Origin of the sequence: Solibacillus sp. FSL W7-1436, from assembly GCF_038007305.1 — a bacterium.
Taxonomy (GTDB): Bacteria; Bacillota; Bacilli; order Bacillales_A; family Planococcaceae; genus Solibacillus.
In genome coordinates this window covers 1948528-2063870 of record NZ_JBBOWV010000001.1, presented here as the reverse complement: position 1 = coordinate 2063870, position 115343 = coordinate 1948528, and the positions used below count along the sequence as shown (strand labels likewise).

Sequence of the window (115343 nt, the reverse complement as noted above, 5' to 3'; positions counted from 1 at the left end):
TGGCAGGTCCTATAATATGAAGAGGGGTTTGCTTTAACCGCACTTCTGCAATTTGCAGAATAATTGGGGCATTAGTACGTTCTGCTGCCTGAATGGCACCATTAATCATTTCTGTAGAAGCTACACTAAATGCGCCAATTGCATAGCCATTTTGATAAGCCTTGTCTGTCAGCTCTTTTACTGTTACAAGTGTCATCTATTCTTCACCTACCATCCTGCGTGTTCATGGATAAACTGTCTTGCATTTTTAGCATAGATCAGCGGATTCGCCTTAGCCGGGTCTTGCTCCGCCTCCACAATAATCCATCCGGAATAATCGCTTTGCTTAATCATGTCGAAAATCGGGGTAAAATCTATCTTTCCATCTCCGGGGATTGTGAAGACCCCTGCTTTTACTGCCTCCAAGAAGCTTAGTTCCTGCTCCTCCACCTGTACCAGTATTTCTTCACGTACGTCTTTTAAATGGATGTGCACAATCCGGTCCATATATTTGCCCAATACTTCATAAATGTCCTCGCGCGCAAAATATAAATGACCGCAATCATAAAGCAGCGATACCTTTTGAGAATCTGAATGATCCATTAAGCGTGCTATATCCCTATTTGTCTGGATACCTGTACCCATGTGGGGATGGTAGGCAATTTTCATGCCTTTTTCAGCAGCTAAATCTCCAAGCTTCTCCAATCCATCGATCAAAAAATTCCACTCATTATCTGTAAATACAGGCTGGTTTGCAGTGACTGCAATTGTTGGATTTCCCTGAATGCTATGGCCCTGCTCAGATACAACAATTACTTTTGCACCCATCGCATGCAAAAAATCGCGGTGTTCTATAAATGCCTGTGCCGTTTCTTCATACGGCTTTGTTGTTAAATAGCTGCTAAACCAAGCTGCCGCCACTTGCAAATTGCGTGGTATTAAATAATGCCGCAACTCTTCCGGATCACGCGGAAATTTGTTGCCGACTTCACACCCTTTAAATCCCGCTAACGACATTTCGCTGATACACTGTTCAAATGTAATATGGCCGCCCAGCTCAGGTAAATCATCATTTGTCCAACCAATTGGCGCAATACCCAATTCAATCATCTACTACCCTCCTAGTAACTTCTTGCCTTTAATTTTTGTTGCACATTATTTTCGTAGGCTTGCTTAATACTTTCCGACTTTGTTACTTCCGCTATTCCAACATGCCACCATGAGTCATAACCATCGGACATTGTTTTAGGCAGCACTTTTATATCAATCAGCGTGCTGACATTGCTTTTCCTGCTTTCTGCTATTGCCTTTTCCAGCTGTTCCAACGTGTGTACCGTAAATGTTTTAGCCCCATAGCCTTCTGCAATTTTTGCATAATCAATCGCCATAACAGCCCCTTGATGATCATTTCCTTCACGGTAGCGAAACTCTGTTTTATAGCTCGGCATACCATTACCCATTTGCAGATTGTTAATACAGCCAAACCCGGCATTATCAAATAGTAAAATATTGATTTTTTTCTGTTCCTGCAGGGAGGTTACAAATTCTGAATGTAACATTTGAAAACTGCCATCTCCAACCATTGCATATACTTCCTGTTCAGGGCTGGAAATTTTCGCACCAAGTGCTGCAGCGACTTCATATCCCATACAAGAATAGCCGTATTCCATATGATACGTATTTGGGGCATTGCTTTTCCATAAACGTTGCATATCTCCGGGTAAACTACCGGCTGCGCCTACGACAATCGCATCTTTCTCTACTTTTTCATTGATCAGCATAAAAGCACTCGTCTGAGTCATAGTTGTCTGCAGTGTGTCGATATAATCCGGTACTTGTTCATCCAACTGACCTGCAATCTCTAGCTGTCCGCCAATCTGATATGTCTTATTCTTTAAACGCTTCAGCTCTTGCTCCCATTGCTCTTTATAAATATCAAGCTGCTCATGCTGGGCGGTATATCCTTCTAATAGTTGCCCGAGCTCCTTGATCGCCAGTTTCGCATCTGCAATGAGCGGAATCGCATCCAGTTTTTGTGCATGGAATGGTGAAGCATTAATCGCGATAAGTGGTGTTTGACCTACAAGGGATTTAGAGCCAGTTGTAAAATCGGTAAAACGTGTACCGATTCCTATAATTAGATCCGCTTCTTTTGCAAGGGTATTGGCTACACTGTTTCCTGTAACGCCAATTCCACCTACATTCAAACGTTCCGATGAGACAATGGCGCTTTTTCCAGCCTGTGTTTCAGCTACCGGAATTTGATGTGCCTTTGCAAAAGCCAATAGTTCGTTACCAGCCTCTGCATACCGGACACCGCCCCCAGCAATGATTAGCGGTTTTTTGCTTTGACGGATCATTTCAGCGATTTGCTCCAATTGATGTTGCGCTGGTATGCGCTGGTCTATTACATGAACGCGTTTTTCAAAGAAGCTTGCCGGAAAATCCCATGCTTCTGCTTGTACATCCTGGGGTAAACAAATCGTTACTGCCCCTGTATCTTCAACCGATGTCAATACTCGAAACGCATTGATCATTGCCGACATCAGCTGCTCGGGACGTGTTACGCGATCCCAGTATTTACTTACAGCCCTAAATGCATCATTTGTTGAAATCGATAAATCATAGGTCTGTTCAATTTGCTGCAGGACTGGATCTGGCTGTCTTGTTGCAAAGACATCACCCGGTAAAAGCAATAACGGAATTTGATTTGCTGTCGCTGTTGCTGCAGCTGTGACCATGTTAGCCGCTCCCGGACCAACAGATGAAGTACATGCCATTATCTGTTTACGTAATGCCTGCTTTGCAAATCCTGTCGCAACATGCGCCATGCCTTGCTCATTACGACCTTGGTAAACTACCAATTCTCCCGGATCTTCAGCAAGTGCCTGGCCTAAGCCAAGCACATTGCCGTGTCCAAATATCGTGAAAATACCATGGACGAACCGTTGCTCCTTTTGTTCAAATGAAATATACTGTGCGTTCAGAAATTTGACGACCGCTTGTGCAGTGGTTAAACGAATTGTTTCCATTTATCTTCACCTCATTAATCTATAAATCTTGCTGTCACCATCTTTTTACGTGTATAAAATTCTACGCCGTCTTTACCATTCGCATGTAAGTCTCCATAGAATGAATTTTTATATCCAGAGAACGGGAAGAATGCCATTGGTGCTGGTACTCCTACATTGATTCCTAACATACCTGCATCGATTTTTTCACGGAACTCGCGAATAGCTAATGCACTATTTGTATATAAGCATGCTCCATTGGCTAATGTACTCGCATTCGCTACTTCAATTGCATGAGCCAGGTCCTTCACTCGAACAATCGATAATACAGGGGCAAAAATTTCTTCTTTCCAAATGTCCATCTCTTGCCCAACATGATCAAAAATTGTTGGTCCCAAGAAGTAACCTTCTCCTGCCGCTTCTTTGTCTTCGCGTCCATCTCTTACAACTGTTGCACCTTGAGCGATACCTGATTCAATAAATCCAAGTGTACGCTCTTTAGCCTGCTCACGAATAATTGGTCCTAAAAACACACCGTCTTCAATTCCGTTCCCAATTTTGATCGTATCTGCTTTTTCTTTTAATTTCGCTACAAATTCATCCGCAATACTTTCTTCTACCGCAACAACCGCGGCTGCCATACAACGTTCACCTGCAGAACCGAATGCAGCATTTGTAATTTCATTTGCTGCGAAATCAAGATTTGCATCCTTTAATACTACGGAGTGATTCTTAGCACCTGCCAATGCTTGCACGCGTTTTAAATTTGCTGCCCCAGTTTTGTATACATATTCTGCAACCGGCTGAGATCCTACGAATGAAATTGCTTTTACTGATTTATGTTCCAGTAAACCGTTCACTACATCATGCGCACCGTTTAAAATTGTGAAAACACCGTCTGGTAATCCAGCTTCTTTTAACAGTTCCGCTAAGCGGCTTGCTAATAATGGTGTACGCTCCGAAGGTTTTAAAACGAATGAATTACCGCAAGCAATTGCTAATGGAAACATCCAGCAAGGAACCATCATCGGGAAATTGAATGGTGTAATTCCACCGACAACTCCGATTGGGTAGCGGTACATGCCTGATTCAATATTAGAAGCGATATCCGGTAATTGTGATCCCATCATTAATGTTGGGGCTCCAGCCGCAAACTCAACACATTCAATTCCGCGCTGTACTTCACCATATGCTTCAGAATACGATTTACCGTTTTCCAATGTTACTAGTTTCGCTAACTCTTCCCAGTTTTCCACTAATAATTGCTGATATTTAAATAATACACGTGCACGTTTTGGTACTGGCGTTCTTGACCATTTTTCAAATGCGATTTCTGCTGTTGAAACAGCCAGTTCCACATCCTCTTTTGATGAAAGTGCTACACGCGCAATTACTTCTCCTGTCGCAGGATTGAATACATCTTCGTACCGATCACTTTTTGGCGCAACCCACTCACCGTTAATATAGTTACCAATTTGTTGAATATTCTGTGAAATTTGCATGTAAATGCCCCCTAGTTTTATTTGATATATGTTCCTTGCATTATTTTACTTTCCAATTCCTCTAATGTCGGCATCGCATCAGAGCAGCTATGTTTTGAGATTACAATCGATGCTGAAGCACTTCCATATTTCATGCTGTCCTCCAACGAACCACCTTGTAAATACTGGTACAGAAACGCCGAAGCATAAGAATCCCCTGCCCCAAATGTCTTTAAAACAGCTGTCTCATAAATCCCGCTTTGCACTTTCTCTCCGTCTTTGCTATAAGCAATGGAGCCTTTACCGCCATGCTTAATAATGACAACATCCGCACTATAATCAAACCACTTCTGTGCTGTCACTTCATCCTCATGACTTTCCTGTAATAAAGCTTCCATCATATCGAATTCTTCACGTGTTCCTATGATTAAATGACACTTTTCAGCTACTAAATTATAATAGACAGCCGTTTCTCTATCAGATTCCCAAGTATATGGGCGGTAATCTAAATCAAAGACGACTTTCGTATCATATTTTTTTGCATAATCCAGTGCTACAAAGACCGCCTCACGCGAAGGGCTTTTTGCTAACGCTGTACCCGATACAAGTAACCATTTACTTTGCGCAATCAGCTCTTCATTTACTTCTGATGAATTTAATAGTAAATCTGCCACATTATCACGGTACATTAAAATGCTGCATTCGCTTGGACTGATAATTTCCGTAAAAGCAAGTCCGGTTACAGCACCTGTGTGATCGGTTACAATACCTTTTGTATCAATGCCTTCTTCAACAAAGTACTGATGGATGAAGCGTCCCATTTGATCATTTGCCAATTTACCTATAAAACCAACTTTCATTCCTAATCTTGCTAATCCAATAGCAATATTAGCCGGTGAACCGCCTACATATTTTGTAAATGTCATCGTCTGCTCCATCGGTCTATGAATCTCATTGGCATTCAGATCTATGCATGCCCGGCCGATTGCCACAAGATCAGTTGTTTTATTTATTGGTAACATGCTCTTCACTTCCTCTCAGAGAAACCGCTTTCCCAAACTGTAAAGATTCTTTGCAAGCTTCGGCAATAAGCTCGGCTGCATATCCATCCTGTCCACTGCAAACAACAGGAAGCCCCATCATAATTGTTCTGTAAAATTCCAGCATTTCATCGATATATGCTTGTGAATAACGTTCCAAAAAGAAATGGTATGGTTTTTCCGCTTCAATACCGTTTACCGTTAGCTTTGTTACATTATTCGGACGGTTATTTTCCACATTCAGTGCTCCATCCGCCCCAAAAACTTCTAAACGCTGATCGTATCCATAGGCAGATTTACGACTGTTTTCAATGATGCCAATTGCACCATTTTCAAACGTCAACAGCACCATTGCAGTATCAATATCACCGCATTCCGCAATTTGCTCATCAATCAATGTAGTACCTTTAACAAATACTTCGACAATTTCAGACTGAACAATATAACGGGCCATATCAAAATCATGAATCATCATATCCATAAACAGCCCACCTGAAGTCTTAATATAATCAATCGGCGGCGGATGTGGATCACGGGAAGTAATCCTTAATGTATGCACTCGACCGATTTCGCCACGTTCAACTTTGTCTCTTACTGTTCTAAAGTTCTGATCAAAACGTCGATTAAATCCTACTTGTAATATAACCCCTTGCTCTTCTACTACCTGTAAAGCTTCCTTTGTTTCCTGCGCGGAAAAGCTGATCGGCTTTTCACAAAAAATATGCTTTTTGGCCATTGCCGCCTGTTTAATCAGGTCGGCATGTGTAGTAGTTGGACTGCAGATTAGTACTGCATCAATCTCTGAATCATTGATAATATCTAATGGATTATCCGTGACCACATCAATCCCATTAGTTTTTGCCCATTGACTAATCAAGTCTTTCTGAACATCGGCAATCGCCTTTATCCGGATACCGGGAATACGCTTTAAATTGTTGACATGTAACTGCCCTATTCTACCCGCTCCAATAACTCCCACTGTTATCATACTGTTTTAACCTCCAGTTTTTTCACCGTAGCACGTTCAATTAATTTAGGTTCAAAATAAGTTAACTGAAAAGGTGATGTAATCTTTTCTTCAATTGTATTTATCAAGGATTCAACCGCTAAACATCCCATTTCGTTTACTGGCTGCGCAATGGTAGTCAGCTGCGGGTGATAAAGCTGTGCAAAAATTGTATTATCAAATCCGATAACCGAGAGATCTTCAGGAACACGGATGCCCATTTGCTGCGCAATGTTCATCAAGATAACTGCCACAATATCCGTCGTTACAAATATTGCCGAAGGAAGATTATCCTGCTTTAATAATTGCTTTACCATTTCAATTGCATCTTCATACTCTGTATCCGAATGAAAGACTACAGAATCATCCAATTCATGTCCCATTTGATCAAAATAAGCTCTAAAACCGGCAATCCTTTGTTGCTCACTATGCCTGCTCTTTTCACCTATAATCCAAATATCACGGTGTCCATTTTCATATAAATATGCAGCTGCCTTTTGACCGCCTTTATAGTTGTCAGTTGAAATACTGAGCATCTTTTCAGAATCATTAAAAGCTGAAAACTTTACAATCGGCACATTTCTTATGTTTAATTCCATCAATACTTCATTTGAAATCTGCTCGGTAGCAATAATCATGCCGTCTACTTGTTGTCGCAGCAAAAGTTGAATATTCTGAATCTCACGTTCGATTTCATTGTAGGTACTGCAAACCATCATCGTATAGCCTGACTCATGTGCATATTTTTCAATAATTCTGGTAACTTCTCCAAAGAACGGATTTGCTATATTTGGCACAATGATGCCTAATGTATAGGTTCTCTTGCTAGTTAAGGCAGAAGCTATTGTACTAGGCTGGTAATTCAGCCTCCTCATTACTTCATTCACATGCTTAATTGTTTTCTCACTAATCCGGCCTGTACCATTTACTACTTTAGAAACAGTGGCGATCGAAACACCCGCCTCTTTTGCTACGTCATAAATTGTACTTCCCATCGCTAACACACCCTTTACTTACTTTGAAATTGATTTTAGGAAGTCCATAAACTCCTGGGCTGAATCTGCTGTTACAATTTCAATCCCTGAATCAATACGCTCTTCAATCTTTTCGCCGTTGATTGCTTTTATTGCATTTGATACTCCTTCATAACCCATATTGTATGGACTTTGAGCGACTGTACCTGTTAAGCCGCCATCTAATATTGATTGTACAGCTTCTTCCGTTCCATCGGTACCAAATATCTTCACATCAAGTTTTTTTGCTTGTACAGCACGTAAAACGCCTAATGCCATGTCATCATTTGCTGCAAATACAGCTTTGATATCCCCATGTTTCTCAAGAATATTTTCCATTACGGACATCGCTTCTGATTTATCAGAATTAGCAGGTTGCTCAGCTACAATCTCCATACCGGCTTCCTGTAATGCCTCTTTAGCACCTTTAATGCGGTCATCTGTGGAAGGATTCCCTAACGCTCCTGAAATCAATGCCACTTTGTCTCCCTTTGTCAGCATTGCTGCCAATGCCGTTCCGCCTTCAAAACCTGCCGTATAATTATCTGTGCCGATAAATGTAACCTTACCATCAAAATCAGCATCTGTATCAATTAATAATACAGGAATATCATTTCTTGACGCATCTTTTACTACATTAATAATTGTATCCGGCTGTGTTGGAGATAATAAAATGGCACTTGGGTTTTGACTGATTTGGTCTTCCAGCATATTTACTTGTTCCAATACTTCTGCTTCAGAAGATGGACCAACTACAGTTACATCCACACCCAATTCCTGACCCGCTTTCTTTGCACCAGCCTCAACATATTTCCAATAAGGACTTGATAATGTTTTCAAAACTACTGCTACACTGGCATCCGAGCTTGAACCTGAAGCCCCTTGAACTTCACCTGATGTTTCATCTGACCCACAAGCTGTAAGAACACCGACAACCAATACGATAAGTAATAGCCAACTGAATTTTTTCATAGTAACTCTCCCTTTTTTTAAGATGATTTTGATTTACGTTGACGAAGTACATCAACAAATACTGCAGCGATGATTACAATACCGATAACAGCCATCTGGAAATCTGCGGATACATTCAGTAAATTTAAACCGTTCCTTAATACTGCAATGATAAATACCCCTACTAAAGTTCCCCATACTGTTCCGACACCGCCGAAGAAACTTGCTCCTCCAATAATTACAGCTGCAATCGCATCCAACTCATAGCCAGACCCAGCTAATGGGAAGGCGGAATTGACACGTCCTACCATCATTAATCCGGCTAATCCGGCCATTAAACCACTTAATGTATAAACAATAATTAACACCCGGTCGACATTAATTCCTGAAAGTCTCGCCGCTTCCTTATTGCCGCCGATCGCATAAATGTATCGTCCGGTTTGTGATCTTGTTAAGAAGACATGGAACAGACAATAGAAAATGATTACTACTACAAAACTTACTGGGATTGGACCCACGTATTCACTGCCGAAGTACTGAATTAAAAACGGGAAACCTGCAATTGGGGCTGCACCAGTAATAATTAATGCCAGTCCTCTTGCAATATTCATCGTTCCCAGCGTTGAGATGAACGGGTGTGGCAGACGCAGCTTCGTTAACAGCACACCATTTAAAAGCCCAAATCCGGCACCAACAAGTAAACAAACCAGAATCCCTAAAATAGGATGCATTCCCATCGTGACCGAAACTAACCCCATTGACATAATCGAAATAGCTAAGATAGAACCTACAGACAAGTCGATCCCTGCCGTTAAAATTGGCAGCAGCATTCCTAGTGCAAGTAATGCATTTACTGTTGACTGTCTTGCAATATTCATTAAGTTATTTACTGTTAAAAATTTATCCGACAATGTTGTCAGGACAATCATTAAAAGAATGAGCGCCAGTAAAGATCCGAATTTACCTAATACACCTTTGTAGTTAAACTTGCTTTTCTCAGCTTCAACACTAATTTCCCCGCCTATTTCCGTTAGTTTTTCCATTACAGTTTCCCCCTTTATAAGCCGATTGTAGCCGCTTTCATTATTTGTTCTTGCGTAGCTTCTGCAATTGGTAAATCCGCTGTAATCTTTCCTGTATTCATTACTAATACACGATCACACATTCCCAGGATTTCCGGCAGATCCGACGAAATCATAATTACAACTTTGCCTTCATCGACCAATGTATTCATCAGACGATATACTTCAACTTTTGCACCAACGTCAATTCCTCTTGTCGGTTCATCAAAGATAAATATATCGGCATTTGTACAAAGCCACTTGGCGATAACAACTTTCTGCTGATTCCCGCCGCTGAAATGCCGGGCATTCAATTCAATGTTATTCGGTCTTACCTGCAAATCCTGAATATAGTTGTTTGCCTGTTCTTTCATTGCCTTTAAATCCAATAACCTTGACCTGCCTGTAAACTTCTTCATATTTGCCAGACAGACATTCAAGTCCAGCGGCAAGTCGAGCAATAGTCCTTCCGATTTTCTATCTTCCGTAATAAAGGCGATTCCCGCATCAATTGCCTGTCGGGGATTTTTAATTTTCTTTTCTTTTCCGTTAATAAATATTTTTCCGGCAACCCGTTTATCAGCACTAAATATAGCCCTTGCCAATTCAGTCCGGCCTGCTCCGACTAACCCCGAAATCCCGACAATTTCACCGTAGTGAACATCCAGATTTATCGGTTCTTGACCTGCCTCTACAACAAAGTCCCTTAAACTGAAGCCAACTTTCCCGCGTTCAAAATCTTTCTTAGGGAACTTTTCATCCAATGAACGTCCTACCATCAGCTCGATCCATTCGTCAGGTGTCGTAGTGGCCACTTCTACCGTATCGATAGAATTACCATCCCTTAAAATCGTAATCCGGTCTCCCAAACGCTGAATTTCTTCCAAGCGGTGGGAAATAAAGATAATTGCAATCCCTTCATTTCTCAACTGATCGACAATTTTATAGAGCTGTTCGACTTCCCGACCACTTAAACTGGATGTCGGTTCGTCCATAATAATGAGTTTAGCTTCCAGAATTAGCGCCTTCGCAATTTCCACCAGTTGCTGCTGACCCATTCCTAAATTGCCTAATGTTTCAGTTGCTAAAAGAGGGTTTTGACCGAGTCGAACTAATAATTCCTTTGCTTTTTCAATCATCTGTTTGCGGTTAAGCAAACTGAATTTGCTGTTTTTCAATTCTCGCCCTAAGAAAATATTTTCATAGACTGTTAATTCCTCGATAACATTTAACTCCTGATAAATCGTTGCAATCCCAATATCCATTGCTTCAATAGGCGTGTTAATCTTTACCGGTTTTCCTTCCCAGTAAATTTCACCTTTATCTAACGAATAGGCCCCTGTCAGAATCTTGATCAGTGTTGATTTTCCCGCGCCGTTTTCACCAAGTAATACATGTACTTCTGCGGGACTCACATTAAAATCGACCCCTTTTAGAACATGATTACTCGAGAAACTTTTGAATAGTTGTTTTACTTCTAATAATGGTTGTATCATCCTGTCACTCCCTTAAGCATTTGTTGGAATGAGCACCCCATTCTGTTTAAAAGACTGGGTCGCAGCAAGAGCTACTTTCAATGCCCGAATACTATCACTCACAGTTGCCAATGAAGGTAATCCTTGTTCAATCGCATTTGCGAAAGCGCTTAACTCATTGACATAAGCAGATGTAAAGCGTTCCTGAAACACTGGAATTATTTCATGTCGGTTTCCGCTGCCTGTTAATATCTGAACATTGGACTTCCGGTTACTGCCGATTAACAACGTCCCTTCTGTTCCGATGACTTCTGTTCTTACATCATAGCCGTAAAATGCATTTCGGCTTCCTTCTAAATCTCCAATGTAACCGTTTTCAAACTTCAGAAAAGCCATTGCCTGATCCACATCTCCCGCCTGACTGAAGTCCGGGTATTTTATAATACTGCCGAAAGCAGCAATCTCTGAAACGGTTGTCCCCATCAAGTAATGTGCCAGGTCCATGTCATGTATCATTAAATCAATAAAGATTCCTCCACTGCGTTGTATAAAGGATAGAGGTGGAGCATAGGGATCCCGGCTTATGCTTTTAAAATATATGGGCTGACCGATCGCTCCTTCATCTATCGCTCGCTTTGCCTCCATATAGTCAAAATCAAAGCGTCTCATAAAGCCGATCTGGCAAAAACCATTAGTCTCATCCAGTACTTGTTCTATCTTTAAAGATTCCTCTAAATCTAGGGTAAGCGGTTTCTCAACGAAGACAGCTTTACCTGCTCTTAAAGCACCTGTTACTAATTCAAAGTGAGTTGTAGTAGATGAAACGATAACTACGGCTTGTATACTTTCATCTTCAAAAATATCTTCAGGGCGCTCTGTAAAATGAGGTATCCCGTACTTCCTTGCAACTTCTTCAGCAATTTCCAACTTATTATCACAAACGACTTTTAAGTTAAAATTTCTAATTTTCAGTAAATTTACCGCGTGGCTAATCCCTAACCTCCCTAGCCCTATTAATGCTACAGAAATCATCTCTTTCATTCCTCCAGTGTAGTAAGTATTCGATTATTTAACGATTCATGTGCTTTTTGTATATATTTCATATTTTGAATGGATGCTTCCAAATATTGTTTAGCAATGTCCGGATTATTTATACAGCGTTCAAATTCTTCTATTTGACGTAAATACTGATCATCTTCAATTTTATGTTTTTCTATTATTTTACGATTCTCATCAAAAATCGTAATATGGCCTTTTTGGTCGTAGGATAAATCAGGTCTAAAACTGTGTTCCACCCGTACGCTGCCTTTTGTACCTATGATTTCATACATATCATAAAATGGCATATTCATAGAACAGGTGAAAGTAGCTGTCACCCCGTGCTGGTCAACCATCGTACACACACCCGTCAAGTCCACATCCTGTCCTTCAGTCTTAATATATTGGATCTGACTAGGATGAAACTTTAAAATTTGTGTAATTACATGCATACAATAACAACCAACATCATTCAAAGCTCCACCGCCTAAATTTGCATTTAAGCGAATATCATTTTCATCTTCAATCTGCCATGAAAAATGTGCCTTTATATGCTTTATCTCCCCGAGCTCTCCTTTGTCTATAAATGCCTTAACAAAACTATGCTGCGCATGATGTTGGTACATAAAAGCTTCTAAAACGACTTTTTCTGTTTCATGTTGGGCAGCGATTACTTCCTCTACTTGTTCAAGATTTACAGCTAAAGGTTTCTCGACCAATACATGTTTTCCAGCCTCCAAAGCCTTTATCACATATTTGGCATGTAACTCATTTGGTAATGGGATATAGATTGAATCCAGTGTTTCATCTGCCAATAGCTCGTCATACGAATCATAAGCTGTTTGAATTTGAAAACGTTCTAATTTAGGTTTTGATTTAGAGGCAATGGCTGCTACTTTGGATGTCGGACTTTTTCTGATAGCAGGTACAACTTGTTCAAATGCAATATTGGCTGCACTTAAAATTCCCCATCTTAATTCCAACTATAGAAACCTCCTATGTAAATTTAGTTAAGCGCTTTCCTTATTGCCTATTGTAATTGTCTGAATAATAAAATTCAAGAGAATTTTTGTTCTAAAGAGAATTTTTATGCTTTTAAGGCTTTAAAATTACAGTTTAAATTCCCTCAATATAGGTGAATTGTACAACCATTTTATTATATTAATATAGGTGATTTTTAGATTTATTAACTTCAAGAAATTAGTGACATAGTTATGTAACTGGGTTGAATGTTGTGGATTTTGTAAAACTACGTAATAAATTGTTTACTAAAATAATTTTAAAAACTGAATGTTTTTAAATCTATTTATTTTGTTTTCTAATTAAAATTTATCTACTAAAGAGTTTTAAGTTAGAAATTTAGCTAATGTTCTTTAGTAAAGGCAACAGAACCGGAAAAAATGCAAAAAAGCTATTTTTCTCTGAGAAAAATAGCTTTTTTGGCTGGGCGTTTAAATATTCTTTGCTCATGAAGGGCTTCTTCTTATTCAAGAATACTTCTTCTTATATTCCAAACTCTTGATAAGATCACTTCTTATTATTTTTGTTTACTTCGATAATTAAATCATACAGCTCTTCCAATGTTGTCGCTTTTTCTACCGCACTTCTATATTGCTCAACATTTGAGCGATCCACAACCTCATCTTTAATTTTCAATTCTGCATAAAATACTAGACTGATTGGACCCGCTAACATTTCTGAAGGAGCCGGATCTTTAATGCTGCGACTATAAATTTCCTTGATTACTTTTAATGCCGTCGCTTTCCCGCTATCATATGCTCCTCTATAGCCATGCCCGTTTATTTTTGTAACATTCCAATCTAGACGGAAATGACCTTTATCTTTGTCGTCTTCAGCCAATGTGATTTTATCGGTTCCCGGAACAATAAATGAAATGAGATTCCCCTCTTTTGTCCAAGTATACGCATCAATTGTAGATGTCCCTAAAAAGACGATCGGTTGTTCTAGATTAAAGTTGAATATTCCTTCATAGACATCTGAAACTTTAGAACCTTCTACGACATCGAACGTAGATTCAATTTTTGTTCCTGTTTCTGTACTCGTAAATCGGATTGAATCACCATATCTGAAATCTGTTTTATAATCTTTAATAATATTTGAATCATCTACAGTATAGACATATAGCCATTTGTTGCCTGGTATGAAAATTTGTTCCCCGACATTGTATGTCAATGCGTCTTTCGGTGCCTGATCAACGTTGCGTTTAATTTCAGGTGAGTTCCAAAAATCTTCAAAGTTAACTAAACTATATTTTACTGTATAATTTCCGACACCTGCCAACTTAATAGTATGGTAACCCAATTCTTTATAGTTAGCGATCAATTCAGCAGTAAAGAAATTAATATCCGGTAAAATAACTTGTCCGATTTTTCCTTTTAGATCATCAAAGTTTTGGAAAACTTCTTCAACTGGCAAAATAGTTGTTACTTTATCAACAGATTTAACTTCTTCACCTAGTTTAATTTTAGGATCATCTTTTTTAATATCAAGATTTCCAATCGTCCCGACTGTATTAATAGCTACTTCTTTACTTGTGTTCACTACAACATTTTCAAAGTTGCCTTCTCCGCCTACCACAACATTTTCATCTGATTCGATGATAACATTTGCGATAGATGCATTTAACTTTACATTTGTTACGCCTTGCCCGATTACAATTTTAGGAAGAATTTTTTCATTTGTTAAATCCGAAGTTATTTCTGCATTAGCAAATAACCGGATATTCGCTACTTCAGTAGTCCCACCTGTATGAAGTTCCACATCTGCTTTTCGTACTTCAATAATCGCTACAGTAGAATCTGTAAATGTAATTTTAAGACGTGTAGTTGCTGCTGCAAATGGTGTTAGACTCGCAAATTTTGTCCGCATTGCTAAAGCTGGCTTTGATTCAAATTCTACTTTGCCAAATACTTTAGTTTGAGCTATTTCCAAATTTTCAGTTCTGTCTGCTGCCAAAATAACATTACCCGTGACTATTATATTTGAGAGTTTTTCGATTTCGTTATTTACAACCTTTAAATCTCCATAAATCGTTATGCCTCCGCCTTGAATAAACGGAGTAGATGAAGACGTGTTGTTTAAAACAAGATTTTTCAAGGCAATAATTCTGCCTTCTTTTATGACCATCTCAACATTTGCATCAGATAATGTGTACCGGTTACCAAGGAAAAAGCCTACCAATTCTGGTGCTAGTTTATATGTTTGTGTATCGCCATATAAATTCACTTTTACCGTATCCGCAGATGTTACGGTCGATGAATCTCCCGTCGTAACGCTTATATTGGAAATTTTACCTTCTATCAAATTTCCTGCAGGTAAAACAGGTTTATATTCTGCTAACTGCTCGTCTCCTGGATCTAAAGGAATTTCTGGTAAAACAGGTTTTTCAATATCAGAATCTTCATTATCAGAAGGTTCTTCAGGCCCATCTGAATTCTCTGGATCTTTTGGTGTAACAATTGTATCTCCACCAGGTGTTGTAACTATATTTGAACCTGGGGATGACGTTGTATTGTTCACAGCTTCAATATTTCCGCGCACCTCATTATAGTTCGTAATGACCGAGGCAATATCTATAGCTGTCGGCAGAACGAGATTACTGACTTTAATCTTTGGATTTAATGTGACTTTAGCCAATGGATTTGTAATTTCCAAAGATGTAACCGTTCCGATAATATCAATAACTGAATTAGCAGCTTTAGTTACTAATTTCGAAATAGTGGCATTTCCTGTAAGTTTGATTTCATCAGAAGCGAGTAATGACACTTCATTATACTCGCCATTCAGTGTTAATTCCTGAACATTATTTGCAACCGATAAATTTGATACTGTACTTGTACCTGTTAACGTCACATCTGCCAGATTACGTGCAATATTTACCTTATTTAATTTACTGTTCTCAATTACATAATTCGGCGAAAACTTTGTATTTGCGACCGGTGAAATGCTTGCCAATTTTTCCGGCTCGTTTTCAATATTAAATGTACCTTCTACTTCCACATTACTTAATTTAATTGAGGATTGATTTATACCTGCAGCAGTAATGTCTTTCGCAATTTTAATATTTTTTACTTCTACAAAATCACCTGTTACAGTAAGTGAAGCATCAAATATTACAGATTGACCATCCAATATAACTGACTTTTCAGCTGTTCCACTGGAAGCAATTTGCAGTGATTCAACTGCTATAACACGGTTTTCTTCCACTGTAGCCTTAACTATAGCATTTGTTAATGCCGTATTATTTGTATCTGAAAATACACTTTGTAAAGAAGAATTAATTTCAAATATTCCTTCTGCTGTCTTTAAAGTCGTACCTTCAATAGACTGAATATGAAGTGTTACGGAATCATCAGCTGACATTTTTGCCTTTGCATTTTCCGCACGTACAACAAATGTCGCCATTTGTCCACGTGTTACCGCTTCTGCAGGTGCATACGTAGTATCTGTCTTACCTTGCGTAATGGAATGATCGATTAACGTTTGAATATCAAACTTGTACCCATTCTCATTCGATACGTCTTTAAATTTATGTGATAATGACGTCGACTTTTCCAAGCCGAACGCATTGACTAAAACTTTTGCCATCTGACCGCGTGTTAACGGAGCATTTGGTTTAAATGTATTATCCTCATATCCATTAATGATCCCGGCATTAACTAGCGCATTAATTGCCCCTATATATCCTGATTTAGATGTTACATCTTTAAATTTCAGTTCTTTTGACGAAGTATCCAAATTTAACGCATTTGCCAAAATTTTTGCTGCTTGTCCACGAGTTAATGATGCATTTGGACGAAAAGTACCATCTGAATACTGCGGAGCGTTTAAGCCAGCAGTGCGGAACTTTATACCAGTGAATGCGGAGTTTTGAGCCACCGAGTGCGGACGATTAAGCCACTCGTTAAAAATAAGAGGGAAACAACCACTACTAGTAGTGATTTGTTTCCCTCTTTCATGCTATGGAGGACTAGCGCTTGATGGGCTTTAGTCCATGACGTTCGCGCATCGATACTTCGCCATCAATTAAAATGTGGTAGGAATCATGGACGATGCGGTCTAAAATGGCATCTGCGATTTGGGCATGGCCAAGTTTGTCGTACCAGCCTTCCGGCGCAAATTGAGAACAGAAGATCGTAGAAGCTCGTTTTAGACGGGCTTCTACGATTTCAAAGACATTTAAAACTTGTTCTTCTGTGAGTTCTGTTAAGAGCCATTCATCAATGATTAATAAATCGATTTTTTTATAGTGTTGAATGAGCTTTCGATAGCTGCCATCTGCTTCATATTTAGCTACAGCTAATTCATCAAGTAGCTCAGGTAGGCGAATATATTTTACTTTATGGAATTGACGGCAGGCATGAATGCCGAATGCATTCGCTATATAGCTTTTTCCGTTGCCTGAAGCGCCCATTAAAATGATATTGTGGTGATTTTGAATATAGTTTCCTGTGGCTAGTTCTAAGATGAGTTTTTTATCTAAATGGCGATCTGAGTGGTATTCAATATCTTCAATGGCAGCCGATGGCTCATTGAATGTTGCTTGTTTAATTAAACGAGCAAGTTTGTTGGATTTGCGGCGATCGTATTCGGTATCCGTTAAGAGACTGAAAAGTTCATCAAAGTCCATCTCACGATAAGACTGATTTCGACTCATTTCTTGATAAAGTTCGGCCATTGCGCTTAAGCCCATTTCTGAAAGCTTACGTAACGTTTCTTGTTTACTCATTTTTTCTCCCTCCCAAAGTAAGCAGCTCCACGTGTAAAACCATGATTTTCGGTTGAAGCTGTAGTTGATTTTTTGGGTTTATTTTTGGCTTTAGACGTTTGTTTGGTTCTTTCTAATAGTCCCTTTAAAACCGTATTGGATGGGTTAGATGAGATTTCAAGCAACGTAGTAATCGCTTGTTCAAGTTCTTCAACTGCGTATTTTTTCGTGAGATTTTGTAGCGTATTTAAAATTTGAAGTGCCTTTTTCTCTACATGATTTTCTAAAATATACGCGACATACTTTTCTGTACATGGACCGATGGTTGCTGCCCATTTTGAGCTGTTTTCTGGATTATGCTCCACATATGAACGATGATGGTCAGGCATATGGTCGATGTTTGTGGAATATTGTCCAACGTTGCCTTTTAATCGTTTATGGGATGCAATTCTAGTTTCTTTAAAGTACACTTCAATTAGATCTGTTGTTAAGCGAATATCTACCGATTCACGGGCGTATTCGTAAGGGACGGAATAATACATGCGTTCAACTTGGATGTGGTAGTTCAGTTGAACCTTGGCGGTTTTCCATTCCGTCATCTTAAAGCGTGTTGGAGGAAGTTGTTGGAGAGTGCTTTTCTCTTCTTCCTCAAATACGCTTTTTCGTGTTCCAGGACGTTTTTGAAAATCGGTGGTGTTGATTTCTTCAAGTTTTTCAACGATATGTTGATTCAGTTCATTGATGTGAAAACACTGTATGTTGCGTAAAGCAGCGATAATTTGCCGTGAGGCATGTCCCACACTACCTTCGGCACTTGGTTTATCTTTTGGCTTTTGTACGCGACTTGGCACAATGACCGTGCGATAATGATCAGCCAGCTCACGATAAGCTTCATTTAGAACTGATTCTTCGCGCTTTGCTTTAATCACACCTGTTTTTAAATTATCTGGCACAAGTGTCTCTGTAACCCCTCCAAAGTAATCAAAGGCGTGGATATGTGCTGTCAACCAGTTGGCGGATGTCATATCTAGAAACGCTTCTACATACATCATTTGGCTGTAAGGTAAGGCAGCCACAAAAACATAGGCAGTTAAGTCCTCTCCTGTTGCACGATCTTGAATTGAAAGCGTTGCGCCTGCCCAATCTACTTCCAAAATTTCACCTGGTTTGCGTTTTAAAGGCATGGTTAATTTAAATTTTCGCGCATAATGACCGTACTTTTCAGCGAATGTACGATAAGCATAAGGGATTTTTTTAGCCTCCTTTGCGGCTATTGCGTACTCATGATGTAACAATTTAAGCGTGACGTGCTTTTTCTGCAGCTCCTTGTGTACATACTCCCAATCCACTGGACAGTAACCTTTTTCAATTGGCTGTTTCTCTGGGTAGAGATACTCTTCAAGCCACACATTTGTCATCGTATCGTTCAATGAGGTGACGTTTAGCTTTGCGGCACGTTGGATGACATCGGATACGGTATTGCGAGCGTGTCCGGTACTAGCGCTAATTGTACGTTGGCTAATTTGGTCGAAGGAAAGAGCTAATATCTTTCGGTAATCAATCATAAAAAATCCTCCTGTTCTGAAGTGTCATACCTGTTGGTATGCTCCTTCATTATACAGGAGGTTTAAGGGAATATATGTAAGTGGCTCAAAGTTTCCGCATTCGGTGGCTCAATTGTCCGCATTGAGTGGCTTAAAGTTCCGCACTGGTGGTCTTTTTGCTCCGCAATAATCACCATCTTCATAACCGTTAATAATTCCACGTTCAACTAATGATTTCACAGCTTCATAATGCGAATTTGCAGGTGTGATATCCTTAAATGTAGTATTTGCACTTGCAACAGGTGCGAACACTGTAGCTGCCACCGCTGTGGCAGTAAAGATTTTTAATGATTTTCCAGACAATTTAATATTCCTCCATTTTCCAATTATATAGTTCAATATACCATTGTGAATTGGAGATTAGTAGTTAAATCTGAGTAATATAATAAGCGTCAAATAACATAGAGCCTTTTAGGTCGCTATTTGACGCTTACTATTATTTGAAAAATTTTTATTTTCTAGAGGTGAAAAATCCCCTTCAAGTTTCTGCAACGATTTACTTGAAAGGGATAATATCAAATATTCATTTTTATACATCTAATCTTTAGAATTTAATTTTTCAAAATTCCAAGCATCTCTACACATATGCTCTAAATTACGTTTAGCAGTCCAATTTAACTCTCTTTTGGCTTTCGAGACATCAGCATAGCTATAAGCAACGTCCCCTACTCTACGTGGTACAACTTTATAAGGAATTTTTATTTTATTTACACGTTCGAATGTTTCAATAAATTCTAAAACACTCGTTCCTTTGCCTGTACCTAAGTTATAAATATGAACGCCAGGTTTACTATTTTCAAGCGCTGCCACATGACCTTCAGCAAGATCCATGACATGAATATAATCACGAACCCCAGTACCATCTGGCGTTGGATAATCATCACCAAATACTTGCAGTTCTTTTAATTTTCCTGTTGCGACTTGTGTAATGAATGGCATTAAGTTATTTGGGATTCCATTAGGAGCCTCCCCAATCCCACCACTTGGATGAGCACCAATAGGGTTAAAATATCTTAACAAAGCAACTTCAAAATCTCCATTTGCCTGCACTAAGTCTCCCAAAATACGTTCACACATTGCCTTTGTTTCCCCATACGGATTTGTAGTAGGAAGCAATTGCATAGTTTCATCGAAAGGTACTCGGTTACTTCCATATACAGTTGCTGATGAACTAAAAATAAATTTCTTTACACCTTTTTTTTGACAGATATTTGCTAAAGTAATAGTACTCAATAGATTATTTCGATAATATTTTAAAGGTTCATTAACCGATTCACCTACTGCTTTGTAACCTGCAAAATGAATAACGCCACTAAATTTTTGATTTTCAAATAGTCGGCTTACCGCATCTTCATCAATTACATCTATTTGATAAAATGGGATAGTCTCATTTGTTAAATTTTCTAAAGCATTTAAAACTTCTATTTTACTATTGCTTAAATTATCTGCTATTACTACTTTATAACCTTCCTTAATTAATGCAACCACCGTATGGGAACCAATAAAGCCAAGGCCTCCCGTCACTAATATACTCATATAATTTAATCTCCTTTTAATAGCTCTAACACTTTTTGTATATATGCTTCTACACCACGTTGATATCAAATAAATTAACTTCTAATTAAACAGGCACTCATAAAACAAGCTTTCATAAAGAAATAAATTAAATACTCCAAATGAAATTCCTCGAGTTTTTGAAGCTTTAACCGGATAACTGGTAATCTGCCTTCTACATAAGCTAACATAGTTCCTTGCTTAGAAATCGAATTAATTTCATTAAAAATTCGGTGAGTTAAATAATTTAGTCCATCACCATCCCGTTCATCAAACGGTTCCCATTTCATGAGAACTAGTATTTCGAATAATATAGGACTACCTTCTTAAATAAATTGACCAAGTAAATTTCACTCTGTTGAATAATTAACTGTTGAAGGATATAAGCCTTTCTTTTTCTTCCCTTCACTAAATGTCCCACTCATATTGAGATCTACATATACAAACTCAATTTCATGTTGAGCTATTCAATATAGGGTTTCAATGCTTATTTTGCACGTACACCTAAAAGTACCCCACATTGATTACTAAAAGTACATCGGCTCATGCTACGAATACCAAATGCACCAGCTCAATGTATATTAAAAAGAAGGCCAACTCCAATAAGTTTTGGGTTGGCTTTCCACAATAATATTAACATAGTTCAATTTACTGATTTTTATTTTTATTTCCTTCCGACTTATTTTTATCTAGCATTACAATTACCGTTCTAAATTGAATAATTATGTCTAATATAAATGAATAGTTCCGGATATAGAATAAATCAAAACGTAGCTTATCTTCTACTGTAGTAGTATATTTGCCCATTATTTGTGCATAACCTGTAATACCTGGTTTTACAGTACTTCTATATGTATAGGAATTATGCTCTTTTTCAAATTGTTTAATAAAAAATTCTCTTTCGGGACGTGGACCTACAATTGACATATCCCCTTTTAAAACATTCAAAAATTGGGGAAGTTCATCAATACGAGTTTTTCTGAGAAAATGACCAAACTTTGTAATACGCGGATCATTTTGCCCCGCTAATACAGGACCTGTTAACTTTTCAGCGCCTTCAACCATTGACCTAAATTTATAAATCGTAAACTCTTTATTATTTTGCCCTAAACGTGCTTGTTTATAAAATATACTACCCTTCGGTTCTTTGATTTTCATAATGATAACTACAATTAAAAAAAATAAAGATAAACTTATTAAAGCTATAGATGAAATTACTATATCGTATCCTCTTTTAATTATAGTTTGAGAAATTGACAAGCCAAATGGTTTTACACCCATTACCATCGTGTCATCAATTGTCGTAATAATTGATTGTGATAATAATGCATCATAAAAATCCGGTATAACATATACTATTTTCCCATTTTTAATTGCTTCATATATAATTTGCGATTTAAACTTATTGCCAATTTTGGATCCTATTACCACATAATCAATATCGTCTAATTCCCATAAAATCTTATCTAGTGAGATATTCTCCGATAAGTGTTTAATATCTGTTTTTTTTCCAAACTGGAATTCCATTTGATGAGATATTTTTTCCTTTTCTTCATACTCACCAATAAAAAGTACAGAATGAATTTTTTTAGAAATAAACGCATAAATAAAAAATTTCCAAATAACAAGCAAGCAATTCCCTATTATATAAGCAATTAAAATAACAGAGCGTGGCAAAGCAAATTCCCGGAATAAAAATGATGCCGCCATGGTTAAAAACATCATCAATGTTGATGCTACAAATACATTACGAATGATATCCCATTTACTTTTACTATCTACTGTATAAAGCTCATACATCATAATAAAAAATAATGTAATTAATAAAATCCATGGTACTAATGACAAAAACGCACTCCAGTTTTCTTGCTTTATATCTTGAAAGCGAAAATTAAACGCAAGTATATATGCTATAAACATTAAAAACAAATCTACAAAAATAATCGTAAACTTTTGAGTGCTAGAACTCCTTATATCACCCAAAATAAAACCTCCATTTTCCTACAAAATAAATACTACCTTTTTAATTTAATTAACTCATCTAAATATTTCAATGATAAATTTTGACGTGAAAATTCTTTTTCCATTAAGGAACGTCCATTTTCCCCCATAGAGGCACGTAAATTATTATTTTCTAATATTTTTAAAATGGCTTCTCTAAACTCCTTGGGGTTTTCTGGATTCGCATAAATTCCACAGTTATTTGCTTCTACAAGTTCTCTGGAAACCCCATCCACACCAATAACAACAGGTTTACCTGCACTAAGGTAATCAAAAACTTTACTTGGATAGACAGTTTTAAATATATCAATTTTAGGTAAAATTGCTGTTCCTATATCGGAAATTGCACAATAATCATTAATTTTTTCTCGTGGCTGTTGTCCTAAAAATGTAACATTATCTATATTTTCTTCTTTTGCTTTTTTGATCAAATTTTCTTTTTCTTTGCCATTTCCAATTAGCAAAAAATGTATCTTTTTATCTTTTGAACATTCTCTTGCAACATCTAAAAGTTGTTCTAATTTATTTGCAGTACTATGTGATCCAAAATAAGAAACAATAAATTTCCCCTCATATTCTTTCTTTAGTTGTTCTAATCTTTGGTTATTGCTTTGCGGATAAAAAACATCTAAATCGGCGCCATTGGGAATATATATTATTTTATTTTTATCTACTATCTTTTTATTAATTAAAAAATCTTTAAAAGCAGGTGTTAAAACATTTATTCTATCTGCATATTTATAAAATAACTTTTCCCCTAAATATGAAAGCTTTATTAATAGCTTACTATTTAGAAGGCCTAATTCTATTGCAGATTCCGGCCAAATATCTCTAACTTCAAAAACTAATGGCATCCTCTTAAAAAATTTTAAAAGAACTCCCGTAATTCCAACAAACAATGGTGGTGAACTCACAATTACAACATCGTGCTTCTTTAACTTTAACAAACCTACAAGGGAAGAGGAAAATGTGAAAGAAAAATAACCCCATAGTCTTCCCAACAATGATTTATTATAGGACTCCGACACATAAGTTCTATATAATGTTGTTTTTTCAGAATACTGCTCCGTTGTGTATAATTTCCCTTTATACTTTTCCTTTTTTGTACCTGACGTATAATTTACATTTCCAGCAATAACAGTAATTTCATGCCCCTCACGTTCCCAATGTTCAATCATTTTGTTAAACCTTGATAATCCTGATTCATCTTTATCTAAGAAATACTGATAAACTAATAATATTTTCATGTTATACCTCTTAATTGTCTTTTGTTAAAAATAACTATATTATTTTTAAACTTGTTATTTTTGTAAATCTTTTAATAAATTCACCTCTTTTAGCACTGTGTTCTCAATACTAAATTTATTGAACGAGCCATGTACGCTTGAGAGCTGATTAATAAAATCTTGATCTATATTTTTACTAAAGAAATCTTCTTCTGCTAAATATACATTTGTAAAATCCCCTAACATTTCTTCACATACTTCTAATTTAGAAGTTATTACGGGTATTCCATATGTAGCCATTTCACAAACCATTACGCCTTGGGCATCTAATCTTGTAGGCATCATGCAGCATCTGTATTTATTCAACAATGCAGGAAAATCCTTTTGACTAATAAATTCATTAATAACTATCATATTTTCAGGCAATTTATTGTAATTAAAATACTCACCTTTTCCATATACATGAAATTTAAAATCAGGGTTTGATATAGCAAACTTTACGACAAGGTCAATTGCATACTTAGAAACATCTAAGGGCCTAACCGTAACAAAATCCGCCAAATATTCATCATCTAAATGATAATGACTATTAAGAAAAACTTGATTAGCGTTATTGTTAATTATCTTATACTCAACCTTTTTAAAATCTATACCCAAACATAAAGAAGCGTGGTTTTTCATCCACTTACTAACACATATAATAGTTAATTTATCTGCCCGGGTTAATTTTTCAATAAATCGCTTCATTATTTTTAATTTTATTTCGTCATACAAATCTCGAAGGATTAATTTAAAATAACTATTCTTATTAAATTTATAATTTTTCGGATAGTAATTGGAAGTTTTTAAGACCTCATGTCCGTGAAAAAATACAATAACCTTCTTAACCTTAAAATAAATTTTATTTATTAAAGTAATATGGTTTTTTAAATTAGGTGCATGAGAGACAATTATATCCTTCATATTTAATTTATCTTCTTTAATTAAAGCTAAAAAATTGTTTTTTGTTATTACTTTAATCCCCTCAAAATAATAACTTTCAGCAGCAACCATAGACACCACAGTAAATTCCAATTTTTGTTTTTGATATATTAAATTTCGACTATGTACATACGACATAGCATATTTATCTTTCTCGCTCGGATAATTTTGAGTTAAGATGTATATCAAATTTATTACCTCCTAAGTCAATTGCAGAATCTTGTGTAAAATGCATTTGTTTGTGCTCAGCCGAATCTCACTACATTTACCCAGGTATTGATATGACTTCTTACTTTTACTAAATAATATATACATTCTACCTCTTATTAAGTTTTATAATTAAAAAACCTAATATTCCTGTTAATATTGAAATTACAGTTGATATTACAGCATATATTATTAATAAATCTGTAATATTTAAATTTTTGTTAAAAATCCAAAGTACCGCTAAAACAATTGCTAAAAGCTGAACTGCCTGTATATAGAATTCTATATTTTGATAATCATATAAAATAAACAAGTAATTAACGGGGTAAACGATATACATAGCAAATAAACTAGGTATTAATATCTTTGAATACCTCGCCGATTCCATCCATATTTCTCCAAAGAAATAATATATAACTAATTCAATAATAAAATACAATACAACAAAAATTGGTATACCCGTTATAAAATTAAATACTAGAATTTTTTTATATGATTTTGCGCAATTACCTTTGTCTTCCATCTCTTTGGTAGCCATATTCTTGAATAAATCTGCTGATCCACTACCTAAAATACTTATAGGACTTCTCAAAATTCTTTCCGTGAGACTATAAAATCCCAGTTCTTGAGAAGTAAATAAAAATGAAGTAGCTAATAACATTGAATTTGATGATAAAGTACTCAGTAATTGTATAGGCAATTGCAATAGAGGGAATTTTCTATATTCAAGTATAGTTTCTTTAAGTTGCTTAAAAGAAAAAACTGTATCTGCAAAATCTAGTTTTAATCTAAATTTCAAGGTAATGATACAAAGAATTTGAGCTATAACAACTGCCCAAATTAAATATGAATTTAAAAAATAACCTATTATCAAGGAAAGTATCGCTATATTTATTTGATTTGTTACTTTATTAGTAGATACTACTTTAAATTCTGTATTCTTTATTCCATACTGATAGAAAACTTGATAGATACCTACTGAATTCACAGAAATAAAAGCTAGGATGCCTATACTATAAGGGTTATAATGACTAAACAAATTTATATTATTTAAGAATATAGTTAAAAAAAATGCAAATAAACTAGCAGCTATAAAATTAATATAAATAATATTTATTAGCACTTGTTTTATTTTCTTATGACTTACAAGAGGTATCGCCATTTCAAATCGCATCGTAGTAAATATTACACCTATAGAAACCACAGTTAAATACAAAGAATATATACCAATTTCTTCGGGTCCGAAAAGACGGGTAATTATTGGTAATGTAAATAACGGAATTAATTGTGCTAACATTGTTCCACTAAATAAAACCCATAATTTTTTATACATAGCTATCCCTACTATTATCTCCCACTTTTATAAAGTTCTTTTTGCGTAAATCTATATATTAAATTTAAAATTGGCATTCCCAACCTAATTAATCTACCTATTAAGCTTAATTTTGAGACTCTCAATTCTTTAGGCCTTCCGCTTCGATTATAAGCATCCCAAAATCTCCACCAAGCAATTGTTTCGTAAAAGACCTTTCGATGAGTTAAATTTGGTACAATTTTTTTAAGACGTAATTGATAATTAATCAAATAGCCTTTTATATTATTTTGTTTAAACTGATTATTCAGCGTAATCCCATCTTCTTGGTACTCAACAATCTTTAGCAATGAATTGGTACAGTATAGTTTGTACTCTAATCCAACTTGATCAAACATATAGGCTTCCGGGATGAATTTTACATCTTTATATTCAGGAAATTTAAATCTTCTTAAAATATCTGTACGATTGATTTCACAACAATCTTTAAAATTAAATCTCCGTTTTTCAGGAAAATGCATTTCTATATAGGTAAGTGACTCATCCGGAAATACATCACCTATTAATTCCCCATTAGAATCTGAACACTTCCCAATAATACCTGAATAGCTTTCCTCATTCTTTATTTCAAGGGCTAAATTTTTAAAAATTTCAACACTATTATTAGGCAACCAATCATCGGAATCTAAAATCATAAAATACTCTCCATGAGCATTATCTAAGCCCAAATTAATAGCGGTATATTTACCTCCATTTGTTTTCTTTATATATTTAACGTCAGTATATACATTAAATAAATTATCTAGGTAGTGATTTACCTGGTTCTCTGTGTCATCATAAGATCCATCATCAATAATTAATACTTCAAAATCCTTACAAGTTTGATTCACTAAACTTTCTAAGGTTCTTAAAATTGTATGTGCCCTATTATATGTAGGTATACAAATTGTCAAAAACATTATTGTTCTCCTTTGTTTTCCTCATTAATAAAAATTGATATCATTGCCAATCCTAAAAACAACCACATTGGTAACATATAGATGGTACTAGAAGGACTTAAAGCTCCTATTATAAAGCCTGTTAAAGAAATAGAAATTGCACCTGCAAAACGATTTCTATAATCACTGCTATTTTGTTTAAATATATAATAGTTTTTTATAATTAAATACATGTACCAAACTATAAATAGAACAAAAAACACAGCTCCTTGCTCCACTAGTATCTCTATCCAAAAATTATGCATAGCACCTGTTTCACCTAACCAACCTATGTGTAACATGGGAGATGCTCCAGCTCCAACACCAAATAAATTAGAATCTATTAATCCTTCTATACCGTGGAGTAATAAGTTTTGTCTTGTTCCCATCGAATCAAAATCTGCTGTATTGTTCATCTTTAAAAACTCTAATATGGCATCATAAATTTCTACAAAGTTTACATAAACTTTTTGCAATAATGCTTTAAATGAATCTGAAAGAATACTCATAAAAACTGTTACTCCACATAAACTTAAAGTAAAATATAATAGTTTCTTTTTATCTTCTATCAGGAAATAAAGTCCAACTATTCCTAAAAAGGCAATTAAATTCAATCGGGAATTTGTATAATAAATGACTATAAAAAATATAATGGCGCCCAGCCATTTAAATTTATTTTTTGAAAATAAAACAAATGGTAAAACCAGATTTAGTACTGTAGCAAAGTTATTAGGATTACCCCAAAATACAGTAGGCTCTGTATCAGATCCTGTATACTGTGAGGGTGCTAGAGGTAACCTAAAACTAGTGAACATTTCTAAAAATGCTATTGGAATTACAATAATTAGTGTAACTGTAATACTTTTCACGATAAAACTTATCTCCTCATTGAATGAAAAATGATGAACAAGGATAAAAATTATTGATAATCCAATTAAATAATAAATGAAGTATGCAATTGAAAAACTTATGGAATCACTCCATAGTATTGATGCTATCATCCAAAACACACCAAAATAAGGAAGGACTATATACCATTTCTTATAATAAAGGACATTTATTTTTTTAAACTTAACAACTTTTAATAACATTATCCCCAAAAAAACAGCTATTAAAATATGACTAAAATAAAGAGATTTTATAGCTAAATATGGCCCCAAAAATAAAGAAAATATAAAGAAAAAGTTACCTAGATTCTTCATATAACACTCCTAATTTATTCAAATGAATTTATCTGTCATAAATAAACAAAGCAGGTTACATTATACTTCCTGCTTTGTAAATAATGTAAGATTTAATTTAAATAGTATTTATATTTTCTGTTCTTTTCCAATATGCGCTGAATAATACAATTGCAGTTCCCAATATTGTTGCTAATAAAAATCCAATTATTAGATTTAATAATTTATTAGGACTGGTTGGATTTTCAGCATATGTTGGTTCAATAATAATTCGAATAAATGGATCAGGATTGAAACTATCTAACCCTGTTTTAACAGATTGGTATTTTGCCAATACACTTCTATATTCATCAGATTTTGCATCGATTTTAGCTTTTATTTGTAACAGCTGATTTTGTACATTGCCATCAATATTTGCTAAAGCAGCACTCTGTTTCTCATTTAAATCGATTACAAATTGTGTATCTGAAATGGTTTGTAATATTAAAATCTCCGGTAATCCATTTGAACTAATTAAGTTGTTATATGTAACCATTAAGTTTTCAATTTCACTTGATAGCACTTCCGATTCACTTAAATAAGTAGCCTCCAGATCAACCAAAGTTTTCTTTACAGAATTATTCATATCAGATTTAGTTTCATTAATTAGAACCTGTAAACCTTGTTGTGTTTCTTGAGGTGTTAAGCCAGTATATACTAGTTCAACTAGGTTTGAATTTGGTTCATTTTTTATTAACAAATTTTCCGGATTAAATCTTTCAAAATCACTTTTATTAAATGCTTCGTTCATTTTCGTTTCATTTTGGATTCTTTGTATATATACAAGTGGTGTAAATTCAGTGGCAATAAAATTAGACATAATCCCCGTATCCTGTGTTCCACTTGCCACTTGTACTACTGCCTTTGACTCATATTCCTCTTCTAAAAAATACCAGCTAATTACATATGCGATTGCTATACCTATAATAATGGATAAAACAATAGTCCATTTGCCTTTTAAAATAATGTCGATTAGCTCACGCAGTTCCAACGATTCCCTCACTATACCTTCTCTCCTTCAGAAACATTTAATTTTAATATCGCACCTAAGAAAATCCCCATTATTATAAATATTACACCAGTAGTACTTGGTAATGAATCATTAAATAGAGCTTGAACAAAATATGCTCCCCCACCAATACCTAACACTATTAAGTTAACTGTATCTTTAAATAATAGCCTTATAAATTTCAATAACGTAGTTCCTGCAATTAAAATTAATGATAAAAACCCAAATAATCCTGCGCCATATAAGACGCCTAAATATGTATTATGGGGTTTGTCTACTATTATTTCTTCATTCCAGTTCCCTGATCTTGCATCAATATTATAATGAGGGAAATGATACATAAAAGTATCCATTCCATACCCTAAAAGTGGCCTATCTTGAACTAAGCCTAAACCCTTTTCCCATATATATAGACGACCCGTACCCGCACTCCCACCTCTTTCGGGCAAAATTGGTAACTCAACAACACTTTCGGAAGCATGGGCTGTATTTTCTTTGAAAATTAATGAAGATACTTCTTGTAATTCATATGGATTTGATTTCAAAAAATATCCAAATGATTCGGACCATATATTTGGATTTTTAATGGATAAAATGTGAAATATCGGTGCAGTAACAGACAAAAATAATAATAGACTAATAATAGCTTTTTTCTTTCCATTCATTTTAATTAGGATTAAGATGAAAAATGGGATAGTAGCTATTATAGTTAAGAAACCACTAGTTGACATAGCCATAAACATCACTAAAATTGAAACACTGGAAGTAACTGCGCCTAAAATTGAATCAGCCCATCTTGTTGAAGTTATAGACCATGCTAAAAACATTACTGTCAATATCGCAAACATACCACTCATATAGTTCCACTGATTAAGCGTCCCGACAAGCACTGCCCCTTCTGAAATAGAAGCTCCTGCAGGAAGTGTAATAGAAACTAGCTTTTGAAGCCAATTCTGTTCTAATAAATTTTTGTCATAAAAGTACATTGTTATAATATACAAATTAACATAAACAAAAGGCATCAATGTATACATAATATAACGGACAACATTTTTAGGATATTCTATATTCATAGATATAAATATTAATGCCAAGTAACATAACCAACTAATTGCACCATCTGATCGATTAAATTGACCATTTAATGCAATCGTTACATTCGGAGACATAATCGTCGACAAGATAAGTACCACAGAGAACAGACTTAATATATAATTTAGTTTTGTTTTACGAATTGAACCTCTCATAAAAATTATTTTAGCTAAAAATAATCCACTAGTAATAATCGTCCCAAAAATAAGTAATAATGCCTTATAATGTGTGAATAACTCTCCTTTAACTCCTGAAGATAGCAAATCTATATTTGAAATTATAGAACTAATTACTTCTTCTCCGTTTGCTAATACAATTAGTGGCATAAAGCCAATTAAAAATAATAATATTCTAAAAATCCACTTATCGATATTTGCTCTTGCCTGCTCATTTTCTTGCTCATCATCAAAAGAGTTGGATTTATGTAGTTCTTCATAAAATAATGTCACATTAATTCCCCTTTCTAACTATATTTCTCGATTTGAGTTAAATACTGTTTCAAATACTCTTGAAATTCTTGTGAATTATCTAATTTCCAAGACCATTCATAAGATTTTTCAAAAACAGATTTTGCATCACCATATTGCTTTAATTCTAATAATACTTCACCGTACTGTGCTAGGAATATTGAATCTTCCACTCTATAAGGATTTATATCCATAGTTTTTTGAAATAAAATAGAAGCTTGCTTAAATTCTGCATTATTCATAGTTATTAGTGCCCCTAAGTAATTAACTGCTTCTGAGCCCGGCTGTAACTTTAGTAATTCATTCATATACAATAAAGCCTCACTATAATTACCTTCTTGATATGAATTACTCGCTTGGTTATATAACCTTTCTTCATACATAAACTGCTCATCTTGCTTATTACCAATATACTTCGCAGTAAAAATTCCAATGATTATAAACGCTACTATACTCAATAATATATATCTTCTATTGTTTTCTGTTAGCCTCATCTTTCACAATCCTTTATTTATATTTAAAATAACGTTTCTATTATACACTAAATTTATGTCCCTATCCGGACAATCACATTATTCTCTCCTTTACTTTGAGAAAAAACAAATAAACCTATGAAATACTAACACTTGAAATTTTATTTTAACTTTTTGGAATCTATTTACCAATTATGAAACCGAACCTTGTAATCTTATTAAACGAATACTCAAGTAAACGGTATAAATACTAAAAAGAATTGCGTTGTTAATACAAATAATTTTTATCCTATACATTACATTACATTAACTTAGCGGAAACTTTGGCTCTTGAATGAATTGGATGTTAAAACTAGCGAGCGACCATCCAAAGCTTCAGTTAATTTCATATTTAAAAATTAAAGGTATCATTTTTTCTATAAGATGAAAGATATGAATAATAATAATTTCTTTGTGCACTACATAGTTTCCACCATTTTCATTCTTCCTTTAATAATGAAAATATTTAATACACGATTCACTTTATTTTTAAATTCCAATACAATTAATTGCTGTCTTCAAGAAGTTTTGTACTTAGCGCTAAGGGCCTTTTTCATTACTCCTCAAATAGCTACTGGCGATTTCCCCATGCAATCACTAACTCAATCCATATGTCCGTATGTATTACACCCATTCTAATTCAGTAACAGTCTAGAACAACCATTGTAACATCTTTGTCCTTTGTGTCCCATCAGTCTAATTCATCGTTATGAGCTCTTATAAGCAAATTTAATTTATGTGTATAATTTTCTATTTTCAGCAAATGAAGCAGCTTCCTCATTGTCACAAATTAAACAGGCGTCCTTTCTAAATTACTTCTAATCCAAATCTTATAACGAAAAATATCTTTCTACTGCAAACCCCAGTTGAATTTAATAGATCGAAATTATCATGCCCAGATACTGTATTTTCTCTAATATGTCGACTGCTTTTTCTTTAGAGGATTACTATGGCTCTCAATCGGATTATAAAAGTGTATTTAAATATCTTTTAATTCGGCATCTATTTTGTTATACCATGTACATTTTGATAACAATTTCTCTTGAACCATTACATATTTAGATTAATCCAATCATCGATATCTTGAAAGCACTACGCTTATTGAAATCATTAAATAAAATTTTAAAGTCTTATAATTGATAAAAAATAAAAAACTACACTCCTTCAGTTAAATATACATTCAACTTTCCGGAGTGTAGCTATTAATTTCTTAATGTAATAAAGTATCTATTATTACTTAATAATAATTAGTATTATTATTTAACAGTAACTTTTAATTCTTTAGTTACAGAACCGATTGTTACTTTAACAGTTACAACAGCAGACTCTACGCCTGAAGCTAAAGTTACTTTAGCACCTGCAGTACCGTTACCAGTAATCGTTACATCAGAAGCTTTTTCTGGTACAACTGTTACAGTTGTAACTTTAGATCCAGATTCAGTTCCAGCAACAACTGATTCGTTACCATATTGGTCAACAATTGCATAGTTAACTTTAGCGCCTTTAGAATCTTCTAATGCTGTTGCTACAGTACCACCAGATACTAATTCAGCAGCTGTAATTGCTTTTGCAGTTGCATAGTTATCTTCGCCGCCTACAGCTGTAGTTGTGAAGAATAATTCTTGTGCAGCAGGTGCCTTAGCAGAAACTGTAATTTTACGCTCTAATACTTCACCAGTTGCTTCGATAACAACACGTAAAGTGAATTCAGCATCTGGGTAATTTCCATCTTCTTCTAACTCATCTTTATCAACAGCGATTTTACCGTTAGATACAGTACCTACACCTACAACAGTAGCTGTATATTCTGATGAATCAAGTGCAACTTTACCGCCATCTAAAATACCGTTTACAGTTAATGTAGCTGCATCTTCAGATGTAGAAATTGCTTGAACTTTATCAGATGCTAATGAAATTTCATATGAATTATATTCTTTACCATCTGTAACACGTAGACTTGCATTCACAGTTGTGTTATCAACTACTACATTATTTTTAGTTAATGCTAATTGAACTGTTGAAGTACCGTTAGTACCAAGAGTCTTGATTTGCTTTTTGTTACCCTCAACAGCTTCAATTGTAGAACCAGTTACACCAACTACTTCGAAATCATAACCGCTAGCATTTAATGCAGTATTAGACATTGTACGACCATATTGATCTACAACAGTTAAATCTGCCCATGTTAAATCTTTAACAAGGTCACTCTTAATAACAGTTGACTTGAAGCCATTAATAGCAGTTGGTTTAGCTGCTGCTTGCACTTCATATGTTAATGTACCAACTTTATAAGTTGAAGATGTTAAGATTAATGTTTTGTAACCAGTATCATCGCTTGCTGGAAGAATAAAGTAAACTTGACCGTCTTTAACTTCAAGGTTAGAAGCTGTTACTGTTGTATTACCAACTTTAATACCTTTAACAGAATCTGTTAACACTTTAACGTCAGTAATTAAGTTACCAGCTTTATCAGAAACAGTAATTGGGAACTTGATTGCTTCTTTAGCTACAGCATATTCAGGTTGACCAATTGAAATTGAATCAGAAGCTGCTGTTTCGTTAACTGTTACAGTGTAAGAGAATTTTTCACCGTTAGCTTTAGCGATGAATAGAATGTCAGCAGTACCACCACGGAATTCAATGTTATCATCTACTTTAGAGAATTTAACTACAAATTCGTTTTTACCATTAATAGTTTGAACTGAGATTTCGTTCGCTGTTTTAGCTACTAATGGGTTTTGGTTTGCTACTAAAATGCTAGTTAATAATGGATCGTTTACTCCAACCTTATCTGCACTTAATACGTTACCATATTGATCTGTTAATTTTAATGTTAAGAATACTGAGTTTGCTTTAGTTGCATCAGTTAAAGAAACTGCTTCACCTTTAGCATTAACAACACCTGTACCTTCAAGCTTAGCAATTGTAGCTGCAGCAGAAAGTTTTAATGTTTGTGTAGCTGTAACACCTGAAGCTTGGTGGATTAATACTACTGGTACTAAGTCACCTAAACGTTTACCTGTTAATGCATTACCTTTAACAGTGATTGTGCCTTTATCAGCTACTACTGTATTAGCATTAGTTGTTAAAGCTGTTGTGCTTGTAATATCTGTACCATATTGGTCTTTAACTACATAACCAACAGTAGCTGAATCAGCAGAAGTAAGAACACCAGTTGCTGGGTTTTCTTTAACTACAGCGATATCAGATAAAATTTCGATTGAAGCTACTTTTTGAGCTTCGAATTTAACTGTGCCAGTTAATACTTTTTCAGATAAACCAGAAACGTTTACTGTATAGTCACCAGTTTGGAAATTGTTTGAAGAAATTAATTGAACTGATTTGTTATCTTCAGCCCATTTAACTGTTACAGTTTGTTTGAATGCACCACGTAAAACTTCGATTGAAGCTTTAGAAGTGTCAACTGCTTTGTTGAATTCAACTGTGATTGTTTTAGCGTTTGTAGCTTTAACAGATTGTAAAGTAACTTCACCTGGAGTTGGAGCTACTGCTTGAATTGTTTTGTTTAAGAATGAAGCGAATTGTGCACGAGTTACGATATCTTTAGGCTTAAAGTTATCTACTACTGAAATACCTAAGTTACGGATCGCTTGAATTTCTTCACGAGCTTCAGCTTTAGCAACTGCTAAATCACCAACAACAACATTTTGTGAACCTTCAGCTAATTCAACTAAAGATTTGCCTGTTACTGCTTTGTAAGCACGGTCTAAAACTAAAGCCATGTTTTCACGAGTGATGTTACCAGCAGTGTTTAATGCACCGTTATCACCAAGGAAGATGCCAGCGTCTTTAACTACAGCAGCATATTTCACTAACTCTTGGTCAGCAGCATCTGCAGCTAAGTCTGTAAAGCGAGCTTTTGTATTGTAATCCGCAGGAACTGCAAATCCTTGAGCTTCTGCCCATTTACCTAACATTTTAACAACTTGACCACGTTTTAATGTTAAGTTTGGTTTGAAAGTACCATCCGGATATCCGTTAATAATACCCGCTTCAACTAAAGCATTAATGCTTTCAGCGTGTGAGTTTGTGTCAGCAACATCTGGGAATGTTTGTGCAGCAGAAGCTACAGGAACGATTGCAGAAGCCACTAATGTAGCTGTCGCAGCAGTTGCTACGAATTTTGTATATTTCTTTGGTTGGTTAGCCATAATACAATTTCCTCCTAAGTGTCAATTAAATTTTACATACAGTATCGTTCTATTTAAACGATAACACCTAAAAGTATATTAGTATGGAATTTTTTTGTCAATATAAAAAAAACAGGATATTCACATATAAAATACAAAAAAAACAAATAATTTCGTTTTTTCTCATCACTATTTATTTCTTTTAGATGTATGTATATAACAATTGCTAATAAATTTTAACAATTAATATAAATTCTATATGTAAACTGCCATAATTACAATCCTTTTTTATTATTCTACACAAAATAATAATTAATTTATATTATTTGTAATCTTTTTGTAAAGTGCACGTAATAAAGTATTTTGAATATTATATACCAAATAAAAAAACGCTCACACAAAGTGTGAGCGTTTTTTCGGGCTACCAACCTATTCTTTTCTTTGCAGAGAAAAGTGTCTAAATTTTATTAAAGATAGGAAATTATATTACTTTTTCCATTTTAGCATCATTAATCCAAATAAACAATGTAATATTACAAAAATTACATTGTTATTTTAATTATTTATTTTTGTTACTACGTGCTACCTCCAATAAAAATAAAGGCAAGGCAATTTGGCGTTTTATCCGGTGTGGTTCCTTCATTAAACGGTAAAACCACTCCATCCCCACTTTCTGGAAAGCTTCAGGTGCTCTTTTGACATTACCAGCCAATACATCAAATGAACCACCTACACCCTGATAAATTGTAGGATGAAGCTGATCACGATTCGCATTAATCCAGTTTTCCTGTTTTGGTGATCCCATTGCTACAAATAGCAGATCCGGCTTTGCCTCGTTAATTTTATCTACGACCTTTTGATTATCCTTTTCATAGCCATCCTGAGTGCCGGCAATCTGAATAGAAGGATAAAGTTCCTGTAATTTCTTGGCAGCCTGATCTGCAATTCCCGGCTTCCCTCCATAAAGAAAAATAGGCTTTTTGCGCTTAGCTGCTCCTTCACATAGGCGCAGCATCATATCGACACCTGTTACACGTGACGTGATTTGCCCTTTTTGGATTTTTGACGCTAAAATAACGCCGATACCATCCGGAATTTGAAACTCCGCGTTATTAAGGAGAATCTTTAACGCCGGGTCTTCCTTTGCTTTAATTATCTTTTCCGGATTTATGGCTACGATTAACGACTTTTGCTGCTTCTCGATTTGCTCAAATACTTTTGGAAGTAATTCATCATAGCTTTCGGTATTCACTTGAATGCCGAGTACGGTTTCTTTCATATATTATCTTCCCTTCTTTATATTCATTCCATCTATAAAAAACAGTAGGCAGTACGTTTAGACGCACTGCCGAATTTACAATATTAGTTCTTCGCATCTCCAAGTAAGTGGAATTGGAAACCTGCTTTTTCCCATGCTTCGCGGTTTAGGCAGTTTTTCGTATCAAATACGATTTTGCTTTTTGCGTTCAATGTTGACGGATCCAGCTCTTTGAATTCTTTGTGATCTGTCAGGAACAATAGGATGTCCGCTTGCTCCAACGCTTCCTGCATGATTTGTGTTTGTGTTTTATGTTTGTTTTGCTTAATGTGCGGGTCATGTGAAACGACAGTTAAGCCTAGTTTCTCCAGCTCATCAATGACGATAGTCGATGGGCTTTCACGCATATCATCCACATTTCCTTTGAACGCTAAACCTAATGCAGCAACTGTTGCGCCTGCAATACCGTTTTTGTTTAAAATCGCCTGTGTTTTTTGTGCTGTGAAACCTGGCATTGAATCGTTCGTGTTACGTGATAAATGAATGATTTGGGCTTGTTCCCCGCCTAGCTCAACTAAGAACCATGGATCGACTGCAATACAGTGACCGCCTACACCAGGTCCCGGGAAATGGACGTTTACGCGAGGGTGGTAGTTTGCAAATTTAATCGCTTCCCAAATGTTTACATCTAACTTCTCAGCCATTTTAGCTAATTCGTTCGCAAATGCGATGTTCACGTCACGGTACGTGTTTTCCATTACTTTTACTAATTCAGCTGTTGTCGCATCTGTTAAATGGATCGTCCCTTTAACAAATGTTTCGTACAGTTCTTTCGTAAGCTCTGCTGATTTTTGAGAAATCCCGCCGACAATACGGTCATTGTTTACAAGCTCCTCAAAAATACGTCCCGGAATGACACGTTCTGGAGAATGGGCTACAAATAGTTCTGTCCCGATTTCTAAACCAGACTTCACTAATTCAGGCAGCATTACATTTTCCACTGTTTTTGGTGGTACTGTTGATTCCAGAATAACTAAATCGCCCTTTTTCACGAAAGGTACGATTGAAGCTGTTGCTTGACGAACATATTCTAAATTCGCTGTATTGTCCGGATTGATCGGTGACGGTACCGCGACAATATACACATCCGAAGTGACAGGTGTTGTTGATGCCGTTAAAAAGCCTTCATCGACCGCTTTGTTCAAGCGCTCCTGTAAGCCGTTCTCCTCAATATGTAATTGTTTATCCTGAATACTTTTCACAGCTGCCGGATTCACATCAACACCGTGTACCTTTACGCCGTGATTTGCGAACATTACCGCCGTTGGTAAACCGATGTATCCTAATCCAACGACACAGATTGATTTTGTCATGATCTTTTCTCCTTCACTTTCAAAAGCTATATCTCATTGTTTGATTATTGTATAATTTGTTTCACGCATTTTGCCTGCATTCGTTATCAATAAAATGATTAACTTCATTTAATACAGTTTCAAAATTCCGTTCCTTTATAGGACGGAATCGTTGTTCAAATGGTTGCCTGTAAATGCCTGAAAATTAGTCCTGCATTACAGTATACAACTTTCTGCCCGCTGTGTGAAATAGTTTTTCTTTTTCAAGCAGTTTAGGAAAGCTTTCCTATTAATTATGCCTTTGAAAGGAATTGTTATTCTGATTAGTGAGAAATGATCGGTAATAAACAAAAACCCCATTAGCTAAAATCAGCTAACAGGGTTTACTTTGAATGGGCAATCACGATGCATAGCCTCCAGTTAATCGTTCCTTTTCCGCAATTAAATTGTGGAATAATGCTTCATCACGTGATTCGAGCGCTTCATCGATTAGACGGGATAAGTTGTTTTCTTCAAGTGCCCGTACAATCCCTTCCACTTCTTCATCGAATTCCGGTGTTGTTTCATTTTTTAATGGTGGTACGTTACTTGATACATTTTCAATAATCGGCATTAAGTACTCATGGACATTTGATACGAGTAAAAGCTGATACAGCGGGAGACGTACAAAACGATTGCCGCGCTGGAATACAAAAACTTCCGATAAATTTTCGACTTGCAGTGAGTTCAAGTCAATGATCATTTCTTTTCCTTCAATCGGGATGAAATGAAAAACTTCCTCATCTTTTGTAATGGAAAAGTATTGATAAGCAAAGACTAAGCGTAATTTCGTGCCCGTCATTTTTGTATAAAAAGGCTTCATAAATTGTACTTGAATCATGGGAATTCCTCCTTCACTTAATTTTGTTGGCATTTATCCGAGTCATAAGACCTAATTTCATTATCATATGGGTGCAATCATTCAGGTGTTCTTGAATATTAAATCAATTTCTCTGTTGCTTATAGTTTCCCCATACTTTCAACATTTCAAACCTTCTAAAAAGTGCTATTCGCTTAAAAAATTTATTCAATGTCCCTTCACATTACCGATTTGTCCGGATTCGTATTATAATGGAAGGAACGACTTTTTTTCTCCCTTCAACTTGAGCGGAGTTAAAATTTCCAATGCAACTAACTATTAGGGAGGGGAAACCCGTTTTGAGTTTATCTTTTTCCGAGATTGCCCATGCACATAAAGAATTTATTCAACATACATTACAATCCTTTGAAGAACAGCTTCTCCCTTCAGCAACTGAAGATGCAGAATTGGTGACACGCGCCATGTTCTCTGTCCGTAATCAGGCAATTAAGCCACCGCACTATTCAAGATTCAGTCAAATTCTTGTATGCCAAGTCCAGGATGTCAATACAGCAGAAGTGACGATTAATTTTCCGGAACAGCAGATTGGCTGCAGCTGTCCTAAAAAGGAGCTGTGCCGACATCAGCTTGCGGTTATTTTAAAGCTGTCGCAGTATTTTATTTCACTGCAGCAATGGCTTTCTATTTGGCGTTCCAAAAGATCCGTTCCGCTCCAGTCGTTGGCATCAGAGCGCAGTCCGGAAAACTGGCAGATGATGGCTGACGAAGTACTTAATTACGCAATTAAAGGTCCTAAGCCTTTGGAGCCGTATACATTATCCGGTTTAATTGAAAATATTCGTACTAAACTACAGCGTCATCGACCTTATGAGCAGGAATGGCAGGAACTGTTTAACTTGTTTATGGATATCGCTGTTTCGAAACATTTTCTGTTACATGCAGTTAAAACGAAAGCAGACTTGAGTCATCATTATGTTCAGTTCTTTTTGGAAAATACATTAAGCCGTATTCAACGATCGATCGATACATTAAGTAAAACAACTAGGCTGTTTGCAACCGAACCATTTTTCGATGCGATACAGAAGAATGTCCACGAAATTCTTTTTATCGAAAGAGGGGCAACAGCATTCCGGCTGTCATTGTATTTGCAGTTTTGGACAAAGCTATTTAATGAACAAAAACGTTTAAAAAATGAACTGGTTCTTTTGGAACAAAGTGATGATAGCAATACAGATATCGAATTGAATGTAGTAAAATCCATTTTTTATATTTTATTAAGTTCACCGTCACAACTGGAACAAGCAGTCGGAACGATGAATGAAAATAATGTGGAAGGGTTTATCGACATAGCTCAATATGCATTACAGAAAGAATTTGTTGATGAGGCGACCGTTATTTTAAAAAAGGCCCTTCCTTTTTTACAGACGTTTGTACAGGACAACCTATTGCCGATACGTCGCCAGAAATTTACGCGTAAGCTCGATCACCTATACGGTCAAGTTCAGCTGAGCGATGATGAGGAGCTTGCCCTGTACTCTTCTTTTGGCCGTTACGGTATTGAGTCGTTTTCAAATTATTTACTGCGCCACAATCGTTTGGACGAGTGGGTAGCACTTCATCAGCTATATCCTTCATCGATTTCTTACTTAGATCAATGTGGTTTAAAGGATGTTGTTGCACAGTCACCTGGAACTGCGCTTCCTCTTTATCATTTTTATGCGATGGAAGAAATTCAGCAGAAATCGCGGCAAAATTATAAGCAGGCAGTCCGCATTTGGCGTGCCATGAAATCGGCTTCCAAAAAAGCCGGAAAACTCGACTATTTTACAGCATATATTGAAGCCGTGCAGCAGCAGTACAAACGTTTGCGCGCACTGCAAGAAGAGATAAATAAAAGCAATTTACTCATCTAGATTATGTATTTTGCTAATAGGAGGTGACATTGCGTTTACCGCGCAACGATACAATGCAATATTTATTTAATACTAAACTGCCCTTTCTACAAGTCTTTCGCATAAAGCTTACAGAGCTGCGTCCCGGTTATTTCCGTGCGACTGCGTACAATAAAAATGATTTAATTTTACCGACAGCCAATTGGATTCCCTCTCTCTTTTTCAAATTTGAGCAAAGCTTTTACGGGCTGCACAGTTCCCTGGAAGAGCGGGATTTAATCATATCGGCCTCTCATTTGCTGGACGTTCTGTCACCTGCAAATCGTCATCCATTTTTGGATTTCGCTGCGTATGACGATGAAACTGTGAACCACTTTCAAACAATCCAAACGACTTTGCCGCTTTGGAATGACCCAAAGCTTTGGCAGCAGGCAACTGTAACAGAAGAAGGCTTTTCATTTGCCAATGACCTGTTGCAATTTGCAGTTGAACAAAAATTGATGGATGCCGGGCTATCTAAAGAAGATACCCTTGCACTGATTCCGTTTTTCCAAAATGGCGGCTGGCCGATGCAAACTTCCCATGTATTTGACGGTGTAAAGGTGGCACTGCGTTTAAGCGAACCAGAAGAAAATGAGGAAAACTGGCTGTTGGAAACGGTACTGATTAGTCCGAATGCCACAAAACACTGGACACCTGCTTCATCAAAACTAAAAATGCCTATATTGGATGCACTGCCGAAGAAATGGAGTGCGATTGCTAGTGATATTGAAGAGCTGCAAAAACAAATAGTCGATTTAATTCAATTAAATGCTGAAAGTGCGCAGTTTATTCATACACAATTCAATGATCAGGAAGTACGTGAATTTTTACGCCTAGAACTTACTAAATTACAGGCTTTAGGCTTTGATGTAATTTTACCGGCGTGGCTTAAAGAACTCCGCCAATCGAAAATGCGTGTACGTGTCAGTGCCAATAACCAGTCGGCCCGCAGTGTTGCAGGACTGGACGATATTTTAACATTCAAATGGCAATTCTCGATGAATGGCGAGGAAATTTCCGCTGAAGCCTTCCAGAAACTCGTTGATGAAAAACGTGAATTTGTCCGTATCGGCACGGAATGGTTCCGTATTGATGCAGAATGGCTCAATGAAATGCGCGAATTGATGGATCAGGCAAAAGAAGAAAATTGGACAGTACGTGATTTGCTCTTCCGTGAACTGCCTGAGACTTTAACAGCTCCCATCGAAGATGATATGGAAGATGATGCCGAACGCGATGATCCGTTATTTGCTTTTGAGATGCAGCAGTCCCTGGAAACGTATATTGAGCAGCTGCAAAATAAAAAAGGTCTGCCGAAAGTGGCGGTACCGGCCAAGCTTCATGCCGAGCTGCGTCCATACCAGCAGGAAGGCTTTGAATGGCTTGTTTTTATGCGTGATCAGAAATTTGGTGCCTGTCTGGCAGATGATATGGGACTCGGTAAAACCGTTCAGCTTATTACGTATATGCTCCATACTGTTTCCGTTCTGCAGATCGATAAACCGACATTAATTGTGTGCCCGACATCGGTTGTCGGCAACTGGCAAAAGGAACTTACTCGTTTTGCTCCCGACTTGGAAGTTTATACACATTACGGGCCCCGTCGCTTAAAAAGCGATGACTTGACGAGCTATATTGCAACACAGCGTCCGAATGTCATTCTTTCCACATACGGTACAGTTACTCAGGATGCAGATGATTTACAGCTTATTGATTGGGCAACGGTCGCTTTGGATGAGGCTCAGAATATAAAAAATATGCAAACATTGCAATCCCGGGCAATCCGGAAATTAAAAGGCGAGCATCATATTGCATTGACAGGAACTCCTGTTGAAAATCGTCTTTCTGAGCTGTGGGCCATTTTTGATTTTATCCATAAAGGCTATTTAGGTAGCTTCACAAGATTTAACGAAAACTTTATTACACCAATCGAACGCGAAGAGTCGGAATCCCATAAACGTGTTTTACGTATGAAAATCCGCCCATTCCTATTGCGCCGTTCAAAACGCGATCCCGAGCTTCAGCTGAATTTGCCTGACAAACAGGAATCCCTTGAATTTTGTGCCCTTACATCTGAGCAGGCGGCACATTATGAAGGCTATATTCAGGATACTTTAGCTACACTTGAAGAACTCACTGGCTTCGAGAAAAAGGGTCGTATTTTAAAAATGCTCAACAAATTAAAACAGCTGTGCAACCACCCTGCCCTGTTTTTAAAAGAACCTTTTGAAGATGCCAATGTGATGGTTTCCCGTTCTGTAAAGCTAAAGCGCATTATTGAAATGACGAAGGAAATTATCGACAACGGCGAGCAATGCTTAATTTTTACACAGTATATCGGAATGGGTAATTTAATTCAGCACTGTCTGACAGAGCTTTATAATGTTGAGGTTCCATTTTTAACTGGCAGTATGCCGAAAAATCAGCGTGACAATCTGGTCGATCAATTTCAGGCAGGCGAGTTCCCTGTATTTCTACTGTCGCTTAAAGCTGGCGGAACAGGTCTTAACTTAACAGCAGCTACACATGTGCTCCATGCCGATCGCTGGTGGAATCCGGCAGTCGAAAATCAGGCGACAGACCGGGCGTACCGCATCGGACAAACTCAATTTGTGCAGGTGCATAAGTTTGTGACAATTGGAACGATTGAAGAAAAAATCGATAAAATGATCGCAATGAAATCCGCGCTATCCGAAGAATTGATTCAATCAAGCAAATGGCTGACTGAACTTGATGATACGGAACTGATGGATCTACTCGTTCTTGATACGGCCAATATAAAATAAATTTGAAAAGAGTCTACTTTTACGCCATGAAGTAGACTCTTTTTTATGCTTACTTCACTACTTTATTCAGTTTTTATAGGATTGTGGGAAAGAATGTTTACTACTGTGCGGTCAGACAGCAGATTTGGACATTCACCTCCTAAGGAATCTTATTTTTATCGGAGAGGGAAAAGTTTACGGCTGGTGGACTAACTTGACTTCTTGTTCTGGAAGCACGAAATCTTCGGTAATCGGGGGCGGTGTCTGGAGTTTTTCAGCTTCACCAGGGGCTTTTAATGCATAAAACTGTACTTCCTCCGTTTGGACTTCCATCGTGTATACTTTCTGGTTTTCACGATTTACATATGTCCTCGACTGCAACCGCCCTTTAATACCGACGAGTGAGCCCTTCCCGCAATATTTTGCCATCAATTCAGCGGTCCTGCCCCATGCGACACATTGCACAAAGTCTGCATCAACCTTTCCTTCACTATTTTTGAAAGGACGGTTAGTGGCAATGATAAAATATGCCCGTACTCTTCCTTCAGATAAGTGCCTGAGCTCCAAATCTTTTGTCGTTCGCCCTACAAGCCCAACATGATTCATCCGTTGACCTCCTTTCTTTGGGAAATTAGCTAAAGCATAGCGAATCCTCTCTTTATTGGCAAAACGTGAATTTGAATTTTCCGGCCAAAATATCGATTCAAAAATACTTTTTCGCCTATATGGTATTTCGTTCAATTTAATGAGAATGCTGATGTAAATGGACTTGGAGTTAATATTACAATTTGCTGAAATTGGCAGTTTCACATTTTTTTGTATGTTATACTTTTACATAAGAAAAATATGGAGGGATTTAGAAGTGAAAACCTTTAAAATGCTTGCTTTTGACTTATTATTAAACGGTGAAATAAAAGAAATTCCTTTAATAGACGGTATTATTATTAATCAGGAAAACAGCCATAAAATGTGGATTTTAGAATTGTTTACAGCAGATACGTATTACGATTTTTTTCAGAACTTTGTTACATCCGGTGAAGTGCTGGATGTGCGCGCTATCATTTCGCTACCGGACAATGAGCCTGCTCCGTTTGCCGTTGTCGTACATTCGATCACAAAAGTAGGAGATAAAATTTCGGTACTTATAAAAGGCCGGTTAAAAGCACAGCGCAAAAAGTATGCCGAGCTGTTATTGGCACAGCTGCTTGAAGATGGATTGAGAAATGATGAGCTGCTCGAGGCATTTGATCAAGGGATGCGCAACCGTCCTTCATTACAGAAAAATAATGAAGAGAGCGGAAAGTAGTTTTTTGGTTTGTGAATTAGTTTAAAAAGAGTCATTTTCTTCATTTTAGTTTGTAAAATCAACGTTTTCGGAACAGTTGTCAAGCCTCTCCGCGCATCGTATATTCAAGGTGGAGGTGAAGCTTATGCAGAAATCGAAGCATTATCTTTATACAGAAGTTTTAGCTAAGAGGATTTTGCCCGGTGATATGGAAGCAAGTGCGATCCAGCAACAGTTGCATCGCTTGGAGGCTGGATTTGCCGGAGAAATGAAGTTGAAGCAGACTCTATCCGATCATTACTTCAAAACAGACCATCATATCTTCTACAATTTTGAATGCATGAATGATAATGGCTTTTCCCATCAGATGGACACTATTTTAGTGACGCCATATTTTATAGTAATTTTTGAAGTGAAACTGCTGTCCGGTGTTTTATTTTATAAACCCGCGCAGCATGAATTTTACCGCATCCACAACGAAAAACGTGAAAACTTCCGTAACCCCCTTGATCAAGTTTACCGGCATCAGCTATTTTTGGAGCAATGTTTGCGAAAATGGCAGATCACTATTCCAGTGTATTTTGCTGTCGTCATCGCAAACCAGCAAGCTGTTTTAGATGAATCATTGGAGAATTTCCCGATTTTTCATATTAGCGGCGTTCCGAATTTTATTGAAAACCTATATCGAAATACTACAAAATCCCATGCAAATATGAATTTGATTGTTGCTAAGCTGAAGAAGCTTTATCAGTCCCTCCCTCCTCGCCGCTCCATTAGCCTGAATAGATTAAAAAAAGGCGTTCTTTGTAAGGAGTGTGATTATGAAAATGTTATGGTTTATCATTACGGAACATTTACATGCGGTGCTTGTCGGGCTAAAAGTCGCGATGTTCTATTTGAAACGCTTTACCATTATCGGATTTTAATTAGCGAGAAAATTACTAATAAACAATTTCGTGAGTTTTGCGGAATCCACAGTTTGCAGGCTGCTTCTAAACTTTTAGTGCGACTTGGTTTAGAGCGTCACGGTACGAAAAAGGGAACGTATTATATAATTCCTGAAAAAATTTCAGAGTGGAAAAGAAAACGTGAACGAAAAAGTTTATAGCTTTAAATTATAAATACAAGCTGGATATTATCTGGCCTGAAATGGCGATTAAAAAAATAAATTGACGATTATATTTCTAATTGGCGATTATCGAGATCAAATTGGATATAAAAATTTTATATTGACGATTATCATATCAGAATTGGCGAATACCAAGCATAAATTGACGAATACCATCATAATACTGGCGAATAAAAATTTCCAGCCCTAAAATCTCAGTTCATTTTAACTAAATTGGATAATAAATTTAAATATTGGCGATTAATCGTTACAAACTGGCGAATATCCCTCGTCCCCGCCCCCGCCCGCATACTAAAACAAAAAAACAGTGCCCACAATTAAGTGAACACTGCTTCTTTTTTTCGACTAGTGATTATCCACTTTGTCTTTATCTTTTCGGTCTGCACGGTCTTCGATGATATCTTCTTGGTTTACCGATGGAGCTCCTGGGGCAGTTGCGCCATTTTCACCATTCGGACCGCTTGAACCATCCGGCACATTTGAGTTGTCAATCGTGCTCTCATTTGTTTGTCCGTTGTTGCCGTTTTGACCACTTAAGCCGTCTGGATCGACTGTATCTACCGTGTCGTCAATAACGTCACGAGTGTCATCCATTACATCGTTAACACCCTTTTCGACATCGTTTCCTAGATTGTCCTCTCCAGCGTTGTCATTTGTATTACACGCTGAGAGAAATAACAGTGAACCAAGCGAAAGTGCGACAAGTAGTGCTGATTTTCGCATAAAAAATTCCCTCCTTTCCCATATGCAATCATGAGTCAATCACTTCGAGTGATCGTACATATAGTGCCCGGGAAAAGAAGGATCTATCCTACAAAAAAAGTGCGGTTATTTCAATTTATTTTTCAAAAGCTGTTCAACATAAGCGGCTTCTGCTTTACAGTCGAATTTGTAATTTGTACCTAATTGTTTCTGTAAGTCAGCAATTTCCTTATTTTGCTTTTCTGTTGGCTCTTCACTTAAAATTTTGGCAATGACTTCATCCATTTTCTTAGCAATTTCTTCATGAAATTCAGGGCTGAGTAAAATGTCTGCAGGTATTTTATCGATCCAAGCGGCATTTTCTTTAAAATACTTTTGCCAGCTTACCATATAGTCTTCCATCGAAAATTTTTCTTCATCCCAGTCAATGCTTGCTAAATAAGCTTCAAACGACGTCGATATTGATCGTGTAATACTAATTTTTACGCCTGAAGACAGTTGTTTATACATCTATTTTAAAACCTCCTACATTTAAAGCCAAACTTCCATTGTTTACAGGCGAATTAAAACCTATAAAAGGTAAATACTAGCATTCTCCCCGCATCTATTTTATCTCATTGGGAGACTTCTGCTTAAAGAAGTTAAAGATTTTCTTCAACCTTTATATTTTATAATCTTTGAGTTCCAATTGCAAATCGCCTTATTTTGGCTGTTCAGGCCCAATTGCAAATAAAATCTCACACTCACAAACAAGCTCGCCATCTACTGTTGCAGTACCGCGGCCTTTCCCCATTTGTCCGCGCAATTTCAAAAACTCCACTTCAAGCTTCAACTGATCGCCCGGAACGACTTGACGCTTGAAACGGCAACTATCAATTCCTGTCAAAAATACGAGACGCCCTTTATATTCCGGTGCGTTTAGTAATGCAACACCGCCTACTTGCGCAAGTGCCTCGACAATGAGGACACCCGGCATTACTGGGTAGCCAGGGAAATGTCCATTAAAAAATTCTTCGTTGATCGAAACATTTTTCAATCCAAGTGCGCGCTTTCCTTCTTCGATTTCAAGAATGCGATCAACTAATAGAAATGGATAGCGATGTGGTAATATATTTTGAATTTGCTCTGCGTTTAACATAAAAAAATCCCCCTTGTTTCCTCTATAATATTATGTAGATAATTGTTTGTTTTTATGTATGTTCTGGAAAAGCGGCGCAAAAATTGGAGAAAGAACCTGAAATTTCAGAGGGCTTTTTGCTCCAATTCAATTTAGTTAACTAAATTTTTGCTTCTTCGCTGTAAAGGGATTGTTCGGAAATGGCTTTCCCGACAATCCCTCTACTCTTTACCATTTATAATATCGAGAAGATGCTGCCATGTTTCCCACTTTAGAACATCCGATGCTGCGCCGTCCCCTAAAACACTGTAGCCAACAACCAGTCCTACAATTACTGCTACTAAAAATAATAGAATTACGATTATTACCCGTAACCAGATAGGAATCAGTCGAAGCCGAACCTTACCGACAGGCTGGTCCGTCGACGGCTCCGAAACGTTCTTTACCCGACGTCTCGTCTTTTTGGCTGCAGGCTCTTTTTGCTCCATCTGTGTCTCTAACTCATTCGTCATAAAACTTCTCCCTTAACAATGTCGCACGTTTAGCGAATACCGTTAATTAACCCAAGCATTTGGTCTGCAATTGTAATCGCACGTGTATTAAATTGATATGAACGCTGTGCTTGAATTAAATTTGTCATCTCTTTTGATACGTCTACATTCGACATTTCAAGTGCACCTTTTTGAATGCCCACTTGGCGATTTACCCCTTGCAGATCTGTCAGTACTTGAGCTTGTGTGAAGCCAAGTGCATCCAGATTTTCCGGTAAGCCAATATATGTCCCGCCTTGCAGTTTTTCCATTACGTTTGGTTTTTGCAGTTCAGAAATCCCAAGCTGGAACTTTAGCGATGTGCCATTTTCATAGCTTGCCACTAGTGATCCGTCTGAATCCATCGTGAAGCCTGTCACATTATTCGGGAATGTAATTGGCTGTCCATTTGCATCCGCTACTTGGTATCCATCACTATTTACAAGCGAAAGAATGCCCGGTTCAGACTCTGTTACATAAAAACTACCGTTACGTGTGTATGCAGTTCGCACGTCGCCTTCTTCATTTTGCATTAATACGTTAAAATATTGATTCTTAGTTGTTAAGGCAAAGTCTAAATCGCGTTTTGTTTCCTGCAGTGAGCCTTGCGTCTGATTGGATTGTATTAAACCGATCTGTGCACCGGCACCATAGCGAATGCCTACAGGTGTATTCCGGACAGTAGGGTCTAATTCATCATTATTAAATTGCTGATACAGCATTTCCGTGAAATTTGCCTGCTGTGCTTTATAGCCTGTTGTATTACTGTTCGCGATATTTGTGCTGATTGTGTCCAACTGATGCTGTATTTGAGATAATGTATTTGTTGCACTTACCATTGTACGTAACATTTCCCGCACCTCCTTAATTATACGAAAATTCGACAGCTAATGAAAATAATCGCTATAGGAATGAGTTGATTTCCATTCTGATTCGGACGCTTTCCCCGGGCTGATCCCGGTGGAGGCGCCTTTGCTTCATTCCTATCAACTCAATTTATAGTTTAATTAACTCGTCCAATTTCATTAACTGCTTTTTCCATGCTCTTATCGTAGGCCTGAAGCACTTTTTGGTTTGCTTCAAATGCGCGGTATGCAGTCAATAGATCTGTCATTGCTTTAGAGGCGTCGACATTGGAACCCTCTAAATATTGCTGCTGCATCGAAAACTGTACGTTTGCCTGTCCATAGGCAGATGGTAAATCGACACCATCCATTGTATTAAATAATCCATTATCAAGCTTCACTAAGACATCCGGGTTTTCGGAAAATGCGACACCCAGTGTTCCGACCTGCACATCATTTTCGTCAAAAATCGAACCGTTCGAACTGATGCGGATATTGTCGTTATCAAACTGCAGCCGCTCCCCGTTCATATCCAATACGAATAGTCCTTGAGGGTTTACTAAGTTCCCCTGCCCGTCCAGCGTGAAATTCCCGTTACGTGTATAGCTTTCTGTTCCGGTTTCATTTTCTAAGCGGAAGAAAATTTGTCCCGAATTTCCCGATGTTTCGTCAGTAGGCATCGAACTATTGATCAGTGCGATATCAGTATTTAAACCGGTTGAGTAAATCTGACCCTGTGCTTGGTTTGGAATAGTTTCCTGTAAATAAACACCCGCATTTACCGCACCAACCTGATTTTGATTATTTACTTTAAATCCGTTTTCAGATGTCGAGTTCACTGCGGACATCAACATATCCGGAAAAGAACGAATTGTCGTTTGATCTGATTTAAAACCAGGTGTATTGGCATTGGCCATATTATTCGTTAAAATTTCAGTTTTACGTTGTTGTGCAACCATTCCTGTAGCTACTGTATAAAAACCTTTAAACACTCAATTCACCTCTAATTATGCTATATTTATCATTTATCGGCAAAAAACTGATAATTATAAGTAATATAATTTATTTATTTATCGCGCGATCGATATTGTCCAGCATAATTCCAGTCCCGACTGCCACACAGTCCATCGGGTTTTCCGCTACAAATACAGGTACTTTCAGCTCTTCGATTAACAACTGATCAATGCCATGCAGTAATGCACCGCCGCCTGTTAAAATAACGCCTCGATCGATAATGTCGGCCGATAATTCAGGTGGTGTTTTTTCCAGTACGTCTTTTGCTGCCTGTACAATCAGACTAACCGATTCACGCAATGCGTGCTCAATCTCTTCGGAATTGATTTCGATTGTTCGCGGTAAGCCAGTAACCATATCACGGCCGCGGATATCCATCGTATCATCGCGTCCTCCAGGGAATACTGTACCGATTGTAGTTTTAATATTTTCTGCTGTACGTTCGCCGATCAACAGCTTGTATTCTTTCTTTATGTATTGCAATATGTCATTATCGAATACATCCCCAGCTACTTTAATCGATTCGCTCGTTACGATATCGCCCATCGATAATACTGCTACATCCGTTGTACCTCCACCGATATCAACGACCATATTACCGCTTGGCTGGAAAATATCCATACCTGCGCCGATTGCTGCTACTTTAGGTTCTTCTTCCAAATAAACTTTTTTGCCGCCCGATTTTTCAGCAGCTTCACGAATTGCTTTTTGCTCTACCGATGTAATATTTGTCGGACAGCAAATTAAAATGCGCGGCTTTGATAAGAAACCTTTAACGTCCAATTTATTGATAAAATGTTTTAACATTGCTTCTGTTACATCAAAATCAGCAATTACGCCATCCTTTAATGGACGAATTGCGATAATATTACCCGGTGTACGTCCCACCATTTGACGTGCCTCTTCACCGACTGCCAGTACTTTATTTGTTTTTTTATCGATTGCTACTACAGATGGCTCATTCAAAACAATCCCTTTGCCTTTTAAATGAATCAGCACGTTTGCAGTACCTAAATCAATCCCAATATCTTTAGAAAACATGTTTCATTATTCTCCTTCCGCCCATTTGAACATGTATACGATTCTATATATGTCTATCTTAGTTATTTTATCATATACAATGTTGAATTACATCAATATTGTGGGAAGGATTTTCCTTTATAATGGTTTAAAATGGTAAAATTATAACGTGATAATCACAAAAAAAAGCATTTAGTTGTTATAAAAACAGACTAAATGCTTTTTTCCTGTTGCTTTGTAATCCACTTTTTACGTGTTGCTTCACCACCGCGTAAATGGCGAATCGATTTGTTATAGGTTAAAACTTGTTGTACTTGTAGCGCAAGTGGTTCATTCACTTGTTTTAGCCGCTCTGTCAAATCTTTGTGTACAGTACTTTTAGAGAATCCCGTCATTTTCGCGAGTGCACGCACGGTTTCACCTGTCTCTACCAACAGTTCACCCAAACGAACGCAGCGTTGCCGAATATGTTCGTGCACGTCCTCTCCCTCTCTACGTCTAATCTAAAGAGCCTTGCTTCTTAATATTTCACCTTATGTGAGTAGGCTCTTAATTATTCGAAGTAGAGTGCAGGATTCGTAGTTAACTTACTAAAAATATATCCGAATTCATCCATTTAGCCAGATAATCAAAAGGATAAATATTTGTTCGGATCCACCAGTACACCATCTTCCATTACTTCAAAGTGTAAATGAACGCCAATGTTTGGATTCCATTCATTCTCTTGTGAAGTACCTAGCTGATCGCCTTGTGAAACTTGATCGCCTTGTTTTACAAGAATATCTGCCACAGAGTTATAACGTGTTTGCATACCATTTGGATGTGTTAGAGTAATGCTGTTGCCCGTAAATGCATCCATTTTAACTTCTGTCACTTCACCGCTCATTGCAGCAACAACTTCAAAAGGTTCGCTGTTAATTGCGATCGAGACACCTGTAGATGTTGTGAACACTTGATTAAATACAAGCAATGAGTTTTCACGTGTCGCTTCATCTTTTGAGACGTCATAAAAATCCTGCAAAATCGTTACTTCATTTAAGTATTCTTCTTTGAATGGATACTTCAAAGTTTCCGTAACAGTCGCTGTTGTTGGAACAATCGATTGTTCGGCTGGTGCAGAAACTTCTTCCATCAGTTCCTGCTCATTCTGACTTTCGTACAATGCATTAAAACTAAAAATAACTGCCACAATCATTACTGCCATACCACCGTATACAGCCGGCCAAAACCACCGTCTTTGCATAACTGGTTTCTGAGAAGGCTTTTGTTTAACTTCTCTCATATTCATCACCTCAAATGGAAGTGTGTACAAGAATTTGGAAAGTTAAACATTATTTTTTACAATAATTTATCGATTTTAATGTTGTCGATGGATAGTAATGAGAAAGGATATTTTCCGCCGTTATGCCCCCCTGTGCCATCGCATTTGCCCCGTGCTGGCTCATACCTACCCCATGCCCATATCCATACGTTTTAATCGTTATACCGGCCGCTGTGGGCTCCCATGTGAAATTCGTGGAGCGTAAGTTTAGAAGTGTGCGCAGTTCTCTACCCGACCATGTTTTATTATGGATGGTAATTTGCTCGATGCGGTTCGTATCATTTCGCCGAAGTCTTGCATTTTGAAGCTGGGCTTTTGAGAAACTCTGTTTGAGTTTTTTATTTATTTCTTCAAATGTATAGGTTGTCTGTTCTTGGTTTAATTGTTCAGGTGAAGTGGCTGCTGTTAAGTAGGGAATCGGGTTTCCGCTATAGTTTTCCGCGGACTCCGTATATTGAAAGGATGATGCATGAAACATGGCTGTAATCAGTTCATCATTATAGGTAAGAATCTGGTTGGCAGTTTGTTTGACGGCTTCTGTTATTTTTTCTTCATTTTCGGCAAAAGTAGTTTTCCATTTTTCTTCTCGTAATTGCTGATCATTGTAAACTTGATGTGCTGTCGTTGTGAGAATCGGTTTTTTCCCATAATCTGTCTGCTTCAATACATAAGTACGGGAGGCGATTGCCTGAGCTTTTAGTGCTTCCATATGAAAACTTGCCGGCATTTCCCCTGCAATTACACCAATTAAATAATCTTCAATCGGAATTTCAGTATCATTCACTTTAATAAATAAAGGACAAGAAGTAGATTCTGTTGGTTCAATAATGGAGGTTTGTTTCTTAGACTTTAAAGTGAACGGGACTAAAAACAATAGGACGCCAATGATAATGTAAATGATAATTTTTTTCATGAGACAGTATATGAACCTGCAAGAAGAATATGAGTTTATTTTGTAGAGTGTATTTCTAGTTTTCAGGGGCACGGAATTTGATGAGTAGTTCTACTATAATAGCGGCGCCTTCAACTTTCTCCATAAACATTTCTACACTTTTCAATGGAAATTTCCAATTATCCCAAAATCTGACTCCGCCTCCAAAACAAAAAGCACCCAGCAAGCACAAATTGCGCTTTCCGAATGCTTTATATGAATATATGAATCCAGCTATTAAACTGTTACAACGATTTCTTGAAATACTTCTTCTTCTGAATCGATGCGTTCGATCAATGCACCTAAAGAAGCTAGTTTTTTGTGGAAATCGACATAGCCGCGGTCTAAATGGTGTAATTTTGTAACACGTGTTACGCCTTCAGATACAAGGCCAGTTAAAATTAGTGCTGCTGCTGCACGTAAATCCGTTGCTGATACTTCGGCACCTTGGAGTTTTTTGCCGCCTTCAATAAATACAGAACGTCCTTCGATCTTTGCATCTGCATTCATGCGACGGAATTCTTCAACATGCATAAAACGATTTTCGAAGACTGTTTCAGTGATGATACTAGTTCCGTTTGCCGTTAACATTAATGCCATCATTTGTGATTGCATATCTGTCGGGAAACCTGGGTGTGGCATCGTTTTAATATCAACCGCTTTTAACGGGTCATTAGCGCGCACACGGATACCTTCATCTTCTTCGATAACTTCTACACCCATTTCACGCATTTTTGCAGTTAGTGCTGTCATATGCTCTGGTACAGCGTTTTCAATTAATACATCTCCTCGAGTAATTGCTGCCGCTACCATGAACGTTCCGGCTTCAATACGATCTGGAATAATATAATGTTCGCAACCTTTTAATTCCTTAACACCTTCGATACGGATCGTATCAGTACCGGCACCAATAACACGGCCGCCCATTGCGTTAATAAAGTTTGCCAAATCTACTATTTCAGGCTCTTTCGCTGCATTTTCAATAATAGTCGTCCCTTTTGCTAATGATGCTGCTGTCATAATATTTTCAGTAGCCCCAACACTCGGGAAGTCTAAATAGATTTCTGCGCCTTTTAGTTCGCCTTTTACTTTTGCTTCGACATAACCATGTCCAAAGGAAATCTCTGCACCCATAGCTTCGAAGCCTTTCAAATGAAGTTCGATTGGACGAGATCCAATTGCACAGCCGCCCGGTAATGCTACACGTGCATAGCCGTTACGTGCCAATAATGAACCCATTACTAAAATGGAAGCACGCATTTTACTTACAAACTCAAATTGAGCTTCACTAGATAGCTTCATAGAGGCATCAATCATCATTTCGTTTTTCTCAACATCATATTCGACAATCGCGTTTAAACTTTTTAATACTTCACCAATCGTACCGACATCTGCTAAATTTGGTACATCTTTAATCATATTTTTATCTTTAGAAGCTAATAGAGAAGCAGCCAAAATCGGTAATACAGCATTTTTTGCGCCTTCAACGCGTACTGTGCCTTTTAGTGTCTGACCTCCAGTAACAATAATTCTCTCCACAATTCGTCCCTCCGAATTCAATTCTCATATAATAAAGGAATAAGTTCAATTAAACTTAAATTATTTTAAACTTCATTTGACTCAATTTACACACAAAAATATACTACATTTATTAGGGCGGCAATTCAAGCACCCAAATTACTATTTTAAGCTAATTTGTTTAAAAAGGCTATTAAATTATAATACGCAGCGTAACTATTTATTGTGAATAGACAAATTTTCACATAAAAGTACTTCCTTTAATAACTACCCAAATCATGTAACTTTGCAAACCTGTAATATTTCCTAGGAAATTTTTATTTCTTGTAGTGGAAAACAAACGTTTATTCCCCTTTACAAGAAATAAAACCGCAGCTATTTCCTGTACTAACTAAAAATATAGGGAATCGTTTGCGACCAGCTTAAAAAGTTTAAAAAGAAATCCGCAACAATTGAACCAATAACAATACTCGACAAAATATAAAAGAGCTGAATTTGAAAAGTCTTTCCCTTTTTAAATAATTGTTCGATTCTTAGTCCTTGTAATGCATAAAGGGCAATTCCTATAAATATAATATATGCTAATACATTAACGATTGCTTGTTGGCCGGCCTCGACATATAAATCCATTTTCCCCGCTCCTTTTAAACACCTTACCTCAAATATTGGCGATTTGTGTTCCAGACTGTTTAACATCTTATTACTTTTCACTTTTATAAAAAAAGCGGGCAGAAATAATCTGCCCGCTTTTAAACATTAGATATTACCCTCATGAACATTGATACGATTCATCGCACGTTTTAAAGATAATTCCGCGCGTTGGAAATCGATGTCATCTTGTTTCTTTTGAAGGCGACCTTCAGCACGAGCTAAAGCTTCTTTAGCACGGGCAACATCGATCGTAGAAGCAACTTCTGCAGAAGGAGCTAAAATCGAGATTTTTTCAGGGCGAACTTCAATGAAACCACCGCTAACCGCTGCGACATCTGTAGTGCCGTCTGCTTTTTTAAGCTTCACAGAACCAATTGTAAGTGGAGCAACCATAGGAATATGGCCAGCTAAGACACCAATTTCACCTGAAGTCGTTTTAGCGATTACCATCGTTACTTCTGAATCGTATACTGAGCCGTCGGGAGTGACAATATTGACTGTAACTGTCTTCATATTTTTTCCTCCTCGTCAGCTAATTAGACTTGTACGCCCATTTCTTTAGCTTTCGCTACTACTTCATCAATAGAACCAACTAGACGGAAAGCATCTTCTGGTAAGTGATCCCATTTGCCATCAAGGATTTCCTTGAATGAACGAACAGTTTCTTTAACAGGTACATAAGAACCTTTTTGACCAGTGAATTGCTCCGCTACGTGGAAGTTTTGAGATAAGAAGAACTGGATACGACGAGCACGTTCTACAGTTTGTTTATCTTCATCAGATAACTCATCCATACCTAAGATAGCAATGATATCTTGTAACTCACGGTAACGTTGGATTGTACGTTGAACACCAGTTGCGATTGCATAGTGTTCTGGTCCAACGATTTCCGGTGATAATGCACGAGAAGTCGAAGCTAGTGGGTCTACCGCTGGATAGATACCCATCTCAGATAATTTACGCTCAAGGTTAGTTGTTGCATCTAAGTGGGCGAAAGTTGTAGCCGGAGCCGGGTCAGTATAGTCATCGGCTGGTACATAAATCGCTTGGATCGAAGTTACAGAACCTTTTGTAGTAGATGTGATACGCTCTTGTAATTTACCCATTTCTGTAGCAAGTGTTGGTTGGTAACCTACCGCTGACGGCATACGACCTAATAGGGCAGAAACCTCAGAACCTGCTTGTGTGAAACGGAAAATGTTGTCGATGAATAAAAGTACGTCTGCACCTTGCTCATCACGGAAGAACTCAGCCATTGTTAAACCAGTTAAAGCTACGCGCATACGTGCTCCAGGTGGCTCATTCATTTGACCGAATACCATCGCAGTTTGTTTGATTACGCCTGAATCTGTCATCTCGAAGAATAAGTCGTTACCCTCACGAGTACGCTCACCTACACCCGCGAATACAGAAATACCTGCGTGCTCTTGTGCGATGTTGTTGATTAATTCTTGGATTAATACTGTTTTACCTACGCCGGCACCACCGAATAGACCGATTTTACCACCTTTGATGTATGGTGCTAATAAGTCTACTACTTTGATACCTGTTTCAAGGATTTCTACAGTAGTTGATAATTGATCGAATGTTGGAGCTTCGCGGTGAATAGAATCACGACGAACATCAGCAGGAATTTCTTCACCTAAGTCGATAACTTCACCAAGTACGTTAAATACGCGACCTAATGTAGCTTCACCAACTGGTACTGAGATTGGTGCTCCTGAGTTTGTTACTTCTGCTCCACGTTGTAAACCATCAGTAGATGACATGGCAATTGTACGAACAGAATCGTCACCTAAGTGAAGCGCTACTTCTAATGCAAGAGTAGTCGGTGCTTCGTTAGGACGTTCAATTGTAACTGTTAATGCGTTATAAATGTCTGGTAATTGACCATTAGCAAACTTTACGTCTACTACTGGACCCATTACTTGAAGAACGTGTCCTTTGTTCATTACTTTGTACCCTCCTATCGTATTCTTATACGACATTGGTGAGCGCGCCTATTCTAAGGCTGCAGCTCCACCAACGATTTCTGTAATTTCTTGTGTAATCGCCGCTTGACGTGCACGGTTGTATTGTAGAGAAAGGTCTGCAATAAGATCGTTTGCATTGTCTGTAGCGTTTTTCATTGCTGTCATACGCGCTGAATGTTCACTCGCTTTTCCGTCTAATAAAGCGCCGTAAATTAAGCTTTCCGCATATTGTGGAAGTAATACTTCTAAAATTGCCTCGCCTGATGGCTCAAACTCATAAGAAGCATTGCTTGAAGAAGGTGCAATATCAGTTAAAGGAAGAACTTTTTTCACAGTCACTTCGTTTTGAATTGCAGATACGAAGTGATTGTAGTACATATAAAGTTCATCATACGTACCATCAATGAACATACCAACAGCATTACGAGCGATTTCTTTAATATCGGCAAATGATGGTTGGTCTGGTAGAGCAACGACATCTGCGATAACATTGTGTCCACGCTTTACAAAGTAATCACGAACAACACGACCTACTACTAAAACTACGTACTCGTCTTTAGACTTGTGACGTTTATCAATAGTGCTTTGTACTTCACGTAAGATGCTTGAGTTGTAAGCACCTGCTAAACCACGGTCAGAACCGATGACTAAGTAAGCTGTTTTCTTAACAGGACGAGTAGTTAACATTGGATGTCCGCTATCTTTAGTACCTGTTGCAATTGCGCCTACTACGTCCTGGATTTTTTCCATGTATGGAACGTAAGACTTAGCATTTTGCTCTGCACGACGTAACTTTGAAGAAGAAACCATCTGCATCGCTTTCGTAATTTGTTTCGTTGACTTTGTAGAGTTAATACGACCTTTAATTTCGCGTAAGTTTACCACTGGTATTTCACCACCTTTAGATTTTTATCAAGCTCTTATTAAAAAAGAGTTGTCCAGTTTTTCACGCTACAATAGTGTGCGTGAAAAACCGTTCAATTCTTACTCAGATTTAGCGAAAGTCTTTTTGAACGCGTTAATTGCTTCAACATACTCTGCGTCTGGAGCAAGTTCTTTAGTTGTACGAACATGATCTAAAACATTTGAGTGGTTTGTATCTAACCAGCTTAAGAATTCGTTTTCGAAACGAACGATGTCTTGTACTGGAATATCATCTAAGTGACCTTTAGTTAATGCATAAAGGATCGCAACTTGTTTTTCAACTTTAAGTGGTTTGTTTAAGTCTTGTTTTAAAACTTCAACAGTACGTTTACCACGCTCTAATTTAGCAAGTGTGATTGCGTCTAAGTCAGAACCGAACTGAGCGAATGACTCTAACTCACGGAATGCTGCTAAGTCAAGACGTAATGTACCAGCTACTTTTTTCATCGCTTTGATTTGAGCAGAACCACCTACACGTGATACTGATAAACCGGCGTTGATCGCAGGACGTACACCAGAGTTGAATAAGTCAGATTGTAAGAAGATTTGACCATCTGTGATTGAGATTACGTTTGTTGGGATATATGCAGAGATATCGCCCGCTTGCGTTTCTACGAATGGAAGCGCTGTAATCGAACCGTTTTTGTATGTTTCGTTTAACTTCGCAGCACGTTCAAGTAGACGGCTGTGTAAGTAGAACACGTCACCAGGGTAAGCTTCACGACCTGGAGGACGGCGTAGAAGAAGTGAAAGTTCACGGTATGCTGATGCTTGTTTAGTTAAGTCATCATACACGATTAATACGTGCTTACCATCTAACATGAATTCTTCTGCCATAGATACACCTGCGAAAGGAGCAAGGTATAGTAATGGAGCTGGTTGTGATGCAGAAGCAGTTACAACGATTGTGTAATCTAATGCACCGTGTTTACGGAAAGTTTCAACTACGTTACGTACAGTTGATTCTTTTTGACCAATTGCAACGTAGATACAGATCATATCTTCGCCTTGTTGGTTTAAGATTGTATCGATTGCTACAGATGTTTTACCAACTTGACGGTCACCGATGATTAACTCACGTTGACCACGACCGATTGGTACTAAAGCGTCGATCGCTTTGATACCTGTTTGTAATGGCTCATGTACTGATTTACGTGCCATTACACCGAAAGCTGGACTTTCGATTGGACGAGATTTTGTTGTGTTGATTGGACCTAATCCATCCACTGGCATACCAAGTGGGTTTACAACACGGCCAATTAGTTGTTCACCAACTGGTACTTCCATAATACGACCTGTACGACGAACCTCATCGCCTTCTTTGATGCCTAGGTAGTCTCCTAAAATTACGATACCAACGTTACCTTCTTCTAGGTTTTGTGCCATACCCATAACACCGTTTGAGAACTCTAAAAGCTCTCCAGCCATGGCGTTGTCGAGGCCATGAGCACGAGCGATACCGTCACCAACAGTGATAACTGTACCTACTTCGCTTACTTTTAATTCCGATTGATAACCTTCAATCTGCTGTTTAATCAGACTGCTGATTTCTTCAGCTTTGATGCCCATGTATGTTCACCTCTCACATTTCTTAAGATTTAGCCAACTAATACTCGTTTTAAGTCCTCTAGCTTAGACGCTACAGTGCTGTCGAAAATGTAGTTGCCGATTTGAACGCGTACGCCACCAATTAATGACGCATCGATAATGTTTGTAATGTTAAGTTGCCCTTTGCCGACTAACTTGCCGAATGCAGCAGAGATTTCTGCACGCTCGCCATCTGTTAATTCACGCGTTGAGTAAACTTTTGCATCTGCAGTACCTTGAGCGGCAGCTGATAATGCTTGATATTGGTCTGCTACAGCTGTTAACTCGTTTAAACGTTTCTTTTCGATTAAGAATTGAACCATATTTACAACGATTGGCTGTGCACCCGTTAAAATTTGAGCGATAAGCTCTTTCTTGCGGTCAGTAGAAATTTTCGGAGCAGTTAGTAAAGCCATAAACTCTTCGTTTGTCGCTACTACTGTTTGGATCTCACGTAAATCTGCACCTACTTCAGCAAGAACGTTTTTGCTTAATGCCAATTCATACATTGCTTGAGCATAGCGATTTGCTACAGTCGATTGACTCATTTCGCTTCGCCTGCCTTCGCAATCGTTTCTTTAATTAGTGCGCTATTGTCTGCTTCAGAAATTTCTTTCCCAAGAACTTTAGACGCAGCAAGTACTGATAATGAAACTACTTCTTCACGTACAGCAGCGATTGCTTTTTCTCTTTCTGCTTCGATATCACGAACAGCAGATTCTTTTAGACGGTTCGCTTCAGCGCGTGCAGTTACCACGATTTCCTCGCGAGTTGCTTCGCCTTGCTTTTTAGCGTTCTCAATAATTGATTGCGCTTCTGTGCGAGCTTCTTTAAGAAGGCTCTTTTGTTCTTCTAATAGTGCTTGTGTTTCTTTTTTAGCTTTCTCAGCTGCATCGATACCGCTTGCAACTAACTCTTCACGCTCGCGCATGATACCCATTAAAGGACCCCAAGCGAACTTTTTAAGAAGTGCCATTAAACCTAAGAAAATCACTAACGTCGCTAAAGCATCACCTAAGTTAAGTCCAGTAGCGCCTGCACCTAGTACAAGATAGTCTAAAAACACGATTGTTTCACTCCCTTCAAGAGCTTGAATAAAATCTATATTTTGTCATACTTTTTGTTCGTATTTAATATTAAATAAAAAAGGGTATAGCTTCTTTACACAAAACTAATGGCGAAGGGTTTCAAATGAAGTCTACTTCGCCACTGGATTTAAGAATCTTAATGATTTAATAATCTAATTCAGACTATTGGTTCATTACGATGAATGCGATTACTACTGCGATGATCGGTAATGCTTCTACTAACGCTACCCCGATGAACATTGTAGTTTGAAGTGCGCCACGTGCTTCTGGTTGACGAGCGATACCTTCTACTGTTTTTGAAACGATTAAACCGTTACCAATACCTGCACCTAGTGCTGCTAAACCGATTGCGATTGCTGCTGCTAATAAACCTACTGAACCTACCATTTGATAATATCCTCCTTGGATGTTGTAATTTTTTTTTGGTTCAAATTACCGCACTACATTGAATGCGGAAACTTATAATTAATGGTCTGTACTCACTTTGTGAGCCATGTATACCATCGTTAACATAGTGAAAATGAAAGCTTGGATAAACCCGATGAAAATCGAGAATCCCATCCACGCCATCATTGGTACGATTGCACCGAAGAAACCAAACGCACTTGAAACTGCTAAACCAGTTAGTAACGTTAGTAAAATCTCACCGGCGTAAATGTTACCGTAAAGACGTAGACCAAGAGTTAACGTATTTGCAAACTCTTCAATAACTTTTAGCGGGAACATAAATGACATTGGTTGGAAGAATGTTTTAGCATAACCGCCAGTACCTTGCATTTTCACGCCGTAATACTGTGTTAATACTAGAACCATCGACGCTAATGTCATTGTTACGACTGGATCGGCTGTTGGTGATTTCCACCATAAGTCACTGCCGTACAAAATACCACCCATTGGTAATCCAAGTAAGTTGGACACTGCAATGAACATGATTAATGTAATCCCCAGGATGTGGAAGCGTCCACCAGTTTTCCAGTCCATGTTACTCTTAATAATATTTTTCACGAAATCCATAATCCATTCCATGAAGTTCTGCATACCCGTCGGTTTTAACGCAAGTGTACGTGTTGAAACAAACGCGATTAAAAATACGATGACTGCAGCTACTAAGAGAGTTAGTACTGTAGATAAGTTGAAAGTAAGCGTCATAAAGCCTAAATCCAAATGTAGCTCTGGAGCTGTATGATCCATTTTTGCATTCACCTCTCTTTCAAATGCACCTTAGTGGCTTTTTATATGATGTACTACTCTTTCTACTACTAAAAAGATGTACGGAATCATCAGCCCAATGACCGTGCTTATTAAGTGAAAATATTGTGGCAACGATATTGCGATTGCGACTGCGGCAACACCTGATCCAAAGCGAAGCGCTGTACCGATAGATGCTACTTTTGTCCCTTCACTAATGGAACGGTCAAATTTTTCCATACGTCGAAGTAAAATCCAAAAATTATACGTACCAAAGAACGCACCTAGGGCTATACCAGCAAATATCGAATCATATGGCGAAAATCCCCAGCCTAACGTACAAACAGCAAGCAAAAAAAAGAACGCTTTCTTCTGCATTGCAAAAACGTGATGCAAATTTAGCATTGGCAGTTAATCTCCTGAAACTTTTTTCGAGTAAAGAAAGTGTTCATCGACCATTAAATGAATTTAAAACGTAGTAAATGCACTACAAAATCAGAGGCCGTTACAAGTAGTAAATAATTTCCACCTCAGGAAAATTCCATAGTGAACATTCATTTCATACTTCTAAGTGTCTCTTAATCTTAACGGACTTCATCCAGGCGCATAGAACGTTGCAAATTGACGAGTTTCGTTTCAACTGTCAATCTAGTAGAAACTTGATATAACAAGCGTTTCAACGTCTTTTGACTAGGCGAAACTCTTATCATTCTTACCCTTTGTAAGCATACAATAGGGGGTTTTTGATGTCAATTAGTAATGGTGAAAAACTTCACATAGATACTTTCCTTGTCAAATTGTTGACAAATTTGTGTATAGTTATGCATAAATATTTTTTGCATTTTTTCACTAACGCTAAAATTCGCTATTTCATGCGTTTTTTCCATGTCGTTTCATTTTTCATATCCAAGAAAAAATTTTTTAGCAATAATAACGAATTTATCACTTGACAACAGGAGACAAATGCTATCTCCTGTTGTATATTTCATTTTTAAGTAAATTTCAGTAATATTTTGGATTATCGTGTCTCTGCTTTTTCAACACTTTCATCTACTAATTGCTTTTGAGCAAATTGCAGTAGTGCTTCTACAATACGCTCTGAAGCAAATCCATCTCCATACGGATTCGATGCATGTGCCATCGCTTCATAGGCCTTATCATTGACTAATAATTCTTTCGCCATTTTGTATATAACTTCTTCATCTGTTCCCGCAAGCTTCAGCGTACCTGCCGCAATCCCTTCAGGACGCTCTGTTGTATCACGTAAAACAAGTACCGGCTTCCCTAGTGATGGCGCTTCTTCCTGAACACCGCCAGAATCCGTTAAAATCATGTAAGAACGGGCGGCGAAATTATGGAAGTCAAATACTTCCAACGGTTCGATCAAATGAACACGAGGGTTGTCCCCTAAAATTTCATTGGCTACTTCTCGAACTGCAGGATTCATATGCACTGGGTAAACAACCTGCACATCTTCATGCTCGTTCAACAGACGCATAATAGCACGGAACATATTGCGCATAGGTTCACCCAGGTTTTCACGACGGTGTGCCGTTAGTAAAATCATGCGGTCTGAACCGATTTTTTCAATAACCGGATGTGTATAATTGTCACTTACCGTTGTTTTTAATGCATCGATAGCCGTGTTGCCTGTTACGAAAATTGCTTCTGCCGGTTTGTTTTCCTTTAACAGATTTGCACGGGATTGTTCCGTTGGCGCAAAATGCAGATCTGCCATTACACCAGTTAACTGACGGTTCATCTCTTCAGGATATGGTGAATATTTTTGACCTGTACGAAGTCCTGCTTCTACATGCCCAATTGCAATCTGATTGTAGAAAGCCGCCAGACTGCCTACAAAAGTTGTTGCTGTATCACCGTGTACCAATACAATATCAGGTTTTGCTTCTTTCATTACTCGATCAAGTCCTAATAGTGCATTCGTCGCTACATCCACTAATGTTTGACGGTCTTTCATTATATTTAAATCATAATCCGGTGTAATTTCAAAAGTTTCCAATACCTGGTCAAGCATTTGACGATGCTGGGCCGTTACAGTAACAATCGATTCAATTTGTTCCGGATGTTTTTCCAGTTCCAGCACAAGAGGGGCCATTTTAATTGCTTCCGGACGTGTTCCAAAAATCGTCATAACTTTAAACTTCTTTGTCATTATTCTTCTCCTTGTCTAAACTATAATTAATTTTTTCTGCAAGTATTTATTATACTAGCCGTATTAATATAAAACGCCCGCAACTGCTTACGGACGTCTCGTTTATTTATTATTTTGTTCCGAACAAACGATCCCCGGCATCACCCAAGCCTGGTACGATATAGCCATGATCATTTAATTTTTCATCTAGAGATGCGATGTAAATATCTACGTCTGAGTGATTTTTTTGAATTTCTTCCACACCTTCTGGAGCTGCGATCAGACACATAAACTTAATGCTTTTTGCGCCGCGCTTTTTCAGTGAATTAATCGCTTCTACAGCTGAACCACCTGTTGCTAACATCGGGTCAACAATGATGAAGTCACGCTCTTCAACATCTGCTGGAAGTTTTGCATAATATTCTACCGGCTTTAATGTTTCCGGATCACGGTAAAGACCAATATGCCCTACTTTTGCAGCAGGAATTAATTTTAATACGCCATCTACCATACCGATACCCGCACGTAAAATTGGGACAATCGCCATTTTCTTCCCTGACAATACTTTTGCCTTCGCCTTCGTAACAGGTGTATCCACTTCAATTTCTTCAAGCGGTAAGTCACGGGTAATTTCAAAAGCCATTAATGTTGCTACTTCATCAACTAACTCCCTGAATTCTTTTGTTCCTGTTTCTTTATCTCGAATATAAGTTAACTTATGTTGGATTAATGGGTGGTCAAATACGTATACTTTACTCACGTTGACATCTCCTAACTGTTGTTTATCTAAAACAGTATAACAGAAAATAAAGTTAACGAAAACTATGATCGGAATGTTTTAAAAATCGCCCTTTTTATATAACAATAAAAGAACAAATATTTTCTGCTTTAGGATTCGCTTAGAGTTGCCTATCTATTCGTTATTTCTTCTAATTAATAAAGCCCTCTATCTACATTTTTGTAAATAGAGAGCCTTAACCTCAATTATGCGTATAAAGGATATTTTGCTGTAAGAGCTTCAACACGTTTACGTGCTTCTTCTTTTACTGCTGCGTCTTCATGGTTTTTAAGAACTGAAGCGATAATTTTACCTACTTCGATTACATCTTCTTCTTTGAAACCGCGAGAAGTTACAGCCGCTGTACCAACACGGATACCTGAAGTCACGAATGGTGATTCTGTATCGAATGGAATTGTGTTTTTGTTTGTTGTAATTGCCACTTCATCCAATACATGCTCAGCTACTTTACCTGTTAATCCTAAAGATTTCACATTTAATAGAAGTAAGTGGTTGTCCGTACCGCCTGATACGATTTCAACACCTTCATCCATTAAAGATTTTGCAAGTGCAGCTGCATTTGCTTTAATTTGTTTAGCGTAGTCTTTAAATTCCGGTTGTAATGCTTCACCGAATGATACTGCTTTTGCAGCGATGACATGCATTAACGGACCGCCTTGAATACCCGGGAATACTGATTTATTTAATTCTTTTTCCCATTTTTCATCATTAGTTAAAATCATACCGCCACGAGGGCCACGTAAAGTTTTATGTGTTGTTGTCGTTACGAAATCTGCATACGGCACTGGATTTTGGTGCTCGCCTGCTGCTACTAGGCCGGCAATATGCGCCATATCAACCATGAAATATGCGCCAACTTCATCCGCGATTTCACGGAACTTTGCAAAGTCGATCGCACGAGGATAAGCTGATGCCCCAGCAACGATTAATTTTGGCTTCGATTCCAATGCTTTTTGGCGAACATCTTCATAATCTATTAAGTTTGTATCTTCAGTTACACCGTATTCAACGAAATTATAAAGAATACCTGAGAAGTTTACCGGTGAACCATGTGTTAAGTGACCACCGTGCGATAAGTTCATACCAAGTACTGTATCACCCGGTTTTAAAATTGTATGGTAAACGGCCATGTTCGCTTGTGCACCCGAGTGTGGCTGTACGTTAACATATGCTGCACCGAATAATTCTTTTGCACGGTCACGCGCGATGTTTTCCACTACATCTACATGTTCACAACCGCCATAATAGCGTTTGCCCGGGTAACCTTCTGCATATTTATTTGTTAAATATGAACCTTGTGCTTCCATGACAGCTTCCGATACGAAGTTTTCTGATGCGATTAATTCGATGTTTGTGTTTTGACGTTTTTTCTCCAATAAGATTGCGTCTAAAATTGCCTTGTCTTGTCCTGCTAATTTTTCAAATGCCATTTTCAAATCCCCCTAAATGTACTTCCGAATCGCTCGGAGTTTCCAAGTTAAATTATTTATGTAACGTTAAGGTGTTACGGTATATTGCGCACGCTCTCCGCCGATAAGCTTCGGACGTGTTGTCGCTAACGTAATTACTGCATTGCCTAAATGCTTAACAGACGTTCGTAAAGGTACAGCAACTGCTTTTAAATGCATGCCGATTAATGTTTGACCGATATCGATCCCGTAATGTGCCTGGATGTTTTCCACAACTACAGGTTCATCCATTTGTGTAAAGGCGTATGCAGACATGGAGCCACCTGCTGTACGGACAGGAATGACCGAAACAGGTTCTAAATGGTACATTTTAGCGGCTGAAGCCTCAAGTGTTAAAGCTCGGTTAATATGCTCGCAGCCTTGGAAAACTAAGTGAATTTTATGTCTTTGCGCGAATATTGAAAATTCTTTGTATAGAACTTGCGCAACATCGAGTGCACCAGCTGTTCCAATCTTCTCACCCATCACTTCCGATGTGGAACAGCCGACGACAAACAGCTCGCCTTCAGAAAACTTCACTTGTTGCTCAAATTCGGATAATGCTTGCGCTAAATCTTTTTGCAAATCGTGTAAGTTTGTCATTGAATCACCAACTGTTACCCTTCTTCGATTTCAGTAATTTTTTCAACACGGCGAATATGACGGCCGCCTTCAAACTGTGTATCCAGCCAAGTCGCAACAATCTCGCGTGCCAGCCCTGGACCGATTACGCGTTCACCCATTGCCAAAATGTTTGAGTCATTGTGGCAGCGTGTTGCTTTTGCCGAGAACACGTCATGTACAAGTGCACAACGAATCCCTTTAAATTTGTTTGCAGCAATCGAAATCCCAATGCCTGTTCCGCAAATTAAAATTCCTCTGTCAAATTCCCCTGCAGCTACCCTTTCAGCTACTGGACGTGCATAGTCCGGGTAATCTACTGACTCGTCCGTTTGTGGACCAAAGTCTTCATAACTGATTGACATTTCATCAAGTAGTGACATAATCTCTTTACGTAAATTATTCCCGCCGTGATCTGAAGAAATTGCAATTTTCATGAAGATCCCTCCTGCCTCGATTTTGTATACTTATTATATTCACCATCAGTGTACCATTTATTCCGGAAGAATAACACGTCTTTTCCGAATATCTTTCAAAATACATGGATAAAGACGAATATTAAGCAAAGAATTATGCGTAATCGTTAACTTTTTGGGTATATTCCCTTAAATTTATATTATTAATTATATTAATGTTCGCTTTACGTGAGATTGTTAAGTTGAAAAGGCTTTTTCCAATAAAAAAAGACCGCTCAAATTAGGAGCAGGTCTATAACTGTTATTGTAAAGATAAAATATATTCAGCTACCGCTTCTTCTTCACCATCTGCTGTACCAGCCGGCATTGCACCTTTACCATTGACTAGTACATCTACAATTTCCTCTTTCGATAAAGAGGTGTTCGTTAAGTCCGGTCCCATTGCTCCCGTTAAATCACCACCGTGACAGCCTACACAGCTGGCATTTGCCACTTTTTCACCTGCCGAGACATCTGTCGTTTCAGCTGAGTCCGATCCTCCCGTTGATTCAGTGGATTCGGCTGGTGTTGAGTCTACTGAATCTGTCGTATCCGCATCCTCTGCGTCCCCACATCCAGCCAGACCTGCTACGACTACTCCCATCAGTAACCAGTACTTCATTTTGTTCAATATAAATCCCCCCAGGACTAATTATTGTAAACAATAGTGTACCATACCCAGGCTTTTTGTTTTTGAAACGGGTTGGTGGTTTGAAAGTTTGGAGGGTTTATTAGAAGATTTACTTTGGATATTAGAAGATCGGCAATGTTTATTTGAACATTTGCAACCTTTATTAGAAAAACCGAGAAGGATTTTAGAACAACCGGCCAATATATTAGAAGTTCAGCATTTTATTAGAACTTTCCAGCCGTTATTAGACAATCTCCTCTTCTTATTAGAAAACTTCAACGAAATGCGCTCCTGCTCCACCTCAACAAAAAAATACCCAACCGATAAACATGTCCGTTTATCCATCAGGTATTTTATAACTGTATTCCAATCTACTGTGTGCGGTCGAATTGTTGAATCATTCGATAAAGCTCTGCAGACTGCTGTTTTAAATTGCTTGCCAGTTCTTCTACTTGCTTGATTGCTTCAGCCTGTTCCAGTGAAGCGGATGTGACTTCCTGAGCGCTTGCGGAAGTTTGCTCTGCAATTGCCGCCACTTCCTGTGATTGATGTGACGTATGTTCGATATTTTTCATTTGCTGTGCGACCAATTCTGAAATTTGGACAACATCATCAGCCATTTCATAAACAGATTTCGTCATACCTTCAACCGCAGTTGTTGTTTCAGAAACACGTGATGATTCATTTACCGCAAATGATACTTGTTCGTTCATCTGTTTTACTACAACCGAAACATTTTGCTGCATCGTGTGGATCAATGTTGTAATTCCCTGCACAGCGCTTGCACTTTCATCTGCCAAACCACGGACTTCCTCTGCAACAACCGCAAAGCCTTTCCCATGCTCGCCTGCTCGTGCAGCCTCAATCGACGCGTTTAAAGCGAGTAGATTTGTTTGCCCTGCGATATCGCCTACTAAACTTATAATCCGTTCAATCTGCTCGGCATTTTTTTCCAGCTCGCGAATATTCACTAGTGAATTTTCATTATCTATTGCGATTTTTTTAATACTGTTCACTACACCATGGATCGAATCCGTTGTAGACGTTAAGTTTGTTAAAAGGTGTTTTGAGCGACTTGCTGTATGTAATGCTTTATTGTTCACTTCCGCTGCTAATGCACGAACTTCTTCAATGGCTTCAACTGTTTCCTGGATGGCAACGGCCGAAGATTCAGCCCCTAATGAGATTTGGCTAATATTACTTGTAATTTGCTCTGCATTGTTCGTAACAGAAATACTTTCTTCAGACAGTTTCAAAATCGTCTCATCGGTTGACTTGTAATTGTCTTCAATACCGTTAACCATCCGGCGTAAATTCATCACCATCGTTTGGAATGCTTCTGCTACCGAGCGGATTTCATCATTTGTTTTCGGCATGTCGACATCTTGTCCGATTTTACCTTCCGCTACATCGTTTGCACTGCGCTCCAATTGCTGTAACGGGCGAACAATGACTAAACCGAATACAGCCGCCAATGCACAAGACCAAAAGATTCCTAATAAATAGGTAATAATCTGAAATACGCTTGTACTTGTCGTTTCGAAAAACATTGGGTGTAAATATTCGATAAATACAAAACTGCAAGTGTAGGTAATCAGCGCTAATATCCCGACGAACAAGACGAGCTTTCGGCGCAAACTAAAAATCTTTTTCTGAGAGTTCATATTAAATTTTATCCTCCAATTTCAATTTAGTTTCCAGCTTGTTGATAGCTTCGTTCAATTGTTCGTAGGTTTGTTCATACACTTGCAGGTTTCCGCCGAATGGATCTTGAATATCAAGCCCTGTTTCCATCGCTACATATTCATTTAACGTAAACGTTTTATGTGCTGCTTCTTCCACTAAACGGAGAACCATTTCTTTATGAGCGGTCGTCATCGTTAAAATCAGATCCGCCCACTGTGCATCTTCTACCGTAAATTGGGATGAACAGTGCGATTGCGTAATATTTTTTCTGTGTAAAATCTCCTTTGCGTTCAGGGACATGTCACTGCCTTCGTGTGCATAAATTCCTGCTGAACGCACAGTAATATTCTCATAGTTTTTTGCTTGTAAAATTGCTGCTGCCATAGGACTTCTACATGTATTGCCTGTACAAATAAAATAAATATTAATGTTCATCACACCCTCTAATTCACCATTTTAGTAACATCATACTCATAATAATCAGGAGGATTCCTGCTACTTTTTTTAATGCGTTATTTTTAAAGATCGGCGACTTTTGCGCTATTACCAATGCAGCATATGACAATATAAATGTCGACAGGCCTGCACTAATGATAAAAACATATTTTTGTAAATTTAGCATACCAAAAGATAGGCTAACTGAAAAGGTGTCAATGCTGGCGAAAATCGCAATTATCGGCAGAGACATTGCCGGAAAACTTTCATCTTTCTTGGAGAGCAGTAATTGCAGTCCAACAAAAAACAGTAACAGTGTCGAAAGGCCTGACGCCCAGTTTGCTAAATAGACGGCCAGCCATTCCCCGAAGCGATAACCGAGTAATGGAAAAAGCATATGTAAAAATGCCGTCCATAAAGCTAATAACCATTTTGCCTTAACATTTGTAGCAATTAAATACAGTGCAACGACATCGAACGACATTAATATTCCGGCGACTACTTCTTGCATCTGTTCCCCTCTTCCACTAAGCACTGTTGTAATTTATGCTTTTTGACAGGGAATTATCCTTTTGTTATACACAAAAACCACATCCCGATGTTACAAGATGTGGTTTATTTTTTAAAGTAAATACCATTTACCGCCTGCAGCCTTTTCCAGACGGTTCATAATCGCTGTGCCAACCCCTGTTTTTGATGTTGCCGTCGCTAAAATAATCGTAGCATCCGTTTTATCGCATGCACGCAATGCATCATATAGCGAAGCACTCATTTGTTCGAGATCATGGGCATTACCGAATGAAAAATAATAATCGGCCTTTATTTCTTTAAAGCTTTCCGGTGCCAATAAAGCAACTTTATGTTCCGGTTTTAATTCGGCAATGGCCGTTTCAATCGCTTCCTTATTTGCTTCTATTAAATAGACGGGCGCTTCCGGTGCATAATGAGTATATTTCATACCAGGCGCTTTCGGTGTCGATTCGATTTTCTGCTGTTCCAGACTTGGTTCAACGACTGGTCCGATTACCGCTTCGAGCATTTCTTTCGTCACACCGCCCGGACGTAAAATAACAGGTGTATCCAGCGTGACATCCAAAACAGTCGATTCAAGCCCAATCCCCGTCATTCCTCCATCCAAAATACAAGGAATAATGTTTTGCAGATCTTCGAATACATGGTCGGCTTTCGTCGGGCTAGGTTTGCCGCTGCGATTCGCACTTGGCGCGGCTAACGGTTTTTTTAATGTTTGAAGAAGTTCCAATGCTACCGGATGATCGGGCATACGCATTCCAACCGTATCCAATCCTGCCGTAACACTTGGTGCCAAAACATTCGGCTTCGCATGCATGACAAGCGTTAATGGGCCTGGCCAAAAAGCATCCATACATTTTTGGGCAACTTCCGAAATATTTGTTGTATACAGCGATACTTCTTCCGCCGTTCCAATATGAACAATCAATGGATTATCTGAAGGCCGTCCTTTTGCAGCAAATATTTTCTTTACTGCCTGCTCATTTGTCGCAACAGCACCTAAGCCATAGACGGTTTCTGTCGGAAAAGCGACTATTTCGCCGTTATTTAATAAATCCACAGCCTGTGTATAATTTTCTGAATTATCCACAAATTCATCCACATTTAATTGGAAAGTGTGCATTACTTTTTCCTCCTTTCTCTAGATGTTTTGTTTAACTATCCCCAAGGTGTTAGTAACTTAGTGCGTTTTGTATATCTTTCTCTGCCTTTTGTGGATTATTTTTTTGTTTATATTTGTTCCACCATTCTGCAATATAAAATGGCGGACGATCTTTTTCCATTGGCTCATTATTTGTACAAAGCGTTGGGAATACTGCACAGAACCAGTTTTCGCCACGACCTTGTCCAATAATGAAGTTCACTGAATAATATTCTTTTTGCGGATAAAACTGACCCGATACCCATTTCGGAGGAATTAAGTTATCCCCAAACTTATAGGTAATTTTTAATTGTGGGTAAGTTTTCTGAATTTCCTGATACATGTTTTCCACACTGTGGATATCTTCTGAAAATTCAGGTGTATTTTGCAAATAGGTCTGAATTGTTTCCACAACCTCATACTTGATAAGCTGGTCGGCATTTGTCGAACTGTTGGCAATGACGCGGAATTTCAGCTGATCACTGCTCTCTCCTTGATCAATGCGAACTTCATCTACAAAAGTAGGTATAAACATAGCAGCACAATATAAAAATAGAACACTTATTAGTAATTTAGCAATCGCTAAAAATAGATTGGATTCATTTTGAATATCGTAATCATGTAACATAAACATTCCCCCTTGCAAACATTGTTTACAAGGAATCTATTTTTTATTCACTAATCTCACAAAAAACAATACGATCTTTTTTGTTTATATCCTGCACGACTGATACATGGGCATTCGGAAAGCTTTTTTTGAAAAAATTTGCTACGGCTTCTCCTTGTGTATAACCGATTTCCAGCCCAATTAATGCCGGCTTTTTCATAAGAGCCGGTAAATTTTCTGCTAGTTTACGATAAAGCAAGAGTCCGTCTTCATCGGCAAACAATGCCTGATGAGGTTCGTGTGCTACGACCACATCGGACATTTCCTTCATTTCCTCATATGCGATATAAGGCGGATTGGAAAGTACAATATCCCATTTTTCATTTGCAATCGGTTCTGTTAAATCGCCGAGCTTAAATGTAATTTCCGCTTGCAGCTGCTCAGCGTTCTTTTGTGCTGTTGCAAGTGCAGCTGGTGAAAGATCCGTTGCTGTTACATCAAGCTGTGGACTTTCCTTTTTCATTGTAATGGCAATGGCACCACTGCCAGTCCCGATATCAGCAAACTTCAGATTTTGCCTATCACCGAATAATTTGCCGATCCGCTCAAGCGTTCCAACAATCAGTTCTTCCGTTTCCGGACGAGGAATCAGTACCGAATCATCCACTACAAATGAACGTCCATAAAATTCTTCTACACCCGTTATATATTGTACAGGGCGCCCTTGCACATGCTCCTGAATAAAAGCATCAAACTGCTGTTGCTGCTCTTCCGGTAAAATATCATGCATCTTCATCATTAATCCTGAATAGCTTGTCTGTAAAATATGCTGCAATAAAATCCGTGCGGCATTTCCTTCGCGACCGTTTTCCTCTAAAAAAGAAGAAGCCCCATTCAGGGCCTCAAAAATGGTTTTATGCATCTTCATTTAAATTTGATAAGCGTGTTGCCTGCTCATCTAAAATAAGTGCATCGATGATTTCATCCAGCTTACCTTCAACGATTTGGTCAAGTTTTTGAATCGTTAAACCAATTCGGTGATCTGTTACACGGTTTTGTGGATAGTTGTAAGTACGGATACGTTCAGAACGGTCGCCTGTTCCTACTGCTGTCTTACGTGTTGCATCGATTTCAGCCTGTGCTTCCTGACGGTGTTTATCCGCTACACGCGCCACTAAAATTTTCATCGCTTTTTCACGGTTCTTAATTTGTGAACGTTCATCTTGCATCGAAACGACAACACCTGTCGGTAAGTGGGTCATACGAACAGCAGACATCGTTGTATTTACTGACTGACCACCCGCACCAGATGAAGCGAATGTATCAACACGAATATCTTTTTCATGAATTTCCACATCTTCTACATGTACTTCCGGTAAACATGCTACCGTTGCAGTTGATGTATGGATACGGCCTTGAGATTCTGTCGCAGGTACACGTTGAACACGATGTGCCCCGTTTTCATATTTGAATTTTGAATATGCACCTTGACCGTTAATCATGAAGATTACTTCTTTAAAACCGCCTGCAGGGTTTGGTGTTGCTTCCATTACATCTACTTTCCAGCCTTGTGTTTCCGCATAGCGTGTATACATACGGAATAGGTCACCAGCAAAAATGTTGGCCTCATCACCGCCAGCAGCTCCGCGGATCTCCATAATTACGTTTTTCGAATCGTTCGGGTCTTTAGGAATTAATAAAATACGCAGACGGTCTTCTAATTCCGGAACTTGTTTATTTAAGTCGTTAAACTCTTCCTTCATCATTTCCAGCATATCTGCATCTTTTTCAATTTCCATTAATTCACGTGTATCTGCCAGTTGCTCTTTTACCGATTTGTATTCACGGTATACATCTACCATTTCCTGAATATCTGATTGCTCTTTCGAATATTCGCGAAGCTTATTGGAATCGCTGACGATATCCGGGTCGCTTAGTAATTCATTTAATCTTTCGTAACGGTCTTCAACCGCCTGTAAACGATCAAACATCTATATTTCACCTCTATTAATTATTTTTACTTCTTTCTAACCTTATCAAGTGTTGATTTCCATTTTGGGTCGGACGCTTTCCAGGGGCCCGGCTCGAGCCTGTAGTCTCTCACTCGGGCTTTCCCCCAGAAGTCGCCTCCCCTCCATTCCAATCAACTTGCTTTTTTATATTGAATGTTTACATATTTATAAACCACGTTAAAATGCACCTTTACTAGTATAAAGAAATTTTACGGTTGTTGCTACAACTATGTTGAACTTTCTTCATATCATTTACACATTGGCATTCATATATTTAAATTTTGGTGTGCCGTCTACTTTAAATTATAGTGGCGGATTGGAATGGCATTTGCGGCAAACAGGGTAATAACTATCATTACCCCCAATTTGAATTTGATCACCTGTGCGGACCGGTTTTTTATTTTCATCTACACGCAAGTTCATCGTCGCTTTCTTATGACAGAACCAGCAAATTGTTTTCATTTCCTCTATTTTATCCGCATAAATCGTCATGTAACGGCTGCCTTCAAACAGCTCGTTCTGGAAGTCATTTTTTAAGCCAAAGCCCATAACAGGAATGTTTAGCTCATCGACAATTTGAGTCAGCTGCAGAACATGTTCTTTTGTTAAAAATTGTACTTCGTCTACAAGTACACAGTATAATTTCCCTTCGTGTTTTTTCACGATTTCGTATATATTTGTATCGTCAAAAACCGCAATTGCCGGACGTCTTAAACCAATTCGGCTTGAAACCGTTCCGACCTCATCGCGCGTATCGATTCCTGAAGTAAAAATCATTACCGCTTTATTTTGCTCTTCATAATTGTGGGCAACTTTTAAAATTTCAATCGATTTCCCGCTATTCATTGCCCCATGTTTATAAAATAATTGCGCCATTTATTTTTCCTCGTTTCTAATTAAAATTACAAGTTCTTTTTTCACCAATAAAAAACCTTGAGCATCAAACTCAAGGTCAACTTTTCACTTCTTTTATCTTAGCTAGTTTTTTGTCATTCGTCTATTGCTAAAGGTGCCCTATTTAGGAGAAACTTTTTCTTGTGATAAACATGTGCAAAAGATTTCTAATATCTTCTATTTTCTTCTAATATATTTTTATTTCTTCTAATAAAAGTCGGAACTTCTAATATAATATGTACAATTTCTAATATCCGGTCACGTTTTTCAAATAAACGTATCAGAACTTCTAATAACCTGTAAAAGCTTTCTAATAACTGCGTAATATCTTCTAATAAAACACTAATGCTCCATAAAAATTAAAAACCCATTTCCAGCAATGCGGAAATGGGCAGAGGTATTATTTCATACCATATTTTTTGTTGAAGCGATCTACACGTCCGTCAGCAGAAGCGAACTTTTGACGACCTGTATAGAATGGGTGACATTCGTTACAGAACTCGATTGAGATCTTTTCTTTAACTGAACCTGTTTCAAAAGAATTACCACAAGAGCAAGTTACTGTTGCTACTTTGTAATCTGGGTGGATACCTTGTTTCATATTCGTTTTCTCCTCTCGCCCTGAACCATCCGGAACAGAGTATTTTCGAACTGCACCTTACATAGCCCGAATATGTCACTACATACGTAATGTGTTGAGGTCAGCTATATATGTGCACGTTTCATACTTAAAGAAGTATAGCAAGTTTTAAAAAAGGTTGCAACTATTTTATATTATTTTACGAAATTGAATGTATGTAGTTCCTCACGATATCAAGAACTTGATTTACAATCACGCTCAATCTTTTAAAATCTATAACAACCCTTTACCGTTCGTAGCTTTCTTCATATCAGTATCAAGCTTTTCGAAGAATTCTTCGTTTGTTTTTGTTGTACGTATTTTGCGTAAGAACTTTTCACCGAAGTCATGTGAATCGCTGAATGTTTTACGGATTGCCCATAATTTATCAAGCTGGTCTTTCGGAATTAGAAGCTCTTCTTTACGTGTACCTGAACGACGGATATCGATTGCAGGGAAAATACGGCGCTCTGCCAGACTGCGATCCAGGTGAAGTTCGAGGTTACCCGTTCCTTTAAATTCTTCATAGATTACTTCGTCCATACGGCTGCCTGTATCAATAAGAGCAGTCGCTAAAATTGTTAAGCTGCCGCCCTCTTCAATATTTCGGGCAGAACCGAAGAAACGTTTCGGACGGTGGAATGCAGCAGGATCAATACCACCTGAAAGTGTACGGCCGCTTGGCGGAATAACTAAGTTATAGGCACGTGCCAAACGTGTAATCGAGTCCATTAAAATAATAACATCGCGTTTTTGTTCCACTAGACGTCGTGCACGTTCCAATACGATTTCCGCTACTTTTACATGGTTTTCAGGCACTTCATCAAATGTTGAAGAAACAACATCCGCATTAACTGAGCGCTCGATATCCGTTACTTCTTCCGGACGCTCATCGATAAGCAGTACGATCAGTTCCGCTTCCGGATGATTTGTCGTAATAGCGTTCGCAATTTCTTTTAATAAAGAAGTTTTACCGGCTTTTGGCGGTGCAACAATTAAACCACGCTGACCAAAACCGACTGGCGCTACTAAATCCATAATACGCGTCGAAAGTTTTGTAGGAACCGTTTCCAATTTGATGTGGCGGTTCGGGTAAAGCGGCGTTAATGCAGGGAAATGCACACGCTCTTTTGCAACTTCAGGGTCTTCGCCATTTACAGCATCAACTTGCAATAGGCCATAGTAACGTTCATTTTCCTTTGGCGGACGAACTTTACCTGACACTTTATCACCATTTCGTAAATCGAAGCGACGAATTTGGGAAGCGGAAATGTAAATATCCTCTTTTGAAGGAGAGTAGTTAATCGGGCGCAGGAATCCGAAGCCGTCTGTAGGAATAATTTCTAATACACCTTCCATGAAGAAGAAACCTTCCTGTTCAGAGCGGGTTTTTAAGATTGCAAAAATTAGTTCCTTTTTATTTAGCTTACTAGCATTTGATAATTTGTATTGCTTCGCTAAAGCATATAATTCTTTTAATGTCATGCTTTCTAATTGAGCAATTGTTAATGCTGTCATACGTTTTCTCCAGTCTATTAAAATTTAATTTGAAAAATTAAGTTATTGAAAGATTTTCAGGAATTTGTGTAAGAGAAGTATACTACACTTTATTTGAAAGATGCCCAGTTTTTTATACTGGGCATTTATTATATTATAGTGCAAGTAATTTGAAAATGGGCATTTTCTATTTGAGGCTACTCACATTATATGGGAAGTTAAATTTGGTCATACTTTGGTTTTTTGTCGATGCTGTGGCGTCCTTCGATAAAACGTACTGTTCCAGTTTTTGCACGCATAACAACTGAATGTGTAAGTGCATAAGAACCTTTATATTGAACACCGCGTAAAAGCTCAGAATCTGTTACAGCTGTCGCTGCAAAAATCGCATCATCGCCTTTTACAAGGTCTTCCATCATTAATACTTTATCTACGTCGACACCCATCTTAACACAACGCGCAAGTTGTTCTTCATCTTCAGGTACTAATTTCGCTTGGAAATCGCCGCCTAAACACTTTAGTGCAACTGCCGCAATAACGCCTTCCGGGGCACCACCCATACCGAACATAATATCGATACCAGTTTCATCGAATGCTGTGTTGATCGCTGCACCTACATCACCGTCTTGGATGAATTTAATACGTGCACCGGCTTCACGAATTTCATCAACGATATGCTGATGGCGAGGTCGGTCTAAAAGTGTTGCTACTACATCGGAAATATCTTTATTTTTAGCTTTTGCCACTTGCAATAAGTTGTACGTAACAGAAGCGTTAATATCAACTTTCCCAGCAGCTTCCGGTCCTACAGCTATTTTATCCATATACATATCAGGCGCATTTAATAGATTGCCACGGTCTGCAATTGCCAGTACTGTCATCGCACCATTTGTACCTTTTGCTACGATGTTTGTACCTTCTAATGGATCTACTGCGATATCAACTTCAGGTCCGCCATTTCGAAGCCCTAATTCTTCACCGATATAAAGCATCGGCGCTTCATCCATTTCTCCTTCACCAATTACAACTGTCGCATGCATTGGGATTGTATCAAACATAACACGCATTGCTGTTGTTGCTGCGTCGTCCGCTTCATTTTTAAGTCCGCGTCCCATCCATTTCGCTGATGCAATCGCTGCTGCTTCTGTTACACGTACTACTTCCATTGATAAACTACGTTCCATTTTGTGTTTGCCTCCTGTAATCGGTTATAACCGATTTTAACAGCCTAAATTAACTGCTTTTTTGAATTGTATTATCAACTAACATATTTTTATTACCCTACTATATATTATCATACTCACATCATTGCGCGGTTCTGATCACGAATTATAGCAAATTTATGCATTATTCTTTGTATTAATGACAATGGACTCTTTACGAATATTTGCACCGATTGCACACAGCTTTTCGATTAACGAACTATAGCCGCGCTCAATATGGTAAATATCATGAATTTCTGTTTCACCTTTTGCGATTAGTCCAGCCAATACTAATGCTGCACCCGCGCGTAAATCTGTTGCCGTTACCGTGGATCCTTCCAAAGATGCAGGTCCTTGAATGATGGCTGTATTGCCTTCAACACGAGCTTTTGCATTCATACGTCGCAGCTCATCTATATGCTTGAAACGTGCAGAATAAATCGTATCTGTAATCATCGATGTACCTTCTGCCTGTGTCATTAATACAGATAGAGGCTGTTGAACATCAGTCGGGAAACCTGGATAGACAAGGGTTTTTACATCAATAGCCTGCAGTTTCGTCTGCTTGGAAATGAAGATGCTTTCCTCATTTTCTTCCACACTTACACCCATTTCGCGAAGTTTCGCTGTGACGGCTTCCATGTGAAGCGGGATAACATTATCGACGAGTACACCATCACCAATTGCTGCAGCCATAATCATAAATGTAGCTGCTTCAATCCGGTCCGGTATAATAGTATGCTTTGTCCCTTTTAACTCATCGACACCTTCAATACGAATAACACTCGTTCCTGCCCCTTTAATGTTGGCACCCATATTTGTTAATAAAGTTGCAACATCAATAATTTCAGGCTCTTTCGCTGCATTTTCGATTGTAGTTTTCCCTTTTGCACGCACTGCCGCCAGCATAATATTAATTGTGGCGCCGACACTTGCAACATCCAGATAAATCTTCGCACCGATTAATTCGTCTGCGCGTAAATAGATTGCCCCGTGCTCATTTGTTACTTTTGCTCCTAAAGCTTCAAAACCTTTAATATGCTGATCGATTGGACGCGGCCCTAAAAAACACCCGCCCGGCATGCCGATTACCGCTTGTTTAAAACGTCCCAGCATGGCACCCATCATATAATAGGAAGCACGCAATTTTTTAACATTGCCGTTTGGCAGCGGCATCGCAACCATTTTAGATGGATCAATCGTCATCTTGCCATTTTCGAATGTTACTTCGCCGCCAATTTCTTCTAGTAGTGCCTTTAACGTCCATGCATCTGAAATCTCTGGAATTCCTCCAATGGTAACGGAAGAATCAGCCAAAATTGATGCAGGAATTAAAGCAACTGCACTGTTTTTTGCACCGCTAACGGTTATTTTACCTTTTAGACGATTTCCGCCTTGAATTTTATAAACATCCATTTTGTGTTCTCCCTTACATTGGAAAAGATTTCATCTTCATTCAGCAGACGTCTACAGACATCCGCTGAATGAAGATGAGCTTCCGGCGGATGTCACAGATTTTTTAAAGGATGTTTTTGAGTAAGCTCAAAAAAATCTGGACACAATTACGCCGAGGCGTAATTGAAATTAAGTAGACTGCTGTGAGGTATTCTTATTATTTCCCTTCACGCTTTGCCCAATCCGCTAAAAATCCTTCAATTCCTTTGTCTGTTAATGGATGATTAAACAGTTGCTGTAAAACTTTGTATGGAGTTGTTGAAATATGTGCGCCAGCTAATGCAGCTTGCGTAATATGTTGCGGGTGACGAATAGATGCGGCAATAATTTCCGTGTCAATTTCGTGGATAGCAAACATTTCAGCAATTTCTCGGATTAATTCTACGCCATCTTGGCCAATATCATCTAAACGGCCTAAGAATGGAGATACATAAGATGCGCCAGCACGTGCTGCCATCAATGCTTGGTTCGCAGAGAAAATTAGTGTCACATTCGTTTTAATCCCTTTTTCAGAGAAGTGTTTACATGCTTTTAACCCTTCCGGAGTCATTGGTAGTTTTACAGTAATATTCGGGTGAATCGCTGCCAATTCTTCCCCTTCACGAATCATTCCTTCAGCTTCTAAAGAAATTACTTCACCAGAAACCGAGCCGTTTACCAGCTCCGCAATTTCACGTAAGCGGTCGTGGAAATTCACGCCTGATTCTTTTGCAACTAATGATGGGTTAGTCGTTACACCTGAAAGAATCCCCCAAGAGTATGCTTCTTTAATTTCGTCAAAGTTTGCTGTATCGATAAAAAATTTCATTATAATAGCCTCCGATTTACATTTGATTATAAAAACACATCTCGCTCAATTTGTGAACGAGATGTCTTATGTTGAAAAACACGTGTTCACAAAGAAAAGTACGCTTATTTTATGCACTTTTCTTTTGTGGATTCATTATTCCGCATTAATAGGCAGTAATTATCTACCTTGAATGCGCATTCGCTGAGGAAAGACTTACTTGAAAGAAGTCTATCAATTAAGCTTTTCCAGAGCTGCCGAATTCGCGCATTTTACCGATTACAGTCGCTTTAATCGCTTCACGAGCCGGACCTAAATATTTACGTGGATCATATGTTTTCTTATCATTTTCTAAAAACTCACGGATAACTTTTGTAGCCGAGATTTGGTTTTCAGTGTTGACATTAATTTTTGCTGTACCTAAAGAGATTGAACGTTGAATATCTTTAGTTGGGATACCAGTTCCGCCATGTAATACTAATGGAATATCCGTTAAAGTAGAGATCTCTTCCATTTCAGCAAATCCTAAGTTTGGTTCGCCTTTGTATGGACCGTGTACAGAACCTAATGCCGGAGCTAAACAGTCAATACCTGTTGCTTCAACCAGTGTTTTACATTCCTGCGGGTTTGCGTACATAATGCCGCCAATGACACCGTCTTCCTCGCCGCCTACAGTACCAAGTTCTGCTTCAACCGATACACCCTTTGCATGTGCATAGTCGACAACTTGTTTAGTTGTTTCAATATTTTCTTCGAATGGATGGTGTGAAGCGTCAATCATAACAGAAGAGAAACCAGCATCGATTGCTTCTTTACATTTATCGAAGCTTGAACCATGGTCTAAATGAATTGCTACTGGAACAGTTGTTTTGTAGCTTTCCATTAAACCTTCAACCATTTTTACTACAGCAATGAAACCGCCCATATATTTTCCGGCACCTTCAGAAACACCTAAAATTACTGGTGACTTTTCTTCTTCTGCTGCTTGTAAAATAGCTTGTGTCCATTCTAGGTTATTAATATTGAATTGACCTACTGCATAACCTTCCGCTTTTGCTTTAATTAACATTTCTTTCATTGAAACTAATGCCATTATTAAAATCCTCCTCGAAGATACATAAATAGTTTGCTGCTGGAAAACATAGTTTGCGCAAAATGCTTTTTTTAAGTATTTTTTCATCGTCTATTCTATGCAAATTCACATGAATTGACAAAAACATTTAGATTAATCATAACAAAAACAGACAGTATGCGCTACTGCCTGCTCGCCTGTTTCATTTATATTTTTTCAGTTTTTTCTATTAGTTTATTAACTTCATCCCGTACTTCAAAAATATTAAAAGGTTTTGTAAAGTATTTCACTACACCCAATTCATTCGCTCTGTCCATCATATGCTGCTCCACATAAGCAGTCATCATCATTACAGGCAGCTCAGGGTTGTCCTGTTTCAAACGTTCTAAAATCTCCAGTCCATCCATTCCCGGTATTTTCATATCAAGCAAAACGCAATCAAGAGCATTTTCATGTGCAATTTTTATCGCATCAAATCCGTTTGCCGCTAAATAAGTTGTGAATCCTTCTTTTTTAAATACTTCATTCAGAAGCATCCTTATCCCCTGCTGATCATCTACTATTAGTATCCCCTTCATCGTGTTCCCCCATTATATTAATGTTTTATATAAGTTACATTCTATTACTAAATTGTTTTCCCCTCTATTATAGAGAGAGTTTGTGCTTTTGCTTTTTTATGTGCACAATTTTATAATAACTTTGAGGTGTAAATATGTCTAAAATTTTAACTACGCAATTAACAGGTCTTCTGCAGCGCATTCAGCAAACTGAAGAAGAATCAATTGAGGAAACTGCACGATTATTGGCACAGGCTGCAATCGGACAAGGTAAAATTTACTTTGCGGCCTTTGGTGAAATGGAAGCTGTTGCAATCAATGCAGAGCTTGGTGAAGGTAAATTTGCAAAGTTTGCCCGCTATACAGAAAATGTCGAACTTCTGCCTGCTGACCGTGTCATTATTTTTACGCGTCATGCTACAGATGAACAGGCATTAAAGCTTGCTCAGCAACTGCATGCAGAGTTCATCCCATTTGCGGCTGTGGCAAGTGAAACTGGCGGCGACGACAATCCGTTAAGTGATCTTGCTTATACGTATATTTCGTTGAAAGTGCGCGGCGGCATTTTACCGCATCCGGTAAAGCTCGGTGAACGTATCGTCTTTCCGCATCTTATTGCCGCTTTATATATTTATGAAGCGATCAAGATGGAATTCGATGAAATGCTCGTGGATGATGATGAAGAGGATGACGAACTAATGGACAGCCACCCGTCACCATTCGCATAATTTATTGACGACTTTTATGTCCTATTGGCATAAGAGTCGTTTTTTTCATCTTTGAAATTATGTGCGCCTTTCTTTGATATAGGAAGAAAATTAGTTGTTCGGAGTGAAGGCGGCGACTCCAAGGGGGCAAGCACGTGGGAGAGACTTGGATCAAAAGCTAGGAACGCCACGTCCTGTGGCAACGCTTTTGTGACCAACATCGTGTTGGCCTCGTGCCCCCCGGAAAGCGTCCGCCGTAACGGAGAACAACGGATACAAAGTAGGTATACAATAAAGCAGCTCAAACTTTACTATCGTAAAATTTGAGCTGCTTATAATTCAGACTGATTTTATAACAGATTTTTACTTTTTATTATTAAACGCTGCCCCAACAAACTCACGGAATAATGGCTGCGGGCGTTGTGGACGTGAAATTAATTCTGGGTGGAACTGACCAGCCACAAAGAATTTTTTCTCCGGCAGCTCAACAATTTCTACTAATTTATTGTTAGGAGATAATCCTGAGAATACCATACCTTCAGCTTCCATAGCTTCACGGAATTCATTGTTGAACTCGTAACGGTGACGGTGACGTTCATATGCTAGCTCTTCACCATTGTATGCCGCGCGTGCACGAGATCCTTCTTTTAATTTACATGGATATAGACCAAGACGTAATGTTCCGCCGATATCTGTATCTTCTGATTGGTCCGGTAAGAAATCGATAATCGGGTACTTCGTGTTTTTGTCCAGCTCTGTTGAGTGTGCACCTTCCAAGCCCATGACATTACGTGCAAACTCTACAGTTGCCATTTGCATACCTAGGCAAATACCGAAGAACGGTACATCGTTTTCACGTGCATAACGGATCGATTCGATTTTCCCTTCAACACCACGGTCGCCGAAACCACCTGGCACTAAAATACCGTCTGCTTGTCCCAGTAATTCATCAACATTTTCCGCTGTAATGTGCTCAGCGTTGATCCAGTCGATTTCGATGTCTGAATTATATACGTAGCCTGCATGTTTTAACGCTTCTACAACTGAAATATAAGCATCCTGCAATTCTACATATTTACCTACTAAAGCAATACGTGTTTTGTGCTCCAGGTTTTTCACTAAATGTACAAGTTCTTTCCAATCTGTCATATCCGCTTTTGGCGCTGTAATGCCGAAATGATCAAGAACAATTTGGTCAAAGCCTTGTGCATGAAGATTTAATGGCACTTCATATAAATGTTCTGCATCACGTGATTCGATAATATCAGAAGGTTTTACGTCACAGAATAACGCGATTTTTTCTTTCATATCCTGAGGCACTGGTTGTTCCGTACGTAATACGATAATGTTTGGCTGAATACCTAATGAACGTAACTCTTTTACAGAGTGTTGTGTCGGTTTCGTTTTCATTTCACCTGCTGCTGCGATATATGGCATTAATGTACAGTGGATGTACATAACATTTTCATGACCTAAATCACGGCGCATTTGACGAATCGCTTCAAGGAAAGAAAGTGATTCGAAGTCACCAACTGTACCGCCGATTTCCGTAATTACAACATCTGCGGAAGTTTCACGGCCGGCACGCTGTACACGATCTTTAATTTCATTTGTTACGTGAGGAATTACTTGAACTGTACCACCATTGTAGTCGCCGCGGCGCTCTTTATTCAGTACCGATTGATATACTTTACCTGAAGTAACAGTTGAGTGTTTACCAAGGTTAATATCGATGAAACGCTCATAGTGACCTAAGTCTAAGTCCGCTTCCGCACCATCATCTGTTACGAAAACTTCACCGTGCTGATATGGGCTCATTGTACCTGGATCAATATTTAAATATGGATCAAATTTTTGAATTGTTACTTCCAATCCACGATTTTTTAATAGACGACCTAAAGATGCTGCTACAATCCCTTTACCAAGTGACGAAACTACCCCACCTGTTACGAAAATATACTTTGTCATACAAATTCCTCCTTCTTTTAAAACAAATTAGAAAAACACTCTTTTGCTTCTTAAATGCAAGGGAATGTTTTTCTAATTAAAACGCATGAAAAAATAAAAAACGCTCCTCCTGCACTATTTTGCAGGGGGAGCGTATAACTTATACGGTCAATCTCCTTTTTAAAGGAGCCCAAGTAAAAGATTATACGGAACTGAAATAGAAGTCAAGCACTTTCAATTTCCAATGTGAAAATTGCTTATTTTAAATCTTCGTCTTCTAATTCCTCATCTAACTCTTCATCGATTTCTTCTTCATCATCCTCGATGATAAATGTATCATCTTCATCGATTATTTCTTCATCGATGTCAGCGTCAATTTCTTCAATGTCTTCTTCAACGAAGTCGATGTCTTCATCCACTTCTTCCTCTTCTTCGTCGTCAACGAATTCATCGTAGTCTTCTTCGAATAATACATCCTCTTCTTCAAGGTCGATGATTTCATCTTCATCTTCGTCGTCAACAGCTTTTGCTTTCTTCTTACGTGTCTTGATTGTTGGCGCTGTTTCTTCTTCGATTGTTTCTACTTTATACCACTCACGTAAACCCCAGCCATTTTCATGGTTTAATAAGAAACGGCCTTCTACATTCAAGTCTGTATAAAATTGCACTAAACGGGATTTTAATTCTTCATCAGAAATACCATTTAATGCTTGAATTCCTTTTAATAATTCATTTAACGGCATTGCTTGTTTTTTGTCTTCTAGTAGTGCGTATGCTAAGTCGATTAATGACTCTTCTGCTAATTGTTCATCTGTCATACCACGAAAGTTCAAATCGTGCACGTCCTTTCCATTCTTACATGTCTATTTATCAATTACGACTCGGCGTAATTGTGTTTGGATTCGTCTTCCAAATCCTTAACATCTGCCGAAGATCTTATACCCGTTCTTCCGTTGCTTGTACAACAACTGGATGGATATAAGCATAATACCCATTATATACAAACATGCTATCACTATGCTAGTTTCATTTCTTGTTTTTTAAATTTGTTACTTTTTTATAGGCAACATAAAATAAAATGAAGGATAAAAGCAGCAAAGGGATTGCCGCTAATTGTCGGTTATATAAAAAGAAGGTTGCAATTAGGCATGCTAAAATTAAAATATAATGTACATACTGTTGCACTATTGCGCACCTTCCTTCATCAGATCGTCCATGTATTTACTAGTATAACGAAAATTTCCGCACTCGTGGTATTCTAAGTTCATTTTTTTGCATTTTTTTCTAATAACTAAGTAAATAAGGCTAGTTATTAAGTTGTTTTCAGCAATGCTACACAATAAATCTGTCTTACCTTACATATTCCGGCGATATTGACCGCCTACTTCATAAAGGGCATGAGTAATTTGGCCAAGGCTCGCTACTTTAACTGTTTCCATTAATTCTTCAAAAATATTGCCGCCTGTTTTAGCGACTTCTTTTAAACGGTCAAGCGCTTCTTGACTATTGTCCGCATTCGCATCTTTAAAGCTTGTCAAATTTGCAATTTGCAAATCTTTTTCTTCTTTGGAAGCACGCGCGATCTCCATGCTATTGATTGCTTCATCTGATGGCGGGTTCGGATTTAAATATGTGTTCACGCCAATAATCGGCAATTGTCCTGAATGTTTTAAATGCTCATAGTGCATCGATTCTTCCTGGATTTTCCCGCGCTGATACTGTGTTTCCATCGCACCAAGCACCCCGCCGCGATCATTCATGCGGTCGAATTCTTCCAGCACCGCTTGCTCCACCAGTTGTGTAAGCTCTTCGATAATGAATGCTCCTTGTAACGGGTTTTCATTTTTCGATAGGCCGTGCTCTTTTGTAATAATCATTTGAATCGCCATCGCGCGGCGTACCGACTCTTCAGTAGGTGTCGTAATGGCCTCATCGTACGCATTTGTATGCAGTGAGTTACAGTTATCCTGCAATGCCATCAGTGCCTGCAATGTTGTACGAATATCATTGAAGTCAATTTCCTGTGCATGCAGACTGCGGCCCGATGTTTGAATATGATATTTCAGCTTTTGCGAGCGGTCATTTGCGCCGTACTTTTCACGCATAACAACAGCCCAGATACGGCGGGCTACACGACCGATGACTGTATACTCAGGGTCCAGACCATTCGAGAAGAAGAAGCTTAAGTTCGGTGCAAAATCATCGATATTCATACCGCGGCTTAAATAATACTCGACATACGTAAAGCCGTTTGCCAGTGTAAATGCAAGCTGTGAAATCGGATTTGCGCCGGCTTCGGCAATATGATAACCCGAAATGGATACCGAGTAATAGTTTCGCACTTTATGATCGATGAAATACTGCTGGATGTCGCCCATCATACGCAGCGCAAATTCAGTTGAGAAGATACATGTATTTTGCCCCTGATCCTCTTTTAAAATATCTGCCTGTACAGTACCGCGCACTACCTGCAATGTTTGTTCACGCGTTTCTGTAAATTCTTCCACCGTTAAAGTTCGGCCAAGCTCCTGCTCGCGCTTTTGCACTTGCTGATCGATCGCTGTATTCATAAACATTGCCAGAATAATCGGTGCTGGACCATTAATCGTCATCGATACAGATGTAGAAGGTGCACATAGATCAAAGCCTGCATAAAGTTTTTTCATATCTTCCAATGTGCAGACACTTACGCCGGATTCCCCGACTTTTCCGTAAATATCAGGACGTGTATGCGGATCTTCCCCGTATAATGTTACCGAATCAAATGCTGTCGATAAACGCTTCGCATCGTCATCTTTTGATAAGTAATGGAAACGTTTATTCGTACGTTCCGGAGTTCCTTCACCGGCAAATTGTCGTTTCGGATCTTCTCCCTCACGTTTGAACGGGAAAACACCTGCTGTATACGGGAATTCTCCCGGTACATTTTCTTTGTACACCCAGCGTAAAATTTCGCCGTAATCTTTAAAATTCGGCAGCGCGACTTTCGGAATCTTCAAGCCTGAAAGCGACTCTGTACGTAATATTGTTTTAATCTCCTTATCGCGCACTTTCGTAATAAGTTCGTCGCCTGCATAAGCTTCTTTTAATGCATTCCAATTTTTCAGTATATGCTTTGACTCCGCAGTTAATTCATTTTGGACGCCTTCCAGTAAAGAATCAATTGATGCAATTAATGCTGTTTCACTTTCCGGAAGCAGTGCTTTTGTTCCTTCAAGCTGATACCATTTCGTCGCAAGTGCTGCCTGCTGTTCTGCATGCTTATGATAGTTTCTGACTGTTTCCGAAATTTCGCGTAAATAATAGCGACGGTCATTTGGAATAACGATGTTCTGCTTTTGTGTTTTGACAAATTGCTCATACGAAGTTTCCCAATTCAAGCCAAATTTCTCATTAATTTTCGCTACAAGTGCAGCAAATAATGAGTTCGTCCCTAAATCGTTGAACTGTGAAGCAATCGTCCCGAATACAGGCATATGATCAAGTGGTTCTTCCCATAGCTCTCGTGAACGCTGGTATTGTTTCTGAACTTGACGCAATGCATCTTCAGAACCTTTTCGCTCAAACTTGTTGATTGCAATCAGATCCGCAAAATCGATCATGTCGATTTTTTCAAGCTGTGTCGGTGCACCGAATTCACTCGTCATTACATACATTGACAGATCCGTGTATTTTGTAATTTCAGCATCGCCTTGCCCGATACCACTTGTTTCAACAAGAATCAGATCATATCCTGCTGTGCGCACAACATCGAGTACATCCCCGATGGAACTTGATAATTCCGTATGGGAACCGCGTGTCGCTAAACTGCGCATATAAACACGGTTGTTAAAGATGGCATTCATGCGAATACGGTCACCTAATAAAGCCCCGCCAGTTTTTTGTTTTGTCGGATCGACTGAAATAATCGCAAGTTTCTTGTCCGGGAATTCTTGCAGGAATCGGCGGATAAGTTCATCTGTCAGCGAAGATTTCCCTGCTCCGCCTGTACCTGTAATTCCAATTACCGGTGTGTTTAAACTTTTTGCTCGGGCAAGCTGCAGCATTTCTTCGATTTCCGCATCCCCGCCATTTTCGGCAGCTGTAATTAAATTCGCCAAAATTTCCGGTGTATCGGTCGTAAGCTTTTCTAAAAGTTCTTTATAATTTCCTTTTAGCGTTGAAAAATCTGCACCTTCAAGCTTTTTGTTGATCATTCCTTGTAAACCTAATTGTCGCCCATCTTCCGGTGAAAAAATGCCGGCAATTCCGTAGTCATGCAGCTCCTTTATTTCACGCGGCAATATGACACCACCGCCGCCACCGTAAATTTTGATATGCGGCGCTCCCTTTTCACGAAGCAGATCGTACATATATTTGAAATATTCGATATGACCGCCCTGATATGAAGATAGTGCCACCCCTTGCGCATCTTCCTGAATCGCAGCATTCACCACTTCCTCAACGGAACGGTTGTGGCCTAAGTGAATAACTTCCGCACCACTTGACTGTAGAATTCGACGCATAATATTAATTGAAGCATCATGCCCATCAAAAAGACTTGATGCTGTGACAAAACGAATATGATTTTTTGGTTTGTATACTTCAGTTTTCCCCATTTTAATAGCCCCTTTGTTATGCTGAAATAATGAAAAATCACCATGCGAAGCAAACTCTTTAAATAGTTGCTCTACATGGCGATTCTCCTTTCCTAATTTTCAAACTGCATAATGCCTTGTAAAAACATTGTTGTTTGCAAGTTTATATATTGATCGATCGTATACCGTTTTTGAAGTGCCCACTTACGGAATGCCCAACTTTGCCCTTGTACGACGATGTGATTTGCCGCTAAATAGATTGCATCTTCAGACAGCGATAAATTGCCTGCTGCTACACAATCCTTTAATATGCGTTCAAAAATCGCAACCATTTCAAGTTCCTTATCGAGAATGTAATGCATCGCAGCTTTTGGCAATGACTTCGTTTCCTGATACATAATCGTAAACTCCTCAGGCATTTGATCAATAAGCAAATAATATTGACGGATTGCCTGTTTCAAGCCTCCGATCGTACCTGTATCGGAAGGGAAATCAGTTAAGCATTTCGTTACTTCATTGAAAATATTGTCGCATACTAAAAATAAAACATCTTCTTTCGTCCGTATATATTCATATAAAGTCCCGATAGAAAAACCGGCCGCTTTTGCAAGTTCCCTTGTCGTTGCACGATGGAATCCCTTTTCTTTGAAAAGCTTCACACCGGCATCGATAATTTGCTGACGGCGTGCGATTATTTTATTTTCATCTTTTATTGACGATTGGACGTGCAGCTTATCATTTTTTGCCATAGGCTACTTCGTAATCATACGCGAAATTACGAGGCGTTGGATTTCTTGTGTACCTTCATAGATTTGCGTAATTTTCGCATCGCGCATATAACGCTCTACCGGATAATCCTTCGTATAGCCATAGCCGCCGAATACTTGAACAGCTTCTGTCGTTACTTTCATCGCTGTATCACCTGCAAGCAGTTTTGCCATTGCCGATGCTTTTCCGTATGGTAAGTCATTTGATTCCAGCCACGCTGCCTGATAAGTCAATAAACGAGATGCTTCAATTTCTGTTGCCATATCCGCTAACTTGAATGATACACCTTGGTTTGCTGTAATCGGCTTGCCGAATTGAACACGCTCTTTTGCATAATCAACCGCAGCATCCAATGCGCCCTGCGCAATACCTACCGCTTGTGCTGCAATTCCATTACGTCCGCCATCGAGTGTTTTCATTGCGATAATGAAACCTTGACCTTCTTCGCCCAGTACGTTTTCTTTCGGTACACGGCAGTTGTCAAAGATGATTTCTGTTGTTGGCGATGAGCGAATTCCTAGTTTCTTCTCTTTTTTCCCTACCGAGAATCCCGGGAAGTCCGCTTCAACGATAAAGGCAGTCGTGCCATTTTTCGCTTCCGGATCTGTCACCGCAAATACGACATAAATATCTGCTACCCCACCATTTGTGATGAAGATTTTCGAACCATTTAAAATATAGTCGTCCCCGTCTTTTACTGCATATGTTTTCATTCCGCCTGCATCACTGCCTGAACCTGGCTCTGTTAAGCCGTAAGCACCGATTTTTTTACCTTCTGCCATTGGACGAAGATATTTTTGCTTTTGCTCTTCGTTACCGAATTTGAAAATCGGCCAGCCTGCAAGTGATGTATGTGCTGACAATGTTACCCCTGTCGATGCACAAACACGTGATAATTCTTCAACTGCGATACAGTATGCCAAGTAGTCAAACCCAGCTCCGCCGTATTCTTCCGGCCAAGGAATACCTGTTAAGCCTAGCTCGGCCATTTTATCGAAAATGCCTCTGTCGAATTCTTCGTGCTCATCGCGGTGCTCTGCTGTTGGTGCTACTTCATTGATTGCAAAATCGCGAATCATTTCGCGTAATTGTTGGTGTTCTTCTGATAATTGAAAGTTCATTTCCCCATGTCCCCTTTTTAAATATAGTAGAAGGTCTACGTCAACCAATCACATGCTTACTAATGACGATGCGCTGGATTTCGCTTGTACCTTCGTAGATTTGTGTTACTTTTGCGTCGCGGAAATAGCGTTCTACCGGATAGTCTTCGGTATAGCCGTAGCCTCCGAAAATTTGTACGGCTTCGATCGCTGTGTCCATTGCTGTTTGAGATGCGAACAGTTTTGCCATCGATGCCTCTTTTCCGCATGACAGCCCTTCACTGCGTAAATTTGCAGCCTGGTAAACGAGCAGTTTTGAAGCTTCCACAGCTGTTGCCATATCGGCAAGCTTAAAGCCGACCCCTTGCTGCTTGGCGATTGGTTTTCCGAACTGGATACGCTCTTTTGCATAGGCAGTTGCTGCTTCCAGTGCAGCTTCGGCAATTCCTAAACTTTGAGCTGCAATTCCGATCCGACCTACATCCAAGTTGGCCAACGCAATTTTAAAGCCGTCTCCTTCTTGCCCAAGCAAGTTCTCTGCAGAAATCCGCATATTTTCAAATGTAAGCTGAACCGTACGTGAACCGTGCAGCCCCATTTTCCGTTCGTCTTTCCCGATTATTAAACCGGGTGTATTCTTTTCTACTATGAATGCTGAAATCCCGCGTGAACCGGCTTCCGGATTTGTAGAAGCAAAAACGATATACACATCGGCTTCCCCGCCATTTGTAATGAATACTTTTGCACCGTCCAATACGTAATGTTCGCCGTCCCGGACTGCCTTTGTTTTCAGTGAACCAGCATCACTACCGGCACTAGGCTCAGTTAAACAAAATGCTCCGATCGATTCTCCGCTTGCCAGCTTCGGTACATATTTTTTCTTTTGGTCTTCATTGCCGAAATATAGAATCGGGTTTGTGCCGACAGAAGTATGGACTGACAAAATCACGCCCATTACCGCGCTTACTTTCGACAACTCATGGATCGCAATAATATAAGAAGTAAAATCCATCTCCGCCCCGCCGTATTCAGCAGGTGCCGTAATTCCCATCAGCCCGAGCTCACCCATTTTCGTCAGCAAATGCCTCGGGAACTCGCCCGCTTCCATCTGCTCGATAAACGGCTCAATTTCGGTTTTGGCAAAATCACGGACCATGTTACGCATCATTAACTGCTCATCAGTAAATTGTAAGTTCATAGAAGTCCCTCAGCTTTCGTATATGTAGAATCCTCGACCGCTCTTTTTGCCCAACCAGCCGGCTGCCACATATTTGCGTAATAACGGACATGGGCGATACTTACTGTCACCAAGTCCTTCGTGTAAAATTTCCATGATCGACAAGCATGTATCCAATCCGATAAAATCAGCCAGTGTTAATGGACCCATCGGATGATTCATCCCCATTTTCATTACATCGTCAATCGCTTCTTTCGTCGCTACCCCTTCGTACAGTGCATAAATCGCTTCATTGATCATCGGCAGTAAAATACGATTTGAAATAAAGCCCGGGAAGTCATTCACTTCCACACCTGTTTTCCCCAGCTGCTTTGTCATGTCTGCAACCATTTCGTACACGTCATCCGATGTTGCCAAGCCGCGGATAATTTCCACAAGTTTCATGACCGGTACCGGATTCATAAAGTGCATGCCAATTACTTGTTCCGGACGTTTTGTCACTGCCGCAATTTCAGTAATCGGTAAGCTCGATGTATTTGTCGCTAAAATCGCATGCTTAGGTGCAATTTCATCAAGCTGCCTGAAAATCGATTGTTTAATGTCCATGTTTTCTACTGCCGCTTCAATGATAATGTCCGCGTTTTTCGCGTCTTCAATCGTCAATGATTTAGTAATACGGTCTAACACAGCCGACTTTTCCTCTTCTGTTTTGCGCCCCTTTTCAACATCCCGTGCCAAGTTTTTCGTGATTGTATTTAAACCGCGTTCGAAAAACTCATCCTTCATATCATTTAAAATGACATCGTAGCCTGCCTGTGCACAAACTTGCGCGATCCCGGAGCCCATTTGCCCTGCTCCGATGACCATTACTTTTTGAATCGCCATTTATTTCATCCCCTTAGTTTGTAACTTCGATTAATACCGCGTCCCCTTGACCGCCGCCTGAACAGATAGCAGCAATTCCTAAACCGCCCCCACGACGTTTCAGTTCATAAGCGAGCGTTAAAATAATACGGGCACCACTTGCTCCAATCGGATGACCTAATGCTACGGCACCACCGTTAACATTTACTTTATTCTCATCCAGCCCGCTAATTTGATTGCTTACTAGAGCAACCGCTGCGAACGCTTCATTAATTTCAATTAAATCAATATCTGATAAAGTTTTACCTGACTTTTTAAGCAACTCATTTATTACAAGTCCCGGTGTTTGCGGGAAATCTTCCGGCGCTACCCCAACTTCCGCATGTGCAACAATTGTTGCGAGCGGCTGACGATTTTCCTGCTGTGCTTTTTCTTCACTCATCAGTACAAGTGCACACGCCCCGTCATTCACACCTGGTGCATTTCCGGCTGTAATTGTGCCATCACTGCTGAATGCCGATTTTAGTTTTGTTAGCGTTTCCAAAGTTGTTCCTGCTCGTGGTGCTTCGTCCGTTTCAACAAGAAGCGGCTCGCCTTTTCGCTGTGGAATTTCCACTGCTACGATTTCCTCGGCAAATTTACCTGAGTCAATTGCTGCAAGTGCTTTTTCATGACTGCGGACTGCCCATTCATCCTGCTGTTCACGGGAAACCTCAAACTTGCTTGCAGTGTCATTGCCGTAAATGCCCATATGCACTTGTTTCGGATGGAATGCACAAGACAAACCGTCATAGATCATACCGTCTACTAAACTCGCATCTCCCATACGCAGACCAAATCTCCCTTTTGGCATATAGTACGGTGCGTTTGACATTGATTCCATTCCACCTGCCACGATCACTTCTTCGTCCCCTAATCGAATAAGCTGATCTGCAAGTGTTACACTGCGCATTCCTGAAGCACATACTTTGTTGATTGTTTCTGTTTTTACATTCCATGGAATTCCTGCTTTTGTTGCAGCCTGTCGTGAAGGGATCTGCCCCTGCCCTGCCTGCAATACGGTTCCGATAATGACTTCATTTACTGCATCTGCTTCTACATTCGCCTTTGCCAATGCTTCTTTAATTGCAATTCCGCCTAAATCACTTGCTGTTAATGAACTTAATGCGCCACCAAATTTACCGAATGGTGTTCTTGCGCCGTCTATAATGACTGTTCTCGACAATCCATACACCCCTTTGTTTGAATTAATCCGAATATGTACATCGCCATCCGTATTGTGAAGTTCTGCTTTGCAGGCTATTAATCTATTAGTAAAGATCCCCATCACTTACTAATAAAAATACTGCTTGCAGTCTGTAATTAATAATTCGACTGAACGCTCGCTCAATCATTATTTAGAAAAAAATGAGAGTATTTACAACTCTCATTTCTTCGCTTACTTTTATTGTATTAAATCCTTTTTGAATTCGCAACAATTATTCAAATATACTGACTATAAATTTTATTCTCGTTAATTCATATATTATTTGTTTTGTTCGTTATTTTCATTTGCTGCCGGTGTTGCGTCTGTTGCTGCCTGCTGCTCTTCCGGAAGCTTTGAAGATTCATCAGGTGTTCCCTGTTTTTCAACTTCAATTGTTTCAGCAGGTGCTACCACCGTTTCTTCCACTACTTCTTCTTGCACTTGTTGAACTTGTGCTTTTTCCGGTGTTCCGAATACTGCACGTTCTAAAATTTCTGCGATATCGTAAGTACCGACTGTATCTTCCACTTCTTTTGCTTTCGTTCCATCCGAAAGCATTGTTAAACAGTAAGGACAGCCTGAAGAAATTACAGATGCCTGTGTTGCAATTGCCTGTTCTGTACGGGCAACATTAATACGGTTTCCGACATGCTCTTCCATCCACATTAAACCACCGCCTGCACCACAGCACATACCATCTTCACGATTACGTTCCATTTCAACCAGCTTCACGCCTGCAATTCCTTTTAAAATTTCGCGTGGCGGATCGAATACATCATTATAGCGTCCTAAGTAACATGAATCATGGAATACAATCGTTTCATCAACACGGTGATCCATTGTTAAACGGCCTTCCTGAACGAGGTCGTACAGCAATTCTGTATGGTGAAGCACTTCACCGCTCCAGCCGAAATCCTGATACTCATTTTTGAAAATATTGTATGCGTGCGGGTCAATCGTTACAATTTTCGTCACACCATTTTTCTCAAATTCATCAATGTTGGCCGTAGCAAGCTCCTGGAACAGGAATTCATTACCTAAACGGCGTGGTGTATCCCCTGAATTCTTTTCTTTGTTACCTAAAATAGCAAACTTCACGCCTGCTTTGTTCATTAGTTTAGCGAACGCCAATGCAATTTTTTGTGAGCGGTTATCAAATGACCCCATTGAACCGACCCAGAATAAATACTCCATTTCTTCGCCTGATTTTTTCAATTCTTTAACTGTTGGAACGTGAACTGTTTCGTCAAGCTCTCTCCAGTTTTCTTTTTCTTTACGGTTTAAACCCCATGGATTCCCTTGTCGCTCAATGTTCGTCATTGCGCGTTGAGCATCCGGATTCACTTTACCTTCTGTCATCGTTAAATAACGACGTAAATCGATAATTTTATCAACATGCTCATTCATTACCGGACATTGATCTTCACAGTTACGGCATGTTGTACAAGCCCAGATTTCTTCTTCTGTAATAACATCGCCGATTAATGACGGGCTGTAAATATCCTCGATTACCGCACCTTCAGCACCAGCAGCCATCGCCAATTGGTTACCCTGTGTATTATTGAAGAACGAGAATGGCACCCAAGGCTTTTTCTTTAGCTCAACTGCACCAGTAAATGTTAGATGGTCACGCAGTTTTACGATCAGGTCCATCGGTGAAAGCATTTTTCCTGTTCCTGTTGCCGGACACATATTCGTACAACGTCCACACTCTACACATGCGTACAGGTCAAGCATTTGCTTTTGCGTGAAATCGTGAATTTTCCCGACTCCAAGCGGCGGCATACTTTCCTCATCTTCCGCTTCTTCCAATGCGGCAAAATCGACTGGACGCAATGTTCCAATACGGTCTTGACGGTTGTAATAAACGTTGAAAATCGATGTAATTAAGTGGAAGTGCTTGCCTTGCGGGATATAAACAAGGAATGCTAATAACGCCAGCAAGTGTGCCCACCACATAACGAAGAACATGACAGCTGCAATCGTCGGATCCATCCATTGGAATACCCAGGCAACTGCAGATGCTACTGGTTCTGATCCTGTTAAACCGTGATCATGCCAAATTAAGTAAAAGCCATTACCGAATAATGTAGCAAACATTAAAATAGCTAAAAACATATAAACTAAACCATTTTTAAAACCTTGTTTTAAGCGGGCAAGTTTCTCCATATAACGACGGTAAAATGCAACCGCTACCGCGATTAAGATCGTTAATACAACAAGCTCCTGTGTAAATGTAAATACCGGGTACAGACCGCCCAGCGGAAGATGTGATCCCGGTGCGAGACCTTTCCAGATTAAATCGATAGCCCCAAATTGAACCATTAAAAATCCGTAGAAAAACAGAACGTGTACAAGTCCCATCTTCTTATCTTTTAATAGTTTAGACTGGCCAAATACTTTCTCAACGATATCTTCTATGCGTTCAGAAAATTTATGATTGAACTCTTCTTTACGACCAAGTTGAATATAGTCATAACGTGTTTTCAGCAAATATGCGAATAACCCCAGCGCATAAAGTAACACGGCGATGAATGCAATCCAGTTAATAATTAAAAATGTATTCATTGTTTTCCCCCCTGGAATACGAAGTTTTTACCCCTTTGTTTATCCAATTCACCCCGATAAACTATATAAATCTATAAACCCATTGTAGTTATGAATGAGCATTCAGTCAACAGATTTCGTCATTAATTCTGAAAATTAAATCTAAATATAAAAAATGCTAGTTAGACAATTTTTTTGTCTTAACTAGCATTTTTCGTTTATTTAAATACGTCTGCACTGCGAATATATTCGACATCCTGGACTGATAATCGGTGGTTTACGACACGTGCTGCAGCAAATAAATAATCCGATAATCGATTTAAATATTTCTGTACGACAGGTGAAACATCTTCAATTTCTTTCATTAAAGAAACAGTTTCCCGTTCTGCACGGCGGGCAACAGTGCGGGCGATATGCAGAGTAGCAGCTGCAGGCGCCCCACCCGGTAAGATGAAACGTTTTAATGGCGGTGCTTCTTCGGAAAGCGCATCAATACGGTTTTCCAAAACAGTGATCGGTTCTTCGGCAAGTTTGTAATGGCGTTCTTTCATTACATTTGCCAAGTCTCCTCCTCCATCAAACAATTCATGCTGAATCGCAGTTAAATCTTCAATCAGATCCTTGAACTTTTCCTGGTCCAGTTCACTGACAGCTTTACCGATAAATGAATTCAGCTCATCAATTGTGCCGTATGCTTCAACACGCAGATGGTCTTTATCGACACGTCCTCCAATAATGCTCGTTTTCCCTTTATCGCCTGACTTTGTATATAATTTCATCAATAATCACCCTTTCCACTTAATATTACTTCTAGGTTTTTTTAAAATTCCCTTTAGGTATAATGGCTTTCTTTAACGGAAGTATTATTCTTCGAAGACAGTTTACTTATTATAATGGAGTTTATATTTTTTAATTGCCTCTATTGTAACTTCGAAAACAGCCCGTCCGATCAGTTTGCCGATTTCCGTGATAGGTCCGGCATATGTCATTTCTTCCCCTTGTTGGGTAGCAGCGATCAATAGACTGTCGGTTGCGGTACTTGTTGCAATTGTATTTGTCACTGAATCTTTTATTTGCTGATCTGCCATTGCTTTCGTTTTTGCTTCTGTAGCCGTAATCATCGCCTGAATAAATGCTTCATCTGTCAGTTTCCCATTAATGATGACCCATGTATTAATCGTACCAACATGTGGCTCATCTTCCCGCAAATATGTTTTGGTAACGTCGACACTGTTTCCTACCCCTGCTGTTACCATGACAAGAATTTCTGTATTATTTTTCGAGAAACGCCGAATTACTGCGCAGCTTGTTTCGACTGCCGTCAGCATAACTACTGTATTTGTTGGAGAAAACTTACGCTCTATTAAAAATTGCTCCGTTTCCTCCTTCACATTATAAATATCGTATTCTGGCGCAATGGAACGATTGAGCAATGTGTCATACCAGCCTATGCCGGCATTATGCACAGCAGAAGAAATTACTTTGAGCGGTGCCTGAGCCTGATATTCGATATAGTCTTCCGTTATTTGAAACTGGTCCATCCGGATTGTCGCAGCTTTTCGTACCATTTCGTTCGTTGGCAGCATTGTAATTTGCGGTTTAGGCAGTTCCGGGTGAGGATATGTCGCAATTCTAGCCTGATACACATCGGCAATCTGTTCTTGCAACACAACTTCATGAGGCTCACCGAACGCCCGTACTTTACCACTTTCCAACAGTAGGAGCTCATCACAGTAAAGGGATGCCAAGTTAATATCATGGAAAATCGAGACAACTGTCAGTCCCTGTACCTCAACTTGCATCCGGATCATATCCAGAATCTGCTTTTGATGGGCGATATCCAAATGGTTTGTCGGTTCATCCAATAGAAGCAGTTCTGAATTTTGTGCAAGTGCCTGGGCAATAAATACCCGTTGCTGCTCGCCTCCCGATAAAAACTCCAAGTACTGATTTTTATAGTGTGACACACCCGTACTTTCCATTGCCCGCTGAACAGTCTTTTCATCTTCTTCGGTCCAGGAAGAAAAGAAGCCGCTTTGATGTGGGTAACGACCTAACGAAACCGCATCATATACACTGTTCGTAAATGCACTTGCATTTAATTGAGGCAGAACGGCCATCTTTTTCGCCAATTGCTTGTTATCATAACTTTTAAGCGGTTTTGCTTCGATGAAAATTTCACCTGTTTCAGGCTTCAGCACACCACTGATCATTTTCAGTAATGTCGATTTCCCGCTGCCGTTCGGACCAAGAATCCCTAGTATTCTACCTTTTTCCACGTGAAACGTCATATTTTTTATTATCGTTTTCCCGCCATAACCACCTGATAAATTATTTACTTTTAACATTATGCAACAACCTTTCTACGTTGCTTGAAGAAAATATAGGCAAAGACAGGCGCGCCAATAAAGGAAGTAATAACACCAATCGGCAGTTCAATAGGGGCAATAATTGTACGCGATACTAAGTCACAAATGACGAGCAGGCTTGCCCCGTTCAAGAACGACAATGTCAATAAATGTCGATGATCTGCTCCGATCAGCAGGCGAATCATATGCGGAACAACTAACCCTACAAACCCGATTGTACCCGATGCTGCAACAGCTGCTCCTGTTAAAATGGAACCGCCCGCCAAAATCATATACTTGCTGCGCTCTACATTTACACCTAAATACTTGGCGCGCTCTTCCCCATAAATCATCGCATTCAGTTCACGGCGAGTGAGCCAAATAATTGCCGTACCGATCACCATAAATGGCAGCACCATCTGGACATATGGCCAACCTCGCATCGACACACTTCCAAGGAGCCAGCCGATAATTTCTCTTAGCTGTTCACCAGTAAGTGCGACCATTAAGGAGATGCAGGACCCTAAAAATGAGCTGAAAATAATCCCCGTCAAAATCAGTGTCTCCATTTTCATCGAGCGGTCAACAAGTCGGGCAAATGTCAGGACGATAATCATCGTACATGCAGCTCCGGCCATACTGAATACAGGCAATGTGAAGACACCGAGCACCGGTATTGAAATTCCTAAAAAGATTGTCATGACCGCACCTACCGAGGCTCCTGATGAAATACCCAGCGTATACGGATCAGCCAAAGGGTTTTTAAGTAACCCCTGAAATGCTGCTCCGGCTATCGCCAAGGATGCCCCGATTAATGCAGCTAAAATGACACGGGGCATTCGGATTTTCCACAAAATACTGTATGCAACCGGATCAGTCGTTTTATCCCATAAAGTTGAGAAAGGAATATCTACTGATCCGAATGAAATGCCGATCCATATACTGCTTAAAAGTAATCCAATCGATAGTACATAGGCGATTGAATATTTTCTATTCATTAAATACCTCTGGATAAATCGCTGCACCTATTGATTCAATACCATCAACTATACGAGGACCTTGTCGACTTGTCGTATCGCCGTCTATTAATTTCACATTGCCGTTTTTCACTGCATCCATTTCGGCATATGCATCGTTTTTCTCGATTGCCGCCATGTCGCTTTCATACGTTACTAAAATAACATTCGGATTACTGTTTACAAATTGCTCTGAGCTGTACATCGGCCAGCCTAGTTCAGGAACAGCATTTTCTGCATTTAACACGTCCAGCATTTCACTGATGAATGTTTCTTCTCCTGCTGCATAAAGATCCGGATCTGTTCCAACAACGATGAACACCGACTTTTCTTCCAGGTCGGCTACTTTCACTTCAATTTCTTCAATTCCTTCTTTGATTGAGGCCACCATTTCTTTTGCTTGTTGCTCTTTATCTGTCAGCTGCCCGATTTGTTCGATCGTTTCATATGTTTCTTCAAATGTTTTCGCATCTTTTACAACAAATACGGGAATGCCTACTGATTCCAACTGTGCAATTGCCTGTTCATTGAAGCTGTACATTCCGGATTCATGTGCTAAAACTAAATCGGGTTGCAGGCCGATGATTTGTTCCAGATTGAACTCCATGCCGCCAACCGATTCCTTTGTTAATGCTTCTTCAGGATATGTATCATTGTCGTTCACAGCGATGATTTCATCGTTTAATCCTATGCCGAATAAAATTTCCGTGTTCGATGGAGCAAGTGTAATGATGCGCTCTGGCGCTTTTTCAAGCGTAATTTCTTTGTCCAAGGCATCTTTTAATGTAACCGGGAATTGTGCTGTTTCAGTTACCTCTTTGCTTTCATTTGCTGTTTGATTATCCGTTGCTTTTTCCGAATTACATGCAGTTAATGTTACTGTAAGTAATGCTGCGGAAGAAAGCAGTTGCCATTTTTTCAAAATAAATTTCCTCCTTAAATTTGAGAATTAGAAAGGTTCTATATTAACTGTCAGGGGAATATCAAATTGTTTCATACATGTCTCTATTATCCGTTGATTTCCATTACGGGCGGACGCTTTCCGCGGGCGCGGCTCGAGCCTGTAGTCTCTCCCTCGCGCTGTTCCCGCTGGAGTCTGCCGCCCTTCATTCCAATCAACTCCTGTTTAGTCAAAGAATGCTCCTATATCTTTGTATCCTATATAGTAAGCTGTATGAAATTGTTGAACCCCTAATAAATGACTATAGAACAAAAAAAGCTTCCCTACTAAAATGAAGGAAACTTTACGTATGCAAATAAAATTCAAAGAAAAAAGAATTTATCCGCCACATCCTATCCTCGTAGGTTTAATTTAGGGCATTATAAAGGCAGGTCTCCTGGCTTATGCATAACGTTGAAGAGCGCCTTCCCGAAATTTTTTCAGTGGCATGTTGCTTTCAACTAGCAATTACAGTGGCGGGACCGCATCGGATTTGAACCGATTTCCCTTTTACTCCTTACTCAATCCATCGAGTAAGAACCTTTATCGTCCATATAAAGTTAATAGCTCTATTATAGCGGATATTCAGAAAAAAGTATGCTTAAATTTCAGTTAATTCAACTTGATTTGTGTTAATCATGGATAAAAGAACGAATTATTCTTTTTCTTTCAAGTTTTTTTCAATTGCCGTTTCAGCTAAACGTTTAATTGTAATGTCATCCATTGGAGGATTGTGCAGACCTGCACGTACATCACGGTAATAGCGTTGAAGCGGGTTTGATCTTTGCAGGCTTTTTGCCCCAACTAAACGCATCGCATTATCTACAACCTCGATTGCTGTGTTTGTCACGACATGTTTTGCAATATTGATTTCATTAACTAATGTCGCCTTTTTAATCGGATCATTATAAAGCCCTGCAACACCGTAAATTGTAAAGCGTGCCTTCGTTAACGCCAAATCCATTTCTCCGATCAGTGTTTGCACGTTCGGCAACTGGGCAATTGTTCCTTGAATACTGTTCGGGGAATGACTATTCGCAAAGTCAACGGCGTAATCGCGTGCAGCCTGGGCAATCCCTAAATAAGTTGCCGGGATGAGCAGCAGCCAGCCATTCAGTTTAAAGCCGGTTGAATAGTTCGGGATCTCCACTAAGTTTGTATTATTAACACGGACATTATCAAGCACTAAATCATCGCTTCCCGTACCGCGCATTGACGCAACATCCCAAGTGTTTTCGACTTTTACCCCATCTGTCGTTTTCGGAACGAGGAAAAATCCTAACTGGGCCTCATCTTCAATCCATGCCGATACTAAAAAATAATCGAGGTCCGGTGCACCGCTCGTATAGTTTTTACGTCCATTAATTATATAGTCATCACCATCACGTTTTGCCAAAGTCCCCGGACGTCCGCCACGCACCGGGCTTCCCATCGCAAACTCGCTTACCGCCCGATTAACCGTAGCACCATTTGCAATTTCTTTGCCAAACCAGTCGAGCTTTTGTTCATCCCAGTAACGATTTTCGAAAATCTCGCCTACATTTTGAATTGTCCATGATACAGCCAGCCCCGTGCTTCCGCAATAGCTGGCCAATGTTTCCTGCAGCAGCAGCGCATCATATACTGTGAAGCCATCTCCGCCATATTCCTTTGGCAATGTTATTTTTGTATAGCCGATTTCTCTCAGCTTCCGGAAATTTTCAAATGGAAATGTCGCTTGTTCATCTGTTTGCCGAGCGTGTTCTTTCACGCTCTCTGATATTGTTTCGAGCTTTTTCAGCCATTGCTGCTGCTCGTCGGTTTGAATAAATAATTCCTTGCTCATGAAAAGCACCACCTCATATTTATTGTCCTGTATATAGAAGTCAACTTTAATAGTACGTTTCGGAAAATTACAAGTCAATAGATATCCCTAGTTCCTTTATAGGGATTCAATACGTTTTGTGTCTTTTTCATTCAAAGAAAAAACACCCTATTTCCTTATATGGAAATAGAGTGCCTTGAATTATTGAATTACATTTTTTCAGGTGCGCTTACACCGATTAGTTTCAGTGCATTCGCTAATGTAGTTTTTACTGCTGTGATCAATGCTAAACGAGCTTCTGTCAGCTCTTTGTTATCTGGATTCAATACTTTTTCTGCATTGTAGAAACTATGGAATGCAGCTGCCAAGTCTTGAATATAGTTTGCGATACGGTGTGGTGTGCGGTGTTTCGCTGCATCTGCCACGATTTGCGGGAATGCCCCTACTTTTTTAAGCACATCTTCTTCTTTTTCTGCTACTAGCAAGTTCAGGTTTTCCAATGATGCTTCGAAACCTTGCTCGTTTGCTGCACGTAAAATTGATGAAATACGAGCATGTGCATACTGTGCGTAATATACCGGGTTTTCGTTCGATTGTGATACCGCTAAGTCCAAATCGAAATCCATATGTGAATCCCCTGCTGTTTTAACGAAGAAATAACGTACAGCATCCAAACCTACTTCTTCTACTAATTCACGCATCGTTACAGCATTACCAGTACGTTTACTCATCTTGAATTTCTCGCCGTTTTTGTAAAGCTGAACCATTTGGATAATATCTACTTCCAGTGTACCGCGGTCATATCCAAGTGCTTCGATCGCCGCTTTCATACGTGGAATATAGCCGTGGTGGTCAGCACCCCAAATATTGATCAGCTTATCAAAGCCGCGACGTAATTTATCTTCGTGGTAAGCAATATCCGGCGTTAAATATGTGTATGAACCATCGTTTTTGATTAATACGCGGTCTTTGTCATCACCGAATGTTGTTGAACGGAACCAAGTCGCGCCTTCTTCATCAAATACATGGCCATTTGCTTTTAATTTGTCTAATGCTACATCGATTTTACCGTTTTCGTATAAAGATGTTTCTGAATACCAAACATCAAATTCAACACGGAAATTTTTAAGGTCATTTTGCAGTTTAGCCAATTCCAGTTTCAAGCCGTGCTCACGGAAAAATTTAAAGCGTTCTTCATCCGACTTGTCCAAAATTGTTGCACCGAATTCTTCAGCAAGTTTACCGGCAATTCCGATAATATCAGGACCGTGGTAACCGTCTTCCGGCATTTCCGCGTCCATTCCTAATGCTTGCTTATAACGGGCTTCCAAAGAATACGCCAAGTTATTAATTTGGTTGCCGGCATCATTAATATAATATTCGCGTGATACGTCAAAACCGGCAAAATCCAATACATTACATAATGAATCCCCTACAGATGCACCGCGCGCATGGCCTAAATGCAAGTCGCCAGTCGGGTTAGCTGAAACGAACTCGACCTGTACTTTTTCTCCTGCGCCTGCAGTTGAACGACCATAGTTTTCGCCTTGTTCAAATGCTGCTGTAACAACACTCGCCAAGAAGTCTTTACGTACAGTAATATTCATGAAACCTGGTCCTGCAATTTCAACCTTCTCGATGTCTGTGCCTTCAGTTGTTAAATGCTCTAAAATTGTTTCTGCAATTGCACGTGGCGGCTTCTTCGCCAGTTTAGTTAATTGCATTGCGATATTTGTTGCAAAGTCACCGTTTGCTTTATCTTTAGGTGTTTCTAAATGGATGTTGATTTCCGTGCCCGCTTCTACTAGGCCGGCTTGATCGATTGCCGCTTTTAATGCTGCTTTAATCGATTGCTGTAATTGTTCTACTGCGTTCATAGTTATACCTCCGTAAATTCAATGTCTAATTTGTAATGGCCAACTGAATTGCCACCTATGATAAGGTCATAATGCGTTTTAAATTGCCCTGACACTTTTTCGCTTTGTACTACTTCAATGGCTAACTGGTGTGTATCGGTAACAAGAGGTAATGAGCCGAATGGACTTTCATAATGACCATTTTCGCGTAAGTCCGGATTTAAAGGCAATCGCATGTTCACTCCGCCTTTTCGCATAATAAACGAATTCGCTTCATTGAGTTTGATCGTCGTCTGAATTTTCAGATCCTCCTGAACTTCCTCATAGCGCAAATAATGATTGTTTCCTTTTTCTACACAATTGCCTTCAAGCCACATTTCATATTTTTCAAGCTCGCCCCCGGTTGGAATGATCGAGGAAACTAGTTTGATTTTGACTGTTTTCCCGCTCTCGTTCGCCATAGCAGTCAGCTCCTATACATATATTTCTATAACCTTTTTATTATAGGATAAGTACCTCTCTTTAAGCAACAACGAACTTAACTTTGCGCTTACTCCTTCATTCAACTTGATTTGAACGGTTTTTATTTAATTCCACTATTTTTATAGTAATTTTCGTTCAGAACTGTAATGATTAAAGTATAAAGGAGCTTATTATGTTAATTGAAATATTATCTTACTTCTGTATATTATTTACGTTTACACTTTTAATTTATTGGCCATTTATCAACCACTTTAAACAAACACCGTTCATCAATCGGTCGCTTCCTTATATGATTGGAGTAAAATTCGGTATAACAGGACTTATATTGTCATTTTCGGCCGTGCACCTTACGAATAATTTTATGATGAACATTCAGTATATTCCGGTGTTATACAGTGGTCTATTAGGCGGGCCGTTTGCAATTCTGATCAGTGGTCTTATTATAGGAACCGGACTGTTTTTCCTGCCATATTTGGCATTGTTACCGATGATCCTGAATATTAATTTTCTTGTACTTGTTGTGACATTGTTCTTTGTCACAAGGAAATATAAAATGACTACCAAAAATATATTTATATTTTTCTGGGTTTGCTTTATTGAAACATTCATCGCATTATTCCTTGGGCTTTGTTTCAATTCTAAAAGCTTTGAATATTTATTGATTTACGGCATCTTTACGATTTTTTCATTTTATTTCATTTACATTGTTATCCGTCAAATAAAACTTGCCAACGATACAGTAAAACAGACAACCCATTTGAAAAAAATCGATTTTTTGACACAGTTGCCAAACAACAAAGAAAACGAAAAGCATATTAAATACCTGATTAAAAAGAAATCCCCTTTCAATTTATTGCTCGTGGACATTCGGGATTTTAAAATGCTGAATTTGCAGTATGGTTTTTCGACAGGCGATCTTGTTATTAAACAACTTGCCCAACACCTGATGGAATATGCCAGTAAAAATGGTGCTTATGTCAGCCGATTGGGCGGTGAGGAGTTTCTTCTTGTTTTAAAGGATGTACCTCCTGCCGTTGCAATTGTAGAGGCCAATAATCTAATAAATATGATCTCCCAACAGCCGTTCAAAGTATCCTCAGATCTATCTTTACATATTTCTGTATCGGTAGGAATTAGTTCCTATCCTGATAATGGACAAACATCTTTGGAGCTACTTGAAAATTTAGTAATAGCAAAACAGCAGGCAAAAATAAAACTATCTTCTTATTTCCATATAAATAATTTAAAATAACGGGTAATGATATATTACCAAGGTGGGTGATGCCATGTTTTTTGAGCTGACAATCAACTTTTCAATTCTGTTTTGCTTTACGATTTTAATTTTCTGGCCCTTTATTCAATATGAAGATAATCCTTTCATCCATAAATATAAGTCCATTATCGTCGGGGTGACATTCGGATGTGCCGCATTTATATTAACTGCACTGGCTACTCCCTATGCTAATGGAATGCTGATAAACAATCGGATTATTTTTGTGCTTTTCAGCGGTTTACTTGGAGGCCCTGTTTCAATGTCAATTACAGGCTTTATCATTGTAATTAGCCGTTTTGCTTTATTGTACACAACCATATTGTCGTTCGTAATAATGCTGAATACTTTAATCGTGACATTAATTGCAGCCTTTATAGCTTATAAACGACCGATTACGTATCAAAATATCCCGGTTTATTTTTTCATTATAACTATCGAACATCTAATCATTCTTATTATATTTGACCGGTTTGCAGTAAACGGACTGCCTTATTTAATTCTTTATTTTATCGTTTCGGTTCTCACTTTTTTCGCGGTTCGAAAAATTTTAATGCAGCTTGAACATAAAAATAAACAAATTAAACAAATCTATGCACTAAGGAAAACGGATTTGCTTACACAGCTGCCGAATAATATAGCGATTGAGCAAAAGTTATTGTCTTATGTGAATGCGAAAATACCATTTGAATTGCTTCATATCGATATTCGTCAGTTTCGCGAATTAAATTATCTGTATCACTATAGAGCAGGTGATGAGGTGCTCGTACAAATTTCACAACTGCTGGAAAACCAGCTGCCGGAAAATGCTCATATTGGACGAATTGATAGTGATGAGTTTTATGTCGTGCTCCCCGAGATGGCACCTGCAGAAGCGATTACTCTAGCCTATTCAATTAATAAATCTGTGCAGCAGCTTACTTTTGAAAACTATCCTTCCCATCAACTGACTCTTGCGATTGGCATCTGCTCATATCCGCAAAATGGACAGACTGTCAGAGAGCTTTACCGCTTTTCAAATGTTGCCTTATTAAATGCAAAACATCAGTCAAATATTCAAATCTGCCATTATAATCAAATTAAACAGCGATATTAAAAAGGTGTGTTAAAAGTCGAATTAACTTTTAACACACCTTCCTTATTATATTTCCTGAAATTTACATTTTATAAAATTTATGATGTCAAACGCCACAAGCATCCTTTATATCCGCCATTTCCCGTTTATATAACAATTACATATCTTTACTGTTACATTCCACTTTTAATATTAATAAAGGGTATATAATAGCAGCATATTTTTTTTAGAGGTGTTTATTGATGAAAAAACGGATAACGTGGGTGGATATTACGAAAGGCTTCTTAATGATCCTTGTCGTCATCGGGCATTATCCAGGAGAGCTTGAATTTCCACTTGCTAAATATATTTACTGGTTTCATATGCCTGCATTTTTCATATTAAGCGGTTTGTTCTTTAAACCGATTTTAGATAAAAAGGATATAAAGCTGATGGTTTACAAGCGTTTCATGCAATTAATCTTCCCTTACCTATTTTTCCTGGCGAGTATTACATTCGTCCGTTATGGAATGGAGATGTTTTCAGGTAATTGGGATTTAACATGGTATCTTAATGACTTATGGACACTTGCCATCGGAGGACGTTTTATTCGCGGAGCATATGGTGTTTTCTGGTTCGTGACAACCTTATTCTTCACATATTTATTATTCATGTGGTTGACGACCTACTTCAATCGGATGAAACAATTTATAATTCTAGGACTCTTTTATGTTATCGCACATTTTGAGAGCATCATCGCTATGCAAGTCATCAGCGGTAAGCCATCTGAAGCAGCACAATCGATTCCAATGATTTGGAACGTCGATGTTGCGCTGATGGCAATCGTCTATTTTGCAATCGGATATTATTTTAAAGAATTGTGGATGGATATTTCAAAACGATGGATGGGGATAGCCGTGTTCCTGAGTGCGACGGCGGTATTGATTGATAACTACCATATTATCGATTACCGACTGAGCATGAAGTTCTTACGGTATGAACATTTGATATTGGATTTGGTCATTCCCATCTCATTTACAATCGTTTTAGTAGGGTGCTTCCAGCTGCTCGCAGAAAAACTGTCGCTTAACTGGCTGCGGAAAATAGAAAAGCATTCGCTTTCCATTATGTATCTGCATATTTTTGCGGATATTATTTTAAATGATTATTTCACTTACGGGCTTATTGGTTATACAACAATCGGGATATTCATTCCTATCATTGTTTCAATTTTAATAAAAAAATGGCTGCCGCACGGAACAATTCTACTTGGCGGTTTTTCCATCAAGAAAGAAAAGACCTCTATACCGACATAAAAAAGCTGGTTGGACATAGAGGCCGGGACATAACCCAAAAACACTATTTTTCTCAGAGAAAAATAGTGTTTTTTTGCTGCGCGTTAAAATTGATTTCCATTCCGGGACGCTTTCCGCGGGCGTGGCGTGGGGCTGGGGCTAACACGATGTTAGTCACAAAAGCGTTGCCACAGGATGTGGCGCTCTTAGCTTTTGTTCCTAAGTCTCAGGCATCGGTGCTTTATCCTATTGTAAACGAAGCTTGTCGACCCAAACTTCATACCCTTTTCCGTTCAAATGAAGCCCATCAACTGTAAATTGCTTAGCGAGTTGTCCGTTTTTATCGATAAAGCTTGAGTACAGATCGATATACTCAATCCCCTTGTCATCGGCAATCTGTTGCAAAATTACATTAAACCGTTTCACTTTATCATTTGTCACTTCATTTCCTAATAACCCGTTATTCACAGGGAGGATTGATTGAATTGCGAGTTTTGTATCTTTTCCTTTAAACGCATCCACAATCTTCTCAACATTGCGTTTATATACTTCGTCTTCTGTTTCGTAACGGATATCATTGACCCCAATCATTAAATACGCCTCTTTCGGGTTGCGATCCACTACTTCCTGAATACGTTTCAATACCCCTCCTGTCCAATCATTCCGGATTCCTCGATTCAGCACAACTTCACTTGGAAAGTATTCCTGGAATTCGCCGTAATCGGAAATACTGTCACCAATGAAAACTTTATCTGCATTACTAATTGACGACTTTTCAAATACGCTTTTTTTCGTGGAGTAATAGGCAGAATCCGTTTTGGGCGAAGGTGTTGCCTGCATTTTTGCTTTTATAAAATCCAATCCGCCGATATTTTTCACCACATAACTTCCTGTTCCTAACAACAGGACATTGAATAGCAATGAAATAATTAATATAATATGACCCTTTTCCAACATAAACACTCCTATTTCTGACTTGCCTCTGTGTAGCTGAACTACATGTAAAGATCACCACGTACTGTTGCAATACTCTATGTATTAATTTTGGGGGTATCGAAGCGAAATATGCCTTTTTATATGTGGAGGCCCCCAAAGTATCCGGTTCGACCGAGCACTTTCATGACAGCAGCATGTCATTCTATATACCCCATTAAGTTTGAACTGTAACATGGCGTCGCCTGGATATTTCCCCAATTAATCGCCTCTTTTAGCACAATTTCCTGTTGCACATAAAGGCTGCAGCAACCTCCGAAATAAAAAAAGGTACTCGACCAAGCTCGAGTACCATCAAAATAAAATTAGCAGTTAACAACACCTCAATGTCCTGCTATCTCTCTGTTTTATAAATCCCTGCTATTTCACCCAGCCTAAAATCATTTCGCGGATCAATTTTGCAGCAGTGTTTACTGTAATTTCCGAGTGATCATAAATTGGTGCTACTTCAACTAGGTCAAAGCCGACAACATTCACTTCAGAGCGTGCGATTTCATGAATTGATGCCAAAAGTTCTTTAGGTGTAATACCACCAGCATCAACAGTGCCTGTCCCAGGTGCATGTGCAGGGTCCAATACGTCAATATCGATCGTCACATAAACATTGCGTCCTTTTAATGTAGGCAACACTTGCTTTAACGGCTCGAATACTTCAAACAATGAAATATGCATGCCATTTTCTTTTGCCCATTGCAGCTCTTCTTTTAAGCCTGAACGGATTCCGAATGAATAAACATTCTCAGGTCCGATTGTATCGGCAATTTTACGAATTGGTGTTGCGTGTGAGTATTGCTCCCCTTCGTAATCTGTACGTAAATCAGTATGTGCATCAAAATGGATGATCGCTAAATCTTCGTACTTTTCATAGACAGCTTCCATTACAGGCAATGATACTAAATGCTCTCCACCCATCCCTACTGGAATTTTATCGTCTGCCAGTACTTGACGGACAAACGTCTTAATTTCTGCTAATGATTTTTCCGGATTACCGAACGGCAGTGGAATATCCCCCGCATCAAAAAATGGTACATCTGCAAGCTCACGGTCTAAGTAGAAACTGTATTCTTCCAGACCAACCGATACTTCACGGATTCGGGCAGGACCAAAACGTTGGCCCGGACGGTAACTTACTGTCCAGTCCATTGGCATGCCGTATAAAACGGCTTTACTTTCTTCATAGTTTTGGTGGCTTTTAATAAACATATTCCCTGCGTAAGTTTCATCAAATCTCATTTACAGTCACCTATACCTTTCTCTATTTTAAATTGCTTATTATAAATTGATTTCTTAATTTAGAATGCATAGCGATAGAAGATATTGCTCATACTAAATCTAACATATGAAACTTTTGTTTCGCTATTTTCGTATAATTAAGTGCAACTGACATAATTCGACATTATGGATTGCTTTTGTAATAGCTGCATATACGACTAAATTCGTAAGATGCGCTACGAAAAAGTATAGTTGTTTTCATTAAAAGTGCAATAGAATTTTCATCACTTTTTGTAATTCATTCAATTTATATTGCGCTCTATTAAATAAGAAATGAGGTGGAAAAACTTGAAAAGACAGCAATATAAAAAACGAAAAAAGCGAAAAAATTTCGTGAAAAAAATCGGACTCTTTATGATTGCCCTTTTATGTTTTTTCGCTGTTATGTTCCTTTCATTGCGAATATATGCACAGGTTGCCGGAGCACCGCCACTTACCGTTCCGAAAGCTTCAATTTTTTTAGATAGCAACAATAATCAGATTGGTGACTATTTTACAAAGGAGCGCCGTTACTGGACAGATCTTGATGAAATTTCACCTTACTTAATCGATGCTACTGTTGCAGTAGAAGATAAAGATTTCTTCGAACATAGCGGTTTTGACTTTTCCCGTATTGCAGGGGCCGTTTTGGCGGATATTAAAGCCGGGGGTAAAGTTCAAGGTGCCAGTACGCTGACACAGCAATATGCACGGAATTTATATTTATCCCATGAAAAAACATGGACCCGGAAGTTAAATGAAGCTCTTTTTGCATACCGTTTGGAGTTATTTTACTCAAAAGAAGAAATTTTAGAAGGTTATTTAAATACGGTTTATTACGGACACGGAATGTACGGTGCCGAAGCAGCAAGCCGTTACTTCTACGGCAAATCCGCGAAGGACCTGACATTGGCCGAAGCTTCGATGCTTGCCGGCGTGCCAAAAGGACCGACGTATTATTCGCCGCTTAATAACTTGGAAAAGGCAACAAATCGTCAGCAAGTAATTTTGCGTTTAATGAATGATCAAGGGAAAATTACAGACGATGAAAGAACACGCGCCACATCAGAGCAGGTTGCCCTAAAAAGTGATGAATGGATTGCGACAAAATCAATTGCTCCCTATTTCCTGGATGTTGTATGGGAAGAAGCAAGCGATATTTTAGAAGAGAAAAACCTGAGTATTAGCGAAGGTGGCTGGACGATCCAAACAACACTCAACCAGGCACATCAACGAGCAGCAGAAAATGCCATCAAGACAAATATGCCAAACAGTGATTTGCAAGTTGGTTTTGTAAGTATGGAAGCTGATACTGGTTTTGTAACAGCACTGGTCGGCGGGCGTGATTACAGTGTAAGTTCGTTTAACCGTGTTGCGTTAGGTAATCGTCAGCCGGGTTCTGCCATTAAGCCGATACTGTATGCGGCAGCACTGGAAAAAGATTTTAACCCGATGTCCTTCCTGGATGTAAGTGAAACAACTTTTACGTATGATAGTGGACGAGCAACTTATACACCGCAAAACGTCAATAAAAAATACGCAGATCACGAGCTTTCCATGGCGCAGGCATTGGCGATTTCCGACAATATTTATGCGGTAAAAGCATTGGAAAACATCGGCTACCGATCTTTCCGAGATGTGCAAAAACGTTTCGGACTCAACTATTCTGAAAAAGACGTACCATCCATTGCACTTGGAACGGCAGAAAACTCACTGTATGATTTAACAAACGCCTACAATATCATTGCTGCAGGCGGAGAAAAACGGCAACCGACTACTGTACTGTCTATTACTGATGCCAAAGGAAAAGTCGTTTACAAATATAAGAAACCTGAAAAAGAACTAGTAATTTCCGAGCAGGATGCATTCATCTTAACGCAAATGATGACAGGTATGTTCGACCCTGTATTCAGTGATTACTCTCCGGCGACCGGTTTATCATTGCGTTCACGTATGAGTCACACATATGCAGCCAAATCAGGAACGACAAACAGTGACCAATGGATGATCGGCTTTACACCGAGCTTAACGGCAGGTGTATGGAATGGATATGACCAAGGCAAAACTTTATCTGTCCAGGCTGATATGGCCGCATCCAAGCAAGTATGGATTGACTTCATGGAAACAGCACTTGATGGAAAGGCAAACGAAACATTTACAATGCCAAGCGGAGTAGAACCTGTAACTGTCGATATTCGTACAGGTAAACTGGCTCATGAATCTTGCTCCAGCCAGCGTGTTGTTTACATGAAAACCGAAGATGTACCAAAGGAATCTTGTGCATCATTTGATCTGTTCAATCAGGATTCATGGGGCAACTTCTTTGAATCATTGCCTTTTGAGGCATTGCGCAACTTTTGGGAATAATAATAACTAAAAAAGCTCTTTCGTATCCGGTTTCAGTCCGTGATA

At 38.6% G+C, this 115343-nt stretch carries 100 protein-coding genes and 1 riboswitch (1 of these 101 running past the window's edge); of the genes, 9 read left to right on the top strand and 91 right to left on the bottom strand.

Features of this window, described 5'->3' with window-relative positions:
- The 30 genes from MKX73_RS10275 to MKX73_RS10130 form a co-directional block, all read right to left on the bottom strand.
- Positions 1-196, bottom strand: partial view of a ketose-bisphosphate aldolase gene (locus MKX73_RS10275; protein ID WP_340717346.1) — the 5' end (the start) only. 650 nt of this gene lie to the left of the window's left edge; the window shows 196 of its 846 coding nt (coding positions 1-196); it begins with the start codon at positions 194-196; its stop codon lies beyond the left edge, outside the window.
- 11 nt (positions 197-207) lie between these two features.
- Positions 208-1089 carry a myo-inosose-2 dehydratase gene (gene iolE, locus MKX73_RS10270; protein ID WP_340717345.1) on the bottom strand — a complete coding sequence of 294 codons (882 nt, stop codon included), beginning with the start codon at positions 1087-1089 and terminating at the stop codon, positions 208-210.
- A gap of 11 nt (positions 1090-1100) precedes the next feature.
- Positions 1101-3011 (bottom strand): 3D-(3,5/4)-trihydroxycyclohexane-1,2-dione acylhydrolase (decyclizing), encoded by a 1911-nt coding sequence (iolD, locus tag MKX73_RS10265; RefSeq protein ID WP_340717344.1) that lies wholly within the window; start codon positions 3009-3011, stop codon positions 1101-1103.
- A 14-nt stretch (positions 3012-3025) separates the two neighbouring features.
- The gene (locus MKX73_RS10260; RefSeq protein WP_340717343.1) at positions 3026-4492 is read right to left on the bottom strand and encodes a CoA-acylating methylmalonate-semialdehyde dehydrogenase; all 1467 of its coding nucleotides are present in this window, start codon (positions 4490-4492) and stop codon (positions 3026-3028) included.
- Positions 4493-4509: 17 nt separating this feature from the next.
- Positions 4510-5493, bottom strand: a complete 984-nt coding sequence (gene iolC / locus MKX73_RS10255; RefSeq protein ID WP_340717342.1) for a 5-dehydro-2-deoxygluconokinase — start codon at positions 5491-5493, stop codon at positions 4510-4512.
- Positions 5477-6499 carry an inositol 2-dehydrogenase gene (gene iolG / locus MKX73_RS10250; protein ID WP_340717341.1) on the bottom strand — a complete coding sequence of 341 codons (1023 nt, stop codon included), beginning with the start codon at positions 6497-6499 and terminating at the stop codon, positions 5477-5479. Before iolG ends, iolC begins: the two co-directional genes overlap by 17 nt.
- Positions 6496-7512 (bottom strand): LacI family DNA-binding transcriptional regulator, encoded by a 1017-nt coding sequence (locus MKX73_RS10245; protein ID WP_340717340.1) that lies wholly within the window; start codon positions 7510-7512, stop codon positions 6496-6498. The genes iolG and MKX73_RS10245 overlap by 4 nt, the downstream gene beginning before the upstream one ends.
- An 18-nt stretch (positions 7513-7530) precedes the next feature.
- The gene (locus MKX73_RS10240) at positions 7531-8502 is read right to left on the bottom strand and encodes a sugar ABC transporter substrate-binding protein (protein ID WP_340717339.1); all 972 of its coding nucleotides are present in this window, start codon (positions 8500-8502) and stop codon (positions 7531-7533) included.
- Between the two features lie 17 nt (positions 8503-8519).
- A complete protein-coding gene (locus MKX73_RS10235) occupies positions 8520-9524 on the bottom strand; it encodes an ABC transporter permease (RefSeq protein WP_340717338.1) in 1005 nt (334 codons plus the stop codon).
- 14 nt (positions 9525-9538) lie between these two features.
- Positions 9539-11038: a sugar ABC transporter ATP-binding protein gene (locus MKX73_RS10230; RefSeq protein ID WP_340717337.1), complete on the bottom strand. Its 1500-nt coding sequence runs from the start codon at positions 11036-11038 to the stop codon at positions 9539-9541.
- Positions 11039-11050: 12 nt separating this feature from the next.
- Positions 11051-12049: a Gfo/Idh/MocA family oxidoreductase gene (locus MKX73_RS10225; protein WP_340717336.1), complete on the bottom strand. Its 999-nt coding sequence runs from the start codon at positions 12047-12049 to the stop codon at positions 11051-11053.
- A 5-nt stretch (positions 12050-12054) separates the two neighbouring features.
- Positions 12055-13038: a Gfo/Idh/MocA family protein gene (locus MKX73_RS10220; RefSeq protein ID WP_340717335.1), complete on the bottom strand. Its 984-nt coding sequence runs from the start codon at positions 13036-13038 to the stop codon at positions 12055-12057.
- 544 nt (positions 13039-13582) lie between these two features.
- Positions 13583-16954 (bottom strand): S-layer homology domain-containing protein, encoded by a 3372-nt coding sequence (locus tag MKX73_RS10215; RefSeq protein ID WP_340717334.1) that lies wholly within the window; start codon positions 16952-16954, stop codon positions 13583-13585.
- A gap of 91 nt (positions 16955-17045) precedes the next feature.
- Positions 17046-17804 (bottom strand): IS21-like element helper ATPase IstB, encoded by a 759-nt coding sequence (gene istB, locus MKX73_RS10210; RefSeq protein ID WP_340717333.1) that lies wholly within the window; start codon positions 17802-17804, stop codon positions 17046-17048.
- Positions 17801-19348, bottom strand: a complete 1548-nt coding sequence (gene istA / locus MKX73_RS10205; protein WP_340717332.1) for an IS21 family transposase — start codon at positions 19346-19348, stop codon at positions 17801-17803. Before istA ends, istB begins: the two co-directional genes overlap by 4 nt.
- 108 nt (positions 19349-19456) lie before the next feature.
- Entirely contained in the window at positions 19457-19690 is a 234-nt protein-coding gene (locus MKX73_RS10200) for an S-layer homology domain-containing protein (RefSeq protein ID WP_340717331.1), read from the bottom strand.
- 234 nt (positions 19691-19924) lie between these two features.
- Positions 19925-20923: a UDP-glucose 4-epimerase GalE gene (galE, locus tag MKX73_RS10195; RefSeq protein ID WP_340717330.1), complete on the bottom strand. Its 999-nt coding sequence runs from the start codon at positions 20921-20923 to the stop codon at positions 19925-19927.
- Positions 20924-21589: 666 nt separating this feature from the next.
- Positions 21590-22924, bottom strand: a complete 1335-nt coding sequence (locus MKX73_RS10190) for a sugar transferase (protein WP_340717329.1) — start codon at positions 22922-22924, stop codon at positions 21590-21592.
- A 32-nt stretch (positions 22925-22956) separates the two neighbouring features.
- Positions 22957-24189, bottom strand: coding sequence for a glycosyltransferase family 4 protein (locus MKX73_RS10185; protein WP_340717328.1), 1233 nt, complete (start codon positions 24187-24189; stop codon positions 22957-22959).
- Between the two features lie 54 nt (positions 24190-24243).
- Entirely contained in the window at positions 24244-25338 is a 1095-nt protein-coding gene (locus MKX73_RS10180; protein WP_340717327.1) for a glycosyltransferase, read from the bottom strand.
- 127 nt (positions 25339-25465) lie between these two features.
- A complete protein-coding gene (locus tag MKX73_RS10175; protein ID WP_340717326.1) occupies positions 25466-26689 on the bottom strand; it encodes an oligosaccharide flippase family protein in 1224 nt (407 codons plus the stop codon).
- A 14-nt stretch (positions 26690-26703) separates the two neighbouring features.
- The gene (locus tag MKX73_RS10170) at positions 26704-27627 is read right to left on the bottom strand and encodes a glycosyltransferase family 2 protein (protein ID WP_340717325.1); all 924 of its coding nucleotides are present in this window, start codon (positions 27625-27627) and stop codon (positions 26704-26706) included.
- Complete coding sequence (locus MKX73_RS10165; protein WP_340717324.1) at positions 27627-28847, bottom strand: O-antigen ligase family protein; 1221 nt, start codon at positions 28845-28847, stop codon at positions 27627-27629. The genes MKX73_RS10170 and MKX73_RS10165 overlap by 1 nt, the downstream gene beginning before the upstream one ends.
- Before the next feature lie 97 nt (positions 28848-28944).
- Positions 28945-29868, bottom strand: a complete 924-nt coding sequence (locus MKX73_RS10160) for a Wzz/FepE/Etk N-terminal domain-containing protein (RefSeq protein ID WP_340717323.1) — start codon at positions 29866-29868, stop codon at positions 28945-28947.
- Positions 29868-31415 carry an O-antigen ligase family protein gene (locus MKX73_RS10155; RefSeq protein ID WP_340717322.1) on the bottom strand — a complete coding sequence of 516 codons (1548 nt, stop codon included), beginning with the start codon at positions 31413-31415 and terminating at the stop codon, positions 29868-29870. Before MKX73_RS10155 ends, MKX73_RS10160 begins: the two co-directional genes overlap by 1 nt.
- Positions 31416-31429: 14 nt before the next feature.
- The gene (locus MKX73_RS10150) at positions 31430-31927 is read right to left on the bottom strand and encodes a tetratricopeptide repeat protein (RefSeq protein WP_340717321.1); all 498 of its coding nucleotides are present in this window, start codon (positions 31925-31927) and stop codon (positions 31430-31432) included.
- A 1274-nt stretch (positions 31928-33201) separates the two neighbouring features.
- The gene (locus MKX73_RS10145; protein ID WP_340717320.1) at positions 33202-36117 is read right to left on the bottom strand and encodes an S-layer homology domain-containing protein; all 2916 of its coding nucleotides are present in this window, start codon (positions 36115-36117) and stop codon (positions 33202-33204) included.
- Between the two features lie 538 nt (positions 36118-36655).
- Positions 36656-37375 (bottom strand): WecB/TagA/CpsF family glycosyltransferase, encoded by a 720-nt coding sequence (locus MKX73_RS10140; RefSeq protein ID WP_340717319.1) that lies wholly within the window; start codon positions 37373-37375, stop codon positions 36656-36658.
- An 83-nt stretch (positions 37376-37458) separates the two neighbouring features.
- The gene (locus tag MKX73_RS10135) at positions 37459-38727 is read right to left on the bottom strand and encodes a nucleotide sugar dehydrogenase (RefSeq protein WP_340717318.1); all 1269 of its coding nucleotides are present in this window, start codon (positions 38725-38727) and stop codon (positions 37459-37461) included.
- Positions 38728-39106: 379 nt separating this feature from the next.
- Positions 39107-39586, bottom strand: coding sequence for an IDEAL domain-containing protein (locus MKX73_RS10130; protein WP_340717317.1), 480 nt, complete (start codon positions 39584-39586; stop codon positions 39107-39109).
- Positions 39587-39903: 317 nt separating this feature from the next.
- Here MKX73_RS10130 and MKX73_RS10125 point away from each other — a divergent pair, with 317 nt between their 5' ends.
- Together MKX73_RS10125 and MKX73_RS10120 are read left to right on the top strand one after the other, a co-directional pair.
- The gene (locus MKX73_RS10125; RefSeq protein WP_340717316.1) at positions 39904-41478 is read left to right on the top strand and encodes an SWIM zinc finger family protein; all 1575 of its coding nucleotides are present in this window, start codon (positions 39904-39906) and stop codon (positions 41476-41478) included.
- A 29-nt stretch (positions 41479-41507) separates the two neighbouring features.
- Positions 41508-44285 (top strand): DEAD/DEAH box helicase, encoded by a 2778-nt coding sequence (locus tag MKX73_RS10120; protein ID WP_340717315.1) that lies wholly within the window; start codon positions 41508-41510, stop codon positions 44283-44285.
- A gap of 174 nt (positions 44286-44459) precedes the next feature.
- Here the strand turns inward: MKX73_RS10120 and MKX73_RS10115 are convergent, their stop codons facing one another.
- Complete coding sequence (locus MKX73_RS10115; RefSeq protein WP_340717314.1) at positions 44460-44870, bottom strand: single-stranded DNA-binding protein; 411 nt, start codon at positions 44868-44870, stop codon at positions 44460-44462.
- A gap of 256 nt (positions 44871-45126) precedes the next feature.
- On the opposite strand from MKX73_RS10115, the gene MKX73_RS10110 reads away from it, so the two are divergent.
- Both MKX73_RS10110 and MKX73_RS10105 read left to right on the top strand, forming a co-directional pair.
- Positions 45127-45570: a YwpF family protein gene (locus MKX73_RS10110; protein ID WP_340717313.1), complete on the top strand. Its 444-nt coding sequence runs from the start codon at positions 45127-45129 to the stop codon at positions 45568-45570.
- Positions 45571-45694: 124 nt separating this feature from the next.
- Complete coding sequence (locus MKX73_RS10105) at positions 45695-46657, top strand: nuclease-related domain-containing protein (protein ID WP_340717312.1); 963 nt, start codon at positions 45695-45697, stop codon at positions 46655-46657.
- 366 nt (positions 46658-47023) lie between these two features.
- On the opposite strand, the gene MKX73_RS10100 is transcribed toward MKX73_RS10105, so the two are convergent.
- From MKX73_RS10100 to MKX73_RS09895, 42 genes are all read right to left on the bottom strand, one after another.
- Complete coding sequence (locus MKX73_RS10100) at positions 47024-47401, bottom strand: hypothetical protein (RefSeq protein WP_340717311.1); 378 nt, start codon at positions 47399-47401, stop codon at positions 47024-47026.
- Positions 47402-47506: 105 nt separating this feature from the next.
- On the bottom strand, positions 47507-47890 hold the full coding sequence (locus MKX73_RS10095) for a hypothetical protein (protein ID WP_340717310.1): 384 nt from the start codon (positions 47888-47890) through the stop codon (positions 47507-47509).
- Between the two features lie 190 nt (positions 47891-48080).
- Positions 48081-48518, bottom strand: coding sequence for a 3-hydroxyacyl-ACP dehydratase FabZ (fabZ, locus tag MKX73_RS10090; protein ID WP_340717309.1), 438 nt, complete (start codon positions 48516-48518; stop codon positions 48081-48083).
- Between the two features lie 200 nt (positions 48519-48718).
- Positions 48719-49009, bottom strand: a complete 291-nt coding sequence (locus MKX73_RS10085; RefSeq protein ID WP_340717308.1) for a DNA-directed RNA polymerase subunit beta — start codon at positions 49007-49009, stop codon at positions 48719-48721.
- 29 nt (positions 49010-49038) lie between these two features.
- The gene (locus MKX73_RS10080; protein WP_340717307.1) at positions 49039-49878 is read right to left on the bottom strand and encodes a flagellar hook-basal body protein; all 840 of its coding nucleotides are present in this window, start codon (positions 49876-49878) and stop codon (positions 49039-49041) included.
- Between the two features lie 152 nt (positions 49879-50030).
- Positions 50031-50864 carry a flagellar hook-basal body protein gene (locus tag MKX73_RS10075; RefSeq protein WP_340717306.1) on the bottom strand — a complete coding sequence of 278 codons (834 nt, stop codon included), beginning with the start codon at positions 50862-50864 and terminating at the stop codon, positions 50031-50033.
- 70 nt (positions 50865-50934) lie between these two features.
- Positions 50935-51927: a rod shape-determining protein gene (locus MKX73_RS10070; protein WP_340717305.1), complete on the bottom strand. Its 993-nt coding sequence runs from the start codon at positions 51925-51927 to the stop codon at positions 50935-50937.
- Positions 51928-52118: 191 nt separating this feature from the next.
- Positions 52119-52385, bottom strand: a complete 267-nt coding sequence (locus tag MKX73_RS10065; RefSeq protein WP_008404436.1) for a sporulation transcriptional regulator SpoIIID — start codon at positions 52383-52385, stop codon at positions 52119-52121.
- 149 nt (positions 52386-52534) lie between these two features.
- A complete protein-coding gene (locus MKX73_RS10060; RefSeq protein ID WP_340717304.1) occupies positions 52535-53188 on the bottom strand; it encodes a M23 family metallopeptidase in 654 nt (217 codons plus the stop codon).
- A gap of 49 nt (positions 53189-53237) precedes the next feature.
- On the bottom strand, positions 53238-54140 hold the full coding sequence (gene spoIID, locus MKX73_RS10055; RefSeq protein WP_340717303.1) for a stage II sporulation protein D: 903 nt from the start codon (positions 54138-54140) through the stop codon (positions 53238-53240).
- Between the two features lie 255 nt (positions 54141-54395).
- Positions 54396-55697, bottom strand: coding sequence for a UDP-N-acetylglucosamine 1-carboxyvinyltransferase (gene murA / locus MKX73_RS10050; protein ID WP_340717302.1), 1302 nt, complete (start codon positions 55695-55697; stop codon positions 54396-54398).
- 366 nt (positions 55698-56063) lie between these two features.
- Positions 56064-56306 carry a DUF1146 family protein gene (locus MKX73_RS10045; protein ID WP_079524654.1) on the bottom strand — a complete coding sequence of 81 codons (243 nt, stop codon included), beginning with the start codon at positions 56304-56306 and terminating at the stop codon, positions 56064-56066.
- Between the two features lie 126 nt (positions 56307-56432).
- Entirely contained in the window at positions 56433-56840 is a 408-nt protein-coding gene (locus MKX73_RS10040) for a F0F1 ATP synthase subunit epsilon (protein WP_079524653.1), read from the bottom strand.
- Positions 56841-56863: 23 nt separating this feature from the next.
- On the bottom strand, positions 56864-58279 hold the full coding sequence (gene atpD / locus MKX73_RS10035; protein WP_079524652.1) for a F0F1 ATP synthase subunit beta: 1416 nt from the start codon (positions 58277-58279) through the stop codon (positions 56864-56866).
- 48 nt (positions 58280-58327) lie between these two features.
- A complete protein-coding gene (gene atpG, locus MKX73_RS10030) occupies positions 58328-59185 on the bottom strand; it encodes an ATP synthase F1 subunit gamma (RefSeq protein ID WP_339175144.1) in 858 nt (285 codons plus the stop codon).
- A 99-nt stretch (positions 59186-59284) separates the two neighbouring features.
- Positions 59285-60793, bottom strand: coding sequence for a F0F1 ATP synthase subunit alpha (gene atpA, locus MKX73_RS10025; RefSeq protein ID WP_340717301.1), 1509 nt, complete (start codon positions 60791-60793; stop codon positions 59285-59287).
- A gap of 29 nt (positions 60794-60822) precedes the next feature.
- Positions 60823-61359 carry a F0F1 ATP synthase subunit delta gene (locus MKX73_RS10020; RefSeq protein ID WP_340717300.1) on the bottom strand — a complete coding sequence of 179 codons (537 nt, stop codon included), beginning with the start codon at positions 61357-61359 and terminating at the stop codon, positions 60823-60825.
- On the bottom strand, positions 61356-61877 hold the full coding sequence (atpF, locus tag MKX73_RS10015) for a F0F1 ATP synthase subunit B (protein ID WP_340717299.1): 522 nt from the start codon (positions 61875-61877) through the stop codon (positions 61356-61358). The genes MKX73_RS10020 and atpF overlap by 4 nt, the downstream gene beginning before the upstream one ends.
- 184 nt (positions 61878-62061) lie before the next feature.
- On the bottom strand, positions 62062-62286 hold the full coding sequence (atpE, locus tag MKX73_RS10010) for a F0F1 ATP synthase subunit C (protein ID WP_008404451.1): 225 nt from the start codon (positions 62284-62286) through the stop codon (positions 62062-62064).
- Between the two features lie 78 nt (positions 62287-62364).
- Entirely contained in the window at positions 62365-63090 is a 726-nt protein-coding gene (gene atpB, locus MKX73_RS10005) for a F0F1 ATP synthase subunit A (RefSeq protein WP_340717298.1), read from the bottom strand.
- Positions 63091-63120: 30 nt separating this feature from the next.
- Positions 63121-63492 (bottom strand): ATP synthase subunit I, encoded by a 372-nt coding sequence (locus MKX73_RS10000; RefSeq protein WP_251689854.1) that lies wholly within the window; start codon positions 63490-63492, stop codon positions 63121-63123.
- A 613-nt stretch (positions 63493-64105) separates the two neighbouring features.
- Entirely contained in the window at positions 64106-65260 is a 1155-nt protein-coding gene (gene wecB, locus MKX73_RS09995) for a non-hydrolyzing UDP-N-acetylglucosamine 2-epimerase (RefSeq protein ID WP_340717297.1), read from the bottom strand.
- A 109-nt stretch (positions 65261-65369) separates the two neighbouring features.
- A complete protein-coding gene (upp, locus tag MKX73_RS09990; RefSeq protein WP_079524644.1) occupies positions 65370-65999 on the bottom strand; it encodes a uracil phosphoribosyltransferase in 630 nt (209 codons plus the stop codon).
- A gap of 224 nt (positions 66000-66223) precedes the next feature.
- On the bottom strand, positions 66224-67468 hold the full coding sequence (glyA, locus tag MKX73_RS09985) for a serine hydroxymethyltransferase (RefSeq protein WP_339175137.1): 1245 nt from the start codon (positions 67466-67468) through the stop codon (positions 66224-66226).
- A 66-nt stretch (positions 67469-67534) separates the two neighbouring features.
- A complete protein-coding gene (locus MKX73_RS09980) occupies positions 67535-68089 on the bottom strand; it encodes a TIGR01440 family protein (protein ID WP_340717296.1) in 555 nt (184 codons plus the stop codon).
- 14 nt (positions 68090-68103) lie between these two features.
- Complete coding sequence (gene rpiB, locus MKX73_RS09975) at positions 68104-68544, bottom strand: ribose 5-phosphate isomerase B (RefSeq protein ID WP_339175134.1); 441 nt, start codon at positions 68542-68544, stop codon at positions 68104-68106.
- 280 nt (positions 68545-68824) lie between these two features.
- Positions 68825-69184, bottom strand: a complete 360-nt coding sequence (locus tag MKX73_RS09970) for a c-type cytochrome (RefSeq protein WP_340718881.1) — start codon at positions 69182-69184, stop codon at positions 68825-68827.
- A gap of 380 nt (positions 69185-69564) precedes the next feature.
- Positions 69565-70857: a methyl-accepting chemotaxis protein gene (locus MKX73_RS09965; RefSeq protein ID WP_340717295.1), complete on the bottom strand. Its 1293-nt coding sequence runs from the start codon at positions 70855-70857 to the stop codon at positions 69565-69567.
- 1 nt (position 70858) lies between these two features.
- A complete protein-coding gene (locus MKX73_RS09960) occupies positions 70859-71314 on the bottom strand; it encodes a low molecular weight protein arginine phosphatase (RefSeq protein ID WP_340717294.1) in 456 nt (151 codons plus the stop codon).
- Positions 71315-71327: 13 nt separating this feature from the next.
- Positions 71328-71825, bottom strand: a complete 498-nt coding sequence (locus MKX73_RS09955) for a manganese efflux pump (protein ID WP_340717293.1) — start codon at positions 71823-71825, stop codon at positions 71328-71330.
- Positions 71826-71936: 111 nt separating this feature from the next.
- Positions 71937-72968: an L-threonylcarbamoyladenylate synthase gene (locus MKX73_RS09950; protein ID WP_340717292.1), complete on the bottom strand. Its 1032-nt coding sequence runs from the start codon at positions 72966-72968 to the stop codon at positions 71937-71939.
- Positions 72969-73017: 49 nt separating this feature from the next.
- Positions 73018-73614, bottom strand: coding sequence for a stage II sporulation protein R (locus tag MKX73_RS09945; protein WP_340717291.1), 597 nt, complete (start codon positions 73612-73614; stop codon positions 73018-73020).
- Between the two features lie 43 nt (positions 73615-73657).
- Positions 73658-74521: a peptide chain release factor N(5)-glutamine methyltransferase gene (prmC, locus tag MKX73_RS09940; protein WP_340717290.1), complete on the bottom strand. Its 864-nt coding sequence runs from the start codon at positions 74519-74521 to the stop codon at positions 73658-73660.
- Positions 74508-75584 carry a peptide chain release factor 1 gene (gene prfA, locus MKX73_RS09935; protein WP_340717289.1) on the bottom strand — a complete coding sequence of 359 codons (1077 nt, stop codon included), beginning with the start codon at positions 75582-75584 and terminating at the stop codon, positions 74508-74510. The genes prmC and prfA overlap by 14 nt, the downstream gene beginning before the upstream one ends.
- A 324-nt stretch (positions 75585-75908) precedes the next feature.
- A complete protein-coding gene (locus tag MKX73_RS09930; protein WP_340717288.1) occupies positions 75909-76481 on the bottom strand; it encodes a thymidine kinase in 573 nt (190 codons plus the stop codon).
- A 418-nt stretch (positions 76482-76899) separates the two neighbouring features.
- Entirely contained in the window at positions 76900-77100 is a 201-nt protein-coding gene (rpmE, locus tag MKX73_RS09925) for a 50S ribosomal protein L31 (protein ID WP_008404481.1), read from the bottom strand.
- Between the two features lie 252 nt (positions 77101-77352).
- On the bottom strand, positions 77353-78636 hold the full coding sequence (gene rho / locus MKX73_RS09920; protein ID WP_251689867.1) for a transcription termination factor Rho: 1284 nt from the start codon (positions 78634-78636) through the stop codon (positions 77353-77355).
- A gap of 197 nt (positions 78637-78833) precedes the next feature.
- Positions 78834-79799: a class II fructose-bisphosphatase gene (glpX, locus tag MKX73_RS09915; protein ID WP_008404484.1), complete on the bottom strand. Its 966-nt coding sequence runs from the start codon at positions 79797-79799 to the stop codon at positions 78834-78836.
- 156 nt (positions 79800-79955) lie between these two features.
- Complete coding sequence (locus tag MKX73_RS09910) at positions 79956-81233, bottom strand: UDP-N-acetylglucosamine 1-carboxyvinyltransferase (protein ID WP_340717287.1); 1278 nt, start codon at positions 81231-81233, stop codon at positions 79956-79958.
- Between the two features lie 196 nt (positions 81234-81429).
- Positions 81430-82080, bottom strand: a complete 651-nt coding sequence (gene fsa, locus MKX73_RS09905) for a fructose-6-phosphate aldolase (RefSeq protein ID WP_340717286.1) — start codon at positions 82078-82080, stop codon at positions 81430-81432.
- 217 nt (positions 82081-82297) lie between these two features.
- Positions 82298-83152: a class II fructose-bisphosphate aldolase gene (locus tag MKX73_RS09900; protein WP_340717285.1), complete on the bottom strand. Its 855-nt coding sequence runs from the start codon at positions 83150-83152 to the stop codon at positions 82298-82300.
- Positions 83153-83337: 185 nt separating this feature from the next.
- Positions 83338-83709: a response regulator gene (locus MKX73_RS09895; RefSeq protein ID WP_340717284.1), complete on the bottom strand. Its 372-nt coding sequence runs from the start codon at positions 83707-83709 to the stop codon at positions 83338-83340.
- Positions 83710-83843: 134 nt separating this feature from the next.
- Here MKX73_RS09895 and MKX73_RS09890 point away from each other — a divergent pair, with 134 nt between their 5' ends.
- The gene (locus MKX73_RS09890) at positions 83844-84416 is read left to right on the top strand and encodes a DUF2529 family protein (protein WP_340717283.1); all 573 of its coding nucleotides are present in this window, start codon (positions 83844-83846) and stop codon (positions 84414-84416) included.
- Between the two features lie 342 nt (positions 84417-84758).
- On the opposite strand, the gene MKX73_RS09885 is transcribed toward MKX73_RS09890, so the two are convergent.
- The 16 genes from MKX73_RS09885 to MKX73_RS09810 all read right to left on the bottom strand — a co-directional run bounded on the left by MKX73_RS09885 (position 84759) and on the right by MKX73_RS09810 (position 107046).
- Positions 84759-86363, bottom strand: coding sequence for a CTP synthase (locus tag MKX73_RS09885; RefSeq protein ID WP_340717282.1), 1605 nt, complete (start codon positions 86361-86363; stop codon positions 84759-84761).
- A gap of 236 nt (positions 86364-86599) precedes the next feature.
- Positions 86600-87184, bottom strand: a complete 585-nt coding sequence (gene rpoE, locus MKX73_RS09880; protein WP_340717281.1) for a DNA-directed RNA polymerase subunit delta — start codon at positions 87182-87184, stop codon at positions 86600-86602.
- 513 nt (positions 87185-87697) lie between these two features.
- Positions 87698-90940, bottom strand: coding sequence for a fused isobutyryl-CoA mutase/GTPase IcmF (icmF, locus tag MKX73_RS09875; RefSeq protein ID WP_340717280.1), 3243 nt, complete (start codon positions 90938-90940; stop codon positions 87698-87700).
- 92 nt (positions 90941-91032) lie between these two features.
- Complete coding sequence (locus MKX73_RS09870) at positions 91033-91668, bottom strand: TetR/AcrR family transcriptional regulator (RefSeq protein WP_340717279.1); 636 nt, start codon at positions 91666-91668, stop codon at positions 91033-91035.
- Positions 91669-91671: 3 nt separating this feature from the next.
- Positions 91672-92808, bottom strand: a complete 1137-nt coding sequence (locus tag MKX73_RS09865; RefSeq protein WP_079524620.1) for an acyl-CoA dehydrogenase — start codon at positions 92806-92808, stop codon at positions 91672-91674.
- Positions 92809-92848: 40 nt separating this feature from the next.
- Positions 92849-93985 carry an acyl-CoA dehydrogenase gene (locus tag MKX73_RS09860; protein WP_340717278.1) on the bottom strand — a complete coding sequence of 379 codons (1137 nt, stop codon included), beginning with the start codon at positions 93983-93985 and terminating at the stop codon, positions 92849-92851.
- A 9-nt stretch (positions 93986-93994) separates the two neighbouring features.
- Complete coding sequence (locus tag MKX73_RS09855) at positions 93995-94849, bottom strand: 3-hydroxybutyryl-CoA dehydrogenase (protein WP_340717277.1); 855 nt, start codon at positions 94847-94849, stop codon at positions 93995-93997.
- Positions 94850-94862: 13 nt separating this feature from the next.
- Complete coding sequence (locus MKX73_RS09850; protein ID WP_340717276.1) at positions 94863-96053, bottom strand: acetyl-CoA C-acetyltransferase; 1191 nt, start codon at positions 96051-96053, stop codon at positions 94863-94865.
- A gap of 300 nt (positions 96054-96353) precedes the next feature.
- Positions 96354-98642: a (Fe-S)-binding protein gene (locus MKX73_RS09845; protein ID WP_340717275.1), complete on the bottom strand. Its 2289-nt coding sequence runs from the start codon at positions 98640-98642 to the stop codon at positions 96354-96356.
- 197 nt (positions 98643-98839) lie between these two features.
- Positions 98840-99400: a cob(I)yrinic acid a,c-diamide adenosyltransferase gene (locus MKX73_RS09840; RefSeq protein ID WP_340717274.1), complete on the bottom strand. Its 561-nt coding sequence runs from the start codon at positions 99398-99400 to the stop codon at positions 98840-98842.
- A gap of 102 nt (positions 99401-99502) precedes the next feature.
- Entirely contained in the window at positions 99503-100969 is a 1467-nt protein-coding gene (locus tag MKX73_RS09835; RefSeq protein WP_340717273.1) for an adenosylcobinamide amidohydrolase, read from the bottom strand.
- Complete coding sequence (locus MKX73_RS09830; protein WP_340717272.1) at positions 100969-101967, bottom strand: FecCD family ABC transporter permease; 999 nt, start codon at positions 101965-101967, stop codon at positions 100969-100971. Before MKX73_RS09830 ends, MKX73_RS09835 begins: the two co-directional genes overlap by 1 nt.
- Positions 101960-102907, bottom strand: coding sequence for an ABC transporter substrate-binding protein (locus MKX73_RS09825; protein ID WP_340717271.1), 948 nt, complete (start codon positions 102905-102907; stop codon positions 101960-101962). Before MKX73_RS09825 ends, MKX73_RS09830 begins: the two co-directional genes overlap by 8 nt.
- A 388-nt stretch (positions 102908-103295) precedes the next feature.
- Positions 103296-103485: riboswitch (cobalamin riboswitch) on the bottom strand.
- A 95-nt stretch (positions 103486-103580) separates the two neighbouring features.
- On the bottom strand, positions 103581-104750 hold the full coding sequence (locus MKX73_RS09820; protein ID WP_340717270.1) for an acyl-CoA dehydrogenase family protein: 1170 nt from the start codon (positions 104748-104750) through the stop codon (positions 103581-103583).
- Positions 104751-104938: 188 nt separating this feature from the next.
- Complete coding sequence (gene argS, locus MKX73_RS09815; protein WP_340717269.1) at positions 104939-106606, bottom strand: arginine--tRNA ligase; 1668 nt, start codon at positions 106604-106606, stop codon at positions 104939-104941.
- 2 nt (positions 106607-106608) lie between these two features.
- Positions 106609-107046, bottom strand: coding sequence for a DUF1934 domain-containing protein (locus MKX73_RS09810; RefSeq protein WP_340717268.1), 438 nt, complete (start codon positions 107044-107046; stop codon positions 106609-106611).
- Positions 107047-107240: 194 nt separating this feature from the next.
- Between MKX73_RS09810 and MKX73_RS09805 the strand changes: the two genes are divergently transcribed.
- From MKX73_RS09805 to MKX73_RS09795, 3 genes are all read left to right on the top strand, one after another.
- Positions 107241-108320 carry a GGDEF domain-containing protein gene (locus MKX73_RS09805; RefSeq protein WP_340717267.1) on the top strand — a complete coding sequence of 360 codons (1080 nt, stop codon included), beginning with the start codon at positions 107241-107243 and terminating at the stop codon, positions 108318-108320.
- A 34-nt stretch (positions 108321-108354) separates the two neighbouring features.
- The gene (locus MKX73_RS09800) at positions 108355-109434 is read left to right on the top strand and encodes a GGDEF domain-containing protein (protein ID WP_340717266.1); all 1080 of its coding nucleotides are present in this window, start codon (positions 108355-108357) and stop codon (positions 109432-109434) included.
- A gap of 218 nt (positions 109435-109652) precedes the next feature.
- Positions 109653-110708, top strand: coding sequence for an acyltransferase family protein (locus tag MKX73_RS09795; protein ID WP_445783310.1), 1056 nt, complete (start codon positions 109653-109655; stop codon positions 110706-110708).
- Between the two features lie 225 nt (positions 110709-110933).
- Here the strand turns inward: MKX73_RS09795 and MKX73_RS09790 are convergent, their stop codons facing one another.
- Together MKX73_RS09790 and speB are read right to left on the bottom strand one after the other, a co-directional pair.
- Positions 110934-111644: a GDSL-type esterase/lipase family protein gene (locus MKX73_RS09790; RefSeq protein WP_340717264.1), complete on the bottom strand. Its 711-nt coding sequence runs from the start codon at positions 111642-111644 to the stop codon at positions 110934-110936.
- Positions 111645-112040: 396 nt separating this feature from the next.
- Positions 112041-112913 (bottom strand): agmatinase, encoded by an 873-nt coding sequence (speB, locus tag MKX73_RS09785; protein WP_340717263.1) that lies wholly within the window; start codon positions 112911-112913, stop codon positions 112041-112043.
- A gap of 327 nt (positions 112914-113240) precedes the next feature.
- Between speB and MKX73_RS09780 the strand changes: the two genes are divergently transcribed.
- Positions 113241-115298 (top strand): transglycosylase domain-containing protein, encoded by a 2058-nt coding sequence (locus tag MKX73_RS09780; protein ID WP_340717262.1) that lies wholly within the window; start codon positions 113241-113243, stop codon positions 115296-115298.
- Positions 115299-115343: the final 45 nt, after the last annotated feature.

Bases quoted from the DNA above. Each gene is read 5' to 3' on its own strand.
- iolE (WP_340717345.1), bottom strand. From the start codon at position 1,089: ATGATTGAATTGGGTATTGCGCCAATTGGTTGGACAAATGATGATTTA.
- iolD (WP_340717344.1), bottom strand. From the start codon at position 3,011: ATGGAAACAATTCGTTTAACCACTGCACAAGCGGTCGTCAAATTTCTG.
- MKX73_RS10260 (WP_340717343.1), bottom strand. From the start codon at position 4,492: ATGCAAATTTCACAGAATATTCAACAAATTGGTAACTATATTAACGGT.
- iolC (WP_340717342.1), bottom strand. From the start codon at position 5,493: ATGTTACCAATAAATAAAACAACTGATCTTGTGGCAATCGGCCGGGCA.
- iolG (WP_340717341.1), bottom strand. From the start codon at position 6,499: ATGATAACAGTGGGAGTTATTGGAGCGGGTAGAATAGGGCAGTTACAT.
- MKX73_RS10245 (WP_340717340.1), bottom strand. From the start codon at position 7,512: ATGGGAAGTACAATTTATGACGTAGCAAAAGAGGCGGGTGTTTCGATC.
- MKX73_RS10240 (WP_340717339.1), bottom strand. From the start codon at position 8,502: ATGAAAAAATTCAGTTGGCTATTACTTATCGTATTGGTTGTCGGTGTT.
- MKX73_RS10235 (WP_340717338.1), bottom strand. From the start codon at position 9,524: ATGGAAAAACTAACGGAAATAGGCGGGGAAATTAGTGTTGAAGCTGAG.
- MKX73_RS10230 (WP_340717337.1), bottom strand. From the start codon at position 11,038: ATGATACAACCATTATTAGAAGTAAAACAACTATTCAAAAGTTTCTCG.
- MKX73_RS10225 (WP_340717336.1), bottom strand. From the start codon at position 12,049: ATGATTTCTGTAGCATTAATAGGGCTAGGGAGGTTAGGGATTAGCCAC.
- istB (WP_340717333.1), bottom strand. From the start codon at position 17,804: ATGAGTAAACAAGAAACGTTACGTAAGCTTTCAGAAATGGGCTTAAGC.
- istA (WP_340717332.1), bottom strand. From the start codon at position 19,348: ATGATTGATTACCGAAAGATATTAGCTCTTTCCTTCGACCAAATTAGC.
- galE (WP_340717330.1), bottom strand. From the start codon at position 20,923: ATGAGTATATTAGTGACGGGAGGCCTTGGCTTTATTGGTTCCCATACG.
- MKX73_RS10185 (WP_340717328.1), bottom strand. From the start codon at position 24,189: ATGAAAATATTATTAGTTTATCAGTATTTCTTAGATAAAGATGAATCA.
- MKX73_RS10175 (WP_340717326.1), bottom strand. From the start codon at position 26,689: ATGTATAAAAAATTATGGGTTTTATTTAGTGGAACAATGTTAGCACAA.
- MKX73_RS10170 (WP_340717325.1), bottom strand. From the start codon at position 27,627: ATGTTTTTGACAATTTGTATACCTACATATAATAGGGCACATACAATT.
- MKX73_RS10165 (WP_340717324.1), bottom strand. From the start codon at position 28,847: ATGAAGAATCTAGGTAACTTTTTCTTTATATTTTCTTTATTTTTGGGG.
- MKX73_RS10150 (WP_340717321.1), bottom strand. From the start codon at position 31,927: ATGAGGCTAACAGAAAACAATAGAAGATATATATTATTGAGTATAGTA.
- MKX73_RS10145 (WP_340717320.1), bottom strand. From the start codon at position 36,117: ATGGCTAACCAACCAAAGAAATATACAAAATTCGTAGCAACTGCTGCG.
- MKX73_RS10140 (WP_340717319.1), bottom strand. From the start codon at position 37,375: ATGAAAGAAACCGTACTCGGCATTCAAGTGAATACCGAAAGCTATGAT.
- MKX73_RS10135 (WP_340717318.1), bottom strand. From the start codon at position 38,727: ATGACAAAATCAATCTGTGTCGTTGGATTAGGATACATCGGTTTACCA.
- MKX73_RS10130 (WP_340717317.1), bottom strand. From the start codon at position 39,586: ATGATTCAAGTACAATTTATGAAGCCTTTTTATACAAAAATGACGGGC.
- MKX73_RS10115 (WP_340717314.1), bottom strand. From the start codon at position 44,870: ATGAATCATGTTGGGCTTGTAGGGCGAACGACAAAAGATTTGGAGCTC.
- MKX73_RS10105 (WP_340717312.1), top strand. From the start codon at position 45,695: ATGCAGAAATCGAAGCATTATCTTTATACAGAAGTTTTAGCTAAGAGG.
- MKX73_RS10100 (WP_340717311.1), bottom strand. From the start codon at position 47,401: ATGCGAAAATCAGCACTACTTGTCGCACTTTCGCTTGGTTCACTGTTA.
- MKX73_RS10095 (WP_340717310.1), bottom strand. From the start codon at position 47,890: ATGTATAAACAACTGTCTTCAGGCGTAAAAATTAGTATTACACGATCA.
- fabZ (WP_340717309.1), bottom strand. From the start codon at position 48,518: ATGTTAAACGCAGAGCAAATTCAAAATATATTACCACATCGCTATCCA.
- MKX73_RS10085 (WP_340717308.1), bottom strand. From the start codon at position 49,009: ATGACGAATGAGTTAGAGACACAGATGGAGCAAAAAGAGCCTGCAGCC.
- MKX73_RS10080 (WP_340717307.1), bottom strand. From the start codon at position 49,878: ATGTTACGTACAATGGTAAGTGCAACAAATACATTATCTCAAATACAG.
- MKX73_RS10070 (WP_340717305.1), bottom strand. From the start codon at position 51,927: ATGTTTTCTAAAGATATTGGGATTGATTTAGGTACTGCAAACGTGCTG.
- MKX73_RS10060 (WP_340717304.1), bottom strand. From the start codon at position 53,188: ATGAGAGAAGTTAAACAAAAGCCTTCTCAGAAACCAGTTATGCAAAGA.
- spoIID (WP_340717303.1), bottom strand. From the start codon at position 54,140: ATGAAAAAAATTATCATTTACATTATCATTGGCGTCCTATTGTTTTTA.
- MKX73_RS10045 (WP_079524654.1), bottom strand. From the start codon at position 56,306: ATGGATTTATATGTCGAGGCCGGCCAACAAGCAATCGTTAATGTATTA.
- MKX73_RS10040 (WP_079524653.1), bottom strand. From the start codon at position 56,840: ATGAAGACAGTTACAGTCAATATTGTCACTCCCGACGGCTCAGTATAC.
- atpD (WP_079524652.1), bottom strand. From the start codon at position 58,279: ATGAACAAAGGACACGTTCTTCAAGTAATGGGTCCAGTAGTAGACGTA.
- atpA (WP_340717301.1), bottom strand. From the start codon at position 60,793: ATGGGCATCAAAGCTGAAGAAATCAGCAGTCTGATTAAACAGCAGATT.
- MKX73_RS10020 (WP_340717300.1), bottom strand. From the start codon at position 61,359: ATGAGTCAATCGACTGTAGCAAATCGCTATGCTCAAGCAATGTATGAA.
- atpE (WP_008404451.1), bottom strand. From the start codon at position 62,286: ATGGTAGGTTCAGTAGGTTTATTAGCAGCAGCAATCGCAATCGGTTTA.
- atpB (WP_340717298.1), bottom strand. From the start codon at position 63,090: ATGGATCATACAGCTCCAGAGCTACATTTGGATTTAGGCTTTATGACG.
- MKX73_RS10000 (WP_251689854.1), bottom strand. From the start codon at position 63,492: ATGCTAAATTTGCATCACGTTTTTGCAATGCAGAAGAAAGCGTTCTTT.
- wecB (WP_340717297.1), bottom strand. From the start codon at position 65,260: ATGACAAAGAAGTTTAAAGTTATGACGATTTTTGGAACACGTCCGGAA.
- glyA (WP_339175137.1), bottom strand. From the start codon at position 67,468: ATGGCATTTGAAAAATTAGCAGGACAAGACAAGGCAATTTTAGACGCA.
- MKX73_RS09980 (WP_340717296.1), bottom strand. From the start codon at position 68,089: ATGACAAACTTACACGATTTGCAAAAAGATTTAGCGCAAGCATTATCC.
- rpiB (WP_339175134.1), bottom strand. From the start codon at position 68,544: ATGAAAATTGCAATTTCTTCAGATCACGGCGGGAATAATTTACGTAAA.
- MKX73_RS09970 (WP_340718881.1), bottom strand. From the start codon at position 69,184: ATGAAGTACTGGTTACTGATGGGAGTAGTCGTAGCAGGTCTGGCTGGA.
- MKX73_RS09965 (WP_340717295.1), bottom strand. From the start codon at position 70,857: ATGAACTCTCAGAAAAAGATTTTTAGTTTGCGCCGAAAGCTCGTCTTG.
- MKX73_RS09960 (WP_340717294.1), bottom strand. From the start codon at position 71,314: ATGAACATTAATATTTATTTTATTTGTACAGGCAATACATGTAGAAGT.
- MKX73_RS09955 (WP_340717293.1), bottom strand. From the start codon at position 71,825: ATGCAAGAAGTAGTCGCCGGAATATTAATGTCGTTCGATGTCGTTGCA.
- MKX73_RS09950 (WP_340717292.1), bottom strand. From the start codon at position 72,968: ATGCACACTTTCCAATTAAATGTGGATGAATTTGTGGATAATTCAGAA.
- MKX73_RS09945 (WP_340717291.1), bottom strand. From the start codon at position 73,614: ATGTTACATGATTACGATATTCAAAATGAATCCAATCTATTTTTAGCG.
- prmC (WP_340717290.1), bottom strand. From the start codon at position 74,521: ATGAAGATGCATAAAACCATTTTTGAGGCCCTGAATGGGGCTTCTTCT.
- prfA (WP_340717289.1), bottom strand. From the start codon at position 75,584: ATGTTTGATCGTTTACAGGCGGTTGAAGACCGTTACGAAAGATTAAAT.
- MKX73_RS09930 (WP_340717288.1), bottom strand. From the start codon at position 76,481: ATGGCGCAATTATTTTATAAACATGGGGCAATGAATAGCGGGAAATCG.
- rpmE (WP_008404481.1), bottom strand. From the start codon at position 77,100: ATGAAACAAGGTATCCACCCAGATTACAAAGTAGCAACAGTAACTTGC.
- rho (WP_251689867.1), bottom strand. From the start codon at position 78,636: ATGACAGCATTAACAATTGCTCAATTAGAAAGCATGACATTAAAAGAA.
- glpX (WP_008404484.1), bottom strand. From the start codon at position 79,799: ATGGAACGTAGTTTATCAATGGAAGTAGTACGTGTAACAGAAGCAGCA.
- MKX73_RS09910 (WP_340717287.1), bottom strand. From the start codon at position 81,233: ATGGATGTTTATAAAATTCAAGGCGGAAATCGTCTAAAAGGTAAAATA.
- fsa (WP_340717286.1), bottom strand. From the start codon at position 82,080: ATGAAATTTTTTATCGATACAGCAAACTTTGACGAAATTAAAGAAGCA.
- MKX73_RS09900 (WP_340717285.1), bottom strand. From the start codon at position 83,152: ATGGCATTAGTTTCAATGAAAGAAATGTTAATTAAAGCAAAAGCGGAA.
- MKX73_RS09895 (WP_340717284.1), bottom strand. From the start codon at position 83,709: ATGAAGGGGATACTAATAGTAGATGATCAGCAGGGGATAAGGATGCTT.
- MKX73_RS09890 (WP_340717283.1), top strand. From the start codon at position 83,844: ATGTCTAAAATTTTAACTACGCAATTAACAGGTCTTCTGCAGCGCATT.
- MKX73_RS09885 (WP_340717282.1), bottom strand. From the start codon at position 86,363: ATGACAAAGTATATTTTCGTAACAGGTGGGGTAGTTTCGTCACTTGGT.
- icmF (WP_340717280.1), bottom strand. From the start codon at position 90,940: ATGGGGAAAACTGAAGTATACAAACCAAAAAATCATATTCGTTTTGTC.
- MKX73_RS09870 (WP_340717279.1), bottom strand. From the start codon at position 91,668: ATGGCAAAAAATGATAAGCTGCACGTCCAATCGTCAATAAAAGATGAA.
- MKX73_RS09865 (WP_079524620.1), bottom strand. From the start codon at position 92,808: ATGAACTTTCAATTATCAGAAGAACACCAACAATTACGCGAAATGATT.
- MKX73_RS09860 (WP_340717278.1), bottom strand. From the start codon at position 93,985: ATGAACTTACAATTTACTGATGAGCAGTTAATGATGCGTAACATGGTC.
- MKX73_RS09855 (WP_340717277.1), bottom strand. From the start codon at position 94,849: ATGGCGATTCAAAAAGTAATGGTCATCGGAGCAGGGCAAATGGGCTCC.
- MKX73_RS09845 (WP_340717275.1), bottom strand. From the start codon at position 98,642: ATGAATACATTTTTAATTATTAACTGGATTGCATTCATCGCCGTGTTA.
- MKX73_RS09840 (WP_340717274.1), bottom strand. From the start codon at position 99,400: ATGAAATTATATACAAAGTCAGGCGATAAAGGGAAAACGAGCATTATT.
- MKX73_RS09835 (WP_340717273.1), bottom strand. From the start codon at position 100,969: ATGTTAAAAGTAAATAATTTATCAGGTGGTTATGGCGGGAAAACGATA.
- MKX73_RS09830 (WP_340717272.1), bottom strand. From the start codon at position 101,967: ATGAATAGAAAATATTCAATCGCCTATGTACTATCGATTGGATTACTT.
- MKX73_RS09820 (WP_340717270.1), bottom strand. From the start codon at position 104,750: ATGAGCAAGGAATTATTTATTCAAACCGACGAGCAGCAGCAATGGCTG.
- argS (WP_340717269.1), bottom strand. From the start codon at position 106,606: ATGAACGCAGTAGAACAATTACAGCAATCGATTAAAGCAGCATTAAAA.
- MKX73_RS09810 (WP_340717268.1), bottom strand. From the start codon at position 107,046: ATGGCGAACGAGAGCGGGAAAACAGTCAAAATCAAACTAGTTTCCTCG.
- MKX73_RS09805 (WP_340717267.1), top strand. From the start codon at position 107,241: ATGTTAATTGAAATATTATCTTACTTCTGTATATTATTTACGTTTACA.
- MKX73_RS09800 (WP_340717266.1), top strand. From the start codon at position 108,355: ATGTTTTTTGAGCTGACAATCAACTTTTCAATTCTGTTTTGCTTTACG.
- MKX73_RS09790 (WP_340717264.1), bottom strand. From the start codon at position 111,644: ATGTTGGAAAAGGGTCATATTATATTAATTATTTCATTGCTATTCAAT.
- speB (WP_340717263.1), bottom strand. From the start codon at position 112,913: ATGAGATTTGATGAAACTTACGCAGGGAATATGTTTATTAAAAGCCAC.